The organism is Limimaricola sp., assembly GCF_016125575.1.
Lineage (GTDB): Bacteria > Pseudomonadota > Alphaproteobacteria > Rhodobacterales > Rhodobacteraceae > WGLM01.
In genome coordinates this window covers 115,343-229,036 of record NZ_WGLM01000005.1, presented here as the reverse complement: position 1 = coordinate 229,036, position 113,694 = coordinate 115,343, and the positions used below count along the sequence as shown (strand labels likewise).

The following is a 113,694-nucleotide window of genomic DNA, read 5'->3' as shown; positions in this document are numbered from 1 at the left end:
GCCCGCCTCGGTCAGCCGCGCGACCAGTGCAGCGGGCAATTCGCCGGTTCCTGCGACGAGGGCCAGCATCAGCCGGGTGTCAGAAAGCTGCGGTCGCTCTCGCCGAGAATGAAATCGACCATCTGCTGCACGAAGGGGCTGTCGCTTTCGCCCTTCAGACGGCGTGCGCGATCCTGAAACGTGCCCTCGCCATCCTTGAGTGCCTGAAACGCGGCGCGCAGCGCGGTGATATCCGCCCGGTCCACGCCCTTGCGCTTGAGCCCGACGAGGTTCAGCCCGTCCAGCACCCCACGCGGACCTTGCACAAGGCCATAGGGCACCACGTCATTGGTCACCATCGTCAGCGCGCCGATTATTGCGCCGCGGCCAATGCGGACCCATTGATGCACGCCCGACAGCCCGCCGATGATGACGTCATCCTCGATCACGCAATGGCCCGCGACAGCGGACTGGTTGACGACGATCACCCGGTCGCCCACTTGCGCGTCATGCGCGATGTGGCATCCCGCCATGAACAGGCCATCATCGCCGATGCGCGTCACGCCGCCACCGCCAGATGTGCCGGGGTTCATCGTGGCATGCTCGCGGATCCGGTTACGTTCGCCGATCCGAAGTTGCGTCTTTTCACCCGCGAATTTCAGATCCTGCGGGATCTCGCCCACCACGGCGAAGGGAAAGACGATGCTGTCCGCGCCAATCTCGGTATCACCTGTCACCACGACATGGCTTTTCAGCACCACGCGCGGGCCTAGAACGACCTGCGGACCCACAACACAGAAAGGGCCGATCACGCAACCGTCGCCAAGCTGCGCGCCATCCTCGACAAGCGCCGTGGGGTGGACCTGTGCCGTCATTCCGCCGACCGCAGGTCCATCATCGCGGTGAATTCGGCCTCGGCGGCCATCTCGCCCTCGACGGTGGCGACCCCACGGAAGCGCCAGACCTTGCCGCCGGGCTTGCCCCGTGTGGTCGTCACCTCCATGCGCAGCTGATCGCCCGGCACCACTTTGCGGCGGAACTTGCAGCCGTCGATCGCCATGAAATAGATCAGCATGTTGCCGTCGGTCAGGCCCAACGTCGCCCCGACCATCACCGCCGCGGTCTGCGCCATCGCCTCGACGATCGTGACGCCGGGCATGATCGGGTTGCCGGGGAAATGGCCCTGGAAATGCGGCTCGTTCATGCTGACGTTCTTGAGGCCGACGGCCGAGGTCGTGCCCTCGATCTGCGTCACCCGGTCGACCAGCAGGAACGGATAGCGATGCGGCAGAATGCGCTGGATCAGGTCGATGCCGGCCTCGGTCACCGGGGCCGGTGCTGCAGCGGAATCAGTCTGGGTCATCGGGGTCTCCTTGGCGGGCGCGGCGGCGGCGCCGGGCCGCGGGTGGCGTTCCGTCTGACTAGCAACAAGGCCAGACCGGGGCAAGCAGGGCGCGCTCAGTTGCCTGTCGCGGGGGCCGGGTCCGAGGTCGCAGGAACCGTGGCAGGATCGGGGGCCGGGTTCAGCGCAGGCGACGGTTGCACGGGCGCGCTTTGAGTTGAACCGCCCTGCGTGGTTGTGTCGGACGAGCCGCTGCCATTCGACTGACCGGCATCAAGCTGCGCGCCGTCCCCGATCGCGTTGTCGATGGCGGAAATGGCGGCGTCGGTGATGTCGATCACCGCGACTGACAAGAACAGGCTGCGCCGGTCAAGAATCGCCACCGCGCCACGGCTGAGCATCAGACGACCCAACTCCGGGCGCGCCGCGTTGAAGAACGCCTCGCGGCCCTTGGTCACGATGTCCTGCAGCGCGCGCTCCTTGGCATCCTGCTGCTTGCGGATGTCCTGCACCTTGGCATCAAAGGCATCAGCCTCGACCCTGAAATCCTGCGGCGACATCTTTGGCCGCTTGGCGGTCAGGTCTTTCTCCTCGGCCGTCAGTTGCGCCTCGATCTGGCGGTTTTCGGCCGCAAGCGCCTCGGTCTGGGATTGGGCATCGGCCAGCACTCGCTTGCCGAACAGGCTTTGCGTGAACAACCTGTCAGGATCGATCGTCAGCAGACCGCCCTGCAGCAACGGTGGCTGCGCGGCGGTCCCCTGCGCCGGGGCGGCCACCGGCGCCAGCCCCAGCAGCGCCGCGGCCAGAAAGGCACGCAGGACGCGCATCAGAAGTTGGTCGAGACCGTCACGTCGAAGTTCTTGGTCTGGTCGTAGGTCTCGCTCGACAGGGCGCGGGTAAAGTTGAACCGCAAAGGCCCGACCGGCGTTTTCCAGAAGATCGACAGGCCAATCACCGTGCGCGGCGTGAAGTCGTTATAGAAGATCTTGGGATCGCTGGGCAAACCGGTATCCCAGACCGAGCCGTAATCGATGAACGCGCCGCCGGTCACACCATACTCGGTCGGCAGGCCGAGCGGAAACTCGGCTTCGAACGAGGCCACGGCATAATAGTTGCCGCCCAGTGCGTCGTTGGTTCCACCATCGATATAGCGCGGTCCGATACCGCCCGGCTTGAACCCGCGCAGGTAGTTGCTGCCGAGGAAGTAACGGTCGGTGATCCGGCTGGAACCTTGCGTATAGCTCAACGCACCACCCTGCAGGCTGGCCCTGAGCGTGACTTCCTCGTTCAGAACCTTCGTTTCTGCCACGGCGCGGGCGGTGGTCGCGATGTACTGGACATCGCCAAAGCCGAATTCCTGCCCGAACTGCAGCAGCACACCGGCATTGGGGTTCAGGCCCGTGCGGCGCGTGTCGTAGCTGTAAGTATAGTCAACGCTATTGGTCCAGCGCCCGCCTGCCGTTTGGTCGGCGAGGATGTAGGGATCGGTTGTGCTGACGTTGCTGATTTCGGAGTAGTTCAGGTTATAGCCCAGCTTCAGCCGCGAATTGTCACCCAGCGGGAAGCTGAGGCTTGGCGCGAAGGTGAACGACTGGGTGTCATAAAGCGCGTTCTGGTTGGTCGTGGTCTTGTAGGACAGGTTCAGACCCAGAGCGAGGTCGCGGCCCAGCAGGTTCGGTTCGGTAAAGTTGAAGCCGAAGTTGCGGTTGGACTTCGCCGTCGAGATCGAGAACGAGAGCTGCTGCCCGCGTCCAAGGAAGTTCGATTCGCGGAAACTGGCCACCAATCCGAGGCCCGCATCGGTCGAGTAGTTTGCACCAAACGACAGCGAACCCGTGGGCTGTTCGGTCACGTTCACGTCGACGATGACCTGGTCGGGCGCGGTGCCCTGACGGGCCTGCACGTCGGCGTTCGCGAAGTATCCCAGCGCACGGATGCGCGCAGCCGCTTCACGGATGGCGCGCGGGTTGAAGGGGTCGCCTTCGGCGGCAGTGAACTGGTTGCGGATCACGCGGTCCAGCGTGGTGGTGTTACCGGAAATGTCGATCCGTTCGATGAAAACGCGCTCGCCGCGGCTGATCTGGTACGTCAGGCCCAGCGTCAGGTTGCGGTCATCGCGCGTGATCTTGGGCTCGATCTTGATGAAGTTGAGGCCCTTCTGCACCGCCAGCCGCTCCATCCGCGTGATGTCGGCATCAATCAGCGTGGGCGAATAGGTGACGCCGCGATGCAGCCGGATCGCCGACTGGAATTCCGCGAGGTTCACATCGGGAAGGTCGGAGGCCACGGTGACATCACCGAAGGTGAATTTCTGACCCTCGACCACGTTGTAGGTGATCAGGTAGGCATCGCGCGCTTCGGTCAGGCGCACGTCAACGCTTTGCACGACGAAATCGGGATAGCCGCGCGAGTGGTAGAAATCTGTCAGCAGCGTGCGGTCCATCGCAACCCGGTCGGCACTGTAATTGTCCTTCTGGATCAGCGCGTGCAGGATGCCCGACTGCTTGGTGTCCAACACCATCCGCAGCCGGCGGTCCGAGAAGTCCTGGTTGCCGACAAAACCGATGCTTTGCACCTCGGTCACGCCGCCCTCGAACACCTCGAAGACAAGGTCAACGCGGTTGTCGGACAGGCGGATGATGCGCGGCGTGACGCTGGCGTTCACCCTGCCCTTGTCGGCATAGGCCTGCGCCATGGCAGCGGCATCGGCCTCGGCCTGTGACGGATTGTAGATATGGCGTGGCTGCGACTGCACGAGCTTCAGAAGGTCCGCATCCTTGAGCTTGTTGTTGCCTTCGATGTTGATGCGATTGATCACGGGATATTCCACCACGCGGATCACAAGTGTCGATCCGTTGGGCACGGCATCGACCGATTCGAAGAAACCCGACTCCCGGATTCGCTGCACAGCGTCGTTCACATCGCCGGCCGAAACGGCCTGTCCAAGCGGCAGCGCGGCAAGTGTCACGATGCTTGCAGACTCGATTTGGGTGTTGCCCTGCACCGCGATGGACGAGAAGACGAAGGATTGCGCGTAGGCCGCAGTTGCGCCCAGCAGCGTCACCGCAAGTACCAGCGCCGCTAGCCCCCGAGACACAAAGGATACGACGTATGCGGCTATGCCGCCCGAGATATTGCGCATCGATACCGCCTAGTCAGACACCCCAAGGTGTCATTGGAGTAGCGGGAATGCAGGGTCTTGTCAAAAACAAGAACGCCCCGAAGGGCGTTCCAAATCCGTTGTGTCACTGCATCGCCGCTGACCCGGCGCAAGCCTGTGGATTGATCTGTGGACAGGTCTGTGGAGCGTTCAGTGCACACCGATATGGGATGCCACCCATAGCGACATGAGGATCACCACCACCGCGACAAGACGGTCACGGTTGATGTCGATCAGGAAGGACAGTCCGCGATAGCTGGAGGTCAGGGTCTGCATGATCGGAATCCATTGGCAAAAAACGTTACAGGCCCAGAAATGGCGACCAAATATGGCAAGATCGCGGCAAATGACTGGCCAAAGCGCGACGTTCAGGGCTGCTCCGGACTGCACCCGTTCCCCATCGGCTGATCCGTGCTCAGTGGCAGAGGAACAGGTCGTTGGCTACGGCAAAGGCCATCAGGGCCAGGATCAACGACAGGCCGGCGGCCATCAGCACCTGCAGGGTGCGCCCGCCCGGCGCGCGGCCGGTTATGGCTTCCCAGCCGATAAACACCAGGTGGCCGCCATCAAGAACAGGAATCGGGAACAGGTTGAGAAGCCCGACTGCCGCCGAAAGGACTGCGACGAACCAGATGAAACTGGCTGCACCCTGTGCCGCCATCGCACCACTGGTCTGGGCGATGCCGATCGGCCCCGAGATGTTGCACGACGAGATCGCGCCGGACATCATGTGAACGAACCCCGACAAGGATGACGTCAGGATGAACCACAGTTGGCTGACCGCCATCTGCACAGCTTGCAACGGCCCGACGGCCATCGTCACCGGCTCGAAGAACAATCCGCCGGTCACGCCAATCAGCCACCGCGTCTCGAAGGCGCCGCCGGCCTTGGGCAGGTCCACCCGGCGCGGGCTGAGCGTGACCGTCCGCGTCTGACCGTTGTTCCAGATGTCCAGAAGCAGCGGCTTGCCACCCGAAGCAGACACGTTGGACACGATCTGCGAGAAGGCAAAGATCGGCTTGCCGTCGATCGCGGTAATGACATCGCCCGGTTTCAGACCGGCATCGTTTGCTGCAGAGGTCGGGCTGACGCCGATAATCGCCGGCGGATAAGGATAGGGCCCCTGCACCACCGTCTCGGCCCCGTTGCGGCGCACGGTATAGTCCAGCACCGGTTCGACCGGCAGGCGCTCGAGATAACCATCGAAATCGGCCGAGGCCGGCGTGGCCTGTCCCGCGATCGCCAGAATCTGGTCACCCGGCTGCAATTGCTGCACATAGCCCGGCGGCAGCGGATCGGCCTTCGACATCGTCAGCGGGTCTGCCGTCTGGCCATGCAGCATCGCAACGCTGGCAAAAATGCCGATCGACAGGATGAAGTTGAAGACGGGCCCGGCCGCGACAGTGGCCGCACGGGCCCAAAGTGGCGCGCCAAGCATCGTCTGGCGCTGTTCAGAGGCAGCCACCGGCGTGCTGCCGACACTGGCGGCGTTGCTGTCGCCGTGGAACTTCACATAGCCGCCCAGCGGCAGAAGGGCGAGTTGCCAGCGCGTACCGCGCCGGTCTACCCGGCTATAGACGACCGGTCCGAAACCCAGCGAGAAGACATCGGCCTTGATGCCTGACCACCGGGCGACGATGTAATGTCCGTATTCATGGACCGCGACGATGATCGACAGTGCCACAAGAAAGGCCGCCAGGGTGAACAGGGTACTCCCGAATTCAGGCAGGATCTGGGTCATGCGCTCTCATTCCATTGGGCGATCGCTTCGTCGGCCCTGACTCGGGCCAGTCGATCTGTGTGCAGAACGGTATCTAGGGACATTGCGACATTTTGCAGCCCGTCTTGGGAAGACATCTTGTCCAAAACTTCCGTGACCACGCGGCTCATGTCCAGAAATCCGATATGTCCGGCGATGAAGGCATCCAGTGCGCGTTCCTTGGCGCCGTTGAAGGCGGCCCCCGTCAGTCCGCCCTGCTCCATGACCCGCCGCGCAAGGCCCAGCGCGGGATAGCGGTCAAGATCCGGCGCGCGGAATGTCATCTGACCGATCTGCGCCAGATCCAGCCGCGCGACCGGCAGGTGCCGCCGTTCGGGCCAGTGCAGCGCGTAGCCGATCGCGTGGCGCATATCGGGTGGGCCAACATGCGCCATTAGCGCCCCGTCGTTGAAACCGACAAGCGCGTGAATCAGGCTTTCGGGGTGAATCACCGCCTCGATCCGGTCGGGGGCGACGCCGAAGAATTCATGCGCCTCGATCAGTTCCAGCGCCTTGTTGAACATCGATGCGCTGTCGATCGTGATACGCTGGCCCATCGCCCAGTTGGGGTGCTGGCTGGCCTCGGCCAGCGTCGCGGTCGCGAGCCTTTCCAACGGCCAGTCGCGGAAGGCGCCGCCCGAGGCGGTGATGATAATCCGCTCGACCGCCGCCATATCCTCGCCCACAAGCGCCTGAAATACCGCCGAATGTTCGCTGTCGACCGGCAGGATCGTGGCGCCATGCGCGCGTGCCGTACCCAGAACCAGCGCGCCGGCCGTCACCAGCGATTCCTTGTTGGCCAGCGCCAGCGACGTTCCCTGTTTCAGCGCCTCGATCCCCGGCACCAGCCCGGCCGCGCCGACAATGGCCGACATGACCCAGTCCGCGGGCTCTGTTGCCGCCTCTGCCACCGCCGCAGCCCCCGCGGCCACCGCAATACCGGTGCCGGCAAGCCGCTCTTTCAAGGCGCTATAGGCGTCGTCATGACAGGTGACGGCCCGGCGTGCCCGCAAGCGGACCGCATCTGCCGCCAGTTGATCGAGGTTGCGCCCGCCGGTCAGTGCGACGACTTCGTAATCGTCAGGCGCGCGCGCGATCAGGTCCAGCGTGTTCTGTCCGATCGATCCGGTCGCGCCAAGAACGCTGACCCTTTTCACGGTGCAACCCCCAGTCCGACCGAGGCCAACCGCACCACGAAAACGAAAAGTGCCGCGCCCAGCAGCGCGTCGAGACGGTCGAGAACGCCGCCATGGCCGGGGATCAGGGACGAGCTGTCCTTGACCCCCGCCGCACGTTTCAGGGCGCTTTCGGCGATGTCCCCGATCTGGCCGGCAAAGGCTGTCAGCATCGACAACGGGATCAGCAGCGGTCTTGCGCCGGCATAGGCCACGAAGATACCGCCAACGAAGGCGGCCCCCAGCCAACCGGCCACGGTGCCGCTCCAGGTCTTTTTCGGGCTGATGCGCGGCCAGAACTTTGGCCCACCCAGCATCCGCCCGGCAAAATAGCCGGCGATGTCGGAGGCCATGACGACAAGAATGATCCAGAGCACGCCCAGCACGCCGCCCGCCCGGAACAGCACCAGCGACCAGGCCGCCAGCATCATCGCCGCACCATAGACCGCCAGTGGCAGGCGCAGCCGGCTGGCCATCGCCGCGGCCACCAGCGGCACTGCGATCAAAAGCACCAGGCCATAGCCCGGTTCAAGTGCGGCGACCCCTACCTGCAGCCCGCCACCAAGGATCCCGAGGATCAGGGCGCGTCCGCCCGCGGCAGGATCGGCCAGACGCACCAACTCCCACACCATCGCGCCGGTCGCAGCCGCGACCAGAACGGCAAACGCCGTGCCACCTGCGATCACGCCCAGAAAGCCCAGCACCGCGATCAGCACGCCCGACACAACCCGTGTGCCAAGATCAGACCAGCGCTCGGTGGCTCCGGCCATGATCAGGCTTTCACGGCGCCAAAACGGCGGTCGCGCACGCCGTATTCGGCCAGCACGCGCGCGAATTCCGCGGCCGTGAAATCGGGCCAGAGGGTGTCGACGAAGATGTATTCGGCATAGGCCGACTGCCAGAGCAGGAAGTTGGAGATCCGCGCCTCGCCGCTGGTGCGGATCACAAGGTCCGGGTCGGGCAGCACATGGGTGTCGAGAAAGCGCGACAGCGTCTCGGCGTCGACATCCTTGTGGCTCAGCCGCCCTTTCTCGATCTCGAGGGCCAGCCGCTTGGCCGCGCGCGTGACCTCGTCGCGCCCGCCATAGTTCAGCGCGATGGTCAGATGCACCCGGTCATTCCCGGCCGTCAGCAGTTCCAGTTCGTCCATCAGCGTGACCAGCTTGTCATCAAGCCGGATGCGGTCGCCGATGAAACGGACCCGAACGCCGCGCTGGAAAAGATCGCGTGACTCGCGCTGGATGTAGCGACGAAAGAGGCTCATCAGCCCGGCAACCTCGGTCTGGGTCCGCTTCCAGTTCTCGGTCGAGAAGGCGAAGATCGTCAGATACTTCACCCCGAGGTCGGGGCAGGCCTCCACGATCTCTCGAACCCGCCGCGCCCCTGCGTGATGACCGAACAGCCGGGGCCGTCCGCGCATCTGTGCCCAGCGGCCGTTGCCGTCCATGATGATCGCCACGTGGCGCGGGCCGTTCTGGGTCTGGGGATCGGACAAGGGCAAGGGTGCTCCGGGCTGGGGCAGGTCAGACCTGCATGATCTCGGCCTGCTTGGTTTCCAGCGTCTGGTCGACGAGTTTGATGAAGCGGTCCGTCAGCTCCTGCACCTCGGCCTCCCAGAATTTCTGGTCATCCTCTGACAGGCCATCGGCCTTGGCCTTCTTGATCTGGTCCATGCCATCGCGGCGCAGGTTGCGGATCGCCACGCGGGCATGTTCGGCATAATTGCCCGCGACCTTGGTCAGCTCGCGCCGGCGTTCCTCGTTCAGCTCGGGGATCGGCAGCATGATGATCGGGCCATTGGTCTGCGGGTTGATGCCCAGCCCGCTTTCGCGGATGGCCTTTTCCACCTTGCCGATCATGCCCTTGTCCCAGACGTTGACAGTGACCATGCGCGGCTCGGGCACGTTGATGGTGCCCAGCTGGTTGATCGGCGTCATCTGGCCATAGGCGTCGACCATGATCGGCTCGAGCATCGAGGAAGATGCGCGGCCCGTCCGCAGGCTCGCCAGTTCGGTGCGAAGCGCGTGGATTGCGCCGTCCATCCGGCGCTCAAGATCGTCGGTATCAAGCTCGAATTCGTCTGCCATGTCTCTGCTTTCCCTCGCGGGGCCCGGTAGTTGCGGGGCCCTTGATGCGCCGAGCCCCTGATTTTGCCTGTCTATAGCCGCAAGGCGCCGGCCTTGTATACCCGCGCGTTATTGCGAGACTGTCGTATAGGTCCCCTTGCCGGCAAGAATGCCGCGGAAACCGCCCGGTTCGTCGAGCGAGAAGACGATGATTGGCAGGTGGTTGTCGCGGGCCAGCGCGATGGCGCTGGCATCCATCACGCCAAGATGCTTTTGCAGGACCTCGTCATAGCTGACCCGGTCATAGCGTTTGGCATCGGGGAATTTCTTGGGGTCCTTGTCGTAGACGCCATCCACCTTGGTGCCCTTGAAGATCGCCTCGCAACTCATCTCGTTGGCGCGCAGCGTGGCCGCGGTGTCGGTAGTGAAATAGGGGTTTCCGGTGCCCGCGGCGAAAATGCAGACCCGCTTCTTTTCAAGGTGGCGCACCGCGCGGCGCCGGATATAGGGCTCGCAGACCTGGTCCATCGGGATCGCACTGATCACGCGGGTGAAGACACCAAGCGCCTCTAGCGCCGATTGCATCGCGAGCGCATTCATCACCGTGGCCAGCATGCCCATGTAGTCGGCCGTCGTCCGTTCCATCCCTTGCGCGCTGCCCTGCAACCCGCGAAAGATGTTGCCGCCGCCGATCACCATGCAGATTTCGACACCCAGATCCTGCACCGATTTGACCTCGCGCGCGATGCGCTGAACGGTCGGCGGATGCAGGCCAAAGCCCAGATCGCCCATCAGCGCCTCGCCCGAGATCTTCAGCATGACGCGTCGAAACTTGGGTTTGTCGGTGTCGTTCATGGCTGTCCCCCGGGGTTGTGGCGGTGTCCTCGGCGGACGCCTTTCGTTGCGGCGCAAAATGTCCCAAAAGGGCGGCAGGTGCAATGGAGAGGGCGGGCCAAATGCAGGCTTCTCGCGCATGATCGATCTGGCGGGCGTACCTGCCGACCGCCCGGTGTTGATCGCGGGGCCAACAGGTTCGGGCAAATCCGCGCTGGCTCTGCAGATCGCCGAGCGGCAGGGCGGGACCGTTATCAACGCCGATGCGCTGCAGGTTTTTGCACTTTGGCGCGTGCTGACCGCGCGCCCGACACCCGAGGACGAGGCGCGCGCGCCGCATGCTCTTTATGGCCACGTGACGGACAACAACTATTCCACGGGCCAGTGGTTGCGTGACGTGGTGCCACTTTTGTCCGGGCCGTCCCGCCCGATCATCGTGGGGGGCACCGGGCTCTACTTTTCTGCGCTGACCGAGGGGTTGGCCGCGATCCCCGCGACCCCACCCGACATTCGCGCAACCGCAGATGCATTGACGCTGGAGGCGCTTCTTGCCGGTCTCGACCCTGAAAGCGCCGCGATACTTGATCAGCGCAATCGCGCGCGGGTGCAACGGGCGTGGGAGGTGTTGCAAGCCACGGGGCGCGGCATTGCCGCGTGGCATGCAGAAACGCCGGCGCCGGTCTTGCCGCCGGAAACTGCCACCCGCCTGCTGGTTGATGCCCCGCCGGCAGTGCTGACACCCCGGTTGGCGCAGCGGTTTGCGGCAATGCTGGCCAATGGTGCGCTGGACGAGGTGCGTGCTGTGCTGCCGGACTGGAACCCTGCCCTGCCCGCTCATCGCGCCATCGGTGCGCCTGAACTGGTCGCTCATCTGCGCGGTGAGATCACCTTGTCCGAAGCGGAAGAGGCCGCCGTGGTGGCCACCCGGCGCTATGCCAAACGTCAGCGGACATGGTTCCGAGCGCGGATGCGCGACTGGCGGGTTATCCCGGCTTTGTCCACAGGCTAGCCCACAGTTGTTTCCATTTTCGCGATGATTTTTCGTTGATCGACAGCGACAGCACGGTCATGCTTTCACTATTCGAACATATGGGTGCATTGATGAACATTCCGACCGAAATCAACCGCGGGCACCTGGCATTGTTTCCAATTGCGCATAATCCACAGGCCGGTCGCTGGCGGACCGAGGCGATGCGCAGCCATGCGGTGCCGCGCCTGATGTTCGTGGCCAAGGGTCAGGGCCGGATCACTGTTGCGGGACTGACCAGCGGCTATACCGCCAACAACATGATCTTCATCCCTGCCGGCACGATGTACGGCTTTGAGGTTGGGCCAACGGTGTTCGGCCAGATGTTGCAGATCCCCGCCGCGATGGCCGCCGACTGGCCCGAAGAGCATGTTCACCTGCGGTTGCGCGACGTGGCCGCGCAGAAAGAACTGGCCGGTCTTTTCGACAATCTCGAGCGCGAGCTGAAATCTGACCGCGCCGGGCACAACCGTGCGGCGCTCTACCAGCTTGGCCTGCTGTCTGTATTCTTCGAGCGCCAGCAGTCCGCGCACGCCACCGACCCTGTCGCGCTGCGCACCACCAGCGCCGCGGCGCGGCTGGTCGCGGCCTATTCCGACCTGATCGAACGCGACTTTCGCACCCGCACCGGCGTGGCCGGCTATGCCGCTGCATTGGGGGTTACGCCGACCCACTTGACCCGGTGCTGCAAGCTGACCTGCGGGCGTTCGGCGCTACAGCTTCTCAACGATCGGGTGCTGTACGAGGCGCGGATGCTGCTGCGCGACACGCGCACACCGGTGCAGCAGATTGCATGCGATCTGGGATTTGCCTCGGCTGCTTACTTTACGCGCAGCTTTCAGGCCGAAACCGGCCTGACGCCCACGCGCTTCCGCCGTCAAGGGCCAGTGGGCAACATACACTGACTACGCGAACACTTTTCCGTCAGCGACATTCAAATGTCGCGATCAGAACATGTCCAAAGTCGGCATTCGCACATGAAATGCCGAAACCTGTCATTGACTCCCCGGTCCAAAACGGTTCGGATTGGGGTCGAGAGAGGTAGGGAGCCCTAGCGGACGGGGACCGCGCTTGCGGCCCGGCCTGCATCGTGCCACCCTCCGATCCAAGAAAAGAAATGGGTTACAGGGAGACTATAATGACTCAAGAGATCACGACGGGAAAGCCGATCCACCCCGCCGCGCTGATGTATGCCGAGGAAGAAAAGGCGGGCAAGCTTAGCCGCCGGGAGTTCCTGACGCGTGCAACCGCGCTGGGTGTGACGGCGAGTGCCGCTTATGGCCTGCTGGGCCTTGAGGCCCCCGCGCAAGCCGATACCGAAGGCGCCACCCAAGGCGGCGTCATGCGCATCGAGCAATCCGTGCTCGCGCTTAAAGATCCGCGCACCTATGACTGGTCGCAGCTTGGCAACGTCAGCCGCGGCTGGCTGGAATACCTTGTTGAATACAACCGCGACGGTTCGTTCCGCGGCATCCTGCTGGAAAGCTGGGACGCCAACGATGATGCGACCGAGTTCACGCTGCATGTCCGTCAGGGCGTGAAGTGGAACAACGGCGAAGACTTCACCGCCGATCACGTGGTTTGGATTCTCAACTACTGGTGCGACAAGGGTGTCGAGGGCAACTCGATGGCCGGTCGCATGGCCAGCCTGATCGACGACGCCACCGGCAAGGCCAAGGATGGCGCGATCACCAAGATCGACGATCACACCGTGAAACTGTCGCTGAACGGTCCGGACATCTCGATCATCCCCGGCATGGCCGACTATCCGGCCGCCGTTGTCCACCCCAGCTTTGACGCCGCCAAGATGCAGGACGAGCAGATCGGCACCGGTGCCTACCTGCTGGACAGCTTCGAAGTGGGCGTGAAGGCGGTTCTGAAGAAGAACCCCAACCACACCTGGTGGGGCAATTCGGTGGATGGCTATCACGGCGCCTATCTGGACGAGATCCAGTTCATCGACTACGGCACCGACCCGGCGTCGTGGATCGCAGCGATCGAATCTGACGAAATCGACATGCTGTATGAAAACACCGGCGACTTCATCCAGTTGGCCGAAGCGGCAGGCTGGCCCACCTCCGAGGTGGTCACCGGTGCAACGATCGTGCTGCGTTTCAACCAGGCCGCCGAAGTCAACGGCGTGGTGCCCTACAAGGACGTCCGCGTCCGTCAGGCGCTGAGCCAGGCCGTGGACAACAAGACCGTGCTGGAACTTGGCTATAACGGCCTCGGTACGGTGGCGAACAACTTCCACGTAGCCCCGGTCCACCCCGAGTACTACGACATTGGGCCCTACAAGTACGATCCGTCGGGTTCGGTCGCGCTGCTTGAAGCCGCCAACATGGCCGATTTCGAGCATGAGCTGATCACGCTTGACGACGGGTTCGACAAGAACTCGGGTGATGCCGCGGCTGCGATGATGCGCGATGCGGGCATCAAGCTGAAGCGGACGGTTCTGCCGGGCTCGACCTTCTGGAACGACTGGACCAAGTACCCGCTGTCAATCACCGAGTGGAACCACCGTCCGCTGGGCGTGCAGGTGCTGGCGCTGGCCTATGTCTCGGGGCAGGCCTGGAACGAAACCGCGTTTTCCAACGCGGATTTCGACACCAAGCTGAGCCTTGCGATGTCCATCGCTGATGCCGACAAGCGCAAGGAAGTGATGAAGGACGTGGAAACGATCCTGCGTGACAACGCTGTCATCATCCAGCCCTACTGGCGGTCGCTCTATCGCAACTACCGCCCGACCGTGGTGGGTGCCGAAATGCACCCGTCGTTCGAGATCCACGTCTACAAGCTGGGCTTCAAGGCCTGATAGCGGCCTTGAGTCAGGTGGGCCGCCCGTGACTGCGGGCGGCCCATCGCGCTCCAGCGCGACTGGCATCATCCTCGGGCCACCACGGCCCGCGACAATCGGCAGGCCGTCGCCGGCGGCCTGATACGAACGGACAGGGGCCAACCCTGCCGTATGACTGACGGGGGCCAACATGGGACTGTTCATCCTTCGCCGTCTGGGCGTTATGCTGCTGACGGCGCTGTGCCTGACTTTCATCGTCTTCTTCCTCACCAATCTCGGGCCCAACCTCGAGAAACTGGCCAAGACCGAAGCCAGCGTGCGGATGTCCGACGATGCGGTCACGACATGGCTTGCCAACCGTGGCTATGCGCAGCCAATGCTGGTGAAATACGGCGAATGGCTGGGCGTTCTTCCAGGCTACGTCATCGAGGGCACCGACGGTGTGACCCGGGGCCTATGCATTCATCCCGACCAGAAACCTGAGGATGCGCACAAATTCTGCGGTGTGCTGCAGGGTGACTGGGGGCAATCAAGCGTCTTCAAGGACAGCGTTCTGTCGATCGTGGGCACCCGGCTGGGGCTGACCGGCAAGCTGATGTTATGGGTGCTGATCGTCATGGTGCCAACGGCGTTGGTCGTCGGTGTTCTTGCAGGCATGAACGAGGGGTCGCGCACCGACAGGGTATTATCGACCTTATCGATTACAACGACAGCCACACCTGAATACGTCTCGGGCGTCGTCTTCATCGCCGTCTTCGCCTCTGCGGCAATGGGGCTCCGATGGTTCAACGGCTCCGCCACCAGCGCGATGGCACACGCGACATTCGTGAACTTCACCCTACCGGTGCTGACGATCGCGATGTACGGCATGGGCTATATCGCCCGGATGACCCGCGCGAGCATGACCGAGGTCATGACGGCGCAGTACATCCGCACTGCGCGCCTCAAGGGTGTGTCGTTCCGCAACATCGTTCTCAAGCACGCACTGCGCAACGCTCTGATCGCGCCGTTCACTGTCATCATGCTGCAGTTCCCGTGGCTCCTGAACGGCGTCGTCATCACCGAGACCCTTTTCAACTACAAGGGGTTCGGCTGGACGCTCGTGACGGCCGCCAGCAACAACGACATCCAGTTGCTGATGGGCGTCTCGGTCGTGTCGGTCTTCGTCGTGCTTTTCACGCAGTTGATTTCGGATATCGGCTACGTGTTCCTCAATCCTCGCATCCGCATTTCCTGACGGGAGACAGACCATGGAGCCTCTCAGCTGGACCGGACCGATCGGTACCTATCTCGACCCCGCCCTGGAGATCGTTGCCCTGCTCTTTGTGGCGGCGGTGGTCGTGCAGACGGTGTTGTCTTACTTCGCCCCTGCCCTCACCCTGCAATCGAACCCCGACGGCACGCTGATGGCGCGCGGCGGCGCACTTGGCCTTTTTGAAAAACTGGTCAAGTGGCTGTTCCTGGCGCTCATCGTAATCGTGCTGGCCTTCCTTGTGCTGGGCGTGTTCCTGCCGGTTGGCGACGTCGGCATCATCGGCGCGATGTCCAAGCAGTTTACCCCTGTCTGGATATCGCTGATCGCGACCTTCGCGGTCTCGATCTACTACAAGCGGCGGCTGGGCCTGTACGGCAAGCTGTTCGACTCGATGATCGGGATGATCGGCTTCGGCATCGTGATGTTCTGGGTTTTCACCGCGGTCTACACGGGTGTCTTTCACCTGATCGCCACCCTTGATCCGCTAAGCCAAGTTGCGGCGCTGAAGAACAAGCCGCCGGGGATGCCCGTGCCGGAGAGCAATGACAGCTATGGCTGGTACCTGCTGGGCGGCGACAACCTTGCGCGCGATGTCTTCAGCCGGATGGTGGAAGGGTCGTGGATCGTGGTGCAGATCGCGCCTCTGGCGACGCTGTTTGCCTTCATGGTCGGCATCACTCTGGGCCTGCCCGCCGGCTATTACGGTGGCCGGCTGGACACGGCGCTGTCGTTCCTTGCCAACCTCATCCTCGCCTTCCCGGTGATCCTGCTGTTCTACCTGCTGGTGACGCCGGAAATCGTGTCGACGGGCATCCCGAGCTTCATGGGGATGTTCCTGTTCATCTTCCCGCTGATCTTCACGCTGGTCCTGCTGAACTCGCGCTATCACACCCAGCCGGCCAAGCGCACGCCGATCCTTGTGATCGTGCTTGGCCTGATGGGCTGGGTCTACCTGTCGATGATTTCGCAGGAAGGCACGGTGGTGCATTTCCTGCCTGCGGGGGTGGACCTGTTCGACGTGCCTTCGGGGATCCTCGTGGTGTTCGTCTCGGTGGTGTTCGTCAACTCGCCCACGGTGTTCCGCATCGTGCGCGGCCTGACGCTGGACCTGCGCACGCGCGACTATGTCGCGGCTGCGCAAACCCGTGGTGAGGGCCCGTGGTACATCATGCTGTGGGAGATCCTGCCCAACGCGCGCGGGCCGCTGATCGTCGATTTCTGCCTGCGCATCGGCTATACGACGATCCTGCTGGGGACCTTGGGCTTCTTCGGGCTGGGCCTGCCGCCCGAAAGTCCCGACTGGGGCTCCACGATCAACGACGGGCGCAAGCTCTTGTCGATTTATCCTCATCCCGCGCTGGCGCCCGCGCTGGCATTGCTGAGCCTCGTTCTGGGGCTCAACCTGCTGGCCGACGGCCTGCGTGAAGAAAGCCTGAAGGACTGACATGACGGGTCGCGGGGGCCAGCCCCCGCACCCCCGGAGTATTTGAGGCCAGAAGAAGGACAACCCGATGACCGAGACTGAGCCCCTGCTGGAGATCGACAACCTTTCGATTTCCTTCTTCACCCGTCTGCGGGAGATCCCCGCGGTGATGGATTTCTCGGCCAAGATCATGCCCGGCGAGGCGCTGGGGCTGGTGGGCGAGTCGGGTTGCGGCAAGTCCACCGTGGCGCTTGGCGTGATGCAGGACCTTGGCGTCAACGGCCGCATCGTGGGGGGTGCGATCCGCTTCAACGGGCGCGATCTTTGTTCAATGACACCCGAAGAGCTGCGCAAGATCAGGGGCAAGGAAATTGCCATGATCTACCAAGAGCCGATGGCGAGCCTGAACCCTGCGATGAAGATCGGCCAGCAGCTGATGGAAGTGCCGATGATCCACGAGGGGATCAGCGAGTCCGAGGCGCGCAAGCGGGCGCTGGAAGTGGTCACCGACGTGAAGCTGCCCGACCCCGAGCGCATCCTGCGCGCCTACCCGCACCAGCTTTCGGGTGGCCAGCAGCAGCGTATCGTGATCGCCATGGCGCTGATGTCCAAGCCGGCACTGCTGATCCTCGACGAGCCGACAACCGCGCTGGACGTGACGGTTGAGGCGGCCGTGGTGGAGCTGGTCAAGGATCTTGGCCGCAAGTACGGCACCTCGATGCTGTTCATCAGCCACAACCTTGGCCTGATCCTCGAGACCTGCGACCGGGTCTGCGTGATGTATTCGGGCGAGGCGGTGGAGCGCGGCAATATCTCGGACGTGTTCGACACGATGCGCCACCCCTACACGCAGGCGCTGTTCCGGTCGATCCCGCTGCCGGGTGCGGACAAGAATGCGCGCCCGCTGGTGGCCATTCCCGGCAACTTCCCCCTGCCCCATGAGCGCCCGCCGGGCTGCAACTTTGGCCCGCGCTGCGACTATTTTCAGGAGGGCCGCTGTGACGCGCGCGACATTCCCATCGTTGGCGTGCCGGGCAACGAGCGGCACTGGTCCCGCTGCCTGCGCTTCGACGAGATTGACTGGGATGCGCCGCCCGCCGACGTGATCACCAAGACCAAGGGCGACATCGGCCCGGTGGTCCTGAAGATGGACAACCTCAAGAAATATTACGAGGTTGCGGCCAACGCGCTGTTCGGTGGTGGCGACAAGAAGGTGGTCAAGGCCAACGAGACCCTTAGCTTCGAGGCCCGCGAAAGCGAAACGCTGGCCATCGTCGGAGAATCGGGCTGTGGCAAATCGACCTTCGCCAAGGTGCTGATGGGGCTGGAGACGGCGACCGACGGCAAGATCCTGATCGACAACCGCGAGATCCAGTCGACCCCGATCGAACGGCGCCTGACCAAGGATGTCGCCGATATCCAGATGGTGTTCCAGAACCCCTTCGACACGCTGAACCCCTCGATGACGGTGGGCCGGCAAATCATGCGGGCACTTGAGATCTTCAAGGTCGGCAAGAACGATTCCGAGCGGCGCGACCGGATGTTGACGCTGCTGGACCTGGTCAAGCTGCCGCGTGCCTTTGCCGACCGAATGCCGCGTCAGCTGTCAGGCGGGCAGAAACAGCGCGTGGGTATCGCCCGCGCCTTTGCCGGCGGTGCGCGCATCGTTGTCGCGGACGAACCTGTTTCGGCCCTTGACGTGTCGGTGCAGGCGGCGGTCACGGACCTGCTGATGGAAATTCAGCGCGAACAAAAGACGACACTTCTCTTCATCAGTCACGACCTGTCGATCGTGCGCTATCTCTCGGACCGGGTGATGGTGATGTACCTCGGCCACGTGGTGGAACTGGGCACGACCGATCAGGTCTTCAGCCCGCCCTACCACCCCTATACCGAGGCGCTGCTGTCGGCCGTGCCGATTGCCGACACCAAGGTCCAGAAGAAGCACATCGTGCTGGAAGGCGACATTCCTTCGGCGATGAACCCGCCATCGGGCTGCCCGTTCCAGACGCGCTGCAGCTGGAAGTCGAAAGTGCCGGGCAATTTGTGCGATACCGAGGTGCCGCCGCTGCGCAAGATGGCCGAAGGGCACCACATCAAGTGCCACCTTTCGGATGAAGAGCTGGCCGCGATGGAACCGGTGATCAAGATCGCCGCCGAATAGCGACGATCGGGCACGCCCGGATCGGGGCGGCCGGAGCCTGCGATTACGATGCGCGGCCGGCCCGATCAGTGCCTCTGGCCCCTGCTTCGCCCTGCAGATATTTTTCTTTCATTAACCTTGTTGCGATGATGTAACGGGGCACGAAAAGACGGATTCAACACCTATCGGACGGAGGATGACATGGCCGGTGTGAACAAGGTGATCTTGCTGGGGAACCTCGGCCGCGACCCGGAAGTGCGCACCTTCCAGAACGGTGGAAAGGTGGTGAACCTGCGCGTCGCGACCTCTGACACATGGAAGGACCGCAACACCGGCGAGCGCAAAGAGCGGACCGAGTGGCATTCCGTTGCGATTTTCAACGAGCCTCTGGGGCGCATCGCCGAGCAATACCTGCGCAAGGGGTCCACCGTTTACCTTGAAGGTCAGTTGGAAACCCGCAAGTGGCAGGACCAGTCCGGTCAGGACCGTTACACGACCGAGGTGGTGCTGCGCCCCTATTCCGGCGCGCTGACGCTTGTGGGTGGCCGTGGTGAAGGTGGCGGTAGCGGCGGTGGCGGCGGCAGCTACGGCTCTGATCAGGGCGGCGGCTATGACAGCGGCCCCTCGGCCCCGGCGGGCGGCGGCCGCGACCTTGACGACGACATTCCGTTCTGAGCGCGGGACCGGATAACGAAAAAGGGCCGCGGAAATCCGCGGCCCTTTCTGCATATAGGGGTCTCTGAACGCCGATCAGCGCTTGGAGAACTGGAAGCTCCGGCGGGCCTTGCGGCGGCCGTATTTCTTGCGTTCCACCACGCGGCTGTCGCGGGTCAGGAAACCGGCGGCCTTCAGCGCGCCGCGCAGGGTGGGGTCGTAAAGCTGCAGCGCCTTCGAGATGCCGTGCTTGACCGCACCGGCCTGGCCCGAAAGACCACCACCGGCGACCGTCGCATTCACGTCAAACTGGCCCGAGACACCGGCGACGGTGAAGGGCTGGCGCAGGATCATCTGCAGCACAGGACGCGCGAAGTAGACGGCCATTTCCTTGCCGTTCACGGTCACCTTGCCGGAACCGGGGCGGATCCAGACGCGGGCGACCGCATCCTTGCGCTTGCCGGTGGCGTAGGCGCGGCCCAGCGCGTCACGCACCGGCTCGCGCGGGGTTTCAACCTCGGCGACCGGCGCAGTGCCCTCGGCCACTTCCGACAATTGATCGAGCGATTTGATTTCGGTGGCCATGATCAAGCGGTCCTCGTGTTCTTCTTGTTCATCGACGCAACGTCGAGAACCTCGGGCTTTTGCGCGTCCATGCCATGGGCGGTACCGGCGAAGACCCGCAGGTGGGCCAGCTGCTTGCGGGCCAGCGCGTTGCCGGGCGTCATCCGCTTGACGGCCTGCATGATGACACGCTCGGGATGGGCGCCGTCCAGCAGTTCACCCGTGGTGCGGAACTTGATCCCGCCGGGATGGCCCGTGTGCCAGTAGTTTTTCTCGGAGCGCTTGTTACCGGTGATCTGCACCTTCTCGGCGTTGATCACGATGACATTGTCGCCCATGTCCATGTGCGGCGTGAAGGACGGCTTGTGCTTGCCGCGCAGACGCATGGCGATGATCGAGGCAAGACGGCCCAGAACCACGCCTTCGGCGTCGATCAGGATCCATTTCTTGTCGATATCCGCCGGGGTAGCGGTAAAGGTTTTCATATCTCACCAGAAAGGTTCGGGGAGGGCCAGCGCCCCCCAACGTTCGGATGGGCGGGTTATAGCGATGCCATGCGTACCGTCAAGCGCATTGATCCTGCAATAATTATTAGTTATCAATGCTTTGCAAAATAGGTATTATTTTACCCCATACTTTTCGGCGGGATTGCATAGGTCAGGCCCGCACGCGCCACCACGGCCTCTTCAGCGCCCTCGCTGACTAGGTGGACCTCGCCCACGGCAAGGCTGCGGCCCAACTTCAATATCCGCGCCCGCGCCAGCAGATCGCGCCCCGCGGCGGGCTTGCGCATGAAGTCGATGGAGCAGTTCGTTGTCACTGCCAGCGCCACCGGCCCGATCATCGCAAGGATCGCAAGGTAGACCGCGACATCGGCCAGCCCGAACATCGTGGGCCCCGAAACGGTACCGCCGGGACGCAGGTGCCGTTCGGCCACCTTCAGCCGGAGGGTCATCGCCCCCTCCTCCACCGTCTCGACGGCGAAGTCATCCGCAACCTGCGGAAACTCGGATTGCAGGAAGGCCGTCAACGCCGTCTTGTCCATCATCAGCGCCATCGCTTCCCCCTGCCCGTTCGCTGCCCTAGAGTGCCCTCGAATTGAGGCAAAACGACTGAAGAGGCAAGCATGACGCTGGTGACACGCAACGACGAGAACGGCATCGCCACACTGACGCTGAACGCGCCGGAAAAGCTCAATGCGCTGTCGGACGCGATGATCGCGGCGTTGCAGGCCGAATGCGACAGGCTGGCCGAGGACCGCAGCATTCGCGTGGTCATCCTCGCCGCGACGGGCAAGGCGTTCTGCGCGGGCCACAACCTGAAGGAAATGCAGGCCGGCCGCCAGTCTCCCGACAAGGGGGCTGCCTATTTCGCCGATCTCTTTGCACGTTGTTCACGGCTGATGCTCAGCCTGCAAAGTCTGCCGCAGCCGGTGATCGCGCAGGTCCAGGGCGTGGCTGTCGCCGCTGGATGCCAGCTGGTCGCGACCTGCGACATGGCCGTTGCGGCCGACCACGTCCGCTTTGGCGTCAATGGCGTCAATATCGGGCTTTTCTGTTCGACCCCGATGGTGGCGCTGACCCGCGCCGTGCCGCGCAAGGCCGCCTTCGAGATGCTGACGACGGGCCGCCTGATCGACACGGCCGAGGCCCATCGCCTGGGCCTGATCAACCGCGCCGTCCCCGCCGCCGATCTGGAAGCCGCAACGCAAGAGCTGGCCCGCACGGTTGCCAACAAGCTCGCCGTCGCGGTGCGCATCGGCAAGCGCGCCTTCTACGACCAGGCCGCGCTGGACACCGAGGCGGCCTATGCCTTGGCTGGCCAGGTCATGACAACCAACATGCTAGAGCCCGACACCGATGAAGGCATCGCGGCCTTCCTCGACAAGCGCCCGCCCGCCTGGAAGCCCTGACCCCTCATCTTGCCCGAAATACTCCGGGGGAGCGCGCAAGGCGCGCGGGGGCAGCGCCCCCTAAAGCCCGTAAATGGCGCCGAACTTCGCCTCGAGGTAATCGAGCAGCGGCCCTTCTGACGGTTCCGCGCCGGTCGCGTGAATGATCGTTGCGCGAGGCTCCCGCAAGCCGCCGTGCCTCTGCAGGTTCTTGCGCAGCCAGCCAGTGGCGCGCGCGAGGTCGCCGCGGGACAGGTCGTCGTCCAGATCGGGCAGCGCGGCACGCATCGCGGCATGCAGGCAGCCGGCATAGACGTTGCCCAGCGTGTAGGTCGGGAAATAGCCGAACAGCCCCTCCGACCAGTGCACGTCCTGCAAGATCCCGTTCGAGGGCTTGTCGACGGCAAATCCGAAATCGGCCAGAAACCGGTCGTTCCACGCCGCCTCGAGGTCGGCCACGGCAAGGTCGCCGGTCACCAGCGCGCGTTCGAGATCGAACCGCAGCAGGACGTGCAGGTTGTACTGCACCTCGTCCGCTTCGGTGCGGATGTAGCCGTTGTGGACGCGGTTGACCGCGGCATGAAACGCCTCTTCGCTGGTCACGCCGATGTCACCGAAGGTGTCGCGCATCTGCCCGTAAAGCCAGCCGGTAAAGGCGCGGCTGCGGCCCAGCTGGTTCTCATAGATCCGGCTCTGGCTTTCATGCACGCCCATCGACACGCCGTTGCCCAGGGGCGTCAGCAGGTAGTCGGCATCGATGCCCTGTTCGTAACAGGCATGCCCCACCTCGTGGATGGTCGAGTAGAAGCAGTTGAACGGATCGGTCGGGCTGGTGCGCGTGGTGATCCGCACGTCAAGGCCAGAGCCGGACGAGAACGGGTGCACCGCCTTGTCGATCCGGCCCTTGTCCATGTCGTAGCCGAAGGTCTGCGCCAGCAGGCGCGACAGCTTCAGCTGCCCCGCTTCGTCGAAGGTGCCACGCAATGGCGCGGGCTGATGCCGCGCGAGGATCGCCGTGCGCAGGGCCACCAGCCGCGGGCGCAGCGCGGCGAACATCGTCACCAGATCGGCCGACTTGTTGCCGGGTTCGTAGTCATCATGCAGCGCGTCGTAGAGGTCGCCATCGCCGGCAAGGCAAGCTGCCTCTTCGCGCCGAAGAGTCACGACCTTGTCCAGCATCGGCAGGAAGGCCGCGACATCCTCGTCGGCGCGGGCCTGCGCCCAGACCCGGTGGGCCAGCGACGTGGTGCGCGCCAGTTCGGCGGCCAGCCGCGCCGGCACCTTCATGGTGCGGTCGTAGGACCGGCGGATGTGGCGCAGGTTGGCGGCGGCAACCGCGTCGGCGGCGACTGCGCGGTCCAGCCACTCTCCCACCCGCGGGTCGGTCTGGCGCGCGTGCAGGACATTGGCGATGGCAGCGTGTTCTTCGGCCCGCTGCGGCGTTGCGCCCGCGGGCATCATGGTTTCCTGGTCCCAGCCCAGGCGCCCGGCGATCTGCCCCAGCGCCTCGGTCTCGTGCTGGAACGCCATAAGCTCGGCATAGGCATCGGTATTGGCGGTCATCGTGTGGTTCCCCGGATGGATTGCGGCAAGGGATAGCGGGCAAGGAAACGCGCCCGCAGGATCAGCACCCACAGCACCACCGCGCCCACCTGGTGGACGATGGCAAGATGGACCGGAGCCGAATAAAGCACCGTGAAGATGCCCAACGTCATCTGCACCAGAACCCAGATCGCCAGCATGGTGAAGCCTGCCCGGATCGAGGCATTGGGGGAGCGGCGCGCGCGCGTCCACGTGAAGAGAACGAGTAGCACCAACAGATAGGCTGTGCAGCGGTGAATGAACTGCACCAGCCCCGGATCCTCGAAGAAGTTGCGCCAGACCGGTGCCAGCGTGAACGGATCGGGCGGCAGGAACGACGCACCATCCATCGTTGGCCAATATGGAAAGGCCCGGCCCGCGTCGATGCCTGCCACCAGCGCCCCCAGCAGGATCTGCAAGAAACCCAGCGACATGACCGTCGTGCCAAGGCCAAAGAGCCGCGGTTCGGCCTGCCGGCGTGCCTGCAACAGGTCAGCCTCGCGCCGGCCCAGCTGGAAGATGAACCACGCGGTAAAGCCGAAGATGATGAACGCCAGCCCCAAGTGCGTGGCCAGCCGGTAGGAGGCCACGCGCAGCATGCCCGTCTGCAATCCGCTGGAAACCATCCACCAGCCGATCGCCCCTTGCAGCCCGCCAAGCGCGCCCAATAGCAGCAGCCGTCCGGTCCAGCCCGGCGGAATGCGCTTGGTGGCCCAGAAGAAAACGAACCCCAGCGCCCAGACCAACCCGATAGTGCGGCCCAGCTGCCGGTGTCCCCATTCCCACCAGAACAATGCCTTGAAGGCATTCAGGCTCATGCCGTTGTTCTGCAACTGGTATTGCGGCGTCGCCTGGTACCGGGTGAACTCGGTCTGCCAGTCGGCTGCGTTCATCGGCGGCAGGGCCCCGGTGACGGGCGCCCATTCGGTGATCGACAGGCCAGAGCCGGTCAGCCGCGTCAGCCCGCCCACCGCGATCATGATCGCAACCAGCGCGAAGATTACCATCAGCCAGGCCCGGATCGCACCGCGGGCGCCGCGCCGCGCCTTGTCGATTCCGCCGGGCGCCGTGGCGGCAAGACTTGCCCGGTTGCCGTCTGCCACCTCTTCAAAGATCGCGCGGGGTTTGCTGCCAGGTTTCTGGGCCATCTATTCGCTCCGTCCGGTAGTGGCGCGCAACCTAGGCGTTGGGCCGGGGCGCGGCAAGCTTCAGCGCGCCTTGGCCCAATGGACCATCTGCCGCAGGACGCCATGCAGCGTTTGCACATCGGCCCGCGTCATCGGCATCCGGCTCCAGAGGTTGCGCAGGTTAAGCTTCATGCTTTCGGCCTTGTGGTCCGGAAAGAAGAAGCCGGCCTCGTCAAGCTGCGTCTCGTAATGCTCTGCAAGTTTCTCGATCTCGATCTGCTCGGCCCAGACGGCGCCGGCCATCTCGACCCGACCGGGCATGACCGTCTCGGTTGCCCGACGCCATTCATAGCCCGTCAGGAGAACACATTGCGCAAGGTTGAGCGAAGGGAAATCGGGGTTGACCGGCACTGTGATGATGGCGTTGGCGCGGGCAATATCCTCGTTTTCCATCCCCGTGCGCTCGGGCCCGAAGAGAACGGCCACCTTTTCGCCGCGTGCCACGCGGGTCGCCGCCTCGGCCATCGCGGCATCGGGGGCCAGAACGGGCTTTGTCAAACCGCGCGGACGGGCTGTCGTTGCATAGACGTAAGAACAATCGGCAATCGCGTCGGCTGTCGTGTCGTAAAGCTGGGCCTCGTCCAGCAGCCGCCCCGCGCCACTGGCCATCGCCACGGCTTTGGAATTGGGCCAGCCATCGCGCGGATTGACCACCCGCATCCGGTCAAGGCCAAAATTCCACATGCCCCGGGCGGCGGCGCCGATGTTCTCGCCCATCTGCGGGCGGATCAGGACGAAGGCAGGTTGCGGCGTTCCGGTGGGCATTCTTGGTCCTCCTTGACGGCTGCGGCGTGGTATCGTGGCAAGGCAGGCATGGCAAGGAGACGGCAATGGCCTTTGACGCGGGACTGGTGGAACTGATCCGGGGCGATCTGGCCGAGGTGGAAGGCATCACCGAGAAACGGATGTTCGGCGGCATCTGCTTTTTGCAACACGGCAATATGCTTTGCGGCGTCAGTGCCCAAGGCGCGATGTTCCGCGTCGGCAAGGACAGCGAAGCAGCCGCCCGCGCGATCCCCGGCACCGGGCCGATGCAATTCACCGGGCGGTCGATGGCAGGCTTCGTCGATGCCGACGACGATCTGATGGCCGATGACGCGCGGCGCGGGCGGGTCATGGCGCTGGCCTTGGCCTATCTCGCCACACTGCCGCCGAAGTAGCCAATCCTTTCAAAGGCGGCTAGAACGGCGCGACTGAAGACGTCCTTGAGCGGAATCCAACATGGCCGAGCCTGCCGACCTGCCCCAGATCTACCTGATTACCCCGCCCGAATTCGACCTGTCGGCATTTCCTGACCGGCTGGCGGCTTGCCTCGATGCAGGCCCCGTGGCCTGCGTGCGGCTGGCACTGGCCACGCGCGACGAGGACCGCGTGGCGCGCGCCGCCGATGCGTTGCGCGAGATTACCCACGCCCGCGACGTGGCGCTGGTGATCGAGGCGCATGTGCTGCTGGTCGAACGTTTGGGCCTCGACGGCGTCCACCTGACCGATGCCGCCCGTTCGGTTCGCAAGGTGCGCAAAGACCTTGGCGAGGACGCCATCGTCGGCACTGACTGCGGGAATTCCCGTCATGACGGGATGACCGCTGGGGAACTGGGGGCGGACTATGTCAGTTTCGGACCGGTCGGTCAGACGCCGCTTGGTGACGGGCGGCGGGCCGAGAGCGAACTTTTCCAGTGGTGGTCCGAGATGATCGAGGTGCCTGTCGTGGCCGAGGGCGCGCTTGACACGGCCTTGATCCGGCAACTGGCGCCGATGGCGGATTTCTTTGGCATCGGCGACGAGATCTGGCGTCAGGACGATCCGGTCGCGGCACTTGCCGCATTGCGCGCGGCAATGGGCTGATCGTCCAGCACGCCAGCCTGTGCCAGCCCGCTGCGCACCGTTTCTTCCAGCGCGCGGGCCAGCGCCTTGCGGTTCGCGACATCGGCGACCCGGATCGCAGGATGATGGATCACCGTGACGCTGCCCTGACGGCGTGCGCTCAGCGTCGCCAGCAGATGCGGCCCAAAGGCCATGTCGCCCCACCAGCCGTATTGTCGCGGGTCCGCACCTGCTCCGGCCTGATAAATGACCGAGACGGGCTGGATCAGCATTGTTTCGCGTAGCCCGTCGTCAAAGAAGGCGGCAAAAAGCGTTGGCTTGAACGCCAGCACCCTTCGCCCATCGGTTGAGGTGCCTTCGGGGAAGAACAGCAGCCTGTGGCCCAATGCCAATCGCTCGCGAAAGACGGCGATCTGCACAAGCGTCTCGCGCGGATCGCGGCGAATGAAGACGGTGCCGGTTGCCCGTGCCAGCCAGCCGATACCGGGCCAGCGCGCCACCTCGGATTTCGAGACGAAGTAGATCCGCTGCGCGGCATTGAGTGCGAAGATGTCGAGCCAGCCGGAATGGTTGGCAACGATGGCACCTGCCTGCCGCATCGGCCGCCCCTCAAGCCGGTAGCGGATGCCGAGAATGGGAAAGGCCGCGCGGCAGACGCTTTGCGTGATGAAAGGCGTAACCGGCCGGTGCGCGCCACATAGTGGCCGCTCCACCAATCGCACCAGCAACAGCAGGCCCAGACCCCCAAAGACGACGACGCCAAGAACCAGCGCGCGCAAGATCGCCAATGTCCAGCCGGACAGACCCAACGGCGGTGCGTCGGGGCGGGCGTCGATCCACGTCATGCGCCGCGGCCCGCGCGGGTGTAAAGCGCGCGCCGGGTCTCGTTCATGCGCGCGGTGTCCATCACAAGACAGACGTCGGTGGTGTTGAAGGCATGGTCGACAAAGGCCCCCTCGCCCACCATGCCGCCCAGACGCAGGTAGGCCTTGATCAGCGCCGGCATCTGGCGCAGCGCGGCCAACCGGTCGACGGCATCTGCCGGCAGCAGGTTCATGTCCTGAAAGCGTTCGTCGATCGCGCGCACCCGCAATTCGGGTGGTGCGAGATGGCCATGGTGAAGAAAGGACAATGGCTGGCGCAGCGCGGCAACGTCCGTGCCATGAAACGACGCGGTGCCGAATAAAACCTCGACAGCATGCTGCGCGACGTAATCGGCCAGCGCATTCCACAAGTGCACCATCGCGGTGCCACCGCGATAGTCACGATGCAGGCAAGACCGGCCAAGCTCCAGAAGCCGTCTGCCCGACCGTATCAACGGCCCGATGTCATATTCTGCGGCAGTGTAGAACCCGCCTGCTTTCGCGGCCTGCTCTGCCCGCATCAGGCGATAGACGCCCACGACGGGCCTATCCTCGCGCATCGGATCAATCAGTAGCAAATGATCGGCGACATCGTCGAACCGGTCCCGCTCCAGCCGCGCAGCATGATCGACCAGCGGCCCGTCGCCACCCAGTTCGGCCACGAACACCTCGTAGCGTAAGGCCTGCGCCGCACGCAGGTCAGCCGCATCACGCGCGAGGCGTACTTCGAAATCTGGAAAGGATTGTTTCATGCGCCCGTGACAGCACTACGTATCCGTGCCGCGCATCTAGGGGCAGGCCCCGGCATGGCGCAACCCCTCAGGCCCACGAAGGCAGTTGACTCGGATTTCACCTTTGCTACCTTGGGTTGTGTCATCAAGGTTCTGCGGAAACCAGCACGAGGGAGACGCGGTTGCCATCTATCACTACCTTACCGGCCTCGCGGAAATTGACGGTGACCTTGCCCTCGATATTCGACTGCACTTGTCCCACGCCCCAATCGGGCCTGTCGGGATGGCTGACCAGCATGCCGGGCTGCAATATCGCGGTGATCTCGTGCATTCAGACCTCCTTGGCGTTGCGCGGATGAGCACGCACCGGCTGGACCTGCCGGCGCTGATCGGCTCGCGCATATGCCATGACCTTATCAGCCCGCTGGGCGCGATCGGCAACGGCATCGAACTGTTGCACCTGACCGGTACGGCCGAAGGGGCCGAGATGGCCCTCATCAGCGAAAGTGTCGAAAGCGCCAGCGCGCGCATCCGCTTTTTCCGCATTGCCTACGGGGCCGCCGCGCCGGACCAGTTGATATCGCGCGCCGAGGTGACGGCGGTGTTGGGCGCTTCGGCGCGCGGCGGGCGCTTGTCCTACATGTGGGAGCCGGCCGACGATCAGCCCCGTGACGCAGTGCGTATGGTCTTTCTTGCGTTGCAATGCCTCGAATCGGCGATGCCGCATGGCGGCGACATCGCGGTGCGCCGCGACGGGCCAGACTGGCAGATCGTGGCCGAGGCCGCCCGCATTCGCCTTGATGACGATCTGTGGGCCTGTCTGACGACGCCGCGTCATCGTGCCGCGATCGGCCCTGCGCAGGTGCAGTTCGCGCTTTTGCCCGAGGCGCTGGCGCAGGCAGGGCGCATGCTGTCGCTCGATATTGCCGATGGCAGCGTCACCCTGCGGTTCTAGGGCTATCAGGCCCGGATCGTTCCGTTGCCGGTCACCAGGTACTTGAAACTGGTCAGCTGCTCGGCCCCGACCGGGCCACGCGCATGCAGCTTGCCCGTTGCGATTCCGATCTCGGCGCCCATCCCGAACTCGGCCCCGTCTGCGAACTGGGTCGAGGCGTTGCGCATCAGGATCGCACTGTCGAGCCGTTCGAAGAAGCGCGCGGCGGTGGCATCGTTTCCGGTCAGGATCGATTCGGTGTGCTGGCTGCCGTAGCGACGGATATGAGCAATCGCCTCGTCCACGCCATCGACCAGTTTCGTCGCGATGATCATGTCGAGGAATTCGCGCCCGAAGTCATCCGCCTTCGCGCGCACCGTTCCGGGCACCTTGGCCAGCTCGCCCTCGGCCCGCACTTCGACGCCCGCCTTCAGCAGGTCCTCGATCAGGACCGCACCGTGTTTGGTGTAGAACTGCCAGTCAATCAGCAGGCACTCGGCGGCGCCGCAGATGCCGGTGCGCCGGGTCTTGGCGTTCAGCACCACCGCGCGGGCCATCTCCAGATCGGCATCGCGGTCGACATAGACGTGGCAGATCCCTTCGAGATGGGCAAAGACCGGTACCCGCGCTTCGGCCTGCACCAGCCCGACCAGCCCCTTGCCCCCGCGCGGCACGATCACGTCGATCACGCCCGTGGCGGTCAGCATCGCGCTGACGGCGGCGCGCTCGCGCGTCGGGACCAGCTGGATCGCGTCCTCGGGCAGGCCCGCCTGGCGCAGGCCGGTCTGCAGGCAGGCGTGGATCGCCGTGGAGGAATGAAAGCTTTCCGAGCCGCCGCGCAGGATCACCGCGTTGCCCGCCTTCAGGCACAGCGCGCCCGCGTCGGCGGTGACGTTGGGCCGGCTTTCATAGATCACGCCCACCACGCCAAGCGGCGTGCGCACGCGCTGGATGTGCAGCCCGCTGGGACGGTCCCATTCGGCCATGACCTGCCCAACCGGATCGGCCTGTTCGGCCACGGCGCGCAAGCCATCCACGATGGCGCGCACGCGCCGCTCGTCCAGGATCAGCCGGTCCATCATGGCTGCGCTAATCCCCTTGGCCTCGCCAAAAACCTGGTCCTCGGCATTGGCGTCGATGATTGCCTGCCGGTTTTCCCAGACGGCATGGGCCGCGCCGACAAGGGCGGCATGCTTGCGCTCGGCGCTGGCAAAGGCCAGTTCGGCCGCGGCGGCCTTGGCTCGGCTGCCGATCTCGGCCATCAGGGCGGGAATGTCGGTCAGGTCTTTCATGTCATAACACCATGTCGTCGCGGTGGATCAGCGCGGTCCGGCCCTTGTAGCCCAGAATCGCCTCGATGTCAGTGCTGCGCCGGCCAAGGATCGCGCGCGTTTCCTCGGCGGTATAGCGCGTCAGGCCAAGGCCCAGCCGCGCGCCCGCGGCGTCCACGATCGCCACCGGATCGCCCCGGCCGAACCGGCCGGACACCGCGCGCACCCCCGCGGGCAGCAGGCTCTTGCCCTGTGCCAGCGCCGCGGCGGCCCCGGCATCAACCGAGACTTGGCCCTTGGGCTTCATCGCGGCAATCCAGCGCTTGCGCGCCGCCTGCGGGTCGGTCTGCGCGGTGAACCATGTGGCCGGTGCACCATTTTCAAGCACTGTCAGTGGGTTGAGAGGCGTTCCCAAGGTGATGACCATGGTGCAACCCGCCTCGGTCGCCACCTTGGCGGCCATGAGCTTGGTAATCATCCCGCCTTTCGACAGGCCCGAAACACCATCGCCCGCCATCGCCTCGATCTCTGGGGTAATCTTGTCAATAACATCAAAGCGTTGTGCGGCACTGTCAATGTTTGGATTGCCAGAATAGAAGCCATCGACATCCGACAGCAGGACCAGTTGATCGGCCCCGCAGGTCACAGCGACCTGGGCCGCCAGCCTGTCGTTGTCGCCATAGCGGATCTCGTCGGTGGCGACGGTATCATTCTCGTTCACGATGGGCGTCACGCCAAGGCCCAGCAGCGTTTCCATCGTCGCACGGGAATTCAGATAGCGCCGGCGGTCAGTGGAATCCTCAAGCGTGACAAGGACTTGCCCGGCGATGATGCCATGCGGCGCCAAGGCCTCTTCATAGGCGCGCGCCAACCGGATCTGGCCGACACTGGCCGCGGCCTGGCTTTGTTCGAGGGCCAGCGGGGTTTTGGGCAGCCCCAATGCGCCACGTCCCAAGGCGATCGAGCCGGAGGATACAAGGATAACTTGCGTTCCGCGGGCACGCAGGCGTGCCACATCTGCGGCCAGCGAGTGCAGCCATTCGGCCCTCAACTGGCCTGTGGCGCGGTCCACCAATAGGGTCGAGCCGACCTTGACGACCAGCCGGCGCGCGTCGGTCAGGGCTGCCACGGGCCTTCCTCCTGCGCCGTGGCGTCCTTCTTCTTCTCGCGCAGGCGTTTCGCGTCAATCCGGGTGCGCAGCGCGCGCAACACGTCGGTCACGCCCTCGCCGGTCACGCCCGACATCAGCATCACAGTGCGCCCGCAGGCTTCGTGTAGGGCGTCCCGCAGTGTTTCACGTGCCTCGTCGTCCAGCGCGTCGATCTTGTTCAGCACGGTGATGCGCGGCTTGCGCGCAAGGCCCGCGCCATAGGCCTTCAGTTCGGCGATGATCGTCTCGTAGTCTGCAATCGGATCGGCGGCGGTACCATCGACAAGATGCAGCAGGACCGCGCAACGTTCGACATGGCCAAGGAAGGTATCGCCCAGCCCACGGCCCTCGGACGCGCCTTCGATCAGGCCGGGAATATCGGCGACGACGAATTCCACGTTGTCGACGCCCACGACACCAAGGTTCGGCACCAGCGTGGTGAAGGGATAATCGGCAATCTTGGGCCGTGCGTTCGAGGTCGCAGCAAGGAAAGTGGACTTGCCCGCGTTTGGCAGGCCCAGAAGACCCACGTCGGCGATCAGCTTCAGCCGCAACCAGATCGTCCGCTCCACCCCGGCCTGACCGGGGTTGGCATGTCGCGGGGCCTGGTTGGTGGCGGATTTGAAATGCAGGTTGCCGAAACCGCCATTGCCACCCCGTGCAAGGATGACGCGCTGGCCGACCTCCGTCATGTCGGCAATCAGCGTTTCTTCATCCTCGTCAATAATTTCGGTGCCCACGGGCACCCGCAGGGTAATGTCGTCACCATCAGCGCCAGTGCGCTGCCGCCCCATGCCGCCTTGGCCGTTGCGGGCAAAGAAATGCTGCTGGTAGCGAAAATCGATCAGGGTGTTGAGCCCGTCGACCGCCTCGACAATCACGTCGCCGCCATGGCCACCGTCGCCGCCGTCGGGCCCGCCATATTCAACGAATTTCTCGCGCCGGAACGACACGCAGCCATTTCCGCCCGTGCCGGAGCGGATGTAGACTTTGGCAAGATCGAGAAACTTCATCGGGCGGCCCTTCGCGGCGTCAAGCCCCGGCGATACTGCATCGGCGCGGGCTTCTCAAGGCATCCCAGCGCGCACGGGTCAGCCGCAGCGCGACGCAAGGCGTGTGGACACCACGCGCGCGGCTCATCTCCAGCGTGCGGCCCGTCACGACAAACCCCAGTTTATCCAGCACCCGGGCTGACGCCGCGTTGTCGGCCCAGACGACCGCGCCAACGGCCGAAAGCCCGGCTGCAAAAGCCACGTCCAGCGCATCGGTCGCAGCCCGTGTCATCAGGCCCTGACCCCAAGACGCACGTTCAAGGCAGTATCCCAGCGCACCATCGCTGACGCCAACCGTGCCAACCAGCCGGCCCGCGCGAAAGCAGCCCCAGATGAAGCCGCGCGCGGCGGGAAAGGGGCGGCAACGGGCCGCGGTAAAGGCCAGATCGGCAGGCCACGGCCAGCTGCCCAGTTGCCGTACCACCTGCCAGTCCGACATGATCGCATGAAGCGCATCCAGATCATGCGCGGCAAGGTCGCGGTAGGTCAGCCCCTCAGTCATGGCGGGCCCGCCAGTCCGCCCGGCTCAGCGCAAAGTCGACAGCGTCAACATCCGCACCGCGGGCCGCACAAGGCCGCCGCGCCGTGCCGATCCGTCGAAACCCTGCCTTTTCCAGCACGCGGGCCGAGGCCGGGTTATCAGCCCAGACATCGGCGGTGATGGCGTCCCAGTCATAACGGGCAAAGCTGGCATCGACCAAGGCGCGCACCATTTCGGTGGCATAGCCCTGACCCCAACTGTCGCGGGCGAACATGTAGCCCAGCTTTCCGCCATAAATACCCATCCCGCCGATCAGGTGACCGTCGCGGCAGACAGCGCCGCACAGGCCGTCCTCGTAGGGCACGGGCTCGCACCGGCTGGCGGTGAAGGCGGGGTCGGGCGGCCAGGGCCAGCCTGCCAGCATGCGCACCACGTCCCAGTCGCTGGCAATGGCGTGCATCGGGCCTGCGTCGCCGGGCAGGTTGCGCCGCAATGTCAGGCGTGCGGTCGACACGTCGGCAATGGCCATCGCCCAGGCGGTGCGGGTCAGCCGCATGGTGCGGCCCGGTACTTCGCCACCCCGCGCGAGGGAGACGTGCGCGTGGCGGCCAGTCTCGACAAAGCCCAGCTTGTCCAGCACTCGGCGCGAGCGGTCATTCTCGTCGAAATGGCTTGACGCGATCTCCTCGCGTGACGGGTCGGCAAAGGCCGCGGCGACGGCGGCGCCTGCAGCCTCTGACATGACACCCCGGCCCCAAGCCGAAGGGCTAAGCCAGTAACCGAGCTCTGCACCAACCGAGACGACACCCACCGGCACGTTGCCTTCGGTGATCACCCAGACTGCGCCAATGCTCCCCGCGCGCACCTGTGCAAGGAAATCGGCGGCGTCCTGCAGCGTGTAAGGGTGCGGCACCCGCGTCAGCCAACGCGCCACATCCCAGCGACCCGCCTCGGCGGCGATCCATGGCAGATCGCCCTCGGCCAGCGGGCGCAGCCGCAGCCGTTCGGTGACGATTTCAGGCGGGATCAGCGCCCGGTTTTCAGTGCGTAGGTCCATGTCGGCACCAATGCGCCGCGCGCAACAGAATAGGCCTCGGCATCGCCGAGGTAGTCAAATCCGCAATTCGTCAGCACACGGGCCGAGCCGGGATTGTCCTGAAACACGGCGGCAAAGATCTGTTTGGCCCCTTGCGGGTTGGCCTCGATCAATCCGCGCACTGCTTCGGATGCAATGCCCGTGCCCCAAAGCCCCGGCGCCACCCAGTAAACAATCTCGGACTGGTCGCGGTCCATGCGCTCCAGACTGATCAGCCCCAGCACTTCGTCCAGCCCGTGCGTCGCGCCGTCGATCGCCCAGACATCCGTGCTGCGTTCCGGGCTCAGCGCGCGGTCGATCAGCGCCTCGACCGCACCGGGCGGCAAAGGGTGTGGCAGCGACTGGGTGGCCCGCGCCACGCGGGGGTCCGCGGCGTAAAGCCGGATCAACCCCGCATCCGAGCGGCGCAGCGGGCGCAGCACGAACCGTTCGGTCGTGATCGTCGGCTGTGGCGCAAGTGTTCCGAGCATCGGGACCTCCTCCTCTGGCATCCCATGCGGGCCGTTCTGACCCATCGAGGCTAATTCTTCGTGACAGCCACCGGCATGCTCCTGCCGCAAAAGCGAAAGGGGACCGGCCTCGCCGATCCCCCTGAAGCTATTGCCATGCCGGGTCGGCTTATTCTGCGGCCTCCGCCACCGGAAGCACCGAAATAAAGGTGCGGCCTTTCAGCCCCTTGTGGAACTTCACGGCGCCAGTGGTGGTCGCAAAGATCGTGTGATCGCTACCCATGCCCACGCCCGCGCCCGGCCACATCTTGGTGCCGCGCTGACGCAGGATGATGTTGCCCGGAATCACGGCCTCGCCGCCGAACTTCTTGACGCCAAGCCGCCGGCCTGCGCTGTCGCGGCCGTTGCGGGACGAACCGCCTGCTTTCTTGTGTGCCATGGTCGATTACTCCTTCGCAGCGGCGGCCTTGGCGGCCGCGGTCTTTTTCGGGGCGGACTTCTTGGCCGCGGGCTTTTCCGTCGCGGGGGCGGCTTCGGCCACAACCGCAGGCGCCTTGCCCGCACCGATCGCGGCCTTGACGCCGGTCTTGTCAGCGCCCGCCTCGAGGATGTCGGTAATGCGCACCAGCGTCAGTTGCTGGCGATGGCCCTTCGTCCGCTTGGACGAATGCTTGCGCCGGCGACGAACGAAGTGAATCGTCTTTTCGCCCTTGATCTGGTCGATCACCTCGGCCTGCACGGCGGCGCCGTCGACCATGGGGGCGCCGATCTTGTCGCCAACCATCAGGATGTCGTTGAACTGGATTTTTTCACCGGCGTCGGCCGCCAGCTTTTCGACACGCAGCACGTCGCCCGAAGCGACCTTGTACTGCTTGCCGCCGGTTTTGAGGACCGCAAACATCGTTTCTTCCTTCGTTTCCGCGTCGGCAGGTCCCCCGTTTTCGGGGCGTTCGCGGCCGGAATGGCCACCCTTGGACTGCGCGCCTATCGGCGTCATTATGTACATGTCCCGACAAGGTCCTTGCCGAGATGCGGGCTTATCTGCGTAAGTCGGTATAAAGTCAAGCCCGACAGAGGGACCTTACCAATGGCCATCCGCCCCTTCCTATCGCTGCCTGTGCTGGCTCTCGCGGCGGCCTGCACCGCCGATGGCAACCTCTCGGACAGCATCTTCGGACCGCCCCGGACGGAGGCGCAGCGGACTGCCGATGCGCAGCGGCGCGGCGCGGTGGAGATTGCCGTCAAGTCGACATGGCCCGAGATTCTGGACCAGATCGCGGCAGGCGGCGGCCCGGCCCTCGACGCGGCCTTTGATGCAGCCGGGGTGCCCGCCCAGGACCGGCCAACCCGGCGGGTCCAGTTGCGCGGCAACTACGCCCTTTATGCCGAAAACCCCGGCGCGCTTGTCACCACGCTGCTGCTTTACGGCGGCTAAAGCGGCTTGCGGCCCGCCGCCTCGGCAAGGGCGTGGCCCAACGCGGTGTTGATGTCTTCAGAGATTGTCCCGAACGTGGCGAATGTCGCCGCGTTGAACGCTTGCCCCGCAGGGGTCTCCAGAAACGCGATGTAGGCGTCGACATCGGCATCGGAAATGCTGGAATAGGCCAGTTGCAGGTAGCCGTGCAGCCAATCGGTGGTGGTCCGGTCAAGGTCGCTGGCCTGCGACGAGACAATTTCGAGGATCTGCGCATCACTCATGTCGAGGCCCGGGAATTGCCCGTCGCGCAGCCCGTGAAACAGCGCCAGCAGATCGTTCAGCGTCAGCGCCGTATTGGTCGAGACCATGTCCGTCGCGTCCATCATGCGGCCAAGTTGAAGCGCGCGCGGGGATTGCGCAGCAACCGCTTGACGCCCCGAGGCGAGAGCTGCCGCCTCGATCTGGGGGTCCAGCATGGCACGGCGGGCCTGCAATTCCGCCTCGGCAAAGCGCGTGCCGGTCTGACTTGTCAGGAAGGTAAGGATCGCGTCGGTATCGGCCCCCTGCAGCGCCCCGCGCATCCCCTCGGTAATCCGGTCTATGGTCAGCGTCCGGTCGTAAATGGCGTCGACCTGCGTGATCCACCCGGCGGTGCCGGGGCTGCCCAGATATTGCTGCGACAAGGCATCGCCGTACTGCTCGCCCTCCAGGCGCATCACCGCGATCATCTCGGCTCCGCGCATCGCCGTGACGATCTGGCCGACAGGATCGGGAACCGGCGCCTCGTCGGCGCGCAGAGCGCCCGCACCAAGCGCCAGCATCAGGCTAATTGCGGCACCACGAAGAAAACTGAGGGTCATGGGCAGGCGCCTTTTTGCTTGGGTCGTGCCGTTCTAACCCGCGACTGGTACCGGCACAACGGCGGCGGCTTGGCCTGCCGCGGCAAAGGCGCTACACCGCCGGGCAATAACGCCTTGATGGAGCCTCCCATGCCGCCTCTCTCGCCCCAGGCCGTGAAGACCCAGTTTCAGCGCGCCCTCGATCTGCAGAAACAGGGGCAGCCGCTTCAGGCCTTGGGTATCTACAAAGAGATCGTGGCCGTCGCCCCGCGGATGGCGCAGGCGCAATTCCAGATTGGCCGTATCCTGACCGAGGCCGGCAAACCCGACGAGGCGCTACCGCACCTGACAGCCGCGCGCGCGGCCGCACCGCAGCAGGGCGTGATCTGGCGGGCCATGCTGATCGCGCTGGCCGATCTGGGTAACGCCTCCCAGATAAAGCGGTTCACCCGGGATCTGGCGCAGGCACCATTGCCGCCGGCCGAGAAGGCAGACCTGATGGCCAAGGCCAATCGTGGCGTCGAGGTGGACCTGGGCGGCGCGCCCCGCGCCGAGGTCGACCGGATGATCCGTGTCATCCTGCGCGGTGACAAGGAAAACGGGCTGGCACTGGCCCAGGATCTGCACGCGCGCTTCGGCGAGGTCAGTGTCATCACCAACGGGTTGGCAACCGCGCTGGGGCTGCACATGCGGGAGGAAGAGGCGATCGCCACCTACCGCGTGGCGATCTCGCAAGACCCGCTTGCCCCGCAGATCCGTACCAATTTCGGCCGCTACCTGATGACGGTCAATCAGGATCGGGAGGCGGCCCGCCAGTTACGGCGCGCCCATGAATTGCGCCCGGATTCGATTGGTGTGATGGTGCTTTACGCCCGCGCGCTTCTTGAGATCGGCAATCCCACGAAGAGCCTTGAACTACTTCGCGCGGCCGAAAAGAAAGAGCCCGACAATCCCGGCGTTCTGCACGCCCTTGCCAATACACTCTTCCAGATCGGCAAGACCGACGAGGCCGCCGACATCCGCAATCGGCTGGAGCAGCTTTCGCCGGAAGAGGCGGAAACATGGATGATCGCCGGCAAGGTCGCGCAGACAAAGGGCGATATCAGTGCCGCGGCCGACCACTTCCTCAAGGCGATCGAGCTGAACCCCGACGATGCCGGGGCCTACGCAATGCTCAGCCGGCTTTACAAATTCAAGAAGGACGACCCGCTGATCCCGCGGATCGAGAAGATCTACAACCGCCCCGACCTGCCCGTGAATGCGCGCATCGGCCTGGGCTTTGCCCTTGGCAAGATCTTCGAGGATTCCGGTGAATACGATCGCGTCTTTGGCTTTCTCAATGCGGCCAACGCCGCCACCGCGAAACTCGCCGGTCTCGATCTGGCCAGCTATCGCGAAATCCTTGACGAGGCGCGCGCGCTGGCCACAGAGATTGACTTGCCGGCCATTGCAGCTGCCAACCCGCAGCCTTTTGACCCGATCTTCGTGTCCGGTCTGCCGCGCTCTGGCACCACGCTGGCCGAACAGATCCTGTCATCGCATTCCACCGTCACAGGCGTTGGTGAAGCAACATGGATCGGCGAGATCTTCCGGGCCGAACGGGTGCGCAAGGGCAAGACCTATCTGCAGCTTTTCGGCAATGCCTCTGCGCTGCACAAGGCCGGCGAAGATTATGCCCGCATTGCCCGGATAGAGGCCCCCGACGCCGTTCGTATTGCCGACAAGGGCATGTGGAATCACTTCCTGATCGGGATGATGAAAGCCGCCCTGCCCCGGTCGAAAATCGTGATGCTGAAACGCGACCCGCGCGACAACCTGCTATCTATTTACAAGAACCAGTTCCGTACCGGCTCGCACCCTTACAATTCGGACCTGCGGGCGCTGGCGGTGGTCTATGCCGGCTATGTCGAGATGCTGAAGTTCTGGGAAGACGTGTTTCCCGAAAGCTACTACACCCTCGATTACGACCAGCTGACCGCCGAACCCGAAGCGCAGACACGCGCGCTGCTGGACTATTGCGGGCTGCCCTTCGAAGAGGCGGTTCTGAGTCCCCACAAGACCGCCCGCGACGTGCGCACCCTGTCGGTGGCCCAGGTCCGCCAGCCGATTTACCGCAGCTCTGTGCGCAGCTGGGAACGCTACCGCGAGGACCTCAAGCCGCTTCTCGACGCGCTCGAGGAATTGGGGGTTGCGCCTCCCGAGGACTGAGATTAAAGCCCTGCCAGACCGCGGAGAGGTGCCGGAGCGGTCGAACGGGGCGGTCTCGAAAACCGTTGTGGGTGTGAGCCCACCCAGGGTTCGAATCCCTGTCTCTCCGCCAAAAAATCATTGTAACGTACTGTTTTCATTACAAAATATCGAAAATGGCCAAAGGGTCTTCCCCCTAAACCTCCCCCACACCGAAGACTATGGACCAACTGCTCCAACGCAAATTGAGCGTCGGAGCGAAGCGCCTGAAGTGCTATGAGGGCCCCAACAGAGACGGCGGGCGTTGCGACGCCTCGGGACGTTCCTACGAACCCAGAGCTATCTTCCACGCCATCCTCTTTCGATGTCCTTCTGTTGACCCGATGACGCCTATCAAGGGGTGATCCCGTGTCCGAGCCCGCGGTCAGAGACTTAGAACTGGCACCCAGATGCCGGAACCGGCCTGCCCCCCGGAGCGCAAACGCAACTCGCCTACTGCTACGCTTTCGGCCCAGAGCTGACACTCACGAGGCTGGCCAGCGCTGCAGTGCAGCTTCCCCGACGGTGCCCGACTTCAGCACGCAGTCCCGTCGTCAGAAGACCCTGGCGGTGAATATCCGCTATCGCGGGACCAAGGGGCCACTGCACCTGTTGATCGACAGCACGGGCATCAAAGTCGAGGGCGAAGGTGAGTGGCATGCCCGCAAGCATGGCGGCGCCAAACGACGGGTCTGGCGCAAGATCCACCTTGGGATCGACGAGCAAACGCTGGAGATCCGGGCCGTCGAGATCACCGGCAGCCATATCTGCGATGCGCCGGTGCTGCCCGACCCGCTCAACCAAATCCCGGAGGATCAGGAGATCGGCAGAGTCACGGCAGATGGCGCGTATGACACCCGCAAATGCCATGACGCCATCGCCGACCGCGGCGCTCATGCCGTCATTCCGCCCTGCAGGAACGCAAAGCCCTGGAAGGTAATCACTGCTGGTGCCATGGCACGCAACGAGGCCCTCCGCGCCGCGAGATACCTTGGCCGGGCATTCTGGCGACGATGGAGCGGATATCACCACCGAAGCCGCGTCGAAACGAAGATGCACAGCGTGAAACTACTGGGCCAGCGGCTCATGGCCCGGGACTTCGATCGGCAGGTCGCCGAGATCTAGGTCCACATCGCCATCCTGAACGGCTACACCGCCCTCGGCATACCCGTCACAGAGACCGTGGGATAAATCCGACCGGGGAAACGGGAGCCGCGCCCGTCATCCGATTTGTGCAACAGAGCCCTGTGTGGCGCCGACATGGAGTATCTACATGCTGCGTGAGCGTCGATATGTTTTGTCTTCGTTCTCGTGGACGGGTAGGTTAGCAGCACAATCATATTTAGGGTGATTCAAATTCGGATGCTGCAATGAGTGAAGCGAATATTTTCCAGCGCCAAATTGTCGTCGACCAACCGTCCAAAGACGACGATTTTGAAGGCAAGGGACACCTGCGAACGGCCCGTCAACTGGCGAAAACGATTGTCGAATTTGATAACGAAGATCGTGCTATTGGGTTGGAGGGCGATTGGGGGGCTGGGAAATCGACGGTGGTTCAACTCGCCTCTAAAGAGTTGTCAATGGCAGAAAATACGAATTTTAGGTTTTTCACATTTGACATGTGGAGCAACCAAACCAGCCCATTCCGCCGCACTTTCCTTGAGAAGCTGATCGACTGGGGAAAGCGTGAGTTTTCCGATGACAATAGCCGTGTTGTTCGACTGGAAGGACTTCTCGACAGAGTTCGTGACCGGACTGTAACAACGAAATCAAACTCTTTTAGGCGGCTTGACTGGTTTGGGGTTCTCTTCATTTTGTTCGGACCGATGCTACCTTTGGCATTTGCTTGGCTCAGTCCATTTTCGATTAACCCCACGAGCGGCTCAGCACCTTCGTTCACGATATTAGGTATTTATTTTCCAGTTTGGTTTGTAGCTATTCTCTTAGTTCTTTTCCTTTATGGGGCGTTCATTATCAGAGTATGGAAGCGCGCCAAGAAGGAAGAAATAAAGTTTGCCGAAGCACTTTCGATGTCGGCATCGCTTTTCACCAAGCAGCAGGAAAACGAGACAACTACCCAAAATATTCGAGAAGAAGATCCCAACGAGTATGAATTTGAGACCACATTGTTGGATACTTTAGAGGTTCTTCAAGAAAACAAAGATCGGATCGTCATCGTATTCGACAACATCGACCGCCTTCCAAAAGGCAGTATTTCCAACGCCTGGGCAGATATCCGAGCAGTGTTTTCTGGCGATCCGGCCAACCCGAACAAAGATCAACGCGCGTGCACCGCGATCGTACCATATGACCGAGCTCACGTCTTAGGGGCGATATCTGACAGTGGCCCGAACGGCCCCTCCGAAAAAGATCTATTCCGAAAAACATTTGACGAAATCTTTCGGGTATCGCCCCCAATTGCTTCGAATGTATCCGAGCACATTGAATCTACTCTTCGAAAAGGGCTACCGAACTTTTATGATAGAAGCGCAATCTATAACGTAACGAAAATCTTCCAACGGTCGACGCTAGGACAAAATCGCCCCGTCACTCCAAGGCAAGTCATTTCTTTCGTCAATGAAGTCTCAAGCATTTTCGCGCAGTGGGAAGGGAAAATACCTCTCGACACAATTGCGCTGTATCAAGTCTTTCGAGACGATATAGAACGTGGACCGCGGCTACTAACTGATATATCAGATAAGTTAGCGCCATATTTGGTTAATTCCAGTGATGATGACTTGAACCGGCACCTAGCGGCGATTGCCTACAACGTTGAACCGCATTTGGCGTACCAAGTATTGCTGGAAGGTCCTGTTTCTGCGGCGCTCGTGGATAAGGATCCCGATCAGCTTCAATCCCTTTCGGGTGCCCCGGGATTTCGACAGGTTTTGATTGAAATTTTGGAGGCGCAGGCATCAATTTGGGCAAAGGAAGCGGCAGCCACATTTGCCCAAGTCGCCCAAAACCTGAGTTCCGTTTCTCTGGATGACCAGACCTTTCCCCATGCGCTAAAGTTATTTCTCTTGGGGCTAGATGATTTGAGTTCTACAAAAATTGAAGAACCCAAAGACGTGCAAAACTTGCGCGCGATAATTGATCTATGCCCAAGTGATCAGCGTTCGCCGATAGCACTTCGCTTGGCTGAATGGATGACGAACTGCTTCGACGCGAAGGAGGCAACTTTCGATGATGGTAGAATTTGGGTCAAGTCACTCGGTACCCTCGTCAATGATACCGAAGGCAACTTAGAAGCATTCGCCGCTCCCTTGCTCAATGAATTTCGGTTGCCTCAAAATGTACAATTTGTACTCGGTGTTGCCTATGATTGTGATGAGATTGGCCTGTCGTTTTCGAAGTTCAAGCCTTCAATCTCTTCGAAGGCATTCTTGGAACCCCTCAAAAAGATTTGGTCAGACGATCCGCTAAAATTTGACTATGTTTTCGAACAGCTAAAGTCGGCAAATTCATTGAATGCGTCCGATCTTTTTGCGTTACTGCAACACCAGCACGATCAGCTAACGAACCAAACATTTGGCGGTGAAGAAGACTATTTCGCCTCTCGTGCTGAGAACTTTATTACCACCTATGGTGCGATTTCTAATAACAAGAATGCTATTGAGTTGCTTAGAATGCTTTCCAACAACGGGACCCTTGCTTGGCATGCAGACGCCACGAAACAATCAAAGGAAGCGGATAGAGCGCTGGCTGCGACTGTATGGTTGACTTTGGAGAGCCTTGAGACGGCGACATTTGAAGTCGGCGGAAACACGAACCAGCCACCATTTGGGAACCTTCAACCGGCACGACAGTGGTTAAGTCAAGTTTTGACTGGTTCCGTCGAGTTGTCCGATGCGGTAGTCGATGAACTGGCTTCTCATGTTATTCGCCAACAAAGGGTATCACATTGGATAGAATTGGCTGCCAAAACTTCACCGAGCCAAGAACTCTACTCCTCTGTTGCTGAACGCTTGGGCGAGAGGGATGACCTGTATCCACTGCCTTTGAGGACACTCATTAACCACTATGATCTAATTCGGAGCACGTTTGATGACAGGACCGATCTGGTTCTGAAAAACACAGGTAGGATCGTTCAAGATGACGATGTGAAGAAATTAGATCTCAAATCTATTTCCATTTCCCTCTTGCGGGATACAGCTAATCGTGAAGAAAATGGCTGGAAGCTTTTTCACGCTGCGGCTGAAAAGGTCCTGACGGAAGTTTCGGACGAGGAATGGAGAACCCACCTAGCATCCGATAGTGTTGTGCTTACGGTATTGTCCGTTGAGGCTACCCTGAGAGACTTCAAGCTTCCTGCACATAGGTTCCAAGAACCATTTTCTGATCTTGTGGTTGAGTTGATGTCTGGACAAGCTCAGCTTGGCAAGCGGCCAAATTTGAGTGATAAACTTTTGGACTCTATTCCTCCTCAGGCACGAGCTGCGATGCCCAAGGCAATAGCGGACCGGATGGGAGGCGTTTCTACAAACAAAGAAACCTTCGGATATGTGCAAGCCAGGTTCTCGGAACTTACCGATAAGATATTCTCCAAGTCATCCGACGATGCAAAAGTGAGAAATTTTGCCACGCCGGCCATCGCATCCGCGAGCGAGCAAGGTGTAGGTTTTGTGGAGAGGCATACTAGTTCGTTGAAATCTGCGCTTACCAAGGTTGAAGACGAACAAAGAGGTCACTTTGTAGAGGTGATTGAAAGCGTTCGTTCCGAAGTGGCGCCGCAACGCATCGATACCCTAGCCAGCAAACTCGGCATCAAATTGACCCCATTGGACAGTGATGCATCCAACGCTAGCGAAGACGGAGCATAGCCGTTTCTGTGGACGCAAGGTTTTACTTTGGGTCAAGTGGAAGTGCAGTTGCCTTCTGCTCGAACCCAATTTTGAAAAATAAGATCAACGTCGGCTTCTTCGTTTCCGAAAAAGTCGGATGCGCGCGCAGAGAACGGCCGCTCTCCGCCCAAATAAGACCTTGGTTCATCTTATATCGAAAGACTATTTACCGCGCCTCATGTCCACGGCTGAAAACGGCCCTTTGCGGACATTCGGGCCAACCGCGACGAGCGGCAGCATCGAGTCCACAGCGGACCGTCAGAAATCAACAAAAGACAAGTTAACTGTTCAGTTTTCGAATGCGGTTGGCGATGTAATCAGTCTGCTTCTTGTAAGCGAACAGAAAAACAAAAGCCAATGCCAACCCTCCAATTAGACTGCGCCATCCCGACAAAGAGGGGTAAAGAGCCTCTACTTTAAGGTAGGCGGCAAGCAGTAGGAGAAGCACCATTGCGGAGACAAATGTCCGGTACATATTTGCTGCCTCAACCAAGACCTCAATCTTTGCATCTTTCTCGGATGCGGTAAGGAAGGCCGGGTAAGGCTCGAACTTCACAACCCGAAATTTCTTCAACAGTGGCTCAAGCACCAATGAGCCAAAACGACTTATCACAACGCCCAAAAAGTAGTAGACGAAAGCGGCAGTAACCAGATCATCCGGAACCAGCTTGATGGCAAAACTGCGCTCCGCGAAATACGCGAATACTGCCCCCGGAAGAAGATAGTTGAAGAGATTGTAGGACGTTAGCTTGTCTAGCAAGTCACTCAACATCCTGTGCTTCCTTCGCTCATGTAACCATTATTGGTTATATTGTAACTGCCAGCCACCCTCTGTCTTCAGCGTCAGCTTCATGGTCCCTTTATTGTCTGTCCGAGCGACCTTGTGGCCGTTGTCTGCGCCAGTTGCATGCTGCTCATAAAAATCAAGCGCCTCCTTCTTGGGATGGCCGTGCGTGTTAAGGCCAACAGAGACTATAACCATGGCAGGGTTAATCGCTTGAAGATGGTTAGTATACCAGTAACTGTCGCTTGGGATGTCGAAGAATGAGTTTGATCCGTGATGCGCTGCCATCAATATTGAGGACTGCACATCTGTCGTTGTATAATCCTTGAGGATCCCATCTTTCCAGATTTCCGCGTCGCTGTCGCCGGGCAACATCGCGCTTGCCAGACAGCTATCACCTGTCCGGCTTCTTTGCTCAACCTTGATCACAATCCCTTGGGCGTTTGCGTCATTTGGTAGGCGTTCGTCGGCGTCACTCATGAACCGCAAACGGGTCTTTCCATAATCGTCCCGTGTCTTGCGTTTGATTACGCGTTCACCAACCTCTCGGCGCAGGTTCATGTACTCTTTGTACTCCGTCGAGTCGGTTGTTGTCCCTGGGTAGCCAGAGTCCCAAATTTTCGAAATCGGATTCTGCGCGTGGAGATTCTTCACGCCGCGCATATGATCTGCGTCCCGATGCGAACAGATAAACGCCTTGATGGAATTACCTTTCCCGAAGACCTTGGCAACGTAGGCGAGAACTCGTGCCTCGTTGTTCTGAGTTATGTTGCAGTCAAAGACAAACCGATTTCCATCGTCAGCCTTGATCAGAACCATGTTTCCTTGGCCAACATCTACAAAATGAATCTCAGTTGCCATTATCTGCCCTTAGACCCGACAATTTTTCGCCAAGGTAGCCACGAGCGCGTTACCTTTCAACCGATGAGCGAAAATATTCACAAACGGCGGCTTCCTCCCGCAACTCGGACCTCGGTGCTTAGCGCAGCGAACGTCGGCGTCCCGCCCGTCATAACCTTCAACTCGCGCCACGCTGGCTCAGGTTCCACGAAGCAAGGGCCCTTTTCGCGCGACCCGTTCAGGGACCGTCGCTGGCAACTTTACCTCTCTGGTGACAAAACTGACTTAACCGACACAACCGCGCTCCGTCAGCCTTTCAGACAGGGTTAGGTCGGTTGTGTCGGTTTTGTCAGCCCTCTCGGACGCGTCGCGGGTGCTTGCCAGTTATGTCATGCGCTGCCGCTCATGATCGCCGGATTGACCATGAACAGCTTGGCGGGCCGGCCGCCGCGTGGGCCGGGGTCTGCCTCAACAGACCGGATTACGTCGGCCTCTTCCAGAACGCTCAGAGCTGGCTTTAGTTCCGCCGCGGTGGTTAGCCCGGCACGATCCAGTCGCAGCACCTCACGTGAGGTGAAACGCTCCCAGCCTCGTTCTTGGATCAGGGCCAGCAGCCGCCGGGCTGCGCGCTCAGGCTTCGGCAATGCGGCATCGGCGTAGGCACGTCGCGCCATCGGCAAGGCGTAGTCTTCGACAAAGTGAGCCGCCCGGCCAAAGTGGTCAGGCGTGATCTCGTAGGGCTCCATGTCGCTGCCGGCCACCCAATCAAGGAAGGCCAGCACCAAGGACAGCCGCACCGCCAGCCCCGGCAATTTGCCAATGAACGACAGCAAGAGCCCTTCGGCCCCGCCCTCGCAGCCGCGCATTTCGTGGCGGAAAGCGTCTAGAAGAACACGGGCCTCCTCGGTGAAGGGGATAAGCCATGGCCGCAACTCATCGTGCTCGTCCGTCGCCATGTTGAGGCGGTAGAGCCGCGACAAGGCAGCGGCGATAAAATCCTCGTTCGCATTGCCGGTTGGTCGCTTGATCGGCACCGGGTCGGGCCAGATCGGTATGAATCGCGCCAGCAAGCCGTCATCGTCGGCTTTCATCAGAAGGGTACGCAGCCGGTCAGGCTGAATGCCCCCTGTCACGCCGATGGACAGGCGATCGACATGGACCGGCTCGCGGCCCATCCGCTCGACGGTATAGCCGCGCCCGCCATAGGCCTCCAACCAGAACGGGCGGTCAGAGCCGCCGCCCGCGTAGCGGGTCATTCCCATCAGCCAGCCGGCCAACTCATCGCGCGCCATCAGCGTGCCGCGCGGCTGCTTTGCCACGATGACCGCCAAGCGCTCGACAGTTCCGTCAGCGATGGACAGGCGCGGCAGGAAGGGCTCAGGGCCCGGATCGGCCTCAGCAGGACGCTTGGGCGGCTCCTCGCCATCCTTGAGGGCCTTCTTGGCGGCTTCCTTCCAAGCGCTTTCGGCCAGCTTTGCCAGCTCGTCTTTTTCGGCCCAAGCGGCATGCTCTGCTTCCACGCCTTGCCGCATGTCCCGCTCGACCAGTTTGAGTGCGGACAGCACCGCATCAAGCCCCGGCGACTTGTTGCTCGATGGTGAGCCGATGACCATCGTCCAGAGGATTGGGGGCTCGGCCCATCCGGCCCAAGGCGCGACTAGTCGGGTGTTGCCGATGGCCGACCCTGCTACCGCGAGGACAGCTGCCATCACGTAATCTGGCGGGGCCGACTTTGCCTCGGCGGCGCGCGTTATCCAGTCAGCCCAGCGTAGGCCGAACACCTCTGCCAGCCGCAGCGCTGGGGCGGGCGGTAGTTCGTCGCGCATGAAGCGCGGCGCGGGCTCCGGCCAATCGGGCACAAAGGGGCGCGCGTTCGGATAGACGTTCATGCCGCCACCGCCTTTCCCATCAGAACATCGTTCCAGTCAAAGCCCTCGGGCGGGATGAGCAGCGACACCTGCCAGCCCAATCCATGCGCCCGGGTCGCAAGTGCTTCCGCCGCTTTGCGTCCGACCGGATCGCCGTCGGGTGCCACAATCAGCCGTCCCCGCCGCTCCGGCAGGCGTAGCGCTGCCATGCCGCTCGCGCTCAGTGCTGCCCAGATCGTCGCCGGGCCCGGCAGGATACCACAGCGCAGCGACAGGGCAGTTTCCAGACCCTCGGCAACGACAAGCGGGCCGGGGTCATTCGACAGATGCACGGCCCCGCCCGAGGCAGGCCCAAGCATTGCCTTGGCTGGGGTCACGTCGGCTTTGCCCGACCCGTCTTCCTTGAGGTAGGTCCGATGGACAGCGCAGCCGGCGCCTTCCTTGACATGTATCCAAGAAACCAGCGCTGGAAGCCGTGTCGCGGTCGAATGCCAGCAGGATTCCTTGTAACGCATGCAAGAGGGAAGCTCGCAGAAGATGCCTCGGCTTCTCATGTAATGCTCGGCCGGTGTGCCGGTGATCGGCAGAGCTTCCTTCCATAACTTGCAAGCGAGACGGGATCGTCTTTCGGCTTCGGCTACCTTCTTAGCCAGACGCTCGGCACGAAGGATCGCGCCAATCGGGCGGAACGCTCCCCCGCCATCGATCAACCCTCGCCCGCGCAGCGCGCCCTTGATCTCCGCGTAGTCACACCCGGCATGGCAATAGAGCAGCAGTTGCCCATTCATGCCGTCCGCGATGCTGAGGCTCGGCGTGTGGTCATCATGTGCGGGACAACAAGCCGTCCCGGAACCACTGGCCCATTTGCCTCCAAGCGCGATGGTTAGCGTGTAGGCATTGGTCATTCTGCGTTCCTCCGCATGATATGTTCTGGAAGTGCGTAGAGCTCCGGCCCGTCAGTGCCCGTATGCGAACGGTGGAGCCGGATCAGCGCCGTTCTGGTCGCGCAGTAGCCCAACGTGTCCCACGCCGTTCCCACGCCCGCAAATCCGGGCCTGCGTCGCTGGTAGAGCCATTGCAGCCCATCCCTACAGACGGCAACGCGGAAGCGGCCAAAGCGGAACATCTCACTTCGATAGGCGTCAGACGTCTCGCGGCGGTCGACACGCTGCAGCGAGCCCCCGTCTGCGTCTCTCGGCACAAGAAACGACGTGCTCCGCGCAATTGCCCTATCACCGGCCTCAGGGCCGGTTCGCTTTTCTTCAATCATGTCCATGGGGTCAGCCCGCGTTCGTGGTGCGGGTTTCGAGCCAGGCACGAACATCCCGTTCGCGCCACCCTACGGCCCGCTTGCCAAGTTTTACGGGCCTCGGGAAGGCACCCTCGGCCATCATGGCATAGAGGGTGGAGCGGGACAGCCCAACCAGTTTCTCGACATCGGTCCGCCGATAGATACGTTCCTGCATGCAACTTGCCTCACGACATGCCCGGCCAATTAGTTTTGACGCCGGGCGTTTGCGGCAGTATCGAAAAGGCAGGGTTTTCCAAAAGACCTGACTTCCCGTCGGTTCCGGTGTTGACGCACCGGAGCCGACACGAAGCGCCAACTACCTACAAGCACCTCGTAGATCTTTTTTGCGCCCACGAAGGCAAAGCCGTCAAACGGCCGCCAGCGATGGAAGTACTGCTTTTTATTTCAATCGGTTAGCGTTCTTTCTGGGGGAAAATGCAAGCCCAGAGGCGATTTTCATCTATTTTTTCAGATCAGATCACATCTTTTGTAACAATTTTTTTATAATATTTATCAGTTTGTTATCCTTCAAACCTCATGTAGGAAGTCAGCCCAGTTTTTCATCACACCTCGCCGCCGCTCCAACATGTCGGAGCGTAGGTAGGCCCTCTCGACAGCATTGCCGACCTGATGTGCTAGCGCCACTTCCGCCAGCGTGTTGTCGATGCCCTGTTCAGCCGCCCAATCTCGAAAGGTTGAGCGAAGCCCGTGCGGAACCGCAGGCCGGCCCGATTGACGGTCAAGGAAGCCCGGGCCCCCATTGGCAACCTCTGTCTCTTGCATCCGCCGCATGACGGCCGAGACGGACATGTCAGAGAGCATGCCTCCTTGCGGCGCGAAGAACACGTAAGGCGAGTGCACTAGCCGTGGCAATCTGCGTAGAAGCTCCACCGCTGGTGCGGACAGTGGCTCGCGATGTTCGCGCCCGGCCTTCATCCGTTCGGCCGGGATGATCCACAACGCTTTGTCCAAGTCCACCTCGCCCCAGATCATTCCCCTGACCTCGCCCGATCGGGAGGCTGTCAGGCAGGCAAATTGCAGCGCTTTGGCGGCCATCCCATCGCGCTTGAGAAGCGCGCGCCACCAGCGTGGCGCATCTGCCAAAGCCAACGCCGGGAAATGCGCGCCCTTCGTGAGCTTGCCCGGCTTGGGCAGCATTTCCGACAGATTGCCCTTCCAGCGGGCCGGGTTGTCGCCTTGACGTATTTCACTCGCGATTGCCCACGAGAACACCGCTTCGATCCGCTGGCGAAGGCGACTGGCTGTTTCGGTCTTGGTGGTCCAGATCGGCTCCAACACGCCCAGAACGTCCTTCACCTGAATGTTGTGTATGCTTTCCCGACCGAGTACCGGAATGGCGTAGCTGTCGAGAGTCGAACGCCACTGCTTGCGGTGCTTTTCGTTTTTGAACTCACCAAGCTTGGCTGTAAGATAGCTCTCAACCACCTCTGCGAACGTCGAACGTGTCTTGGTGTCCCACTTTTGGCGCAGCGGATCGCCCCCGGCCAGAATCAGTCTCCGGTTGTCGATGGCCTTGTCGCGCGCCATTGCAAGTGTCACCACGGGAGGACTTCCCATCCCCAGTTCGCGGCGCCTACCGCCGAAGGTGATCCGCTGCACCCAAAACTTGGCCCCGTTCTTCTCAACCCGCAGGTAGAGACCAGACCCGCCGCCGTCGTGATACTTGCCCGGTTCCTTCACGTTCCGGACCAAGGCCGCCGTCAGTCGGTTGGCGCCGCGTAATTTTGCGGAATCGAACATTCAACTTCCCCCAGCTCTTCCCCCTCAGAATCGCGGATACCCCCGGAAGTTGCAAGAGCTTGCTGGAAACAAAATGCCATATTTCCGTTTTTTCACAAAGCGTTATAGCACATTGTCGGAAGTCTCTGGAATCGGCTATGGGCGTCTGTCTCTCCGCCACTTTCAGACGCTGATTTAACCAACGATTCCCGAACGGAGATGCGGAACGTCCGTGTCTTGTCGAACGCTGTGCTCTCGTCCTGTCTGCTCGGGACGACGTTTCAAAGCGAACCGAAGACAGGCGCAAGTGGACGGAGCTTTGGACGACTGACTTCGCCGGACGAACGGCAGTTTGGCACGGCTCGCGGCAATGTTAGACCCGAGTCAGCGCTGGTAAGTGCAAACTGATCTGCAGCCGCACCATCGCGCGCTCAGTCACAAAGCTTTTCAGTGCTGATGAACGTGCACGACTGGCCGATCAGAACCAGTTCTCATGGCGGGCGATGACGACGGCATGGGTGCGGTTGTCAGCGCCCAGTTTCTTGCAGATCGAGCGAACATGCGTCTTCACCGTGGGGAGCGACAGGTGAAGCGCGATGGCAATCTCCTTGTTGCTGCGCCCATCGACCAGACCGCGCAAAACGGCCTTTTCACGGGGCGTCAGCTTGCCGTCGATAAGGCCCATCCCGTCATCTTCAATCGTGGCCGTGACCACCGAGGGCGGCAGATAGGTCTCTCCGGCCAGCAGGAAATTGACGGCATTGATAAACGATCTCGACGGCAGCGTTTTGGGGATGCATCCTGCCGCCCCCATGCGCAGCGCCTCGGTCACCAGCGAATTGCTGGGATTACCGGTCAACAACGCGACCGGTGCGGGCGTGCTGGCATCTATCGCACGCCCAAAACCGCGCAGGCCGTGAAGGCCTGGCAATTCGGCGTCGATCACCACGAGGTCGAACGGGCCCGAGGCAGAGATTGTACCCAATGTCTCGACCAGGCTGCCGGTTTCAGCGACTGCGAAGTCACCCTCCATACCCAACAACAATGCGGTGACCAATTCGCGAACCAGAACCTGTCCGTCCGCAAGCAGGATTCTCGCCATTGCTGTTACCCTGTTCCGCGAAATGAATTCGCCAAATAGAAACCAAATTTGTAGTGTCTAACAATGGCTGTCATATCTTTGTCAACATATGAAAGCCAAACCTTGCTTCCTCATAAGAGCATACGTGCTCTTTCTAATCACTTTTTGCGCAAAGGCAGTATGCCGCGCAACCTCTCCCCGATGACGGTGAGCCGGCAATGGACCATGCCGGCATCCCGTCACTTTCGCATCTGCAGGCACATGGTGACAACGCGACTACTGTCACGATATCAGCGCCTTGGGTGTTGCCAGCCCAGGTAATACCGGCTAGCCCCAATGGGCCGGAAGGCACACCGTTTCGTCGTGGTCAGACTACTGCGCCAAGAGCGATGATCTGACCGCTGTCAACTCCGGCTCCAACCCGCGCCGGCAGCGCACCTGGACCTCTCAACCCCATTTGTCACGCCTGAGACGTGGATGTAAAGCTTTCGAATGGTCCTCTTGAATTACGGTTCAAGATCCGGTGTGAAATACATGGCATTTCGGTAATTGCGATAATACGCTTTCGGCGGACGTAGCATGCTAGGGACTTGACAGCACCCGCTGGACATCGCCCGTTGGGACAACGCATTGCCACAAGACGCCTCCAGGCCTCTGTCAGAAGGATAGACGATGACGCTCCAGATCCATCCCGTGCTTCTCTGTGGTGGCTCCGGCACACGGCTCTGGCCATTGTCGCGCAAATCGTATCCCAAGCAGTTTGTACGCCTCGTTGGTGAAGAAAGCCTGTTTCAGGCGTCTGCACGGCGGTTGAAGGGGCAGGAGTTTGCGGCGCCAAACGTTGTCACCGGGGCCGATTTTCGCTTCATGGTCACCGAACAACTGGCAGCGCTCGAAATGGCGGCGGCGGATATCTTGATCGAACCCGCTGCGCGCAACACAGCCGCCGCGGTCTGCGCTGCGGCGCTGGCGCTTGATGCCCGATCATCCGGTGCGCTGATGCTTGTCGCACCTGCGGACCATGTCATCCCCGATATCGCACGGTTTCAGCAAACCGTCGCCGCCGCGGCGCCCGCGGCCATGGACGGCCAGTTGGTGACCTTCGGGATCCGCCCAGACCGTCCTGAAACGGGGTATGGCTGGCTGGAACTTTCCGCCGCACCCGATGCAGCATTCAGCGCCACCCCGCAGCCCTTGCGCGCCTTCGTCGAAAAGCCCGACCTCGCCACCGCCGAACGGCTCTTTGCCGGCGGCATGCACCTGTGGAATGCCGGTATATTCATGTTCACGACCACGGCCGTGATCGAGGCCTTCGCGACCCACGCGCCGGAGACACTTGCGCATTGCCGCGCCGCCATCGAGGGCGCGACATGCGATATGGGCTTTACCCGGCTTGATCCCGATCCATGGGGCGCACTGGACGATATTTCGATCGACTACGCGGTGATGGAACGGGCCCGCAATATCACCGTTGTGCCCTATGGCGGGGCCTGGTCGGACCTGGGCGACTGGCAGGCCGTGTGGCGCGAAACCTCGCCCGACGCGGCGGGTGTCGTCGCCCATGGCAACGCCACGGCCATTGATTGCACCAACACGCTGCTGCGGCCGACAAGCGACGCGCAGGAGGTCGTCGGGATTGGCCTGGCCGATACGATCGTGGTGGCCATGCCCGATGCGGTGCTTGTGGCCCACAAGGACCGCGCGCAGGAGGTCAAGCAGGCTGTCGCCGCGCTCAAGGCCAAGGGCGCCACGCAGGCCGAAACCCTGCCGCGCGATTATCGGCCATGGGGCTGGTACGAAAGCCTCGTGATCGGGCCCCGTTTCCAGGTCAAGCGAATCGTGGTCCACCCCGGCGCGGCCCTGAGCCTGCAAAGCCACCACCACCGGGCAGAGCACTGGATCGTGGTAGAGGGGACTGCGAAGGTCACGATCGGTGACAAGGTACAGCTTGTGTCCGAGAACCAGTCGGTCTTTGTGCCGCTGGGTGCCGTGCACCGCATGGAGAACCCCGGCAAGGTGCCGCTGACACTGATCGAGGTGCAGACCGGCAGCTATCTCGGCGAGGATGACATCATCCGCTACGACGATGTCTATGCACGGGGCCAAGGTGCCAAGGGTTAGCCGCGCAAGATCCCGTCCTCGGTCACGATCGCGCGCATGGCCACATCGTGCGACTGGGGAAAGATCGTGGCGACACGGCTGGACGCCAGCCCGATGCCGATAGCCGTGGCCGATGCCCCGATGGCTGCCAGTGTCCTGTCGAAATAGCCGCCGCCATAACCCAGTCGGTAAAGGCCGGCGTCATGGCCCACGACCGGTGCAATCAGGATGTCGGGCACCAGCCAGTCGCCTGACGCGGGCACGGCAATGTTCCAGATGCCCCGCTCCATCGGCGTTCCGGCGCCCCATGCCCGAAACCGCAGCGGTGCTGACTTTTCCACGACCAGCGGCAGGCAAGCGGTTGCCCCACGCTCGTTCAACGACATCAGCCACGGCCTGAGATCCAGTTCCGACTTGATCGGCCAATAGGCCGAGATGGTCTTGCCCGTCACATCCCCCAGAAGTGCGTCCAGATGGGCCGCAATCGCGCGCGCGGCCGCCTCCCGTGTCGCGACGGGCAGCGCGGCGCGTTCCGACAACAGGCGTTCCCGCTCTGCCTTGCGCCAGCGGGCCACGTCGCGCGCCTGCACCGGATCGGACGCGGCCGGCAAACCATCCGCCTCGGCATCCAACTCGTGCAGAAAACAGGGAGGCGAGGCAAAGCTGCCGCTTGTTGGCATAACCGTAGACGGGCCACGATGGGCAGCGACGGTGCGTTTCAGGATCTGTCCTGTTTCATCCATGATCAACCGCAGGCGTTTGCCGGGACCAAAGAAGGTCAGCCTGTGGCGCCCGGCATCCTCCCCCTCGCCATGTTCGCTTCGCGTCGTGATCGTGCCATCGCGCAAGCCCTGCATGACGGCCTGCGGCGTCAGGCCAAGCCCCTCGGCCACAATCGCGGCATCAATTTCGAACCGGCCATCCTGCAACGTAATCAAGTCTGCCTCCTTGCCTGTCACTGGGAAATCGTGACGCGACAGCGATCATGATGTCTTGATCATGACGCGTCAGGTCCGTCCCGCGTGGCTGGGCCCGACGCCCGACTGACCGGAACCGCCATGGCACCAAGAACTTGCAGATTCATCAGGCCCCGTGGACCGCGCTGCGAAAAACCCCGCGAACCCTCCGCTTTCCTTGGGTGTCAACCAAACCAAGGAGAACGACAATGCAACTCAACATCACCAAAACCCTCGCCGTCATCATCGCCCTCGGCGCAAGCCCCGCTTTTGCCGGCGGCAATATCGACGTCAATGTCGGCAATTACGGCTCTGCCGGCTCGATCAACATCAATATCAACAGCGGCAATGACACCGGATATGGCGACTACGGCGACGCTCAGGATGACGGCTGGTACGAAGAGCCGATGCCTGCGGCCGACATCTGCACCATGCGGGATCGCAATGGCAACATCGCCTACTGGCGTTGGCTGACCTACGACGAGCAGAGCTACATGACCGAGGGCGACGATTGCGTCATCGGCCAGTTCTGGGGTGTCGCCGAAATCCGGTGACCAAGCCATGCCCCCGGGGCAGCAAACGCGCCCCGGGGCCTTTTCCCTCACACCTTCCGGAGACTGCCATGTCCTTTCTCGATATCCTTCTGATGTTGCTGTTCGGCGCAACCGCCCACCCGGTTGACCTGCCCGGACCACCGCCCTTCACCCCTCCTGTCCGCGCCGAGGTTTTGCCGCTTTCTGGGCCCGAGACGCAGGATCAACCGCAATCCGCACTATCCTGCGCCCTGCAGCCTGAAGGTGCCATGACACGCCCCGTTCTGACCGCCAGCAGCCCGGCAAAGGGGCGATTTGCGCTGACCGTCATCCAGACCAGCGGCAATACGAGGAGCCGTTTTCGCCAGGGTGGAGAATTCAACCTTGCGGCGGGTGAAAGCGTTGCGCTTGCGCGCTATGCGCTCGGCGGCAACGGCACCGCACCCGAGGTTGCATTGACCATCGAAGGCGCCCCCCTGCCCTGCACCCCGCCATCCTGAGCTTGCGGTCGTCCCGGCGATCTTCCCGTCCCGGGGTGGCCCTTAACCGGAGGCCACGCCATGCCCGTCCGCCTTTCCGTAAAGCCCCTCAAAGACCGGCCCAAAGACCGCAATGTCGGCCGCATGAAGCACCTCGGCGCCGCGCCGGGCCATCCAGTTTCGATGCGCCTCGATTTCGTCGAGCAGCGGTCCGAGATGAACCGCCCCCTCTGCCATCGCGTCCAGCCGTTCCGGCATATCCTCATCGGTTGGACGAAAGCCCTGTCTTGTCACTTTTCGGGCCGCCTGACGGAGCCGTGCCCCCAACAACCCGGGGCGCATTTCCATCGCGGCGCGGGCAATCTCGGTCAAAGGCCTGTCGCGCGGGCCGGACAGGGCCGTGCCCAACCAGTCACGCAAGCCCGCAGGATCAATCTGCGACAGCAGTGTCAGCCCTTCGAACCGCCCCGCGTCGACAAGGTGCCATGCCGCGGCGAGTTGGGTTTGCACGATGCGTTCGGCGATCTTGTCCAGCCGTGCCGCCCGCGCGGCATAGTCCTCGGCCCCGGGCGGAGGCCAATGCAGGCGGCCATTGGCCATCCGTTCCTGAAGCCCGCCGAACAGATCGAAGCGCCACGCGCTGTGGGTCATGGCGGCCTCGGGCCGATCGCCGTCAAACGCGCCGCGTCCCAGCCCCGGAGGCGCGCCCGGATCAGCCAGAAAAGCACCAAGTGCTGCGCGGTCGGTTCCGGTCAGCCATTTGACAGGCGCGCTGCCAGCGAACAGTCCCTCAAGGGGCGAAACCCAGCCTTCGCTCGCCTCAGCGCGTCGCAGCGCCGGCTGGCCGAGCGGTGTGTCATCATCCCCTTCATCGGCGAGCGCCGCCAAAGTTTCGGTGCCATCTGCCGCGGCGGCGGCCTCTGTCTCGGCGAGGGCCAGCGCGCGGCGATAGGCCACAAGACGGCGCATTGCACCGCGAAAAAGCCGGAAACCTTCGACGGGTGGCGGGTCGGACACCGCCTGTTGCCAAAAACCCAGGATCGTCTCGTCGCCAATCTCGGCCGCTTGACCGATCTCCGCGGCTTGAAGGAACCGCCGTATCACCAGCGCCTGCTTAAGCGCATGTTCACTTTCAAGCCGCGGGCGCAGCCAGTCGCGCAAGGCCTGCGTCAATTGTCCGGCCACCTCTTCTGCCTGCGCGCCCTCGGCCAGTTTCGAGACAAGTGCATCGACAGTCTCGGGGCCCAGTGCCATGCGGCAGAAATCCCAGTAGGCCGCAACGAGCGGCATCGCGGCAAAGGTCAACCGGAACGGCCCGCCCGTCGACGCGCCAAGTGGCCCGGGCGCGAAGACAATCGCGCGTGCCTCGGCCCTGATCCCCGCGGGCAAATCAGCGTTCGCAAATGCCGCGGCGAACCTGTCCGGCCGCAGCACCGCCACCCGCCCATGCAGGAAATTGACACTGCCGCGCCGATCGGCAGCCTCCATCGCACGGCCCAGTCGCAGCGCGGGGCGAGCCAGACCGTTCAGGGCCCGTGTCCGAAACCGAATTGCCCGATCAAGTGCGCGTGCCGCGTGCGGCGGACACCACGGCCGACCGCCCCGTGTTTCACGCTCGGCGATCAGCGCCAGCAATTCGGCGACGTCGCGCGGATCGGGTGCAGGATCGGGCGGTATCATCGCGGGTTTCGTTTGTTCCTGCCTTCTGGCACTGTCTTTACCATCCCGATCAGGCCGCGGCTTGGCAACCGAAAGGGAGAGCAGGGATGAGCGACCCTTTCGACAGCGCGGACCGGTCCTATGCGGCCGATCAGGCGCTTGGTGACGCCGCCTTGCGCCGCGACCGGCTGGGCGAGCGTGAGATCCACCTTTTCCTGACCGGAGAAGGACCCGTAGATGACCGGCTCAGCCGGGCCCTTTTCGCCGATCCCGCATTGCGCGCCATGTTTCGCCGGATCCGCGACAGGCTGGCGCAGTTTACGCTGCCCAGCCTTGCCGCGGCCTCGGACGGCGCGGTCGACACGCGAACCTTCCCGGGGGGACGGATCGAGTTGCGTCCGGCGCGGCGCGGCGGGCAAACCTACCTGCTGCTGCGACTGGACTGGGCCATGGGGCCACTGGTGCTGGTCCTGACCCGCCCTGACGGCACAACGCTGCGCCATCCCCTGCCTGCGACCGATGCGGCGGGTGAAACGCTTCAGGTCCTCGACAACGTGGTCGATGCATCGCTTTTGGCCGCGCTGGCCGACCCCGAGACCGAAGGGGCACTTCTGCCGCTGGCGGAGGGCGCACCATGACGCCGACCCGGCTTGTCATCGCAACGACCGAGGCACCGGCCGAGATCCTGTATCTGGGCCGCGAGGACGCCGCGATTGGCCGGTCCACCGTCTGCCTGGACGGCACCACCGCCCAAGCCGGGATCGACACCGATTATAACGCCTTCGTGCGCCAGCCCACGGGCGTGATCGAACGGCTTTACGGACATGCCGCCTTTCGCATGGACGTCTCGGCGCCGATCGACGTTGGATCAAGCTGGCAACTGGGTGCGCTGATCGCCCATGCACTGGAGGCCGAGGGTGCTTTGGTGCAACGTCTCGATGGCGACACCCCGGCACGCAGACTGGTCTGGGCGACAGGCGCGATCCGCGCGGTCGATCTTGCCGTAGGCGAGGTGGGCCATGTGCCACAGAAGTTGCAGCGCGCGCTGCAGCTTTTTGCCGAGGCGCGGGCCGAAGGCCTGCCCGTTATTGCCGTGATGCCCGAAGGCAACCTTGCCGAATTGCCAGCCGATCTGCGCGCGCGGCTCGATGCACTTGGCGTCTCGCTCTGCCCTGTTGCCGGGGTCGAGGCGGCATTGAAAGCATTGGATCTTGCCCTACCCCGTCCCGCGGCCGCTGCCGACAAGGTGCAACGGCGTCTTGACGGTGCTCCTTGGCCTGGCCTCGCCGCCTACGGGATCAAACAGCATGACAGGTTCTTTGGCCGCGCCCGCGTGCGGGAAGAAGCACTGGAGCGGTTGCGCCGGGCCGCGGCGCAGGGCTGCGGTTTCTTGCTGGTGCATGGCAGGTCTGGCGTGGGTAAATCCTCGCTCGCTCGTGCCGGGATCGCGGCTGATGTCGTTGCGCAGGCCCGCGAGGGAGGACAATGGCGCGTGGCAGATCTGGTGCTGGACAGCACCGCGCCGCTGCCGGCGCTGGCCCTTGCCTTGCGCGACATTGCACCCAGCGAGGCGTTGCAGCGCGACGTGGTCGGCGCGGTCACCGCTGGTCTGGCCAAGGACGAAAGTCTGCTTCTTGTCGTGGATCAGCTGGAACAGCTTTTTCAACACGAGGATACCGCGGCACAAGGTGCCTTTGCGGCAGTACTGGCCGCACTTTGCGCCAGCGGGCGCGTCTGGGTGGTGGCGACGATGCGAGGCGACACTCTGGCGCTTCTCGATAGCATCCCGGCACTGGCCCGTCTGGCCAGCGATGCACGGCTTTTCCGCCTTGGGCCGCCCACGCTGTTCGAAATCACCGAGATGATCCTTGCACCCGCCGCCCTCGCCGGATTGCGCTTTGCGGCAGCCCCGGACGGGCGTGACCTGCCCGCGGCCCTTGCGGAACCTGCGTTGCGCTCGCCCGACTCGCTCCCGCTTCTGCAGGTCGTGCTGACCCGTCTGGCGGCGTTGGCCGAACCGGATGGAACAATTCCTTTCGCCGCCTACGAACGGATCGGCGGCTTTCAACAGGCGGTGGGGCGCTATGCCGAAGACACCCATGCCGCCCTTCTGGCCGACGGCATAGCGCCCGACCGGATCGACAGGGTCCTTGCCGGGCTTGTTCGTTTCGATGTCGAGACCGGACGCGGTCTTGCCCGGCTTTTGCCCGCCGATCAGGCCGATGATCCGGCGCGGCGCATCCTTGACCGGCTGGTCGCGGCGCGGCTGGTGCGCACTGCGGCTGCGGGCGAGGTGCCGGGCTGGCGGTTGGCGCACGAGGTGATCCTGACCGACTGGCCGCGTCTTGCCGCGCTGATCGAGGCGATGCGGCAGGATTTGGTGCTGCGCGACCGGATCGAGGCCGTGGCCGAGGATTGGGCCGCCGCGGGCCGACGCCCGGACGACTTGTTGCTGGCAGAGGCACGTCTTGATGCCGCGGAAGACCTTGCCGCCCGAGCCCTTGTCGAGATGCCGCCAGAGGCTGCCAGATACCTGACCGCTTCACGCGCCGAATTGATCGACCGAAGCCGAAAGGCGACCGCGCGCAGGCGGCTGGCATTGGGCATGGGAATTGCCGCGGCCACGCTGATCGCCGTCGCGGCAGGTATCGCGGTCTGGCAACGGGGCGAGAGGCTGGCCTCGGCAGCTACGGCGGCCAGCCGAGCCGCGCGACTATCCGTCGACAGTGCAACTGCTCTGACCGAAAACGGCTTTGTCGACGAGGCGTTGTTGCGGCTTATCGCAGCCTCCGATGCATTGCCGGCCGGCCCCGAGCCCGCACTGGAAACCGCGCTGCGCGAGGCGCTGGACCGGGCTACACGCGAAACACGCTTTGCCATTCCCGCAGGGGCGGAGCCGTTCAAGGCCAACGGCGTGCTATATTACATGGTGCCGGCAAGCGGTGCGGTCTTTCGTTTTGATGGCACCGGCGCGCCAAAACAGGTCTTCACGCTGCCCGGCCGTCTCGCGGGAAGCGGGGCAACCGGCCCGTTCGGCGGCGTCGTCGCCGTAAGGATGCTGAATTCCGAGCGCCAGCAGGAAATCGCCTTTTTCAGCGTGAAGGACGACAATCCGCGTCTGCTGTGGCACGGAGCATTTGGCGATGCCACCGAGCGCCCGGATATAACCATCACATGGGACGGTTTTGGCGACGTGCGGCAACCGATCACCGACCCGACCCCCTCGGGCGAGGCCGCGCTGATCGTCAACCTGCGCAGCGGCGCGGCCGTCAGCGACCGCACGAATTGGCTGGGGCAGTTGATGTTGAATGCCGATGGTTATTCTTTCGCCGCCGATGCCGACACGGCCGCGCAGGCAGAGCTGCGCCAGATCGGCATCGCCCCACCGCCGGCCGACACCAGCGACGCACCAGCGCGAACCTGTCTTTGGCCCGCCCTCGGCGCGGAAAGAGCAAACGCGCTGTCACCACGGATGGCCGCACTCGGGTTGGGCTACGGAAACGGTTACGCCTATTCGGCCTCCTGCGCGCGCGATGGTACGGGCCTCGTTCTGTCGCTCGACGTGGCCTCCAGCGGTGGCGGGCGGCGAGAGGTCTTCCTGACCGACCCCGCCTATTTGCCCGATCCCGCTGACATGCCGGACTATTTCACCGGGAACGCTGACAACCCGCCCTTTCTTGTTAGCGCGCGCAGCGATCTGCCGCCGGATGGTGCCAGCCTGACCAATGGCCAAGGTGTTGTGGTGGCAAGCGATTTTCGCGACGTGACGTTGGCCCTGACAGATGGTGCAACGCCCCTGCGCAGCCTGAGCTTCACTGTGCCAGCACCGGTGGAGCTTCAGGTGGCACTGCCAAACGGACAGACGGCGCTGGTCCTGAAGCCGGGCGTGGGACGGGGCGACACCTCGAAAACGCTGTTGATGGTCGATCCGCGTCGTGTCTACGGCACCCTTCCGACGAGCCCGCTGAACGCGGCACCGCTATCTACCCAACTCTGCCTTGTTCAGGGGCAGCCTGCCGAGAACCGCCAGCCTGTAGACCTGACAACGATCTGGGATGAGAAGGAAACGGTCGAAGGAACGATGCGGCGGGTGAATTTCACGTGGAAGGGTCAGCCGCAGAGCCTGCTTGTCCCATTGGACACTGTCGAGACGCATGCCTGCCTCACCCTTTCGCCCGAACTTGGCTATTACGCGGTGTCTGACGACACGGGCCTGAGGGTGTTGGACGCCAAGGGGCACGCTATCGGCAGCCTTCCCGGCAACTGGCCGCAAGCCACCTTCCGCGTGCCGGGTAGTCCCGAGATGTTTGTCGCCGAAAGGTCGGATACGCTGCTATCCTGGAACCCTGCCGATGACAGACCGCCAAGCGCGCTTTTGACGTTGCGCTACCCGATCACTCAGGTCGCAACAGACCGGGCCGGGCGGCTTTTCGTTGTCGAGGATATCGGCGAGTCGGAGTTGATCGCCCAAGCCTACGATGCTGCGACCGGGTTGAAATTGGCCGACCTTGGAAGCGGTTACAAATTCCTGACACCTGTCCCGCTGGACGATGGCAGTTTGCTGCTGACCGCAGCGAATGATCCCCAGCAACGCTTCGCTTTTGACGACCGGGCCACACTGGTTGCCGACGCGCGCCACTGGCTGAGCCAGGCTTGCCGCATCGATCCGGACCAGCCCGCAACAGCTTCGGCCTGCTGGCGCGATCAGGGCTCTTGATCCTGTGGTCGGCCTTTCGAATAGGGCCATCGCCCAGACGCAACGCTGCCATCCTGATCGGGCCACTCTTGCGGGCGCAGCATCAACCGGGCACGCAAATCAGGTTTGAAAGACATAAGTCCCCGGTGCCGGGCAAAGCGGCACAAGCCCCTTCGCCTCGGCACCTATCGGAGGCGGCGCACCGGCAGTCCCGCTATGCGCGCCCAGCCAGTCCGCCCATTCCGTCCACCATGACCCTTTGACCGAAGGTGTCACGGCCAGCCATTCCTCTGGCCCGACATAAAGCGCCCCCGCCTCACGCCGCGAGACGCGGTAGTGGCTGCGAGGATCGCCCGGCGCGTTGACGATACCGCTGTTATGTCCGCCGCCGGTCAGAACAAAGGTCAGCTCTGCATCGGTAAAAAGCCGCGTCTTGTAGACCGAGCGCCACGGCGCGATGTGGTCGGTCTCGGTCGCCACGACAAACATCGGCGCCGCGATGTCTTTCAGCGCAATCACCTGTCCTTCAACTGCGAAACGCCCTGCCGTCAGCCGGTTCTCAAGGAAAGGCCCGCGCAGGTACTGCCCATGCATCCGTGCCGGCATCCGCGTGGTATCGGCGACCCAGACCCCCATGTCGGTCGGCATGTCCTGCTGCCCGAGGAAATACCGCCGCACCGCGCGCGACCAGATCAGGTCCTCGGCACGTATTGTGGAAAAGGTCCGCGCCATTTGCGGACGGTCGAGATAGCCTTGGTCCCACATCAGGTCCTCAAGATAGGCCACCTGACTTTCGTCGACGAAAAGCAGCAATTCGCCCGCTTCGGCGAAGTCCACCTGCGCCGCCATCAACGTGATGCTGGCAAGCCGCGTATCGGCATCGCGCGCCATCGTCGCGGCCGCGATGGCCAGCATCGTGCCGCCCAGGCAGTAGCCGACCGTATGCACCTTCTGTCCCGGCACGATTGCGCAAACGGCATCAAGGGCGGCCATCACGCCATTGCGTCGGTAATCTTCCAGCGACAACTCCGCTTGCGCGGCCGTCGGGTTACACCACGAGATCATGAAAACGGTGAACCCCTGTTCGACAAGATACCGGACCATCGAGTTTTGGGGTGACAGATCAAGAATGTAGTATTTCATGATCCACGCCGGCACGATCAGAACCGGCTCTGGCCGCACCGTGCTGCCTTGCGGAGCATACTGGATCAACTCGAACAACTCGTTGCGATAGACCACCGTGCCCGGCGTGCAAGCCAGATCCTCGCCAAGGCGGAACCCCTCAGACGGCGGGTCGCGCTGCTGGGTCACCAGCTTGACCATGTCCTGCATGAAATGTCCGGCCCCCTCGGCAAGGTTGCGCCCACCGGTCTTCATGGTCGCCTCGATGATCTCGGGGTTGAGCCAGGGAAAGTTCGAGGGCGCGACAGTGTCGAGCATCTGGCGCGCCATGAACCGCGCGCGGTTCGCATCTTCGGGGCGCAAGCCGCGCAAATTGTCGGTGGCAAAGTCCCACCAGTCCTGCATCGCCAAAAAGCCGTGTTGCCAGGCATGGAACGGTGCCTTTTCCCAGTCGGGATGGTCAAAACGATGATCGTAGGGTTTTGGCGCAAAGGGTGATGCGCGGTCCTTGTCGGCGGTATGCGAGGCGAGCGTCAGCGCGCTTTCCCATGCCCGCTCGGCCAGTTCCAGCCGGCGCCCGGGTGCCTCGGCCAGATGAAAGCACCAGTCGGTCCAGGCCTGCAGAAAGGCATGCGACGACACGCCGCCAGAGAGCCGGGCAATGGCGGCCCGCGCGCTGCGGTCGAGGTTCAGGTGGCGATGTGCGGGTTCTGCCGCGCCCGCAACGCCGGGGGCCTCGTGCGAGGTGTCGGGCACGACTTGCAAGGCAGTGCCCTTTGGGCGCTTCCGCGTCTTGGTGGGTTTGGTCATCATCACGCTCCCGGAACGGATCCAGTCCGTCCCGTCACTGGGAAATGCGATGCATCATGCCACGGGCGCGCCGTCCGCACCTTGATCGAGAGCAAGTCGTCAGGCTTTCAGCCGTCCTCTGGCGGATCGACCGTGCCATAACCGCCGCCGCCCGGCGTCTGCATCACGAAGATGTCGCCCGGCTGCATCAGCACCTCGTCATTGCCTTTCAGGGCCACGATGCGGCCGTCCTTGCGCACGACATGGTTCTCGCCGGTCATGCCCGGCGCACCACCAGCCATGCCATGCGGCGGCACCACGCGATGCGAAGAAATAACCGTCGCCGTCATCTCTTCAAGGAAGCGGAGCCGCCGGACGATGCCGTCGCCGCCCTGCCAGCGCCCTGCCCCGCCCGATCCGTGCCGAACCGAAAACTCCTCGACCCGGACGGGAAAGCGGGTTTCCAGCACTTCGGGATCGGTCATGCGGGTGTTGGTCATGTGGCTGTGCACGGCGCTTGCGCCATTGAACCCGGGCCCGGCCCCGGTGCCGCCGCAGATCGTCTCGTAATTCTGCAACCGGGCATTGCCGTAGACGAAATTGTTCATCGTGCCCTGGCTGCCCGCGATCACCCCCAGCGCACCGTAAAGCGTGTCGGCAATCGCCTGGCTGACCTCGGTGTTGCCCGAGATCACCGCCGCCGGGTATTCTGGATTGATCATCGAGCCCTTGGGCGCCCTGATCTCTATGGGTTTCAGACATCCCTCGTTCATCGGGATGTCCGCACCCACCAGCGTGCGGAACACATAAAGCACCACCGCCCGGCAGATCGCCAGCGGCGCGTTGTAGTTGAACTGGTCCTGCGGCGAGGTGCCGGTGAAATCCACCAGCGCCCGTCGCGCCGCGTGATCGACCGAGATCGCCACCTTGATCTGCGCCCCGCTGTCGAGCGGATAGGTGAAGGCGCAGTCCTTCAGCACGTCGAGGACGCGGCGCACGCTTTCCTCGGCATTATCCTGCACATGGCCCATGTAGGCCTGCACAACGTCCAGCCCGAACTGGCCGACGATCCGCGTCAGCTCTTGCGCGCCGGTCGCGTTGGCGGCGATCTGGGCGGCAAGGTCGGCCATGTTCTCGTCGATGTTGCGGCAGGGATAGCGGCCCGAGGCGAGCAGCGCGCGCGTGTCCGACTCGCGCAGGGTGCCACGGTCGACGACAAGGAAATTGTCGATCAGCACGCCTTCCTCGTCGATACTGCGGCTGTCGGGCGGGGCGGACCCCGGCGTCTTGCCGCCGATATCGGCGTGATGCCCGCGCGAGGCGGTCAGGAAGATGATCTTCTGCCCCGCCGCATCGAAGACCGGCGTGATCAGCGTGACGTCGGGCAGGTGCGTGCCGCCGTTATAGGGGTTGTTCATCATGAACACGTCGCCGGGGCGGATACGCCCTGCGTTCTGCCGCAGCACCGTGCGCACGCTTTCGCTCATCGAGCCGAGGTGGACGGGCACGTGGGGGGCATTGGCCACCAGATCGCCCTCGGCATCGAAGATCGCGCAGGAAAAGTCGTAGCGTTCCTTGATGTTGACCGAATAGGCGGTGTTGGCCAGCGTGGCACCCATCTGGTCGGCGATGGACATGAAGAGGTTGTTGAAGACCTCCAGCATTACCGGGTCCACCGTGGTGCCCACGGCCTCTTTTCGGTTCAGCGGGACCACGCGGCGCAGAACCAGACCACCACCCGCCAGCGCCCTTGCCTGCCAACCCGGTTCGACGATGTTGGTGCCGGTGGGTTCGGTGATGATGGCCGGGCCGTCCACCTTGTCGCCTGTCCCGATCGCCGCGCGATCGACCAAGGGCACATCCGCCCAAGTGCTCTGCGTGAACATCCGCGCCGTCGTGGCGGGGGCGGTTTCGCGCTTTGCGGGCTTCAGCGATGCATCTTCGCCGGTCGAGCCAACGGCTTCGGCGGTCAGCAGGTCGATCACAAGGTCATCGTAGTCGGGCACGAAGCCGAAACGCTGCCTGTGCGCCTCGTCAAAGGCCGCGCGCATCGCGTCCTCGGGGCCGAATGGCACCGGCAGCGTCTGGTGCGAGCCGGGCGTGCGGATATGCGCGGTCTCGATCAGCATGATGTCATCAGGTGCTATCCCCTGACCCAATATCTCATCCCGGGCCGCCGCGCCGATCCGGTCAAGCACGTCGCGCGCTGCCTGACCCTCAGCCACGGGGGCGGCAAACTGGTGCTCGCGCAGCGCGCGAATGTCGGCCAGCCCCATGCCAAAGGCGGAAAGCACCCCGGCAAAAGGATGGATGTAGATGCTTTCCATCCCTAGCACGTCGGCCACCTGGCAGGCATGTTGCCCGCCTGCCCCGCCGAAACAGTTCATCGTGTAGCCGGTCACGTCATAGCCGCGCTGCACGCTGATCTTCTTGATGGCGTTGGCCATGTTCTCGACCGCGATGCGCAGGAACCCTTCGGCCAGCGCCTCGACGCTCATTAGCGCCTCGCCCGTTTCGGCGGCGATCTCGGCGGCGAGCCGTTCGAACCCGGCGCGCGCGGCCTCGGCATCGAGCGGTTCATCGCCGTTCGGGCCAAAGACGGCGGGGAAATGCGCTGGTTGCAGCTTGCCCAACACGACGTTGCAATCGGTCACGGCCAGCGGCCCGCCACGGCGGTAACTGGCCGGCCCCGGGTTGGCGCCGGCGCTTTCCGGGCCCACCTGCAACCGCCCCTGCCGGAATGTCAGGATCGAGCCGCCACCGGCGGCGACGGTGTGAATGCTCATCATCGGCGCGCGCATCCGCACGCCGGCGACCTCGGTTTCGAACGAGCGTTCATAGTCGCCCGCGTAGTGACAGACATCGGTCGAGGTGCCGCCCATGTCAAAGCCGATCAGCCGGTCAAACCCCTCGGCCTCGGCGGTGCGGACCATGCCCACCACGCCGCCCGCAGGGCCGGAGAGGATAGCGTCCTTGCCTTGAAACAGCGCAGCATCGGTCAGACCGCCATTAGACTGCATGAACATCAGGGCGCGGCAGCCTCCGTCCCCTGCTCCCAGTGCATCGCTTACCTGCCCGACGTAGCGACGCAGGATCGGGGACAGGTAGGCATCCACCACCGCCGTATCGCCGCGCGACACCAGCTTGATCAGCGGGCTTGCCTCGTGGCTCAGCGAGACCTGGTTGAACCCGGCTTCGCGCGCCATGTCACCGATACGTCGCTCATGCGCGGGGTAGCGGTAGGCATGCATCAGCGCCACGGCGACAGAACGGTAGCCCTGAGCGTGCGCGGCGTCCAATGCCGCACGAACCTCAGCCTCGTCCATCGGAGCAATGACGTTGCCATCGGCATCGAGCCGTTCATCAACCTCGATCACGGCATCATACAGCAGTTCCGGCAGCACGATCTTCAGATCGAACAGGCGCGGCCGATTCTGGTAGCCGATGCGCAGCAGGTCGCGCAGGCCGCGCGTGATCAGCAGCAGCGTGCGCTCGCCCTTGCGCTCAAGGAGCGCGTTGGTGGCCACGGTCGTGCCCATCTTAACCGCGCCGATGGTGTCCGGCGGGATCTGGCCATCCGGCGGCACGTCCAGCATCTCGCGAATGCCTTGGACGGCAGCGTCGTCGTAGCGTTCCGGGTTTTCCGACAACAACTTGTGGGTCAGCAACTGCCCGTCGGGCCGCCGCGCGACGATATCGGTAAAGGTGCCGCCACGGTCGATCCAGAATTGCCACATCTTGCCTGTCCCCATTCACAGTGATCCTCGCAACGTGACAAAACGTTGACAAATTGTCAACGTAATGCTCTTGTTTTGGCATGGACCCGCACAAGACGGGGTCTTCACACCAGATGACAGGGAAAAATCAGATGACACTCTCGCTTCGCATGGCAGCCTTCGGTCTTGCTGCCGCCCTGACGACGGCCTCCGCCCACGCGGAGACATGGGACATGCCCACACCCTACCCCGATTCCACCTTCCACACTGTCAATATCCGCGACTTCGCCAAGGATGTCTCGGACCGCACCAACGGCGCGCTGCAGATCGAGGTGCATTCGGCCGGCTCGCTGTTCCAGCACCCGCAGATCAAGAACGCAGTGCGCAGCGGGCAGGTGCCGATCGGCGAATTCTTCCTGTCGCTGATCTCGAACGAGGATGCGGCCTATGGCCTCGATTCGCTGCCCTTCCTCGCCACTAACTACGACGACGCAAAACGGCTGTGGGACGCGCAGAAGCCGGTCATCACCGAGCTTCTGGCAAAGCAGAACCTGATCCCGCTCTTCTCGGTGCCGTGGCCGCCGCAGGGCCTTTACACCCGCAAGGAGATTGCCACCGTCGATGATCTCAAGGGCGTGAAACTGCGCTCCTATAACCCGATGCTGGAACTTTTCGCCTCGCTCAGCGGCGCGGTGCCGGTGCAGGTCGAGGTGCCCGACATCCCGCAGGCCTTCACCACCGGGCAGGTCGAGGCGATGATCACCTCGCCCTCGACCGGCGTGTCGTCGAAGGCGTGGGATTACGTCACCTACTACACCCCGATCAACGCCTGGCTGCCAAAGAACATCGTGGTCGTGAACCGCGACGCCTTCCGCGCCCTGCCCGCCGACCAGCAGCAGGCCGTGATGGAGGCCGCCGCGGCGGCCGAAACCCGCGGCTGGCAGATGAGCATGGCCGAGACCGATGCCCAGACCAAGGCGCTGGCCGACAACGGCATGACCGTGGTGCAGCCCAGCGACGCCCTGATTGCCGGTCTCAAGGAGATCGGCCAGAAGATGCAGCAGACCTGGGCCGAGAAGGCCAGCCCCGAGGCGAACAAGATCCTCGCCGATTACGAGGCGATGCACTGAACCTGTCCCGCCCCGCCCGGATCCCGGGCGGGGCATCTGAATTCTTGGCGAAGGACGATGGCCCATGCGCAAGGTTCTTGACCGGCTTTACCAGATCAGCGGCGCACTGGCCGGAACGGCCATCGTGCTGATCACGCTGCTGATCGCGGCACAGGTCGCCGCAAATCTGGTGACCAAGATGCGCATTCCCGGCGTCAACCTGTCGATCCCGTCCTACAACGACATCTCGGGATACCTGCTTGCCGCGGCCTCCTTCCTCGGCCTGCCCTACACGCTGGTCAAGGGCGGGCATATCCGGGTGACTCTGCTGGTCGGCCGTATGGGGCGGCGCCCGCGGCTGGTGTTCGAACTGCTGACGATGGCCATCGGCCTTGTCGTGGCGGCGGGGGGCGCGTGGTACATGTGGCAGTTGACCGGCCAGTCGTGGCTGTATGGCGATATGTCCTCGGGCATCGTGCCGATCCCGCTCTGGATCGTGCAGATCCCGCCCTCGGTCGGGCTAAGCATCCTCGCGGTCGCCTTTCTCGACCTGATCGTGCAGACCGCCGCCGCCGGACAGTCGCCCCTCGTCGATGCCGGATCGGTGGAGTAGCCCGCATGGAACATGTCCTGACCTCCGCCGGCCTGCTGGCGCTGATGTTCGCGCTGCTGGCGATGGGCACCTGGGTGGCGATCTCGCTGATCGTGGTGGGGGGTGCGGCGATCGTGCTTTTCTCGCACGCCCCTGTCGGCCCGGTCTTTGCCACCACGATCTGGGGCGCGAGCGATTCATGGTCGCTGACGGCGCTGCCGCTTTTTATCCTGATGGGCGAGGTGCTGCTGCGCTCGAAACTGTCGCAGGACATGTTCGAGGGGCTGGCGCCGTGGCTTGGCCGCTGGCCGGGGCGGCTGTTGCATGTCAACGTGCTGGGCTGCGCGATCTTCGCGGCGGTCTCGGGCTCGTCGGCGGCGACCTGCGCGACCATCGGCAAAATGTCGATCCCCGAATTGCGCAGCCGCGGTTACCCGGACCGGCTGATCCTTGGCACGCTGGCGGGCTCGGCCACGCTGGGGCTGCTGATCCCGCCCTCGATCATCCTGATCGTCTATGGCGTGGCCACCGACCAGTCGATCGCGCGGCTTTTCATCGCGGGCATCCTGCCGGGGTTGATGCTGGTGGCGCTTTTCGGCGGCTATGTCGCGCTGCAGGCGTGGCGCCATCCCGACGCCATCCCGGCCGAGGCGCAGGGCTATACCCTGCGTCAGAAACTGCACGCCTCGCGCCGCCTTGCCCCGGTCGTCGCCATTATCCTTGGCGTGATCGGGTCGATCTACGCGGGCATCGCCTCGCCCACCGATGCGGCGGCGGTTGGCGTGCTGCTGTCAGTCGCGCTGGCCTGGGTTTCGGGCGCGGCAAGCTGGAAAATGCTGTCAGAGGCGGTGATGAGCGCCACCGTCACCTCCACCATGATCGCCCTGATACTGGCCGGCGCGGCCTTCCTGACGGTGGCGATGGGCTTTACCGGCATTCCCGGCCAGCTGGCCAAGTGGATTGCCACCATGCACCTGTCGCATTTCGCGCTGCTCGCGGCGCTGACGGTGTTCTTCATCGTGCTGGGCTGCTTTCTCGACGGGATTTCCATCGTCGTCCTGACCACCTCGATCATCATGCCGATGATCCAGGCCGCGGGGATCGACCCGCTGTGGTTCGGCATCTACCTCGTGCTGGTCGTGGAGATGAGCCAGATCACCCCGCCGGTGGGCTTCAACCTGTTCGTCATTCAGGGCCTGACGGGGATGGATATTCTCAGCATCGCCCGCGCCGCGCTGCCCTTCTTCTTCCTGCTGCTCGGCGCGGTGGCACTGATCACCGTCGTGCCGGCAATCGCCACCTTCCTGCCGGGCCTGATGTAGCCTAGAGCGAGGCCGCAGCGCGGCTGGCCTGATCGTAAAAGCCCGACAGGTTGCGCAGCAGCGCCGCCACGGCCGTCAGGTCGTCGTGGTCGAATTCCATCACCTTGAGGCTGTCGACAAGGCACCGCTCCCGCACCTCGCGATAGGCGTCGCACAGCTCGACCCCGGCTTGCGTGGTGGAATAGAACATCTCCTTGCCGCGCCGCTCGCCCTCGACCAGCCCGGCCTTCTGCAGCTTTTTCAGCGCATAGTTGACCGTGTGCAGGTCGTCGATGTTCAGAAGGAAGGCGATATCGGTCAGCCGCTTCTGCCGGTCGCGGTGATTGACGTGGTGCAACACGAGGATTTCCAGCGGGTTCATCCCGGCATTGCCCGCCGCCGTCATGCAGCGCGTCATCCAGCGGCTGAAGCCGTTGAAGGCCATGATCAGCCCGTATTCGTATTCCGACAGCGGCCAGCCGTCCTCGGTGGCAAGGTGGCGCGACGATACGATCCGCCGACGGCTGTCTTGAGAAGTCTCCGTCAACGTGCATCCTCCAATTGCTGCCTTGTCAGAACGCTAGCGGATCACAGATGTATTGTGAACCAGCCCTGATCGGGGGCGAGCTCAGCGCATCAAGGGGCACAAGGTCCGGCCACCGTCGGGGGCCGTGCCACGCCTGCCCGCCCGCCAACCAAGAGGACACATCAATGGAAATATTTCGCGGCGGCAGCCGGCCCTCTGCCATTGGCCCGGCCGAATGGTTCACAGGCAGGGTCCGGATCGACCCGCTCTTCAATCCCGCGGCGCCCGAACGTGTGCAGGGCGCGCATGTCACCTTCGACCCCGGCGCGCGGACGGCGTGGCACACACATCCACTTGGACAGACACTGATCGTCACCTTCGGCCGTGGCCGGGTACAGCGTGAAGGCGGGCCGGTGGAGGAGATCCGCGCAGGCGATGTCGTCTGGTTTGCGCCGCAGGAACGCCACTGGCATGGTGCCGCGCGCGATACCGGCATGAGTCATATTGCCCTGCAGGAAGTGAAGGACGGTCAGGCCGTTGCCTGGGCCGAACACGTCACCGACGCCGAATACAGCGCCTGAACGCACGAAAGGAAAACCCATGTACGCAACCGTCATGCACGCCCCCGGCGATGTCCGCTACGAAAACGTGGACGACCCAAAGATTCTCAAACCAACCGACGCAATCATCAAGCTGTCGGCCACCTGCATCTGCGGGTCGGACCTGTGGCCCTACCGGGGCCACAACAAGTTCGACGCGCCGCTGCACATGGGACACGAATATTGTGGCGTGGTTGTCGAGGTGGGTAGCGAGGTGCGCAGTGTTCGGCCCGGTCAGTTCGTCGTCGGCAGCTTTTGCTTGTCAGACAATACCTGCCCGCATTGCCAATACGGATTTCAGTCCTCCTGCGTGCAACGCGAGATCATGACCGGCGCGCAGGCGCCCTATGCCCGCGTCCCGCTGGCGGACGGCACGTTGGTGGCGACCCAAGAAATGCCGGACGACGCGATGATCGGGCACATGTTGGCCGTCTCTGACGTGCTTGGAACCGGCTGGTTCGGCGCGGTCGCGGCCGACGTGCGCGAGGGGGGTACGGTCGTCGTCGTGGGCGATGGCGCGGTTGGGCTGATGGGCGTGATGGCCGCTCAACAGATGGGCGCGGGGCGCATCATCGCGATGAGCCGGCACGACAGCCGCACCGCGTTGGCCCGCGAATTCGGCGCGACCGATATCGTCGCCGCGCGAGGCGAGGACGGCATTGGCGAGGTGCTGGAGCTGACTGACGGCGTCGGCGCGGATTCCGTGATCGAGGCCGTGGGGATGGAACAATCGATGGCACAGGCCGTGGGCGTCTGCCGACCGGGCGGTTCGATCGGCTATGTGGGCGTGCCGCATGGTGTCAGCTTTGACGGCCTGCAACTTTTCCTGCGCCAGCAACGGATGCTTGGCGGCCCCGCGCCTGTCCGCCGCTTTCTGCCGGACCTGATGAACCGGGTCCTTGAGGGCCGGATTGCGCCCGGCAAGGTCTTTGACCAGGTCCTGCCTATTGCCGAGGTCGCCGAAGGCTACAAGGCGATGGACGAACGCCGTGCGATCAAGACCATGCTGCGCGTTGACGGCTGAGACCCTTGCCGTCTCGTGCCTGCCCCCGACCGGCCATCTGTCGCCGGTCGGGCCGCTGGCGGTGATTGACCCCGACTGAAGCAGGTCATAATTTCAACCAGTCGAAAATGGCGGACCGGTTGAGGTGAGCCCCGGTCACCTGCCAGCTTGGCAGGCACAGATCCAACCTCCGGACCCGGAGGTCGCGGACCGCGACGGTAGCAGGCGCAACGCATGCTCCGCCGGTCTGTATCGGGTCCCCCAAACAGTCTGCGGTTCTGCGCGGCGTCCAATCACACCGGCGCTTCGGCGTCATGCAAAGGACGACACCATGATCGCAACTTCCCTTCGGTTCCTCCCGCTTGTTTCCCTCGCGGGTTGGCTCACGATGTTCGCCATCAAGCATCGCAACCTGTTCGCTGGCGATCTTGCCGGGCTCGTCTATCACCTCGCCCTGATACCCCTCGTGCAGCAGTTGCCCGGCGGGCCAGTGGTGCGTTTTGCAGGCTATCTGTGGCTGTTTCTCGACGCGCTTGTCGATATCGTCTCGATCAACGGCATCGGTTCGGACATTGCCTGGGCGCTGCGGATGGGCGTGCACTTGTTCGCGGCTGTCTGGATCTGCGGCGCGTCCTGGGGCCTTGGCGGGCCAAGCCTGTGGGTCGGGCTGCCGCTGGGCCTTGGGCTGGCTCTTCACGCGATCTTTCTTGCCAAGGTTCCCAACAACAAGGCGATCCTCGGCATCTTTGTCGTACCGATGATGTCGGCCTGGTTGGTCTCGCTGCAGGCCGTCCAACTGGGCCTTTAGGGCTGGAAGAGCGCGCCGCGATCTGCGGGCGCGCTCTGTCAAGTTTTGTCGCCCTGAAGAACGGCAGCGCAGGCCCTGACCTGCTCCAGCAGCCATATCGTGCGCGCATCGCTATCGTTGCGGCGGTGCCAGAACACCGAGACCGGAAAGCGCCGGATCTCAAGCGGCGGTTCGGCCGTCACCAGCCCGAAACCCGGGGCGAAACCACGCGCCACCCGGGCGGGCAATGTCACCAGCACAGGCGAGCGTGCCACAGCGGCAAGGCCTGGCAAGAAGGCCGGTAGGCCGAGGACCACGCGCCGGCTTCGCCCGATCTGCGCCAGCTGCCGATCGACAATGCCCTGCAACTCGCCCGCGGGTGAGACAAGGACGTGATTGGCGGCGCAATACCTGTCCAGTTCAATCACCGGTGCGTCAGGCAGCATGTCCGGTTGACCGGCAACCAGAAACCCCTCGTCATAAAGCCGTTCGCCCGAGATCCAGTCCGGGGCATTCCAAACAAATCCAAACGACAGATCGACCTTGCCCTCGGCCAATGCGTCAACCGCTGCGGATCTGTTCAGCGGCAGGACCGACAGTCGCAAGCCCGGCGCAGCCCGGCAAAGCCGCGCAGCAAGGTGCGGGATCAGCACGGCCTGTTCAGCGTCAAGCGCGGCAATGTGCAGATCGCCGCGCGCCTCTGCCGGATCGAAGTAGCGCGCAGCCCCAAGCGCACCACGCAGCGCCTCGACGGCCCGCGCTACCGGCAATTCCAGCGCCAGTGCAGTCGCCGTCGGCTCCATCCCGTGCGGACGTCGCAGGAAAAGCTCGTCTTCGAAGATGTCGCGCAGCCGCCGCAGGGCCTGGCTGATCGCCGACTGGGTCAACCCCAACTCGCCCGCAACAGTCGCGGCCTTGCGGTGGCGCAACAGCCCCAGCAAGATCAGAAGCAAAGTCAGGTCCAGCCGCCTGAGTTGCGAAATACTTAAATCAGTCATTATATTTATTCGTTTTTTCTGCATTCAAAATCCGCATATCTCCGCCTTGTCGAATGAAGCAAGGGAATAATCGGATGCGGATCGCGATCATCGGAACCGGCAATGTCGGCAGTGCCATTGCGCAGGCTCTTGCCGGCAAGGGGCACTCTGTGACGCTGGGCGCGCGCGATCCCGCGACGGCAGAGGTGCAAAGGCTTGTCACGATCGTCAGCGCAAATGCCGCGCTGCCAGCAGATGCCGCCGCGGCTGCCGATATCGTCATTCTTGCCCTTCCCTGGGCCATTGCAGAGGCGGCTGTTCGGGCCCTTGGTGATCTGTCCGGCAAGATCGTCATCGACTGCATGAACCCGATCGGACGCACGGCCGAGGGCCCTGGGCTGATGCTGGGCCACACTACCTCAGGCGGTGAAACGGTGGCGGGTTGGCTGCCCGGCGCGCATGTCGTCAAGACACTCAATCAGGTCGGGGCCGAGGTGATGGCGCAGAACACTTCACTGCCCCACCGCCCTGTCATGTTCATGGCGGGTGACGATGCCGGGGCCAAGTCACAGGTCGCCCAGCTTCTGACGGATATGGGGTTCGAGGCGCTGGATGCCGGCGACATCACCAAGGCGCGGCTGCTGGAACCCTTCGGCATGGTCTGGATCAATCAGGCCCTGATGCGCGGCAAGGATCGTAACTGGGCATTTGCCGCCGTGTCTGCCTGACATTTCCCCGCTTTTTCCAAGTGAAAGGATACCAAATGAGCGACAGCCTTAGCGCGACGTGCCATTGCGGCGCCGTCCGTCTGGTTTTGCCCGCCGCGGCGGCAGGCGTGTTGGCCTGCCACTGTACTGACTGCCAAAAGATGCATGGCAATTTTAACGCGTTCCTTGCCGCCCCGATCGCTGAGATCACCCTTCAGGAGGCTGATGCATTGGTCTGGTACCAGTCGTCGGCCGAAAACAGGCGCGCCTTCTGCGGTACCTGCGGGGCAAGGGTGCTGAAAGAAGTGACGCCATCGGCGCGCTGGCTGATCTCGGCGGGGCTGATCGACGGGCCATCAGGCAAACGCATCATCCGCAACCTCTGGTCCGAGTCCAAACCAGACTGGTACGACCTGCCCGAAGTCGCGTCCTGAGTGGCCCGGTTGCGATCGTGCCACGCCCGACACCTGTGTCGGCGCGTCTATTCCCTCCTCAATCCATAACCGTCTGAAAGGGCGCCAACATGACCGCAGCCATAGACGTATATTCGAAAAAGAAGGTCCTGCTTGTCGCCGCCAATCCCGGCACATCGCCGACGACAGGCTGGCCCGTTGGCTTCTGGTGGTCCGAACTGACCCATCCCTACTGGACGATGACCGAGGCCGGTTACGAGGTTGACATTGTCAGCCCGAAGGGCGGCGATCTGGTGGCCGACGGCTATTCCGACCCCGAAGATGCCTCGGGCTATTCAGCGCATGACCTGATTTCATTGGGCTTCAAGACATCCCAATCCCATGCCACGTTGCTGAAGGGCACAAAATCCATCGCCGAGGTGACCCTTGCCGATTATGATGCGATCTTCGTCATCGGCGGTCAGTCCCCGATGGTCACGATGATTGACGACACAGCGCTTCATGCCTTTGTCGCCAGCGCCTACGAGGCCGGCAAGATCGTGGCCATCGTCTGCCACGGCACCTGCATCCTGCTTCGAACGCGGTTGTCGAACGGTGATCTGCTGGTCAAGGGCAAGACCTGGACCGGCTTTGCCAATAGCGAAGAGGCCTATGCCGACGGTTTCGTCGGACAGAAGATCCAGCCGTTCTGGATCGAGGATGAGGCCAGAAAGCTGCCCGACACCAATTTTGTCGTGTCAGGCATGTTCAAATCCTTCGCGCTGCGTGACGGCAATCTGATCACTGGTCAGCAGCAGTATTCCGGTGCGGCGGCAGCGGAACTTCTTGTCGCGACGCTGGGGCGCTGAGGTCTCAGGCGGCCTCGGGGCTGATCCCCGAGATCGCTTGGATCAGGTTGTCTTCCCGTACCGTCTCGGCGGTGAAGGTGCGCATGATCTTGCCGTGGTACATCGCGATGATCCGATCGCTGACATGCAGCACTTCGGGCATTTCCGAACTGATCACGATCACTGCATAACCGTGAGCGGCAAGATCGCGGATCAGGTTGTGAATCTCGGATTTCGATCCAACGTCGATGCCGCGCGTCGGCTCGTCGACGATCAACACGCTGGGATGCATCGACAACCACTTGCCGATAACGATCTTCTGCTGGTTGCCGCCCGAAAGGTTGCCGACCATCTGTTTCCACCCGGGCGTCCGAATATCGAGCCGGTCGCGGTACTGATCGAAAATTGCAACCTCGGCGCCGTTGGAGACGAACGGCCCGGATGTCAGGTCGGCGACCTGCGGCAGGGTCATGTTGTCGCGGCAGTTCATGCCGAGCACCAGCCCCTGCCCCTTGCGGTCCTCGGGCACCAGCGAGATGCCGCGCGAAATGGCATCGGCGGGCGAATTGATGCGCGTCGGCTTGCCATCAAGAAGGATCGTACCCGCCGTCGGCTCACGCAGACCAAAGAGGGTTTCGGCAATCTCGGTTCGTCCGGCACCGACAAGGCCGTAAAAGCCCACAACCTCGCCCCGGCGCACCTCAAAGCTGACATCGCTGAACAGATCACCGCAGGACAGGCCTTGCACCTCAAGCGCGACCTCGCCGATTTCATGCGTACTGGCGTTGCGGCTGAGATCAAGACTGCGGCCGATCATGAGTTGGGTCACTTCGTCTTCGTTCGTCTCCGCGGTGACGAGGGTTCCGCGATACTGACCGTCGCGCAGCACGCTGATGCGGTCCGTCATTTTGAAGATCTCTTCCATCCGGTGCGAGATATAGATGATGCCGACGCCGCTTTCGCGCAGGTCCGCGATGACATCGAACAGCACTACCTTTTCCGCGTCCGTCAGCGAGGCGGTTGGTTCGTCGAAGATAACTGCCTTGGCATCGACCGTCAGCGCGCGGGCGATCTCGACCATCTGCTGGTTGGCAATCGAAAGATCGCCCACGAGTGTGCGAGCATCGAACGGGACCTTCAGTTGCGACAGGATGGCGTCTGTCCGGTCGTAGAGCAATTTCCAGTCGACCCGGCCGAAGCTTTTGCGCGGCAGCGCACCGAGATAGATGTTCTCGGCCACCGAAAGTTCGCCGGCAAGGCTCAACTCCTGATGGATGAACATGATGCCGTTGGCCTTGGCCTCCAGCGGTGATGTCATCGCCACAGGCTTTTCGTTGACCACGATGGTGCCTTCGTCTGGGCGGTAGATCCCGCCCAGAACCTTCATCAGCGTCGATTTGCCGGCACCGTTTTCGCCCATCAGGGCGTGGACTTCGCCCGGCATCACCGAGAAGGAGACACCGTCGAGGGCGCGGACACCGGGGAAGGTCTTGACGATGCCTTCCAGCCGCAGGGCGGGGGTTTGGTCGGTCATATTCTCAGCGCCTCCTTGCCCTTGATGTTGAGTTGCTTGTCCAGGAACAGAACCGCGATCAGGATCAGGCCGATGGCCAAGTTGACCGTCTCGGTCCCGGCCCCCAGGAACACCAGGCCCTTTCGCATCAGCTGGATCGCCAGAACGCCGCCGAACGTCGATATGATCGAACCCGCCCCGCCGGTCAGCTTGGTGCCGCCCAGCACGACCGCGGTGATCGTCCAAAGTTCGTAAAGCTCGCCGTCATTGGGATTGACCGAGCCCGACTCGGAATAGAAGACAACGGCAGAAAGTGCCGCGAGAAAGCCGATGATCATGAAGTTGATCATCATGTGCGGGCCGACGCGAATACCGGCATTGACCGCCGCCTCGCGGTTATCCCCGATGGCATAGGCGTTTCGCCCATGCACGGTGTGTCGCATCACGATCCACATCACGAGGGTGACCAGCAGCAAGAACCACGTGGCCGTGTCGATGCCAAGGAAATGCGCCTCGGCAAAATCGACCAGCGTCCAGTTCAGATGCGAGGTCGGCTGTTCACCGTGATACATGAACACCAGGCCGCGGTATCCCAGCATCGAGCCCAATGTCACGATGAAGGCATCCACCCCTGTCTTCCAGACAATCAGGCCGTTGAGCGCCCCCACAACCACGCCCGTCAACAGCGCCAGCGCCCATGAGATCGGGATCACCCAGTCACCGATGCCGGCGAAGATCGGCCATGTCAGGCTGTCCAACAGCACGATCGCGGCAAGCGCGAAGGTTGCACCGACCGACAGGTCGATATTGCCGTTGATCATGATCACCGTCATGCCCATGGCGATGATGCCGATCGGCGCGGACTGCTTGAACAGCAGCAGCATGTTGTTGAGGTCCATGAAGGCCTTGTCCGACAAGGACAGAAAGCTGCCCGCGACGGAGAAGAAGATCAGCTCGACAACGATGAACCCCCAGATCGCGCTGCTCTTGAGGATGACCGTCTTGTTTCCGTTTTTCATGTCGCTTCCTCCGGATCAGGCGATGGGTGACCAGAGCTTGCCGCGTTTGGCCGCGATATCGAGCCAGACCGCAAGAATGATGATGACCCAGGTGACGACGTACTGGACGTAGAACTGCAATCCGACCAGCAAAAGTCCATTCTGGATGAAGCCGAGGATCAGCACCCCGATCACCGTCTTGAAGATGGTCCCCGACCCGCCCATCAGCGAGGCGCCCCCAAGGATGACCGCGGCCAGAACCTCCAGTTCCATCCCCTGCCCGACGGTGTTCTGGCTACCCATCGAGCGGCTGGCCTGGATCAGTCCGGCGCAGGCCACGCAGAAAGAGGACATCAGGTAGCAGGCAAAGATGATCCTTGCGCGCCGGATCCCGGAAAAGGTGGCGGCGGTCCCGTTGCCGCCAACGGCATAAACCTTGCGCCCGAAGGGTGTGCGCGACAGCAGCACGCCAAGGGCCACGGCCAGAAGCGCGAAAAGCAGGATCGGCACGGGCACGCCCAGCAGGTCACCCTGCCCGAAGACGGAGAACCACGTATGCTCCTTGTCGGCGATATCCATGTTCTTGCCGCCGGAATAGGTCAGCGTCAGCCCGTGAATGGCCGACAGCATGCCCAAGGTCACGATCAGCGAATTGAGCTTTAGATAGCCGACGAGAAAGCCGATCAGCGCCCCTAGTGCCATCGTCATCGCAAACATGACGGGGATTGCCAGCGTCGGCCCGAGCTTGTCGTGCAGGTCGAGCACAACGATCGTCGAGAATGACATCATCGAGCCGACCGAAAGGTCCAGATTGCCGCTGATGACCACGAAGGTCACGCCAAGGGCCATCACGCCGAGGATAGCCTACGACCGCACCACGCCCATGACGTTTTCAGGGTCAAGGAAACGGTTGTTGGCCAGTGTGAACCCGACCATGAAAAGCGCGAAGGCCACCAGGATGCCCTGCCGCGCGAGAAACCCGCCGATCTCCTGTCTGGTCAATGTTGCCATTTCTCCCCCCGATCGGCCGGTCCCGGCCATCGTCGTTACAGCTTCCGTTCCGTGCCGGACGTCAGACCAATGTCATGCCGCCGTCTATCATGACGATCTGTCCGGTCATGTAATCGCTATCGGCGGAGGCCAGGAACGTCGTCGTCCCGGTGATGTCCGCGGTACCGGCAACGCGCCCTTTCAGGATATCAGACGAAAACTCCTCCATCGCCTGTCCCGGACGCTCTGCCGCGCCTATTTCCATCAGGTCCAGATCAACCTGTTCCCACATTTCCGTTGCCACCACGCCGGGCGCAAAGCCTGTCACGGTGATGCCATGCTGGGCAAGGTCACGCGCGCCCGATTGTGTCAGCGCCACAACGCCGAACTTCGACGCGCAATAGGGTGCGACGTTGCCAAAGCCCTGCCGGCTGGCGATCGACGCGGTATTGACGATCTTGCCGCCACTGCCCTGCGCGATCATCTGCTTTGCCGCCTCCTGCATGCCGATCAGGCATCCCAGCCCGTTCACGCTCATGATGAAGTTCCAATTTTCCTCTGTCACGTCGAGGAAGTTCATCGGCTTGTTCACACCGGCATTGTTGAACTGCACGTCCAGCTTGCCGAAAACCTCGACCGCATGAACGATCATGGCCCGCATCTGGTCGCGTTTGGTCACGTCGACCCCGGCCCATGTCACTTTGCCACCCTTGGCTGCCGCGCGCGCTGCGTTGGCCTCGGCCACCTCGCGCACTTTCCCGGCATCGATATCGGCGAAACATACATCGGCACCTTCGTCGAGGAGCGCCTCGCCGATAGCCCGACCGATCCCCCGTGCTGCTCCTGTCACAATGCAGGAGCGCCCCGTCACGCGGCCCATACCATCCTCCACTTGCGATGGTCGTGAATTTTCAGCTTGAGGATGCCGGGCGCACATGTCGCGCGCCCGGCACCAGTCCCTTGAAGGGAGATCAGAACACCGGCTTGGAGAACTGGTCCATGTTGTCCTGGGTGATCTTCGGCGTCTCGAAGTAGTTCAGGAACGGCACGTCCTTGCCGTCGAGAACATCCAGCGCGGTTTGCAACGCGGCCTGCGCGTCATCCACCGGCGACTGGTAGACCGAACCCCAGTATTCGCCGCGCTGCATTGCTTCGTAGCCCACGGCAAAGTTGGTGGCGCCCACGAAGATGATGCCATCACGACCCGCGGCCTTGGCGGCGTTCAGCGCACCCACGCCCATGTTGTCGTCGCCGGCATAGACACCGTCGATATGGTCATATTTGACGAGGAACGCTTCCATCACCTTCTGCGACTTCTCACGGTTCCAGTCGCCCGGCTGGGTTTCCAGCAGCGTGACGTTCGGGCAGACCTCGGGCAGACGATCTTCAAAGCCCTTGGCGCGTTCGATGGCAGTGGTGTAGCCCGGCTGGCCGGAAATCTGCACGATCTGCGCAGTGTCGGCGATGCCCATCGCCTTGAACTTGTCGCACATGATCTCAGCAGCTTCCTTGCCCTGGGTGATGTTGTCGGGCCCGGAGAATGCGCTAATAAAGTCAAAGCCTTCCTTGGCGATGTTCGAGTTGGTGACGATCACCGGGATGCCGGCATTGTGCGCCTTGCGCACCGCCGGGATCACCGCCTCGCCGTTGGTCGGCCAGATGATGATCGCGTTCACGCCTTGCTGGATCAGGTCTTCGACCTGGGCAATCTGGCGCGCCACGTCGCCGCCAGCGTCAAGCACGACAGCATCGACATTGTCGTTGGCATCGGCGGCGGCGATGAACGCCTTCTCATAGGTCGTCTGGTAGCTGTCAACGCCCACGTTGTTCTGGGTGATACCGATCACGTAAGGATCGGCCGCCGCGATGGTCGCGAATGCGGCGCCGGCGAGCGTCGTCGTGACCGTCAGCGCAACCTTTGTCGTTCTTGTCATTTCGGGTTCCTCCCACAAATTCCGTTCATTGATTGCGCGGTGTCCTCCCTAGGAATCACCCACGGCAACCTGACCCCGAGTCATCCTTAAATCCCTGCCCGGCACCTGATCGAAGATGTCCATATTGAATATTTGATTATTCATATCGGATTTCTTCGGGATACTTAACGGATACCGGATTGAACACACAGGGGAGCAGAGATGCGCGAGTCGAGACCAGCCAGAATTATTTTACCGGAAACCGGACCCGTGGACCAAGCGGCAGGAGAACTCATCCATAATGGACACCCCGACGCCATCGTCGGAGGTGTTGGTGCCGTTATCAAAGGGACGGCCGAACTGCAGGATGTGGTTCAATTCATGCAGGAACTTCTGAGCGAGATCGAGACCACTCTGGAGCCCAGCCTGCCCAACCCCTACCTGAACATGAGCCTTCACCTGATCCAGAGCCATCTGGACGGCCGACTGGTCACACCAACCTCGATGATCGCGGCCTCTGGCGTGCCCTATGCGACCGCGACGCGCAAACTGGCCGAGATGCGTGAGGCGGGCCTGATCCATCAGCGCCCCCGCTCGAAGACCGGCAAGAGCTTTTCCCTGCATCCAACACGGCAGATGCTGGCCAACTGGAGCCTGATCGCCGACCGCATCCGTCGCATCGCCCAGTCCAGCCTGCGCGACCATGGCGTCGCCGACCGCGGCACGGAATACTACTTCGGCGACTCTTACATGCCCGGCCAGGCGCAGATCGAACCGCCGCGAGTGCTGTCTGCACCACTGAAGCTGGCCGGCGGCGTGCGTATTCTTGTCCATGGCGATCCGACGTTCATGGTCATGGACAACCTCAAGCGCCAGTTCGAACAGATCGTTGGGACCAAGATCAGCCAACGCGCCTTTTCTATCGACCGGCTGCGCGAAGAGGCGCTGCGCAATGCCGCCCGCCCAACCAGCCGCTATGACCTGATCGCGGTTGACCTGCCTTGGGTCGGCGAATTTGCTGAAAAGGGCGTCCTGCAACCGCTTGATGCCGTTATGGATATCGCGCGGCTTGATCCGGGCGATTTCCATACGGCCGGTTGGCGTGCCGCGCATTGGGACGGACGCCCCTATGGCGTGCCCAGCCAAACCACGCCCGAGTTGTTCTTTTACCGCCGCGACCTTTTTGCGGAGGCCGGGATCGAACCGCCGCGAACCACCGCTGCGGTCCTTGAGGCAGCTCGCCATTTCCATGATCCGCTTCGCGGCCGCTACGGCATTGCATGGAACGCGGCGCGCGGCACCGCTCTTGGCCATACGGTGATGATGACGTTTGCGGATTTCGGGCAACCCATCGTCGACCTGCCCGAAGTTGCAGGCGGATATGATGCCGATCATTTGGCCGAGGGCGGGGCGATGCCAACCATCGACACGCCACGCGGTCTGGAAGCGGCCGAATACCTGATGGCGCTGCTGGAGTATTCGCCCTCCGACATCCTGTCGATGTCGTGGTACGAACGTGTCCGGCCCTATGCGGCCGGCCGGGTGCCGATGGCCTACGGCTACACCCTGCTTGCCCCCTATTTCGAGCTGGACGGTTCGTCTCCGGCGCAAGCGACGACCGGTTATCTTCCGCATCCGCACGGGCCGTCTGGCGTGCCCCTCGCCCCTGTGGGCGGCTACGTGCTGGGCATTCCGGGCAACCTGCCCGACGAGCGCGTCGAGGCCGCCGTCGAGGCGCTGATCACCTTTACCTCGCCGCAGGCGCAAAAGCTTTATGTCCAGAATGGCAGCCGCACCGCGCCGCGCTATTCGGTCGGCGCCGATCCCGAGGTGCGCCGACTGTCGACCATCTTCGAGGCGGTCGACCAGATGTCGTGGCGCGATGAACTGCAGTTCTGGCCGCGGCCGCCTGTCCCGCGGATCTGCGATATCATCACGATCTGCGGCGAAGAATTTCACGACATGCTGCGCGGCGTCGTTACGCCGCGTGAAGCCCTCGCGCGGGCCCAGTCCCGTGCCGAGGACGCCATCAGATCAACGGGTTAGCTAGGGAGGAAACCATGGACCCCAATCGCCTCAAGGGAAAGAACATCCTGATCACCGGTGCCGCGCGCGGCATGGGGGCGGCAAATGCCGAGGCCTTCGCCGAACAGGGAGCCAATGTCTGCCTCGGCGACCTCGACCACGCCGAAGCGCAGGTTGTCGCGGACCGCATCAACGCACGCGGCAACGGCAAGGCGATTGCCGTGCATATGGACGTGACCAAGCGCGAGGACAACGCGGCCGCCGTCGCCGCCACTGTCAAAGCCTTCGGCAACATCAACGTGGCCGTTTTCAACGCCGGCCTGAACAAGCCCCGGTTCTTCATGGATATCGATGAAGCCAACTGGGACATGATCATGAACGTCAACACCAAGGCGATGTGGCTGGGCATGCAAGAGGCCGCCCGCCAGATGATCGCGCAAGGACCGATGAAGGATCACCCCTACAAGATCATCAACGTCGGTTCGATCGCGTCGCGCAAGCCGCTGGTTGATGTCACCGTTTACTGCACCTCGAAATACGGCTGCCTCGCCCTGACCGAATGTGGGGCGCTGGGGCTTGCCGAACATAACATCACCGTCAACGGCTACGCGCCCGGCGTGGTTGTGACACCCCTGTGGGAACAGCTCGACAAAGACCTCGTCGAGATCGGCTTCAAGGAGCGCGAAGGTCAGGCCTATGACGACATCGTCGCCAACAATCTGGTGATCAAGCGCGTTTCTTATCCCGATGACATCGTCGGTACGGCCTCGTTCCTGGCCAGCGATGACAGCGACTACATGACCGGCCAGATGATCTCGATCGACGGCGGCTGGGTTACAAAGTAGCGCCCAAGCTTCTGAATTTAAATGTAAACGGGTGCATTCTGGCACCCGGAGGAGAATACCATGACACGCGCCCTGCTGCCAAACCTGCTAACGCCCCAGGACCTTGAACCAAACTGGGAATGGCGGGATCGTCTGCCTGCCTGGGGCCATACTTCGGTCGATTTCGAACGCCGGATCGACCATGATCGCTTGCGTCGCTACCGCCTTGCGCGGACCCGCCAGGCGTTGCAGGCCTCCAATGCCGGCACCTTGCTGCTCTTTGACGTCAACAACATCCGTTACGTCTCTGCCACCAAGATTGGCGAGTGGGAGCGTGACAAGATGTGCCGGTTCTGCCTGCTGACCGGTGACGATAGCCCCTATGTGTGGGATTTCGGCTCTGCCGCGGTCCACCACCAGCGCTATTCCGACTGGCTGGAGCCCAGCCATTGCCTTGCCGGCGTGGTGGGCATGCGCGGCACCATCCCGCCCGAATTCGGCCTGATGAAGAAATACGCCAAGCAGATTGCCCAGCTGATCAAGGACGCTGGCATGGCGGATATGCCCGTCGGTGTGGACTATGCCGAAACGGCCATGTTCCACGCGCTGCGCGAAGAGGGTCTGACGGTCGTGGACGGCCAGCAGATCATGCTGGCGGCCCGCGAGATCAAGAACTGGGACGAGATTCAGCTGCTGACGCAGGCGGCCAGCATGGTCGATGGCGTCTATCACATGATCTACGAAGAGCTGAAGCCGGGGGTGCGCGAGAACGATATCGTCGCCCTGTCCAACAAGATGCTCTACGAAATGGGCTCGGACGACGTGGAGGCGATCAACGCCATCTCGGGTGAGCGGTGCAGCCCGCATCCGCACAATTTCACCGACCGGCTGTTCCGCCCCGGTGATCAGGCCTTTTTCGATATCCTGCAATCCTACCAGGGCTATCGGACCTGCTACTATCGAACCTTCAATATCGGTCGTTCCACGCCCGCGCAGAATGACGCCTACGTCAAGGCGCGCGAATGGATCGACGCCTCGATCGCCTTGATCAAGCCCGGTGTGACGACCGATACGGTCGCCAAGGTCTGGCCCAAGGCCGAAGAGTTCGGCTTTCCCAGCGAGGACGCGGCGTTCGGCCTGCAATTCGGCCACGGGCTTGGCCTTGCCCTGCACGAGCGTCCGATCATCAGCCGCGCGGTCAGCCTCGATCACCCGATGGAGATCAAGACCGGCATGGTCTTTGCGCTGGAAACCTACTGCCCGGCCGCCGACGGTTATTCCGCCGCGCGGATCGAGGAAGAGGTCGTCGTGACCGAGAAAGGCTGCGAGGTCATCTCGCTCTTTCCCGCCGAAGACCTGCCGATCGCCAACCGCTACTGAACGGCGGGCGCCAATGCGGGGGGCGGCACACGCCCCCCGCCATCGCCTGCCAGTGCTTTTCCGCAGATCACGGGCCGTTGGCCCGAAAGGAACCGCCTCATGGCTGACAGCAAAACCAATACCGAAGCCTACCTGCGCATGTACCGGCAGATGGTGCGTATCCGTACCTTCGAGGACAATGCCAACCAGCTTTACCTCTCGGCAAAGATGCCGGGACTGACCCACATGTATTCCGGCGAAGAGGCCGTGGCGGTGGGCATCTGCGAGGCGTTGACCGACAACGACCGCATCACATCAACCCATCGCGGCCACGGCCATTGCGTGGCCAAGGGCGCTGAATTCCAGCAAATGTTCTGCGAATTACTGGGCAAGGAAGAGGGCTATTGCCGCGGCAAGGGCGGCAGCATGCATATCGCCGATCAAAGCCACGGCAACCTGGGCGCGAACGCGATTGTGGGCGGTTCCATGGGCATTGCCACGGGTGCTGCCCTGCGCGCTAAGATGCAAGGCGCCGACGATGTCACGGTGTGCTTCTTCGGCGACGGCGCGACCGCGCAGGGCCTGCTTTACGAAGTGATGAACATGGCCGCGCTCTGGAAGCTGCCGGTGATCTACGCCTGCGAAAACAACGGCTATTCCGAATACACCAAGACCGACGAGATCGCCGCGGGCAAGATCACTGCGCGCGCCGAGGCCTTCGGGATCGAGGCGTTCGAGGTTGATGGCCAGGACGTGCTGGCCGTCAACGACCTTGCGACCAAGCTGGTCGCCCGCGCGCGCAAGGGCGAAGGCCCGTTCTTCGTCGAGCTCAAGACCTACCGCTACCATGGCCACCATGTTGGCGACATCAACCGCGAATATTACCGGTCGAAAGAAGAAGAGCAGGACTGGAAAGCCAACCGCGACCCGATCATCCGCTTCCGCTCATGGCTGGTCGAGCAGGGCGTGGCCAGCGAGGACGAGATCGAGGCGATGAACGCCGAGGTCAAGGCAGATGCCGCTGCTGCCGTCGACTATGCCATCGCCGCGAAATACCCCGAGGCGCACGAGGTCGACATGCACGTCTTCACCGACATTGAACACGTTTTGGCCTGAGGAGAGACGCGATGCGAGAGATCACCCTGTCAAAGGCCGTTAACGAGGCGCTGGCCGAAGAGATGCGCCGCGACGAAACCGTCTTCATCATTGGCGAGGACGTGGCCGAGGCCGGCACACCTTTCAAGGTGCTGTCGGGCCTCGTCGAAGAATTCGGCACCCAACGCGTCATCGACACGCCTATTGCCGAGCCCGGGTTCATGGGCCTTGCGGTGGGTGCGGCCATGACCGGCGCGCGGCCCGTCGTCGACCTGATGTTCGGCGACTTCCTTTTTCTAATCATGGATCAGCTTTGCAATCAGGCGGCCAAGATCCATTACATGTCGGGCGGCAAGCTGAACGTGCCGCTGGTGGTGCGCACCAATCTTGGTGCAACCCGGCGCTCGGCCGCACAGCACAGCCAATCGTTGCACGCGCTGGTGGCGCATATTCCGGGGCTGAAGGTGGCCCTGCCCTCTTCGGCCTACGAGGCGAAGGGCCTGCTGAAAACGGCGATCCGGGACAACAACCCGGTCGTGATTTTCGAAGACAAGCTGATGTACAACGACAAGGCGCCGGTGCCGGAGGAGGAATACCTGATCCCCTTCGGCGAGGCCGCGGTGCTGCGCGACGGAACCGACATCACGCTGATCGGTACCTCGTCCATGGTGCAGGTCTGCCAGAAGGCGGCCGAGATTCTTGCGGCCGAAGGGATCAGCGCCGAAGTGATCGACCCGCGCACGATCGTTCCGCTGGACGAGGCTGCATTGCTGAAATCCGCCCGGAAGACCAGCCGGGTGATCGTCGTCGACGAGGGCCATCAGAGCTTTGGCATTACCGGTGAGATCGCAGGACGGATCAACGAAAAGGCGTTCTACCACCTTGATGCCCCGGTGTTGCGGATGGGGGCGATGGATGTGCCCGTCCCGTTCAGCCCGGCGCTGGAAGACATCACCGTTCCCACGCCCGAAGCGGTTGCCGCCAATGCGCGCAAACTGATGTCGGGGGAGATGATCGATGCCGCATGAGGTGATCATGCCCGCACTGGGGATGGCGCAGGACAGCGGCCATCTTGTCGCCTGGCACAAAAGCCCGGGCGACGAGGTGCGCGCGGGCGACATCCTGTTCGAGGTTGAAACCGACAAGGCCACCATGGAAGTCGAGGCACAGGCCGATGGCGTCTTGTCGCATGTCCGGCGCAAGGCCGGCGAGGATGTCCCGGTTGGCGAAGTCATCGCCCAGATCGGGGCCGCAGACGACGCGCCGGTAACCGCCAGTGGCGACGCGTCCCCGCCCGACACAGCGCCCGACGCTGACGATACCGCGCCCGCCATCCCCGAGGGCCATGGCGTGATCATGCCGGCCCTTGGCATGGCGCAAGACAGCGGGGTCATCGTGGCATGGCACAAGGCACCGGGCGACGCGGTAGCCGCAGCCGATATCCTCTTCGAGGTTGAAACCGACAAGGCCACCATGGAGGTCGAGGCCGGGGCTGACGGTTTTGTCGCAGCCCTTCTTGCCGAAGCCGGCGAAGATGCCCCCGTCGGGGAAACCATCGCCGTGATTTCGACATCCAAGCCCGATGCCCCGGTTCAGCGGAGCCGTGCCAAGTCCGCGCCGAAGGCCGCTGCAAGCGCACCTGCCAAAGCACCCGCACCCGCGCCGAAGGCCAAGGCCGCTGCCGCGGCCCCTGCCCCCATCAAGGCACCGCCACCGGCCGCCACCGGCGGGCGCATTCTGGCGTCGCCAAAGGCGCGGCGCTTGGCGCGGGAAAAGGGGCTGGACCTGGCGCGCCTCGCCGCCGCCGGCCATGCGCAACCCTTTCATGCGGCCGACGTGGCTGTTCTCGAGGCCATGCCCGCCGCTGCGGCAGAGACGGCTCCGCAGATTGCAGCGCAGGCAGCGCGCCGACTGACGGCGGAACTGCCCGCAGAGGGGTTCACGAGTTTCGCCGCATGGGCCGCCGAAACGGCCGATTTGCGCGACGAGGCCGCGCTATTAGCTGGCTTCGCTGGTGCGGGCTTGCAGCGCGATTGCGTCGTCGCGATTGAAACACCGGGCCGGTCGCGTGCCTACAAGGTCTCGCCCGGCCCGCTGGCTGCCATTGTGCCGGCCGATGAGGGATCGCCGCCCGACCTGATGGTCCGTGACCTGCGCCAGGCAAGGATCAGCCACGTCGCGCTGGGTGCCGAAGCGGCGCCGGTCCTGACACTGGCGCGCGCGGGCCATGGCCTTTCGATCACGCTGGAATGCTCCGCCGCGCAGCTCGGCGCCGCCGAGGCCCTCGCCCTGTTATCCGAATTTGCCGGCCGGATGGAGCAACCGCTCCGCCACCTGCTCTGAGCTACGGAGACGATCATGGAATTCACCGATCTCTACATTAATGGGCAATGGGTGCCCGGCGCCGCTGCCGAGCGGTTTGATGTCATCAACCCCGCGACCGAAAAGGTTCTGGCCTCTGTCGCCTCCGCCGGCATCACCGATGCCGACGCGGCACTTGATGCCGCCGAAGCGGCCATGGCCGAATGGGCCGCGCGTACCCCGCGCCAACGCTCCGAAGTGCTGCGCAAGGCGTGGGAGTTGATGACGGCGCGGCTTGATCATTTCGCGCATCTTATCACGCTGGAAAACGGCAAGGCCCGGACCGATGCGATGGGCGAGGCCACCTATGCCGCCGAGTTCTTCCGCTGGTTCGCGGAGGAAGCGGTGCGCGCGGATGGCCTGATCACCCATGCGCCGGCCTCCGGCGCGCGCATCATCGTCCAGCATAAACCCGCCGGGCTGGCCGTGCTGGTGACGCCGTGGAATTACCCCGCTGCGATGGGCACCCGCAAGATTGCACCAGCATTGGCAGCCGGATGCGCCGTCATCATCAAACCAGCATCTGAAACACCTCTGACGATGCTTGCGCTGATGCCGTTGCTGGAAGAGGCGGGCGTGCCGCCCGGCCTTGTCAACGTGCTGCCCTCGCGGCGCACCGGCGCGCTGGTGGATCACATGCTGCACGACCCGCGCGTGCGCGTTGTCTCCTTCACCGGCTCCACCGGTGTTGGGCGCAAGCTGTTGCACGCGGCCGCCGATCAGGTGCTGAAGCCGGCGATGGAACTGGGTGGAAACGCACCTCTGCTGGTCTTCGAGGATGCCGATATCGATGCCGCCGTACAGGGTGCGATGCTGGCCAAGATGCGCAATCTTGGCGAGGCCTGCACCGCTGCCAACCGCCTCTATGTGCACGAAAGCGTGGCAGAGGCCTTTACCGCCAAGCTGACTGCCGCGATGTCCGCGCTGAAGGTTGGTGACGGCACCGATCCATCGGTCGACGTGGGCCCCCTGGTCAACGCCGACACGCGCGACAAGGTCGCTGCCTTCGTCGCCGATGCGGTCTCCAAGGGTGCCAAGATCGAATGCGGCGGACAGGCGCCTGACGGGATCGGCTTTTTCTACCCGCCCACAGTCCTTTCGAACGTTCCGGAAACGGCTGACTGCGTGCATGACGAAATCTTCGGCCCCGTCGCCGCGATCCAGACCTTTACCGATCAGGACGACGTGATCCGGCGCGCCAATGCCACCGAATACGGGCTTGTGGCTTACGTATTCTCCGAGGACATGAAGCGCGCATTGCAGGTGTGCGAGCGGTTGGACTACGGCATGGTCGGGCTGAACCGCGGGCTGGTTAGCGACCCCGCCGCGCCCTTCGGCGGGACCAAGCAATCCGGCCTTGGCCGCGAAGGCGGGCATGAAGGGATGCTCGAATTCATGGAAACCCAATATATCTCGGCAAGTTGGTAGGGCGCTGACATGACAGACGTGATCGCACCACCCTCGGTCCGGGCACTGGCCCGCGAAAAGGGCATCGACCTTGAAAAACTGGCGGCCGATCTGGGCCGCACCTCCATCGCGCGCGAGGATCTGGACGGCGGCCGGCCCGCAGCCACCGCGTCAGGTCCCGCCGACACATCCTATTGGGATGTCGATCACGACCTTTACGGCCCGGTAAGCGAAGAACCGATGAGCCGCTTTGCACGCGTCGCGGCTGCAAACCTTGCCGCCGCGAACGCGCTCGTGCCGCAAGTGACCCACCACGACCGCGCCGATATGAGCGCAATCGAGGCCCTGCGCCGCGAACTGCGCCCCGAGGCCGACGCGCGGGGCATTCGGTTGACAGCACTGGCGTTCCACGTCAAGGCGCTGGCCCGTGCGCTGCGGGCCTTTCCACGGTTCAACGCCTCGCTGTCGGCCGATGGTGCGACGCTGATCATGAAGGATTACGTCCATATCGGCATCGCCGTGGACACGCCGCACGGCCTGATGGTGCCGGTGCTGCGCGACGCCGATCGCAAGGGCCTGTGGGCCATCGCGGCCGAGATCGCCGATCTGGCCAAACGTGCTCAGGCGCGCAAGGTCAAGCCTGACGAGATGGGCGGTGCCTCGATGTCAATCTCGAACCTCGGCGGGATCGGCGGCATTGGTTTTACCCCCATCGTCAACCCGCCAGAGCTGGCGATCCTCGGCATTACCCGCACCGAGACAGTCACTGTCTGGGACGGGGACACACCGCGCCCGGTGCAAATGGTGCCGCTTGACCTCAGCTATGACCACCGTGTGATCAACGGTGCCGACGCCGCGCGGTTCATGGCCCATCTCGTCGCCCTGCTAAGCGATCCGCGCCGCATGATGCTCTGACCCGCGGCGGGCGATGTCCGCTTCTTACAATCCGGCAGCCGCGCGGGCGTGTTAGCCCCCGAAGCGCAGGCGATACAGTCGCCACCGCCGCCGGAGATGCCCATGCGTGGATCATCTTTTTCTGCCGCTGTCCTTGCACTTGTTGCGGGCACCGTGGTGCTGGCCCTACCCGGCCGCGCCGGCGCCGCCGATGACAACCCGGTCTGCGGCCATTCTACACCGGAAAGCTGGGCCAAGATCGCCCCGCAATTCGATGGCGCATGGACGATGGAGCATCTGGCCGGGGTCGCGATGTTCGGCCCCTCGCCGATGGCCTTTCCCGCCAACCAGAGCCAGCAGATCAACTTCAACTACAAGGACGGCGTGCTTGAGGCCACCAGCCCGGGCTGGCCGCAGGCGCTGGACCTGCGGATCGTGGATGAGCCGAAATGGGTACCGAAACTTCCGGCCCCGACACTGGGTCACGACTTTGTTTCAGCTGAAGAGTTCGCTGGTTCCGTCGATTGCCCGCAAACAGAGCTGCCGCGCCTGATTGGCGAGGCCACCGTGCCTGTCCAGGGCATGCCGCTTCACTTCACCTATCGCTTCATGATCGGGCTGCCTTCGGTGATCTACGGCTTCATGCATGCGGAAGCAGTCTTCAACGGCGTCCCGATCACAGTGGACCGCTATGTGCGGATCACCCGCTGAGTATCGCCCCTGACCTGCCATCCACATGACCAGTCACCAATCTTCGAAAGTGAACTTTTCCATGAAACATGCCCTCGCCCTGACCGCCCTTGTCCCCCTCCTGTCCGCCGGGATCGCGCAGGCAGGTGGGCATGCCGAGGTAGCGGCGCCGGACGGCTCGGCCCGGACGGTGGCGATCGACTGGAATGATGCCGGCGATGTGCGCGTTCTCAGCCCCGGCGCGCCCGGCTACATTCTGGAAAAGGATGGTACGGTCTACAGCGTCTCGAAACAGGGCGAAGACTGGCTGGTGGTCGACATGGTCAAGCTGAATGCCGCCCGAAAGGCCGCGGGTGCCTCGACCATGCAACCCCTTTACAAAACCATCACGGCGATATCGCCCCTCGGCCAAAGCGAGACCGTCGCCGGTATCACCGGCCATCGTTACCGGGTGACGTGGGAAGAGAACGGCAAGTCCACGACCGAAACCTGGGTGCTGACGGACAATCCCGCTGTGGTGAAGATGAGCCACCTGTTTTCTGAAGCCATGTCAGCAGCCTACGACTACGACGGCAAGGCCGCCGAGAACCAGGCCGCCTTCTTTGACGCGCTTCCGGCGGATGAACAGGGGCTGCTGCGTTCGGGCGCAACCGGTCAGTTAACGGCCTTTTCCTCGCAGTCGCCCGACCCGCAGGTTTTCGACCTGCCGGCGCCGCCCGCCGACATCGACAAGTTGATGGGCGGCAACTGAGCGCTAACGCACCTCGCGCGCGCGACCAAGAAAGACGGCGAGGACATCATCGCGGCTTTCAAGAAAATCGGTGGGCGCCTTGCCGAAGAATTCGTGCATGACGCGGACGAAGTGCGACTGATCGAAATAGCCGGCCTCGTGGCAAAGTTCGGTCAGCTTTCGCGTGTCGTCGGAAAGAAGTGCGGCCAGCGCCTCGTTCATCTGAACAACCTTTGCGAAGAATTTCGGGTTGCAGCCAACCACGTCGATGAACCGGCGCGACAATTGCCGCGGGCTGATCCCGACAGCGCCGGCCACCTCCTGCACCGGCATGCGTCCGCCGCTGCCCTCGATCAGCGCAACGGCTGCCTCAAGATAGTCGATCGGGGGTGCGGCCCGAGGCGAAAGTGCAACCAGCGCGTCCTGCAACGCGCTCAGCCTTACAGACATGCTGTCGGGCACGTCTCGCACCGCCGCCTCCAGCTGATCGGCCACGGCAGGGGCAAAACGGCGCAGCGGCACGGTCTCGCCGCTGATCCGGTCGCCGGGCACATGCAGCAGCCGCGCCAGCCCCGTCGCCGTAAATTCGGTCAGGATATGCCCGATGCGCGGACCATCATGAATAACCTCGATGCTCTGTCGCTGGATCTGGCCGGCAAGTTGGAAGGCTTCGACCACGTCACGGCTGACGCCATCGACAATGGTGCGCAAGCGCTCACCCCTGTACCAGCTGAGGTAGTTGTAGCCGGTTGGCGCAGGGCGGACGCGCAACGATCCCCGGATCGTCGTGTCAGCAATCAGGAAGCGGCGAACGAAGGGACGTAGATCGGCTCTGACGGGATGAACCTCGTAGGGCAGATCGGGCATCAGGCTCCCTTCCCTCGTTCGCGGGTTGCGGAGGCGGGAGAGCAGACATCACCAAGGTCGTGCGGCCTCCCCGCATGTTGAGCAGTGACAGCTTGCCGCAAGGCAACCGCGGGCATGAATTCACGATTTCGTGAGACAGGCCCGCCCTCACTTCAGCGGAACGGCCTACCCGTCCGCTATTTACAAGCGCCCGTCATTTCCTGCGTGCTAGCCGGTTCAGACAGCAGCATTTCTGATGACCTGCCCCGGATGGGGCCGCGCGAAAGCGAGGTTTCGTTGATCCACCACCGCATCCTTGCCTGTTTGGCCATGGTCCTTGCCACCCTCTTGATGGCAGGCACTGCATCGGCCGATGCGCCCGTCGTGCGCCTGCGCCTTGATGGCGGATACGCCAACAGCGGCACGCAAGGTGGCGCGTTTGATCTGCGCGTCGCGCCGGGTGCCGCGGCGCCAAACAGCGTCCCCGGCATTCTTGGCGAGGCGCTGCATTTCGATGGGGCTGCCGGCCTGCAACTGCCGATCGACCTGCATCTGGACAGCCGCCGCAGCCTGACGATTACCGCGTGGGTGCGGATCGACCCCACAGCGCCATCGGGAGAGAAGCAGATCGTCACCTTCGGCGGCCGTGGCCCACAGGTCTCGCTGATCGGGGGACAGTTGAAGGTGCAGTTTGGACGCGGCGCGGTCTACATCCATCAGCCCGTTCCGACCGGCCAATGGGTGTTTCTCGGCGCCGTCATGGATTTCGGCGCGCCGCGTGGGGTGACGGCCGGGTCGGCCACGCTGTATCTGGGACAGCAATCGGCGGATTTCACCGGGATTGATACTTCGAACACCAAGAACGCAACGCCCTACCGCGATCCGCAGTCCAACACCAATGACAAGCAGACCTATATCTTCGTCGGCGCGACCACGCTGGCCAATTTCGCCTGGCCGCCGGTCGGCGTGGCCATCGACGACGTGCGCATTTACCCCGCTGCCCTGACGCGGGCCGAGATCGATGACCTGCGGACCACGCAAAGCCGCCAACTTGATGCTGCCAGCGATGTCGGGTCAGCCACCATCGATCAGCCGTGGCGCGCCATCGAGACAGCGCGTGGCCCTGCGCCGGCCCCCATGGGTGCCTCCCCGATGACGGGCACAGCCGTTCCTTATATCGCGCAGATCGACCAGCTGACCGACCTGAAGGGTGACGCGCTGCGACAAGGACTAGGTGCGCAGATGCTGGCCGTGGGCGATGCCCCGCTAAGCACCGCGCGGCTTTACGCGGTGCGCGTGACGGACGGCAAGGCTGGGCCGATCGCCGTTTCTGACAGTTTCACGCCGGGCGTGGTGCCCGGCGACCAATACTTGCCAGGAGATCAGTATCTGCCGGGGGATCAGTATATTCCAGGGGACCAGTTCAGTCCCCCCGGGCAAGTCAGAATGTCGATGTCCCAAGGCCTGGCCTCGCCCGACATTGCCCGGCTTTTCCATCCTGACGACCAAGCCATGCAGGTGCAGGTCGGGTCACCACGGATCCACGCGGACGCGGCCCGGCGCAGCGCCTCCATCGCGCAGGCCGCCGAATTGTCGGTGCTCAAGGCCGGCGCGCGTGACGGGCTATTCTTCGTTCTGCTGGGCGATGGACAGCAAAACGCACAAGGCCTTGCCCTGCCCCTTGCAAACTGAACCCCATCGGGAAGGAGCCCCATGCGCCACGCCACCACACCCCGCCTCGCCCTTGTCGCCGCCTTGTGCAGCGTTGCCGCCGTGGCAAATGCCGGCCCGCCCGCGCCCAGCGATGCCGAGGCGAAACTGAACATCACACCGCTGGGGACGATCACCGCGCAGCGCGATGGCGCGGATGAAATCTGGCAGCCGTGGATACACCACGGACGCTCGCAAAGCGGCTTTCACGACGACTATGACGGCACCTCCGTTGCGATCTTCGGCTGGGACATCACGACGTTGCACGAAGGGATCCGCGGCTATCACGGCATCTCGATCGGCTTCACGGTTGGGGGATTGGGCACTAACAATCCTCAGGCGCTGCACCCGACCGTCACGATGCTCGATGATCTCAACTGGACGCGCTACAACTACACATCCGAAGGCGACGGCAGCGCCACGATCACCCTGACTAAGGCCGAGATGGATGGTGACCGCTTGCACCTTGCCGGCACGATCGAGGCGACGCTGCTTTTCCGGATAACAGGCAAGGACAGTTCCGATCCTGACAAGGTATCGCACCTGACGGGCGGGCAATTCGACGTCTGGTTGCCGGAGGACTGACGCGCCTCAGGCGTTGACGATAGCCGCCACAATATAGCGCCGCAGCCAGCTCAGCTCTGGCGCAGACAGGCCCGCGCCCAGGGTATGCTCGCCAGCATCGGTGCCGATCACAAGCTCCCGTACACCAGGCCCCGGCATCAACCGGCGCACATCGGCTCTGCCAGTGCGGCGCAGCGTGACACTTTCGATCTCTGCAAGCGGCAGGTTGAAACTGTCACTTTCGACCAACGGGTTGGTGTGCGACAACTGCTGCCGCGAAATCTCGATCCGCCGGGGCGCACGGATCTGAAGCACCCGCAGGCCTATGCCCAGTGCGATGAAAAGCACGCCGGCCACGATCAGGCCAATGGCCGCCACAACAACACCGACGCCCAACAGGACCGCGCCCAAAGCAACGAGGAGCCACGTGAACAGGCCAGTCGCCGGTTTGCGCAGCGTCACACGCAGACGCTTGGCCTCGGCGTCACCTTCAGCGCCGATCACCTCCAGCATCAGGCCGGGCGGCGCCGGGCTATCCATCCAGCTTTTGTCGATCTTGCCCTCGATCGCGAGTTGCTGCAGCGACTTGTCGAGGTCTTCGGGCGCACGGGCGTCGTCCGCTCCGTCACGGCCATCAATGGCCGGCAGGTCCAACAGGCGCGAAAAGCCCTCCCAAGCGGCGCGTGGCGAGACGCTCTCGGTCTCTTGGGCCGGTGTCGGCTCCAGCTGTTTCGTCGCGCAAAAGAGCGGGACGGTGCGCGATGGATCGGGATGGGCCAGTGCCACGATGTCGTGGTCGAAATGCCGCCGGTTTATCTCGCCACTGCCCCGGTGTTCGACGAAACGCTCCCAGCGGATGCTGGTATAGTTGGCAAACGGCTCTCGCCAAACCGCGCCGCCGCTTCCATCGGCAGCAAGGCACGTGACTAGATCGGGGTCGATCCGATAGCGGCGCACCTGCGCACCACGGCGTAGCAGCACGAGCGCCGGTCCGGACAGGACGGCCAGCGCGGCCGTAGCCAGAAGGATACCAACGGCCAGCCCCGGCAGGGCAACCCCCGCCGTCTGGACCATGACCACCCCGGCCACGATCGCCAGACCTGCAGGCACCGTCAGCCGCGCGATCCCCCGACCGACCGGCGCGCGAACTTCGATCTCAAGCGGCAGGGTGTCGTGCGGTGTCAGAAGTCTCATGCGTGCGCCGATGAAGCGCCTCATCGACACGGGCCCTGCCCAAATTTCCGCCTGTCCGCCATGCCGCGCACCTTTCTACCGGGGTTCAGCCTGCATTCATCCGTCCGGTCCTAATCGGGGATCAGCGGGGCGCGCTTGTAAAAACCGGCCATCGGCGGCTCGACCGGGGTCGTGGTGTGGACAAGTGGCCTCCGGGCGACACGCCCGGCTCAACTGACGCGGGCGCAAAGCCCTTCGAACAGGCGCGCCACCGCTTCGGCCCCTGGATCAACATGGCCAATCAACTGGCCCGCGCCGATATAGGCGGCGCGCCCGGCCTTGGCGCGCGACAAAGTCGCGGTGTGATCGGCCCCCTTGCGCGCGGCCGCCGCAGCAGCCTCCAGCCCCTTGCCAAGGGCATTGAGGGCAGGCTCCAGCGCGTCGATCATCGTCCGATCGCCCAACTGCGCGCCACCGATCTGCTGCATCCGTTCGAGGCCCGCGCGCAAGGCACTGTCCATCGGCAGCCCGCTGGACGAGGCATCGCCCACCGCTGCAAAGAAAATCGCCAGCAACACCCCCGACGAGCCGCCCATCGTCTGACTTAGTTCAAGGCCGATCGCACGATAAAGCTGGGTCTGGTCAGCCAGCGGAAGCCTGTCCATCGCCACCAGCAACGCCCGCGCCGCACCGGCCAGCGTCGATCCGGTATCGCCGTCGCCCGATTTGGCATCCAGCGCGTTAAGATCCGCCTCTGCCGCGATCAGGATCTCGCAGCAGCGCGTTAGGAACGCCCGTGTCTGCGGATGGTCGGAGGGCAGCGCGCGGATCGGCGTCAGCCCATCGGGGAGGGCGACAACGTTGACCGGTGTCATGGCGTGGACACCGGGCCAGGCGGCCAGCGGCGTCGGTGACTGCAGCGCAGCGGTAAACTCCGGCGTCAACGGCAAGAGCGAAACCGAGAACCCGCGCATGTCCAGCGATGTCATCATCGCCGCTGGCCCTACGATCAGGGCAAGTTGCCGGCCCAATTCAGAGCGGGCCAATTCATAGGCCAGCACCGACATCTCCAGCGCCGAGGCACCGCCAAGATTGTTCAGTAGCGCAACATGCATGTCTGGCCCGATATCGCGGGCCAGCTTGGCCGCAACCGCTTGCATCGCCTGCGCGGCGGTCTCGTAGGCAATCTGTTCGACACCCGATTCACCATGGATGCCAAGGCCCAGTTCCGCCATGCCCTGCGGGATGCGGTTTTCCTTGGGAGAGCCTGGAACCGTGCAGGTATCAAGTGACATACCGATGCTCCGCGTCCCCTCGATCACCGCTTGTGCGGTCGCGGTCAGGGTGTCGAGGTCGGCGCCCTGCTCGGCCATCGCGCCCGCGATCTTGTGCACGAAAAGCGTGCCTGCGACGCCCCGCGCCTGCGGCAGATCGGGCAGCGCGATATCGTCGTCGACAATCACCATCGACACCTTCAGCCCGAAGGCGCGCGCCCGTTCGGCGGCAAGGCCGAAATTCAGCCGGTCGCCGGTATAGTTCTTGACGATCAGCAGGCAGCCCGCAGGCCCCGTCACGGCAAGGATGCCGGCCAGCACCGCATCGACCGACGGGCTGGCAAAGACATCGCCGCAGACAGCGGCGGTCAGCATGCCCTGCCCGACGAAACCCGCATGGGCCGGTTCGTGCCCCGATCCGCCGCCCGAGACGAGCGCCACCTTGCTGCGGTCCCAGTCCGTACGCACCACCACGCGGATATGCGGATAGCCGTCAAGCCGCGCCAGCCGGCCGCCCGAGGCCATTACCACGCCGTCGATGGCCTCGGTGACGAGGTCCTCTTTCCTGTTAATGAATTGGGTCATCAAATGGTCCTCACACGATGCGCGCGCCATTGGCGTCAAAGTAAAATGGTTTGTCGGGGCGGATTGGCAGGGCGTCACCCGGTCGTAGCGGCGTATGCGCGTCCGTCACGGTGACAAGATCATGGTCGCGAAAATTCAGGTGCAGTCGTGTCTGGTCGCCCAGATGTTCGACACGCCGCACCACGCTGTCCTGCCCTTCGCCTTGCACGATCTGCTCGGGCCGCAGGCCGATGAACCGCGCGCCATCCGGGGCCGTCCCAAAAAGGTCTGCAGGCAGGATGTTGATGCGCGGCTGGCCAAGGCGGCCCGCAGCATAGATGCTGACCGGGTTCTCGTAGACCTCGCGCGGGGGGCCGAACTGCACCAGTCGCCCTTGGTCCAGTATACCCACATGTGTGGCCATCGTCATCGCCTCGATCTGGTCATGGGTGACGTAGATCAGCGTGGCCCCTGAATTGGCCTGGATGTTCTTCAACTCGGTACGCAAGTCCGCCCGCAGCTTGGCATCAAGCGAGCTGAGCGGTTCGTCCATCAGGTAGACCGCCGGGTTGCGCACCAACGCCCGCCCGATCGAGACGCGCTGCATCTCGCCGCCCGATAGCGCGGTCGCCTTGTTATCCAGCTTGTGCGCGATCTGCAGCACGTTCGCCACCTCGGCGACCTTGCGGTCGATCTCGGCCCGCGGTGTGCGCAGCAGCGGCGATTTCAGCGGGAACGCGAGGTTCTCCCTGACGCTCAGATGGGGGTAGAGCGAGTATTGCTGGAACACCATCGCCACGTTGCGCTGCGCGGGCGTCAACCCCTTCATCGGCCGCCCGCCAATGAAAATCTCGCCCCGGTCCGGCACATCAAGGCCCGAGACAAGCCGCAGTGTTGTCGTCTTGCCGGCCCCCGTCGGGCCCAACAACACCACGAACGCGCCGTCGGGCACCGTCATGGACACGTCGTCCAGCGCCGTGGTCTCGCCGAAGCGCCGCGTGACATTGCGCAGGATCACTTCAGCCATGTTGCAGCACTCCGGCATTTGCTTCGGAGACCAGCGCATGGCCGCTCGATCCATCAAAGAGGCTCAGCTTGCGCGCATCAAAGCGCAGCCCGGTCGTGGTACCAACCGCAACCGGCACGGATGAGGGCAGCCGCGCCTTCAGCGGGCCATTCGGTGTGTCGAAGCTGACGATCTGGGTCGTGCCAAGGTATTCCGTCGCGGTCACCCGGCCACGGTAAGGTGCGGAATCGTCAGGATGAACATGTTCCGGCCGAACACCGAGGACCAGCGCACCATTGGCCTGCGCGCGCAAGGCAGGGATGGCAACGGCAGCATCGCCCAGCATCACGCTATCCTGCCCCGGCCCGACAGCGCCCTCGAAGCGCAGCGCATTCATCGGCGGCGAGCCGATGAAATTGGCCACGAACAGCGTGGCGGGCCAATCGTAGATGTCTTGTGGCGTGCCGAACTGTTCGACCACGCCGTGGTTCATCACGACGATCTTGTCGCCCATCTGCATTGCTTCCAGCTGATCATGAGTGACGTAGATCGTCGTCGCGCCCATCCTGTCGTGCAGCGCGCGCAGCTCTTCTGCCATGCGCTCGCGGAACTCGGCATCGAGCGCCCCCAACGGCTCGTCCATCAGGAAACAGGCCGGATCGCGCACGATCGCCCGTCCAAGCGCCACGCGCTGCCGGTCGCCGCCCGAAAGGCCACCCACGGGCCTGTCCAGCAGGTCCTCGATACCGAGGATGGCCGCAACCTCGGCCACCTTCTCGCGCACCTGCGCGCGCGGCATGCCCTGGCTGATCAATGGGTAAGAGATGTTGCGTCGCACGTTCATGTGCGGATAGAGCGCGAACATCTGGAACACGAAGGCGATGTCGCGCTGGCTGGCAGGTTTTTGGCTGACCTCCTCGCCGTCGATGAAAATCTCGCCCGAACTGGGCAACTCCAGCCCGGCAATCATCCGCAAGGTGGTGGTCTTGCCACAGCCCGAGGGCCCAAGCAGCATGAAGAACTCGCCATCCTCGATGGTGAATGTCGAAGACTGCACCGCGGTGAAGGCACCGAAGTCCTTGCGCAGGTTCCTGATAATGATCTGCGCCACGGGGCTACTCCGGAAAATGGCTGACGATGATGAACATCACCGTGCCGGCAAGGGTCACAAGAAAGGACCAGGTGAACAGGATCAGCACGAAGGGCTGCATCAGCATCACCACGCCTAGCGCGATCAGGATCGTCGCCAGCATTTCCCATGGTCCGCGACGCAGTCGGAAAAGGCCGCTGATGAACTCGCTCATTTGCGCACCGCTCCGAAGGTGATGCCGCGCAGCAGATGGCGCCGCAACAGGATGGTAAAGACCATGACCGGCAGCAGGAACAGCGTGGCGCCGGCGGCGACGGCGGGCCAGTCCTTGCCGCCGGTGCCGATAATCGTGGGGATGAAAGGCGGCGCCGTCTGCGCGATGCCCGAAGTCAGCAGCACCGCAAAGGCATATTCGTTCCATGCAAAGATCAGGCAGAAGATCGCGGTCGAGGCGATGCCGGTGGCGGCCTGCGGCAGCACGACCTTCACGAAGGCCTGAAACCGGGTGTAGCCGTCAATCAGGGCCGCCTCTTCGTATTCCACCGGGATCTCGTCGATGAACCCTTTCAGCAGCCAGACCGACAGCGACAGGTTCACCGCGGTGTAAAGCAGGATCATGCCGAGATGCGTGTCGCTCAGGCCGAGCTGGCGATACATCAGGAAAATCGGGATCGCGACGGCGATAGGCGGCATCATCCTTGTCGACAGGACAAAGAACATCAGGTCGTCCTTCAACGGCACTTTGAAGCGGGAAAACGCATAGGCCGCGATGGTGCCGAGAAAGACCGACAGGAAGGTCGAGCCAAAGCCGATGATCACGGAGTTGAGGAAGCGCGCGCCGTATCGCGACGGGCCGGTGATAACCATGTCGTATTGGCGCACGATGCGGTCATACCAGGTGGTGGGTTCGCCCAGAGCGGCCAGCGTATCGGGGGCGACCCGGCTGCGCGTCGTGAAGAGGTTGACGTATCCTTCCAGCGAGGGCTGGAAGATCACCTTCGGCGGGTACGAGATCGCGTCCGACGGCGTCTTGAACCCGGTTGCGATGATCCACAGCAGCGGCATGATCGTGACCAGCGCGTAGATGATCACCACGGTGCCCGCGATCCATTTCTGCCGCCGTGACGGCACGGTGACGGAAACTGCGCTCATCTGTCCTTCACCTTGTTGAGGGCCTTCACGTAGATCGAGGCCAGACCGAAGACGGTCACGAAGAGGATCACCGCATAAGCCGAGGCATAGCCGGTGCGCCATTTCTCGAAGGCCTCACGCTTGAGGTTGATCGAGGTCAGCTCGGTCGTGGACCCGGGCCCGCCGCCCGTCAGCTGCACGACAAGGTCGAACATCTTGAAGTTCTCGATGCCGCGAAACAGTACTGCCAGCATCAGGAAGGGCAGCACCATGGGAAGGGTGATGGTCCAGAACTGGCGCCACTTACTGGCACGGTCGCATTCGGCCGCCTCGTAAATGCTTGGCGGGATCGAGCGCAGCCCTGCCAGGCAGATCAGCATGACGAAGGGCGTCCACATCCAGGTATCGACGATCACGATCGCCCAAGGCGCCAGCCCCACGTCACCAATCATCGAAAAGCTGGACGGATCGGCACCGGTGAAGAATGCGATCACGTAATTGAAGAGCCCGATCTGCGGCTGGTAGAGGAAGGTCCAGAAATTGCCGACGACGGCGGGCGACAGCATCATCGGCAGCACGATGATCGTCGTCCACAGGTCATTACCGCGAAACTTCTTGTTGATCAGGTAGGCAAGGCCAAACCCCAGCAGAACCTGCAACACCAGCGTCCAGATCAGGAAATGCGCGGTCACCTGAAAGGTGTTCCAGATGTCGGGGTCGTGCAGGATCTTCTGGTAATTCTCCAGCCCCACCCACTTCACCGGCGCGTTGGGTCGGTTCGAGCGGTAGTTGGTCAGGCTTAGCCGGATCGTCCATATCAGCGGAAAGATATTGACCGCCAACAGCAGCGCGATTGTCGGTGCCACGAAGATCCATGCGATGGCCCGGTCCGACAGGCCGCGGATGCGGTGGGCAAGGACGGGCGGCGTTGCTGTCGCAGCGCGTTGGGACAAAGGTTCGGACATGGTGGGACCTTCCCGGGGCAAGAACGTGCAGTGTCATCATGCGCGAGGGTCAGGGGCCCCGGAAGCCCCCACGCGCCGCAGCAAGGGGACGCCCGGCCCGAGGGCCGGACGCCAGGGAGGATCAGAGCTTGCCGTCTTCCTTGAACACCTCGGTCCAGTCGGCGACCAGACCGTCAAGCGCCTCTTTCGCTGTGCCCTGCCCGGCCACCACATAGTCGTGGAAGCGTTTCTGCGAGGCTTGCAGCAGCGCTGCGTAGCTGGGCTCGGCCCAGAAATCCTTCACGATCGCCATCGAGTCGAGGAAGGCCTGTGCGTAGGGCTGGCTGGTGGCGAAATCAGGCGCATCGACAACTGACTTCAGTGCCGAGTAACCGCCAAGCTGCCACCACTTCGCTTGCACCGAAGGCTGTGCGAACCACTTGATGTAATCCAGCGCTGCCGCCTGCTTGGACGAGGCCGCGACAACCGAGATCCCCTGCCCGCCCAGCTGGGCGAACTGTTCGCCATCGGGGCCGGCGGGGTTGGGGAAGTAGCCGGTCTTGTCTCCGCCGACATTGGGATCGGTGTTGAAGCCGGGCCATGTGAAGGTGAAGTTCATCTGCATCGCCACCTGCCCGGATTTGAAGGCGTCCACACCCTCGCCCATGTAGGCGTTCGACATCCCCGGCGCGGTGCAGCAATCGTAAAGCGCCTTGTAGTATTCCAGCCCCGCGATGGCGCCGGGCGAGTTGACGAATCCCTCCATGTCATAGGGCTTGTCGGGGTTCTGGTACTTGAACCCGTAGGAATAGAGCACGTCCATCGCACCCATCGTGATGCCTTCGGAGCCGCGTTCGGTGTAGATGTAGGCGCCATATACCTTCTTGCCGTCGATCTCACGGCCCTGGAAGAATTCGGCAATGTCCTTGAGCTGCGCGAAGGTCGCGGGCGGGGCAAGGTCATAGCCGTATTTCGCCTTGAACTCGGCCTGCAGCTCGGGCCGGGCGAACCAGTCCTTGCGGTAGGTCCAGCCGACCACGTCGGCAAAAGCCGGCAGGGCGTAGTAGTTGGGCGTGTTCTTCGGCCATTCGGCATAGCCCACCACGGTGGCGGGGATGAAGTCGTCCATCTTGATGCCGTTGGCGTCGAAGAAGTCGTTAAGCTTGATGTACTGCCCGTTCTCGGCTGCACCACCAATCCACTGGCTGTCGCCGATCATCAGGTCGCACAGGTGCCCGCCCGAGTTCAGCTCGTTCAGCATCCGGTCGGCGAAACTGGTCCATGGCACGAATTCGTAATGCATCGTATTGCCGGACTGGGCTTCGTATTCTTTGCTGAGTTCGATCAACGCGTTGGCCGGATCCCAGGCGGCCCAGCACAGCGTCAGATCCTCGGCCTTGGCCCCCGTGGCGCCAGCGACGAACGCTGCCGCGGCGGCCGAAAATAGCAGTTTGGATTTCATCTCTTGTCCTCCCGGTTGAAGGGCACGGCTTCCACGCCGCGACTCGCCCTGTAATTCTATTACGTGAGGTGCGTACCTCATGGCAAGGTAATTGTGAGGTGCGTACCTCAAACGCCTTGCCTTTCCCGCCTTGTTGCCAGAAATTGTACCAAACGAGCAAAGATGAGCCCGGACAGTCCCGATGCGACCGACAACAAAAGATCTAGCGCGGGAAGCGGGTGTCAGCCTTGCCACGGTGGACCGCGTGCTTAACGAACGGCCCGGTGTCACCGCCGAAACCGTCCGGCGCGTCAACGAGGCGATCGACAAACTGGGCTTTGTGCGCAATGCCTCTGCCGCGATCCTCGCCCGGCGCAGGCCTTACCGGTTTCTCTTCGTCCTGCCGCGCACCGGAGACCAGTTCCTGGGCGAGGTCATTGCCCGCATTTCCGAGGCCAACGCTGCCTTCGCCTCGGAAATGGTCGTGGCCGAGGTCGTGCAGATCGACACGCTCGACCCGCACCTGTTGGCCAAGTACCTGACCGGCCTTGATCCGGCCGAGGTGGACGGCGTGGCGATCATGGCACCGGAATCACCCCCCGTCCGCGACGCGGTCTTGCGGCTGCCCGAGCGCGGGATCGAGGGGCTGGCATTCATCACCGGCCAACCCGGCACGCCCGCCGGCGATTTCGTGGGCATCGACAACCACGCAGCCGGGGCAACCGCCGGGCGTCTGATGGGCCGTTTCGCCGGTGGAGCAGAAGGTGGCATCCTTGTCGTCGCCGACACCATGCACGCACGCGACAGCATTGAACGCCGTCAGGGCTTCGACGAGGTCATCACGCGAGACTTTCCCCGGCTGACCGCCCTGCCCTCGCTGGAAACCTATGGCGATCATGCGCGCGCAAGGCAGATCATCGGCAACGCCATGCAAAGCCGGCAACCTGTGGTCGGCTTCTACGTCTTGGGCTCAGAGGCCCGGGTGGCTCTTGCTGCGGCCGCCGAAGTGGCCGCGCCCCGCCCGCAGATCGTGATCGTACACGAACGCACGCCCTTTACAGAGGACGGGTTGCGCAAGGGGGATATCGACGCGGTCATCGCCCAGAACCCGGGCCACCTGGTGCGCAGCGCGATCCGGACGTTGCGGGCGAAGGCGGGCCAAAGCATGTTGCTGGCCTCGCAGGAAAAGATCCGGATCGAGATCGTCCTACTGGAGAACCTCTGAGCGTTATTCTCCAGTCGCGGCCCTTGCCCGGTCACCTACGAAATGGCCGACAAGGGCCTTGAAGATGTCCGGCCGCTCGAAATGCACGTTATGGGCAGCCTCGGGCACAACGGCGAGGTCGGCACCGGGGATGTTCCGCCACAGCATTTCCGGCTGCGACCAGTTGTAAGACCGGTCATGGCTGCCCCATAGAACTAGGGTACGCGCCCTGATCCCCGCAAGCGCCGCACGCCCGTCCCAGCCTTCCCATGCTGTCAGGCTGGCCAGTGCGGCCTGAAGGCTCGCCTTGCGCCCCAACGCGAGGCATAGCGGATAATCGGCTGCCGCCTCGCCCTCACGGAACCACGTCGCGGCAATCCGCGCGGCGGTGCGTTCCATGCCGTCCGCGACAAATCGTGCGCGCGATTGCGCGATGGTTTCGAACCGGCCCGGCAACACGCCCTGCGGGCCGGTGCCGTAAAGGATCAAGGTGTTGATGCGACCGGGGGCAAGGCGCGCCATCTCCTGCACGACCATGCCTCCCATTGAATGGCCCAGCAGATCAAAGCTTTCGACGCGCAGCTCATCCAGCAGGTCCAGTACCAGACGCGCATGGCCCTCGACCGTCTCAGGCGCCTGTAACGCGGCACTGTCACCGAAACCCGCCAGATCAGGGCAGATCACGTCATGCGTGGCCGAGAAGGCCGCGCGCTGGGCCGCCCACATCGCGCTGCCGCCTAGAAAGCCATGGACCAGGACAAGCGGCGGCCCTGCGCCCTGCCGCGCGTAGGAAAGTTGCACCATCTGCGCACGTCACCCCATCAAGGGCCAGACCTACATCCGGCCCTTCCACGGCACCACGCGCCGCTCGACAAAGCGCATCAGCAGGTCGAACGCGAAGGCGATGATGGCGATCACGAAGATCCCCATGATCACCACCGGCGTCTGCAGAAACTGGCTCGCCGACAGCACCATGTAGCCCAGGCCCTTGGTGGCGGCGACCATCTCGGCCGCAACCAGCGTCGTCCAGCCAAAGCCGATGCCCACCCGCATTGCGGTCAGGATCTCGGGCATCGCCGACGGCATGATGACATAGCGCATGACCTGCCATCGCGACGCGCCGAATGAATAGGCGGCATGGATCTGTTCGATCGCGGCCGATTTCACCCCCGCGCGCGCACCCAGCACGATCGGCGCAAAGACCGACAGGAAGATCAGCAGGATCTTCGAGGTTTCGCCGATACCGAACCAGATGATCATCAGCGGCAGGTAGGCCAGCGGCGGGATCGGGCGGTAAAACTCGATCGGCGGATCGAACAAGCCGCGCATCAGCGGACTCATCCCCATAGCAAGCCCCAGCGGCAAGCCGATGACGCAAGCAAGGATAAATGCGCTGAACACCCGGAAGGTCGAGATTGACAGGTGTTCAAGGAACGGTGTGCCGGTAAAGCCGGTGTTCCAGATCGAGATGAACTTCGTCACGATCGCCATCGGCGGCGGTATGAACAGCGGCTTGACCCAGCCGATCGCGGTGACCCCCCACCAGACGAAGAAGAACAGCCCGATCGAAAAGGCCGAAAGCCAAAGCGTGTTGCCATGTCCCGGCACGCCGTAAATCTCGCCGGGCTTCGTCGGGCGTGCCCGCGACATCCGCGCGATCAGGCCGGGGCTGGGACGCGGGGCGCGCTGCGGTTCTGCGCGTGGTTCGACATGGGCGTCTGCTGCGGTCTTGTCGGTCATGCTGCGGCCTCCTCGTCGGCGAAGATGATCTTGAGGACGTCCTCGCGCAGGCGGATGAACTCGGGCGCGGCCTTGACCTCGCGGGCCGACTGGCCGTCCAGGAACTGCCGCGAAAACGGCAGGTCGAAGACATGGGTGATCCGGCCGGGGCGTGGCGACATCACGACCAGCTTGGTACCCATGAACAGCGCCTCTTCCACGCTGTGGGTGATGAAGAAGATCGACTTGTGGGTGTTATCCCAGATGTTCAGGATCAATTCCTGCGCCTTTTCCCGCGTCAGCGCGTCCAGCGCGCCAAGCGGTTCGTCCATCAGCAGAACGTCGGGGTCACAGGTCAGCGCGCGGGCAATACCCACCCGCTGCTGCATCCCGCCCGACAGCATGTAGACGGGCGATTTCTGAAATCCGTCAAGGCCAAGAAGACCGACGAACTTGTTGGCTGTCTCATAGCGTTTGGCCCGGCTGATCCCTTGGATCTGCAACCCGAAGGCCACGTTGTCGATCACGTTAAGCCACGGCAGAAGCGCGTGTTTCTGGAACACGACGGCCCGGTCGGCACCCGGCCCTTCAACCCGCCTGCCATTCAAGGTCAACTCGCCCGACGTCGGCGCAAGGAACCCGGCTATCAGGTTGAGAAGGGTTGATTTTCCGCATCCCGAGGCTCCCAGTGCCACGACGAATTCGCGATCGTCGATCTGAAGGTTGATCTCGCTTAGGGCGGAGACCGGCGGGCGCCCGTTGGCGGCCGGGAACACCACCGACACGTTTTCAATCGTCAGCCCCATCTGGCATCTCCCCAACGGTTGGAGGTGTCCTGCCCGGCCGAAGCCGGGCAGGATCGTTCGGCACTTACTTCGCCGCGTCTTCCGCGTAGCTGGCGTTCACGAAGCCGGTATAGTCGGACGCGACCGAGTCGATCCGGCCAGCGCCTTTCAGGAACTCGGCTGTCGACTGAACCGTCGCCGCAGCACCACCCAGCCAGGTCGAGGTGATCTGGGTCGACATCGGCAGCAGGGTGAAGCCCTCAAGAATACCGGGGACCTGCGCCGGATCGGCACCGGTGGCCGCAGCGATCTGCTGCACTTCGGGGCTGTCGGCCGTCCATGCGGCTGGGTCCTTCAGGTACATGTTGTTGACCCGGTCAACTTCCTTGAGGAAGGCGACGATCTTGTCGTGGTTGGCCTCGCCGAACTTGGTGTTCACCACCCAGCCGTCAAAGGTCGGATAGCCCCAGGCGGCGGTCTCGTCGGCGCCGATGATCAGCGTGCCGGTCTTGAGGATTTCCGACTGCACCGGCTGCCAGATCCATGCGGCGTCGATCACACCCTGATCCCATGAAGCGGCGATCTGGTCAGGCGGCATGCTGATGATCGTCACGTCGCCCTCGGCAATGCCCTCATGCTTGAGCGCACCCATCAGCGAGTAATGCGCGGTCGAACCGACCGGCACCGCAATGCGCTTGCCCTTCAGATCGGCCACGCTCGAGATGCCCGACCCGTTATGCGCGATCAGCGACTCGGCCTTGCCGATGACGTCGGAGAAAGCGATCAGTTGCAGGTCCACGCCTTGGCTGGCGGCGATCGCCAGCGGCGACGAGCCAAGCTCGGACAGCACCACGTCGCCCGAGGCCATGGCCGCGATGACGTCGGTGCCGGACGCGAACTTGCGCCATTCGACATCCCAGCCGGTCGCCTTCTGGATGGCATCTGTAGAGGCCAGCAGCTGCATCGGCGTGGGGTTGCCGAAATCGCCGATGATCACCTTCTCGGCCGAGGCGGTCCCAGCCATCATGGCCGAAGCCATGACGCCGAGAACGAGTTTCTTCAGTGTCAGTTTCATGGGTCGTTCCTCCTTGTCGTCTGTATTGTTGTCACTGTTGTTGATCGTCAGGTCGTGACTTGGGCAAAACCCCTCGTCACGTGTACCCCGTGCAACGCAGCTTGTCACTAACGTCCACGAGAATGCCGCTTGCGTCAAAGATTCTGGTGCCCTCGCCAAAGGAATCTGCACGACGCAACGAAACCATGCAGGCGCGCGGCCCGATGCCCGCCCCGCGGGCAGACACCGCATCAGCTTGAGATGCCGGGGAAAAGTACCGCTGTGCAGCGCCTGCGGTGATCCCACCGACACCTGCCAGCCAAAGTTGCGGAAGGACCGCTTTCGAGACCGCGCGGATGCCTTCAAACTGCATCAGATCGCTCGCCCCCGGGTGGCGGCGATACCATGACCGGCAAACCGTGGCCCGTCACAGAGGGTTTCGCAAAGCCGCCCTTGCGCCATTTGCCTATCCAACGCTCAAGGACTTGGTGTCGGAGGCAAAGACGGCATCATAACCGAACAGTGCCGCCGAACCGCCGGTGTGCAGGAACACCACACGCTCGCCCTTCTTGAACTTGCCCTTGCGGCAATAGTCGATCAGGCCAGCGGCGCCCTTGCCGGAATAGACTGGGTCTAGAAGGATCGCTTCCAGCTGCGCAAACATGCGGATCGCCTCCAGCGTGTCCTCGCGGGGAATGCCATATCCGGGGCCAACATAGTTGCTGTCGGCGACCACGTCGCCGCGCTGCACCACATCGGGGCAGCCCATTTTCTGAGCGGTCTTCTGCGCCAAGGCGAAGACCATCTCTTCCTGACGCTCCTTCGGCGCGCGCACGCCAATGCCCGTCAGCGGGATACCGGCATTCATCGCCTTGAGCCCGGTAATCAGGCCCGCTTGCGTGCCCGCGCTGCCGGTCGCCGTCACGATATGGTCTATCGCGAGCGCCCGGTCATTGGCCTGCGCAATCATCTCGAAGGCGCAGTTGACATAGCCAAGCGCACCGGTCGCGTTCGAGCCGCCGCCGGGGATCAGGTAGACCTTGCGCCCCTCGGCGCGCAGCTTGTCGGCCACGGCCTCCATCTCGGCCTGCATGTCCATGCCGCCGGCCCGCTTCGAGGTGGTGGCCCCGTGCAGGTGATCCAGCAGGACGTTGCCGTTGGTGTTGTAATTGGCGTCGTTCGAGCCGGTCCGGTCTTCCAGAAGGATATGGCAACCCATGCCAAGCTTGGCCGCTGCCGCCGCTGTCTGGCGCGCGTGGTTGGACTGCGTGGCGCCTTGGGTCATCACCGTGTCGGCACCCATCGCCTGCGCCTCGGCCATCAGGAATTCCAACTTGCGGGTCTTGTTGCCGCCAGTCGAGAGGCCGGTGCAGTCGTCCCGCTTGATCCAGATTTCCGGCCCACCCAGTTCTTTCGACAGGCGGTCCAGCTTTTCCAGCGGAGTGGGGAGATGGGCCAGAAAGACCCGGGGGAATCGCGCGAGATGCATGGTGCGTCCTTGTTGGAACTTGCGTAAGACAACTCTCATCCCGTCCGATTTGAATAGCAAATGCGAATATCTCGAGATAACTTGCATCTTGCGCAAGTTAGGGGGCGAAATGCGGCTGGAATGGCTGGAAGATATCCTTGCGGTTGCGGAAACCGGATCTTTCAGTGAAGCAGCCGAGCGGCGCCACCTGACGCCCTCCGCCTTTTCACGGCGCATCCAGCACATCGAGGATCAGGTTGGCGTCGAACTTTTCGACCGGACGCGCAAGCCGGTGCAGCTGCTGACCCATACAGCTGCGCAGCGCGACCAGATCGCCATGCTGGCGCGGCAACTCAGGCAACTTGGGGCGGAACTGCGCCGCGGTGACCATATGTCGGCCAACAACCTCGTCATTTCCAGCCAGCATTCGCTGACCACCAGCCTGACGCCCTCGATCATCAAGAACCTCAATCGTGACCGGGGCGACATCTATATCCGCCTGCGCTCGGCCAACCTTGCCGAGTGCTTCTCGCAGTTGCTGTCGCGACAGGCCGATATCCTGATCGTCTATCGCCTGCGTGAGACAGAGCATCCGATTCTCGGCTCCTACATCGAAAGCATCACGATGGGGGTCGAGGCGCTGATCCCCGTCCTGGCGCCCGATGCACTTGCAAATCTCGTCACCGGTCCCGACGCAACGGTGGTGCCTTATGTCGCCTATCCTGCCGAAGTGTTCCTTGGCCAGGTTCTCGAACGCAGCGTGATGCCTCGCGTCCGCAGCGCCATCGAGGCGGCCCCGAGGGCAGAAACCGCGCTGACGCTTGCAGCCCTTGAACTGGCGACCATGGGGATCGGCGTTGCATGGGTGCCCCAATCGCTTGCGCAAGAGAGGATTTCCGCGGGCAAACTGGTGAACCTGTCCGATTTCCTGCCCAGCTGCAGCCTCGAAGTGACCGCCGTCAGACTGGTCGGAAACCCCCGCCCCGTCGAGGTCGCCGTCTGGGAGCGGCTGAGCCACTACCGCCTGTCCGAAATCGCAGCCGGCGTCACACCGGCCTGACACCGCGGGTGCGGGGCGCGATGGCACTTAAACCGACACTGCAGTCGCCAAATGCCCGAAGTTGTGGCTTTTTTGTTTGGAAATTGCCCCATAGTTGTACCAGATCGCGACTTCGGACTGGACAAAAGTCCTGACAGAAGGAAGGAATGGGGCAATCAAAAGACGTGAGTCCAGTTGGCCTGCGTGAAAGCTGAAGGAGTGAGGACATGAACAGATACAAGGCTTCGACGGCGATCCTCGCCCTGATGCTGGCGACACCCGCAATGGCCGACCCGGCATTCATGGTTGGTTTCGCCTTCAACTTCGCGGGTGGCAAACCGGTGTCGTCGGGCATCACTGCGAAAGTCCTGTCAAGCAATGAGCCTGACAAGTTTGTCGGCGCGGCCGGCGTCAGCTACTTCTTCGATCATGGCGGCTATATCGGCGTCGACGCCGGCTTTGGCTATCTGTTCGAGCAGAACTTCGCCACCACACTGACCTACGATTTCCTCAACAATCGCCCGCAGTTCAGCCTCGGTTATTCGACCGTCTGCTAAGCACGAGGAACGTTGTGACGGCGGGGCTACCGCTTCGCCGTCGTCAGGGCTGTTTTCCGATTCCGCGCAAACAGGGCTCCAGCCGATCGCGCAACGTATCCAGCGCCTCGTTGGCGCAGGCTTCCATCTCTATGAAAAGATAGTTGAGCGCCGAGTACTTGCGGTAAAGGACGCCTCGCGCCCTTTCCGACAGCGCACCACGGCGCCTCGCAGAAATGCTCGCGCCCCGCGCGTGCCAGACGAGGCAATCGCTGGCGACGAGACAGATCTTTCCCTGTTGGCGCAGCCGGATGGAAAGGTCCTGAAACTCACCATAGCCTTCGGGAAACGCTTCTGCATCCAGGCCGCCAACCAAGTCGAAGACCTGCCGATCCACCATCGCGCAGAATCCGTGTACGAGAGGCGTCGGAACAAATCCGGGTGTCGTCACCTCGGCCTGCGCAAAGGCAGTTGAAAGGTCGGTCGGGTCGATGTCGCGAACGGCAAACGTGCCCAAATTGTCGAACACGGGAAAGACGTTCTGCCATGCCGCGTTGTTTGACATCGGGCCGACCATGGCGACATCCGGGCGTGTCTCGAAGCCGTCGCGCAGGCGATCAAGCCATCCGGTTGGCACAATTGTATCGCTGTTGAGAGCGACGAAGTAGGGCGCCTTGCTTTGGACAAGGCCCGCGCCCAATGCCCGTGTAAAACCAACCCGTGTTTCCAGCCGGATAGTCTCGATCCGTTTATCGCGTGCGGCAAGGCGGCGCATCCGGCCCACGGTTTCGGGGTCGCTGGCATCGTCGACAAGGATGATCTTGGCGATCGTGTCCGT

Annotated in this window: 103 protein-coding genes, 1 tRNA gene and 4 pseudogenes (2 of these 108 only partly in view); 45 read left to right on the top strand and 63 right to left on the bottom strand. The window is 63.1% G+C overall.

All coding sequences use genetic code 11. From position 1 onward, the window contains the following. The 12 genes from lpxI to pyrH form a co-directional block, all read right to left on the bottom strand. On the bottom strand, positions 1-69 hold the beginning of the coding sequence (gene lpxI / locus GC146_RS12495; protein ID WP_291839010.1) for a UDP-2,3-diacylglucosamine diphosphatase LpxI. Its footprint begins 738 nt before the window's first position; 69 of the gene's 807 nt are visible here — the first part of the coding sequence; it begins with the start codon at positions 67-69; its stop codon lies beyond the left edge, outside the window. Further along, positions 69-854: an acyl-ACP--UDP-N-acetylglucosamine O-acyltransferase gene (lpxA, locus tag GC146_RS12490; RefSeq protein ID WP_291839009.1), complete on the bottom strand. Its 786-nt coding sequence runs from the start codon at positions 852-854 to the stop codon at positions 69-71. The genes lpxI and lpxA overlap by 1 nt, the downstream gene beginning before the upstream one ends. Beyond that, the gene (fabZ, locus tag GC146_RS12485) at positions 851-1,342 is read right to left on the bottom strand and encodes a 3-hydroxyacyl-ACP dehydratase FabZ (RefSeq protein WP_291839007.1); all 492 of its coding nucleotides are present in this window, start codon (positions 1,340-1,342) and stop codon (positions 851-853) included. The genes lpxA and fabZ overlap by 4 nt, the downstream gene beginning before the upstream one ends. 95 nt (positions 1,343-1,437) lie before the next feature. Then, complete coding sequence (locus GC146_RS12480) at positions 1,438-2,148, bottom strand: OmpH family outer membrane protein (protein WP_291839005.1); 711 nt, start codon at positions 2,146-2,148, stop codon at positions 1,438-1,440. Then, positions 2,148-4,463, bottom strand: a complete 2,316-nt coding sequence (gene bamA / locus GC146_RS12475; protein WP_291839003.1) for an outer membrane protein assembly factor BamA — start codon at positions 4,461-4,463, stop codon at positions 2,148-2,150. Before bamA ends, GC146_RS12480 begins: the two co-directional genes overlap by 1 nt. A 168-nt stretch (positions 4,464-4,631) precedes the next feature. After that, a complete protein-coding gene (locus tag GC146_RS12470) occupies positions 4,632-4,757 on the bottom strand; it encodes a hypothetical protein (RefSeq protein ID WP_291839001.1) in 126 nt (41 codons plus the stop codon). 139 nt (positions 4,758-4,896) lie between these two features. Further along, positions 4,897-6,222, bottom strand: coding sequence for an RIP metalloprotease RseP (gene rseP / locus GC146_RS12465; protein ID WP_291838998.1), 1,326 nt, complete (start codon positions 6,220-6,222; stop codon positions 4,897-4,899). Further along, positions 6,219-7,397 (bottom strand): 1-deoxy-D-xylulose-5-phosphate reductoisomerase, encoded by a 1,179-nt coding sequence (dxr, locus tag GC146_RS12460; RefSeq protein ID WP_291838996.1) that lies wholly within the window; start codon positions 7,395-7,397, stop codon positions 6,219-6,221. The genes rseP and dxr overlap by 4 nt, the downstream gene beginning before the upstream one ends. Beyond that, positions 7,394-8,185 (bottom strand): phosphatidate cytidylyltransferase, encoded by a 792-nt coding sequence (locus GC146_RS12455; protein WP_291838993.1) that lies wholly within the window; start codon positions 8,183-8,185, stop codon positions 7,394-7,396. The genes dxr and GC146_RS12455 overlap by 4 nt, the downstream gene beginning before the upstream one ends. Before the next feature lie 2 nt (positions 8,186-8,187). After that, positions 8,188-8,910: a polyprenyl diphosphate synthase gene (gene uppS, locus GC146_RS12450; RefSeq protein ID WP_291838991.1), complete on the bottom strand. Its 723-nt coding sequence runs from the start codon at positions 8,908-8,910 to the stop codon at positions 8,188-8,190. Between the two features lie 28 nt (positions 8,911-8,938). After that, complete coding sequence (frr, locus tag GC146_RS12445) at positions 8,939-9,502, bottom strand: ribosome recycling factor (RefSeq protein WP_291838988.1); 564 nt, start codon at positions 9,500-9,502, stop codon at positions 8,939-8,941. A 108-nt stretch (positions 9,503-9,610) separates the two neighbouring features. Beyond that, positions 9,611-10,336 (bottom strand): UMP kinase, encoded by a 726-nt coding sequence (gene pyrH / locus GC146_RS12440; protein WP_291838986.1) that lies wholly within the window; start codon positions 10,334-10,336, stop codon positions 9,611-9,613. A 118-nt stretch (positions 10,337-10,454) separates the two neighbouring features. Here pyrH and miaA point away from each other — a divergent pair, with 118 nt between their 5' ends. From miaA to ssb, 7 genes are all read left to right on the top strand, one after another. Beyond that, positions 10,455-11,324: a tRNA (adenosine(37)-N6)-dimethylallyltransferase MiaA gene (gene miaA, locus GC146_RS12435; RefSeq protein WP_291838983.1), complete on the top strand. Its 870-nt coding sequence runs from the start codon at positions 10,455-10,457 to the stop codon at positions 11,322-11,324. 92 nt (positions 11,325-11,416) lie between these two features. Continuing rightward, the gene (locus tag GC146_RS12430) at positions 11,417-12,247 is read left to right on the top strand and encodes an AraC family transcriptional regulator (RefSeq protein WP_291838980.1); all 831 of its coding nucleotides are present in this window, start codon (positions 11,417-11,419) and stop codon (positions 12,245-12,247) included. 233 nt (positions 12,248-12,480) lie between these two features. Further along, on the top strand, positions 12,481-14,157 hold the full coding sequence (locus GC146_RS12425) for an ABC transporter substrate-binding protein (RefSeq protein WP_291838976.1): 1,677 nt from the start codon (positions 12,481-12,483) through the stop codon (positions 14,155-14,157). Between the two features lie 172 nt (positions 14,158-14,329). Then, positions 14,330-15,376: an ABC transporter permease gene (locus tag GC146_RS12420; protein ID WP_291838973.1), complete on the top strand. Its 1,047-nt coding sequence runs from the start codon at positions 14,330-14,332 to the stop codon at positions 15,374-15,376. 13 nt (positions 15,377-15,389) lie between these two features. After that, complete coding sequence (locus tag GC146_RS12415) at positions 15,390-16,838, top strand: ABC transporter permease (protein WP_291838968.1); 1,449 nt, start codon at positions 15,390-15,392, stop codon at positions 16,836-16,838. Between the two features lie 67 nt (positions 16,839-16,905). After that, positions 16,906-18,981 (top strand): ABC transporter ATP-binding protein, encoded by a 2,076-nt coding sequence (locus GC146_RS12410; protein WP_291838965.1) that lies wholly within the window; start codon positions 16,906-16,908, stop codon positions 18,979-18,981. A 180-nt stretch (positions 18,982-19,161) separates the two neighbouring features. After that, a complete protein-coding gene (gene ssb, locus GC146_RS12405; protein ID WP_291838962.1) occupies positions 19,162-19,635 on the top strand; it encodes a single-stranded DNA-binding protein in 474 nt (157 codons plus the stop codon). Between the two features lie 75 nt (positions 19,636-19,710). Here ssb and rpsI read toward each other — a convergent pair whose 3' ends face one another. The 3 genes from rpsI to GC146_RS12390 form a co-directional block, all read right to left on the bottom strand. Next, complete coding sequence (gene rpsI / locus GC146_RS12400) at positions 19,711-20,199, bottom strand: 30S ribosomal protein S9 (protein WP_291838959.1); 489 nt, start codon at positions 20,197-20,199, stop codon at positions 19,711-19,713. A 2-nt stretch (positions 20,200-20,201) separates the two neighbouring features. Continuing rightward, positions 20,202-20,663, bottom strand: a complete 462-nt coding sequence (gene rplM, locus GC146_RS12395) for a 50S ribosomal protein L13 (protein ID WP_291838956.1) — start codon at positions 20,661-20,663, stop codon at positions 20,202-20,204. A gap of 140 nt (positions 20,664-20,803) precedes the next feature. Further along, a complete protein-coding gene (locus GC146_RS12390) occupies positions 20,804-21,235 on the bottom strand; it encodes a PaaI family thioesterase (protein ID WP_291838954.1) in 432 nt (143 codons plus the stop codon). Between the two features lie 54 nt (positions 21,236-21,289). Between GC146_RS12390 and GC146_RS12385 the strand changes: the two are divergent. Further along, positions 21,290-22,090 (top strand): annotated as a pseudogene (locus GC146_RS12385) (enoyl-CoA hydratase); the annotation flags it as partial. A 60-nt stretch (positions 22,091-22,150) separates the two neighbouring features. Here GC146_RS12385 and GC146_RS12380 read toward each other — a convergent pair. From GC146_RS12380 to GC146_RS12370, 3 genes are read right to left on the bottom strand one after another with little or no spacing between them, the layout of a single operon-like run. After that, a complete protein-coding gene (locus GC146_RS12380) occupies positions 22,151-23,632 on the bottom strand; it encodes a carboxypeptidase M32 (RefSeq protein WP_291838951.1) in 1,482 nt (493 codons plus the stop codon). Then, the gene (gene ctaA / locus GC146_RS12375) at positions 23,629-24,798 is read right to left on the bottom strand and encodes a heme A synthase (protein ID WP_291838948.1); all 1,170 of its coding nucleotides are present in this window, start codon (positions 24,796-24,798) and stop codon (positions 23,629-23,631) included. The genes GC146_RS12380 and ctaA overlap by 4 nt, the downstream gene beginning before the upstream one ends. Positions 24,799-24,858: 60 nt before the next feature. Further along, on the bottom strand, positions 24,859-25,602 hold the full coding sequence (locus GC146_RS12370; protein ID WP_291838946.1) for an RNA methyltransferase: 744 nt from the start codon (positions 25,600-25,602) through the stop codon (positions 24,859-24,861). Between the two features lie 65 nt (positions 25,603-25,667). Here GC146_RS12370 and GC146_RS12365 point away from each other — a divergent pair, with 65 nt between their 5' ends. Both GC146_RS12365 and GC146_RS12360 read left to right on the top strand, forming a co-directional pair. Then, complete coding sequence (locus tag GC146_RS12365; protein ID WP_291838942.1) at positions 25,668-25,997, top strand: TfoX/Sxy family protein; 330 nt, start codon at positions 25,668-25,670, stop codon at positions 25,995-25,997. 61 nt (positions 25,998-26,058) lie between these two features. Beyond that, a complete protein-coding gene (locus tag GC146_RS12360; protein ID WP_291838939.1) occupies positions 26,059-26,682 on the top strand; it encodes a thiamine phosphate synthase in 624 nt (207 codons plus the stop codon). On the opposite strand, the gene GC146_RS12355 is transcribed toward GC146_RS12360, so the two are convergent. The 3 genes from GC146_RS12355 to GC146_RS12345 all read right to left on the bottom strand — a co-directional run bounded on the left by GC146_RS12355 (position 26,631) and on the right by GC146_RS12345 (position 28,586). Next, positions 26,631-27,506 carry a lysophospholipid acyltransferase family protein gene (locus GC146_RS12355; protein WP_291838936.1) on the bottom strand — a complete coding sequence of 292 codons (876 nt, stop codon included), beginning with the start codon at positions 27,504-27,506 and terminating at the stop codon, positions 26,631-26,633. The two genes, GC146_RS12360 and GC146_RS12355, sit on opposite strands and share 52 nt — an antisense overlap. Then, complete coding sequence (locus tag GC146_RS12350) at positions 27,503-28,276, bottom strand: GNAT family N-acyltransferase (protein WP_291838933.1); 774 nt, start codon at positions 28,274-28,276, stop codon at positions 27,503-27,505. The genes GC146_RS12355 and GC146_RS12350 overlap by 4 nt, the downstream gene beginning before the upstream one ends. 124 nt (positions 28,277-28,400) lie before the next feature. Continuing rightward, positions 28,401-28,586, bottom strand: a complete 186-nt coding sequence (locus GC146_RS12345) for a DUF3553 domain-containing protein (RefSeq protein ID WP_291838930.1) — start codon at positions 28,584-28,586, stop codon at positions 28,401-28,403. Here GC146_RS12345 and GC146_RS12340 point away from each other — a divergent pair. Further along, positions 28,581-29,210: a histidine phosphotransferase family protein gene (locus GC146_RS12340; RefSeq protein ID WP_363241537.1), complete on the top strand. Its 630-nt coding sequence runs from the start codon at positions 28,581-28,583 to the stop codon at positions 29,208-29,210. The two genes, GC146_RS12345 and GC146_RS12340, sit on opposite strands and share 6 nt — an antisense overlap. A gap of 5 nt (positions 29,211-29,215) precedes the next feature. Here GC146_RS12340 and GC146_RS12335 read toward each other — a convergent pair whose 3' ends face one another. The 8 genes and pseudogenes from GC146_RS12335 to rplU all read right to left on the bottom strand — a co-directional run. After that, entirely contained in the window at positions 29,216-30,481 is a 1,266-nt protein-coding gene (locus GC146_RS12335; protein WP_291838927.1) for a glutamate-5-semialdehyde dehydrogenase, read from the bottom strand. A gap of 1 nt (position 30,482) precedes the next feature. Next, positions 30,483-31,589: a glutamate 5-kinase gene (gene proB, locus GC146_RS12330; RefSeq protein WP_291838923.1), complete on the bottom strand. Its 1,107-nt coding sequence runs from the start codon at positions 31,587-31,589 to the stop codon at positions 30,483-30,485. Beyond that, complete coding sequence (gene obgE / locus GC146_RS12325; RefSeq protein ID WP_291838920.1) at positions 31,577-32,623, bottom strand: GTPase ObgE; 1,047 nt, start codon at positions 32,621-32,623, stop codon at positions 31,577-31,579. The genes proB and obgE overlap by 13 nt, the downstream gene beginning before the upstream one ends. Before the next feature lie 19 nt (positions 32,624-32,642). Further along, positions 32,643-33,164: a GNAT family N-acetyltransferase gene (locus GC146_RS12320; protein ID WP_291838917.1), complete on the bottom strand. Its 522-nt coding sequence runs from the start codon at positions 33,162-33,164 to the stop codon at positions 32,643-32,645. Then, the gene (locus GC146_RS12315) at positions 33,157-34,200 is read right to left on the bottom strand and encodes a GNAT family N-acetyltransferase (protein ID WP_291838915.1); all 1,044 of its coding nucleotides are present in this window, start codon (positions 34,198-34,200) and stop codon (positions 33,157-33,159) included. The genes GC146_RS12320 and GC146_RS12315 overlap by 8 nt, the downstream gene beginning before the upstream one ends. Beyond that, the gene (locus GC146_RS12310; protein WP_291838912.1) at positions 34,170-34,709 is read right to left on the bottom strand and encodes a GNAT family N-acetyltransferase; all 540 of its coding nucleotides are present in this window, start codon (positions 34,707-34,709) and stop codon (positions 34,170-34,172) included. Before GC146_RS12310 ends, GC146_RS12315 begins: the two co-directional genes overlap by 31 nt. A 148-nt stretch (positions 34,710-34,857) precedes the next feature. Continuing rightward, entirely contained in the window at positions 34,858-35,127 is a 270-nt protein-coding gene (rpmA, locus tag GC146_RS12305; protein ID WP_291838908.1) for a 50S ribosomal protein L27, read from the bottom strand. Between the two features lie 27 nt (positions 35,128-35,154). Further along, a pseudogene (rplU, locus tag GC146_RS12300) lies at positions 35,155-35,589 on the bottom strand (50S ribosomal protein L21); the annotation flags it as partial. Positions 35,590-35,775: 186 nt separating this feature from the next. On the opposite strand from rplU, the gene GC146_RS12295 reads away from it, so the two are divergent. After that, positions 35,776-36,123 (top strand): hypothetical protein, encoded by a 348-nt coding sequence (locus tag GC146_RS12295; protein ID WP_291838906.1) that lies wholly within the window; start codon positions 35,776-35,778, stop codon positions 36,121-36,123. Here GC146_RS12295 and GC146_RS12290 read toward each other — a convergent pair. Beyond that, positions 36,120-36,965, bottom strand: a complete 846-nt coding sequence (locus tag GC146_RS12290; RefSeq protein ID WP_291838903.1) for a hypothetical protein — start codon at positions 36,963-36,965, stop codon at positions 36,120-36,122. The two genes, GC146_RS12295 and GC146_RS12290, sit on opposite strands and share 4 nt — an antisense overlap. A 129-nt stretch (positions 36,966-37,094) precedes the next feature. Here GC146_RS12290 and GC146_RS12285 point away from each other — a divergent pair, with 129 nt between their 5' ends. The 4 genes and pseudogenes from GC146_RS12285 to GC146_RS12270 all read left to right on the top strand — a co-directional run bounded on the left by GC146_RS12285 (position 37,095) and on the right by GC146_RS12270 (position 43,993). Continuing rightward, the gene (locus tag GC146_RS12285; RefSeq protein ID WP_291838900.1) at positions 37,095-39,152 is read left to right on the top strand and encodes a tetratricopeptide repeat-containing sulfotransferase family protein; all 2,058 of its coding nucleotides are present in this window, start codon (positions 37,095-37,097) and stop codon (positions 39,150-39,152) included. A gap of 22 nt (positions 39,153-39,174) precedes the next feature. Beyond that, a tRNA-Ser gene (locus GC146_RS12280) sits at positions 39,175-39,264 on the top strand. Between the two features lie 431 nt (positions 39,265-39,695). Next, positions 39,696-40,361 (top strand): annotated as a pseudogene (locus tag GC146_RS12275) (IS5 family transposase); the annotation flags it as partial. Positions 40,362-40,540: 179 nt separating this feature from the next. Further along, positions 40,541-43,993, top strand: a complete 3,453-nt coding sequence (locus GC146_RS12270; protein ID WP_291838897.1) for a P-loop NTPase fold protein — start codon at positions 40,541-40,543, stop codon at positions 43,991-43,993. A 301-nt stretch (positions 43,994-44,294) separates the two neighbouring features. Here the strand turns inward: GC146_RS12270 and GC146_RS12265 are convergent, their stop codons facing one another. The 7 genes from GC146_RS12265 to GC146_RS12235 form a co-directional block, all read right to left on the bottom strand. After that, complete coding sequence (locus tag GC146_RS12265) at positions 44,295-44,786, bottom strand: hypothetical protein (protein WP_291838895.1); 492 nt, start codon at positions 44,784-44,786, stop codon at positions 44,295-44,297. A gap of 27 nt (positions 44,787-44,813) precedes the next feature. Then, positions 44,814-45,659: an MBL fold metallo-hydrolase gene (locus GC146_RS12260; RefSeq protein ID WP_291838893.1), complete on the bottom strand. Its 846-nt coding sequence runs from the start codon at positions 45,657-45,659 to the stop codon at positions 44,814-44,816. 368 nt (positions 45,660-46,027) lie between these two features. Further along, on the bottom strand, positions 46,028-47,527 hold the full coding sequence (locus GC146_RS12255) for a YfjI family protein (protein WP_291838892.1): 1,500 nt from the start codon (positions 47,525-47,527) through the stop codon (positions 46,028-46,030). Beyond that, positions 47,524-48,411 (bottom strand): toprim domain-containing protein, encoded by an 888-nt coding sequence (locus tag GC146_RS12250; protein ID WP_291838890.1) that lies wholly within the window; start codon positions 48,409-48,411, stop codon positions 47,524-47,526. Before GC146_RS12250 ends, GC146_RS12255 begins: the two co-directional genes overlap by 4 nt. 375 nt (positions 48,412-48,786) lie before the next feature. After that, a complete protein-coding gene (locus GC146_RS12245) occupies positions 48,787-48,972 on the bottom strand; it encodes an AlpA family phage regulatory protein (protein WP_291838888.1) in 186 nt (61 codons plus the stop codon). Positions 48,973-49,325: 353 nt separating this feature from the next. Further along, positions 49,326-50,558, bottom strand: a complete 1,233-nt coding sequence (locus GC146_RS12240; RefSeq protein ID WP_291838885.1) for a site-specific integrase — start codon at positions 50,556-50,558, stop codon at positions 49,326-49,328. A gap of 457 nt (positions 50,559-51,015) precedes the next feature. After that, the gene (locus GC146_RS12235) at positions 51,016-51,639 is read right to left on the bottom strand and encodes a response regulator transcription factor (RefSeq protein WP_291838882.1); all 624 of its coding nucleotides are present in this window, start codon (positions 51,637-51,639) and stop codon (positions 51,016-51,018) included. Positions 51,640-52,290: 651 nt separating this feature from the next. On the opposite strand from GC146_RS12235, the gene GC146_RS12230 reads away from it, so the two are divergent. Then, positions 52,291-53,739 (top strand): mannose-1-phosphate guanylyltransferase/mannose-6-phosphate isomerase, encoded by a 1,449-nt coding sequence (locus tag GC146_RS12230; RefSeq protein WP_291838879.1) that lies wholly within the window; start codon positions 52,291-52,293, stop codon positions 53,737-53,739. Here the strand turns inward: GC146_RS12230 and GC146_RS12225 are convergent. Continuing rightward, on the bottom strand, positions 53,736-54,656 hold the full coding sequence (locus GC146_RS12225) for a 5-formyltetrahydrofolate cyclo-ligase (RefSeq protein WP_291838876.1): 921 nt from the start codon (positions 54,654-54,656) through the stop codon (positions 53,736-53,738). The genes GC146_RS12230 and GC146_RS12225 overlap by 4 nt on opposite strands. A 227-nt stretch (positions 54,657-54,883) precedes the next feature. Here GC146_RS12225 and GC146_RS12220 point away from each other — a divergent pair, with 227 nt between their 5' ends. After that, positions 54,884-55,228 (top strand): hypothetical protein, encoded by a 345-nt coding sequence (locus GC146_RS12220; protein WP_291838873.1) that lies wholly within the window; start codon positions 54,884-54,886, stop codon positions 55,226-55,228. Between the two features lie 68 nt (positions 55,229-55,296). Continuing rightward, positions 55,297-55,707 carry a curli-like amyloid fiber formation chaperone CsgH gene (gene csgH, locus GC146_RS12215; RefSeq protein WP_291838870.1) on the top strand — a complete coding sequence of 137 codons (411 nt, stop codon included), beginning with the start codon at positions 55,297-55,299 and terminating at the stop codon, positions 55,705-55,707. A 42-nt stretch (positions 55,708-55,749) separates the two neighbouring features. On the opposite strand, the gene GC146_RS12210 is transcribed toward csgH, so the two are convergent. Then, on the bottom strand, positions 55,750-57,366 hold the full coding sequence (locus tag GC146_RS12210; protein WP_291838867.1) for a hypothetical protein: 1,617 nt from the start codon (positions 57,364-57,366) through the stop codon (positions 55,750-55,752). Between the two features lie 86 nt (positions 57,367-57,452). Between GC146_RS12210 and GC146_RS12205 the strand changes: the two genes are divergently transcribed. Both GC146_RS12205 and GC146_RS12200 read left to right on the top strand, forming a co-directional pair. Further along, on the top strand, positions 57,453-57,983 hold the full coding sequence (locus GC146_RS12205; protein WP_291838864.1) for a hypothetical protein: 531 nt from the start codon (positions 57,453-57,455) through the stop codon (positions 57,981-57,983). After that, positions 57,980-62,062 carry an ATP-binding protein gene (locus GC146_RS12200; protein WP_291838861.1) on the top strand — a complete coding sequence of 1,361 codons (4,083 nt, stop codon included), beginning with the start codon at positions 57,980-57,982 and terminating at the stop codon, positions 62,060-62,062. Before GC146_RS12205 ends, GC146_RS12200 begins: the two co-directional genes overlap by 4 nt. Positions 62,063-62,161: 99 nt before the next feature. Here GC146_RS12200 and GC146_RS12195 read toward each other — a convergent pair whose 3' ends face one another. Both GC146_RS12195 and GC146_RS12190 read right to left on the bottom strand, forming a co-directional pair. Continuing rightward, a complete protein-coding gene (locus tag GC146_RS12195; protein WP_291838858.1) occupies positions 62,162-63,973 on the bottom strand; it encodes an alpha/beta fold hydrolase in 1,812 nt (603 codons plus the stop codon). A gap of 107 nt (positions 63,974-64,080) precedes the next feature. Continuing rightward, a complete protein-coding gene (locus tag GC146_RS12190; protein WP_291840713.1) occupies positions 64,081-67,689 on the bottom strand; it encodes a hydantoinase B/oxoprolinase family protein in 3,609 nt (1,202 codons plus the stop codon). Positions 67,690-67,820: 131 nt separating this feature from the next. On the opposite strand from GC146_RS12190, the gene GC146_RS12185 reads away from it, so the two are divergent. The 3 genes from GC146_RS12185 (at position 67,821) to GC146_RS12175 (ending at position 70,691) form a co-directional block, all read left to right on the top strand. Beyond that, the gene (locus GC146_RS12185) at positions 67,821-68,798 is read left to right on the top strand and encodes a TRAP transporter substrate-binding protein (RefSeq protein WP_291838855.1); all 978 of its coding nucleotides are present in this window, start codon (positions 67,821-67,823) and stop codon (positions 68,796-68,798) included. A 64-nt stretch (positions 68,799-68,862) separates the two neighbouring features. Continuing rightward, on the top strand, positions 68,863-69,390 hold the full coding sequence (locus GC146_RS12180) for a TRAP transporter small permease (protein WP_291838852.1): 528 nt from the start codon (positions 68,863-68,865) through the stop codon (positions 69,388-69,390). A 5-nt stretch (positions 69,391-69,395) separates the two neighbouring features. Next, positions 69,396-70,691, top strand: a complete 1,296-nt coding sequence (locus GC146_RS12175) for a TRAP transporter large permease subunit (protein WP_291838850.1) — start codon at positions 69,396-69,398, stop codon at positions 70,689-70,691. Position 70,692: 1 nt separating this feature from the next. Here GC146_RS12175 and GC146_RS12170 read toward each other — a convergent pair whose 3' ends face one another. Further along, positions 70,693-71,217 carry a winged helix DNA-binding protein gene (locus GC146_RS12170; RefSeq protein WP_291838847.1) on the bottom strand — a complete coding sequence of 175 codons (525 nt, stop codon included), beginning with the start codon at positions 71,215-71,217 and terminating at the stop codon, positions 70,693-70,695. A gap of 164 nt (positions 71,218-71,381) precedes the next feature. Here GC146_RS12170 and GC146_RS12165 point away from each other — a divergent pair, with 164 nt between their 5' ends. From GC146_RS12165 to GC146_RS12155, 3 genes are all read left to right on the top strand, one after another. Next, complete coding sequence (locus GC146_RS12165) at positions 71,382-71,777, top strand: cupin domain-containing protein (protein ID WP_291838844.1); 396 nt, start codon at positions 71,382-71,384, stop codon at positions 71,775-71,777. A gap of 19 nt (positions 71,778-71,796) precedes the next feature. Next, positions 71,797-72,819, top strand: a complete 1,023-nt coding sequence (locus GC146_RS12160; protein WP_291838839.1) for a zinc-binding dehydrogenase — start codon at positions 71,797-71,799, stop codon at positions 72,817-72,819. A gap of 310 nt (positions 72,820-73,129) precedes the next feature. Beyond that, entirely contained in the window at positions 73,130-73,606 is a 477-nt protein-coding gene (locus GC146_RS12155; protein WP_291838836.1) for a hypothetical protein, read from the top strand. A gap of 38 nt (positions 73,607-73,644) precedes the next feature. Here the strand turns inward: GC146_RS12155 and GC146_RS12150 are convergent, their stop codons facing one another. Further along, on the bottom strand, positions 73,645-74,583 hold the full coding sequence (locus GC146_RS12150; protein ID WP_291838833.1) for a LysR family transcriptional regulator: 939 nt from the start codon (positions 74,581-74,583) through the stop codon (positions 73,645-73,647). 74 nt (positions 74,584-74,657) lie between these two features. Between GC146_RS12150 and GC146_RS12145 the strand changes: the two genes are divergently transcribed. The 3 genes from GC146_RS12145 to GC146_RS12135 all read left to right on the top strand — a co-directional run bounded on the left by GC146_RS12145 (position 74,658) and on the right by GC146_RS12135 (position 76,530). Then, positions 74,658-75,290 carry an NAD(P)-binding domain-containing protein gene (locus GC146_RS12145; RefSeq protein WP_291838830.1) on the top strand — a complete coding sequence of 211 codons (633 nt, stop codon included), beginning with the start codon at positions 74,658-74,660 and terminating at the stop codon, positions 75,288-75,290. Between the two features lie 35 nt (positions 75,291-75,325). Next, positions 75,326-75,703 (top strand): GFA family protein, encoded by a 378-nt coding sequence (locus tag GC146_RS12140; RefSeq protein WP_291838827.1) that lies wholly within the window; start codon positions 75,326-75,328, stop codon positions 75,701-75,703. Between the two features lie 89 nt (positions 75,704-75,792). After that, positions 75,793-76,530, top strand: a complete 738-nt coding sequence (locus tag GC146_RS12135) for a type 1 glutamine amidotransferase domain-containing protein (RefSeq protein WP_291838825.1) — start codon at positions 75,793-75,795, stop codon at positions 76,528-76,530. 4 nt (positions 76,531-76,534) lie between these two features. On the opposite strand, the gene GC146_RS12130 is transcribed toward GC146_RS12135, so the two are convergent. The 5 genes and pseudogenes from GC146_RS12130 to GC146_RS12110 all read right to left on the bottom strand — a co-directional run bounded on the left by GC146_RS12130 (position 76,535) and on the right by GC146_RS12110 (position 81,944). After that, complete coding sequence (locus GC146_RS12130; RefSeq protein WP_291838823.1) at positions 76,535-78,043, bottom strand: sugar ABC transporter ATP-binding protein; 1,509 nt, start codon at positions 78,041-78,043, stop codon at positions 76,535-76,537. Beyond that, positions 78,040-79,041, bottom strand: a complete 1,002-nt coding sequence (locus GC146_RS12125) for an ABC transporter permease (protein WP_291838820.1) — start codon at positions 79,039-79,041, stop codon at positions 78,040-78,042. Before GC146_RS12125 ends, GC146_RS12130 begins: the two co-directional genes overlap by 4 nt. A gap of 15 nt (positions 79,042-79,056) precedes the next feature. After that, a pseudogene (locus tag GC146_RS12120) lies at positions 79,057-80,031 on the bottom strand (ABC transporter permease). Positions 80,032-80,092: 61 nt separating this feature from the next. Next, entirely contained in the window at positions 80,093-80,890 is a 798-nt protein-coding gene (locus GC146_RS12115) for an SDR family NAD(P)-dependent oxidoreductase (RefSeq protein WP_291838817.1), read from the bottom strand. Positions 80,891-80,981: 91 nt separating this feature from the next. Then, complete coding sequence (locus GC146_RS12110; protein ID WP_291838814.1) at positions 80,982-81,944, bottom strand: sugar ABC transporter substrate-binding protein; 963 nt, start codon at positions 81,942-81,944, stop codon at positions 80,982-80,984. 360 nt (positions 81,945-82,304) lie between these two features. Here GC146_RS12110 and GC146_RS12105 point away from each other — a divergent pair, with 360 nt between their 5' ends. The 10 genes from GC146_RS12105 (at position 82,305) to GC146_RS12060 (ending at position 93,329) form a co-directional block, all read left to right on the top strand. Further along, on the top strand, positions 82,305-83,969 hold the full coding sequence (locus GC146_RS12105; RefSeq protein ID WP_291838811.1) for an extracellular solute-binding protein: 1,665 nt from the start codon (positions 82,305-82,307) through the stop codon (positions 83,967-83,969). Between the two features lie 14 nt (positions 83,970-83,983). Further along, a complete protein-coding gene (locus GC146_RS12100) occupies positions 83,984-84,793 on the top strand; it encodes an SDR family oxidoreductase (RefSeq protein WP_291838807.1) in 810 nt (269 codons plus the stop codon). 60 nt (positions 84,794-84,853) lie between these two features. Next, complete coding sequence (locus tag GC146_RS12095) at positions 84,854-86,152, top strand: Xaa-Pro peptidase family protein (protein WP_291838805.1); 1,299 nt, start codon at positions 84,854-84,856, stop codon at positions 86,150-86,152. A 99-nt stretch (positions 86,153-86,251) separates the two neighbouring features. Then, positions 86,252-87,247, top strand: coding sequence for a thiamine pyrophosphate-dependent dehydrogenase E1 component subunit alpha (locus GC146_RS12090; protein WP_291838803.1), 996 nt, complete (start codon positions 86,252-86,254; stop codon positions 87,245-87,247). 11 nt (positions 87,248-87,258) lie between these two features. Continuing rightward, a complete protein-coding gene (locus GC146_RS12085) occupies positions 87,259-88,254 on the top strand; it encodes an alpha-ketoacid dehydrogenase subunit beta (RefSeq protein ID WP_291838801.1) in 996 nt (331 codons plus the stop codon). Further along, positions 88,244-89,569, top strand: a complete 1,326-nt coding sequence (locus GC146_RS12080; RefSeq protein WP_291838798.1) for a biotin/lipoyl-containing protein — start codon at positions 88,244-88,246, stop codon at positions 89,567-89,569. Before GC146_RS12085 ends, GC146_RS12080 begins: the two co-directional genes overlap by 11 nt. A 15-nt stretch (positions 89,570-89,584) precedes the next feature. Then, positions 89,585-91,015, top strand: a complete 1,431-nt coding sequence (locus tag GC146_RS12075) for an NAD-dependent succinate-semialdehyde dehydrogenase (protein ID WP_291838794.1) — start codon at positions 89,585-89,587, stop codon at positions 91,013-91,015. Positions 91,016-91,024: 9 nt separating this feature from the next. Continuing rightward, the gene (locus GC146_RS12070; protein ID WP_291838791.1) at positions 91,025-91,909 is read left to right on the top strand and encodes a 2-oxo acid dehydrogenase subunit E2; all 885 of its coding nucleotides are present in this window, start codon (positions 91,025-91,027) and stop codon (positions 91,907-91,909) included. Positions 91,910-92,011: 102 nt separating this feature from the next. After that, on the top strand, positions 92,012-92,599 hold the full coding sequence (locus GC146_RS12065; RefSeq protein WP_291838789.1) for a hypothetical protein: 588 nt from the start codon (positions 92,012-92,014) through the stop codon (positions 92,597-92,599). Between the two features lie 61 nt (positions 92,600-92,660). Next, a complete protein-coding gene (locus tag GC146_RS12060) occupies positions 92,661-93,329 on the top strand; it encodes a hypothetical protein (protein ID WP_291838786.1) in 669 nt (222 codons plus the stop codon). 3 nt (positions 93,330-93,332) lie between these two features. Here the strand turns inward: GC146_RS12060 and GC146_RS12055 are convergent, their stop codons facing one another. Beyond that, positions 93,333-94,175 (bottom strand): helix-turn-helix domain-containing protein, encoded by an 843-nt coding sequence (locus GC146_RS12055; protein ID WP_291838783.1) that lies wholly within the window; start codon positions 94,173-94,175, stop codon positions 93,333-93,335. A 204-nt stretch (positions 94,176-94,379) separates the two neighbouring features. On the opposite strand from GC146_RS12055, the gene GC146_RS12050 reads away from it, so the two are divergent. Both GC146_RS12050 and GC146_RS12045 read left to right on the top strand, forming a co-directional pair. After that, positions 94,380-95,846, top strand: coding sequence for a LamG domain-containing protein (locus GC146_RS12050; protein ID WP_291838779.1), 1,467 nt, complete (start codon positions 94,380-94,382; stop codon positions 95,844-95,846). A gap of 21 nt (positions 95,847-95,867) precedes the next feature. Further along, entirely contained in the window at positions 95,868-96,449 is a 582-nt protein-coding gene (locus tag GC146_RS12045; RefSeq protein ID WP_291838776.1) for a hypothetical protein, read from the top strand. A 6-nt stretch (positions 96,450-96,455) separates the two neighbouring features. On the opposite strand, the gene GC146_RS12040 is transcribed toward GC146_RS12045, so the two are convergent. The 8 genes from GC146_RS12040 to GC146_RS12005 form a co-directional block, all read right to left on the bottom strand. After that, positions 96,456-97,622 (bottom strand): hypothetical protein, encoded by a 1,167-nt coding sequence (locus tag GC146_RS12040; protein ID WP_291838774.1) that lies wholly within the window; start codon positions 97,620-97,622, stop codon positions 96,456-96,458. Positions 97,623-97,831: 209 nt separating this feature from the next. Further along, positions 97,832-99,460: a dihydroxyacetone kinase subunit DhaK gene (locus GC146_RS12035; protein WP_291838771.1), complete on the bottom strand. Its 1,629-nt coding sequence runs from the start codon at positions 99,458-99,460 to the stop codon at positions 97,832-97,834. A 10-nt stretch (positions 99,461-99,470) separates the two neighbouring features. Then, positions 99,471-100,466: an ABC transporter ATP-binding protein gene (locus GC146_RS12030; protein ID WP_291838766.1), complete on the bottom strand. Its 996-nt coding sequence runs from the start codon at positions 100,464-100,466 to the stop codon at positions 99,471-99,473. Beyond that, complete coding sequence (locus tag GC146_RS12025; protein ID WP_291838763.1) at positions 100,459-101,556, bottom strand: ABC transporter ATP-binding protein; 1,098 nt, start codon at positions 101,554-101,556, stop codon at positions 100,459-100,461. Before GC146_RS12025 ends, GC146_RS12030 begins: the two co-directional genes overlap by 8 nt. A gap of 4 nt (positions 101,557-101,560) precedes the next feature. Next, entirely contained in the window at positions 101,561-101,749 is a 189-nt protein-coding gene (locus GC146_RS12020; protein ID WP_291838761.1) for a hypothetical protein, read from the bottom strand. Further along, the gene (locus GC146_RS12015; protein ID WP_291838758.1) at positions 101,746-102,687 is read right to left on the bottom strand and encodes a carbohydrate ABC transporter permease; all 942 of its coding nucleotides are present in this window, start codon (positions 102,685-102,687) and stop codon (positions 101,746-101,748) included. Before GC146_RS12015 ends, GC146_RS12020 begins: the two co-directional genes overlap by 4 nt. Beyond that, entirely contained in the window at positions 102,684-103,631 is a 948-nt protein-coding gene (locus tag GC146_RS12010) for a sugar ABC transporter permease (protein WP_291838755.1), read from the bottom strand. Before GC146_RS12010 ends, GC146_RS12015 begins: the two co-directional genes overlap by 4 nt. Positions 103,632-103,752: 121 nt before the next feature. Then, the gene (locus GC146_RS12005) at positions 103,753-105,072 is read right to left on the bottom strand and encodes an extracellular solute-binding protein (RefSeq protein ID WP_291838753.1); all 1,320 of its coding nucleotides are present in this window, start codon (positions 105,070-105,072) and stop codon (positions 103,753-103,755) included. 181 nt (positions 105,073-105,253) lie between these two features. Here GC146_RS12005 and GC146_RS12000 point away from each other — a divergent pair, with 181 nt between their 5' ends. Continuing rightward, complete coding sequence (locus GC146_RS12000; RefSeq protein ID WP_291838750.1) at positions 105,254-106,276, top strand: LacI family DNA-binding transcriptional regulator; 1,023 nt, start codon at positions 105,254-105,256, stop codon at positions 106,274-106,276. Between the two features lie 3 nt (positions 106,277-106,279). Here the strand turns inward: GC146_RS12000 and GC146_RS11995 are convergent, their stop codons facing one another. The 5 genes from GC146_RS11995 to GC146_RS11975 all read right to left on the bottom strand — a co-directional run bounded on the left by GC146_RS11995 (position 106,280) and on the right by GC146_RS11975 (position 111,302). Continuing rightward, entirely contained in the window at positions 106,280-107,059 is a 780-nt protein-coding gene (locus GC146_RS11995; RefSeq protein WP_291838748.1) for an alpha/beta hydrolase, read from the bottom strand. A 30-nt stretch (positions 107,060-107,089) separates the two neighbouring features. Then, on the bottom strand, positions 107,090-107,995 hold the full coding sequence (locus GC146_RS11990; protein ID WP_291838745.1) for an ABC transporter permease subunit: 906 nt from the start codon (positions 107,993-107,995) through the stop codon (positions 107,090-107,092). Continuing rightward, positions 107,992-108,780 carry an ATP-binding cassette domain-containing protein gene (locus GC146_RS11985; RefSeq protein ID WP_291838742.1) on the bottom strand — a complete coding sequence of 263 codons (789 nt, stop codon included), beginning with the start codon at positions 108,778-108,780 and terminating at the stop codon, positions 107,992-107,994. The genes GC146_RS11990 and GC146_RS11985 overlap by 4 nt, the downstream gene beginning before the upstream one ends. A 64-nt stretch (positions 108,781-108,844) precedes the next feature. Continuing rightward, complete coding sequence (locus GC146_RS11980; RefSeq protein ID WP_291838740.1) at positions 108,845-109,834, bottom strand: ABC transporter substrate-binding protein; 990 nt, start codon at positions 109,832-109,834, stop codon at positions 108,845-108,847. Between the two features lie 445 nt (positions 109,835-110,279). Continuing rightward, the gene (locus GC146_RS11975; RefSeq protein WP_291838737.1) at positions 110,280-111,302 is read right to left on the bottom strand and encodes a D-cysteine desulfhydrase; all 1,023 of its coding nucleotides are present in this window, start codon (positions 111,300-111,302) and stop codon (positions 110,280-110,282) included. Between the two features lie 88 nt (positions 111,303-111,390). Here GC146_RS11975 and GC146_RS11970 point away from each other — a divergent pair, with 88 nt between their 5' ends. Together GC146_RS11970 and GC146_RS11965 are read left to right on the top strand one after the other, a co-directional pair. Further along, positions 111,391-112,341, top strand: coding sequence for a LysR family transcriptional regulator (locus GC146_RS11970; RefSeq protein WP_291838735.1), 951 nt, complete (start codon positions 111,391-111,393; stop codon positions 112,339-112,341). 206 nt (positions 112,342-112,547) lie between these two features. Further along, positions 112,548-112,877, top strand: a complete 330-nt coding sequence (locus GC146_RS11965; RefSeq protein WP_291838732.1) for a hypothetical protein — start codon at positions 112,548-112,550, stop codon at positions 112,875-112,877. 43 nt (positions 112,878-112,920) lie between these two features. Here GC146_RS11965 and GC146_RS11960 read toward each other — a convergent pair whose 3' ends face one another. Then, positions 112,921-113,694 carry the 3' portion of a glycosyltransferase gene (locus tag GC146_RS11960; RefSeq protein WP_291838729.1) on the bottom strand. 747 nt of this gene lie beyond the right edge of the window, so 774 of the gene's 1,521 nt are visible here — the last part of the coding sequence; the start codon falls outside the window, past its right edge — the gene reads right to left on this strand; its stop codon occupies positions 112,921-112,923.

What these genes read in the sequence shown, in the direction of transcription:
- lpxA (WP_291839009.1), bottom strand. Translation starts at nt 854, where the DNA reads ATGACGGCACAGGTCCACCCCACGGCGCTTGTCGAGGATGGCGCGCAG.
- fabZ (WP_291839007.1), bottom strand. Translation starts at nt 1,342, where the DNA reads ATGACCCAGACTGATTCCGCTGCAGCACCGGCCCCGGTGACCGAGGCC.
- GC146_RS12480 (WP_291839005.1), bottom strand. Translation starts at nt 2,148, where the DNA reads ATGCGCGTCCTGCGTGCCTTTCTGGCCGCGGCGCTGCTGGGGCTGGCG.
- bamA (WP_291839003.1), bottom strand. Translation starts at nt 4,463, where the DNA reads ATGCGCAATATCTCGGGCGGCATAGCCGCATACGTCGTATCCTTTGTG.
- GC146_RS12470 (WP_291839001.1), bottom strand. Translation starts at nt 4,757, where the DNA reads ATGCAGACCCTGACCTCCAGCTATCGCGGACTGTCCTTCCTGATCGAC.
- rseP (WP_291838998.1), bottom strand. Translation starts at nt 6,222, where the DNA reads ATGACCCAGATCCTGCCTGAATTCGGGAGTACCCTGTTCACCCTGGCG.
- GC146_RS12455 (WP_291838993.1), bottom strand. Translation starts at nt 8,185, where the DNA reads ATGGCCGGAGCCACCGAGCGCTGGTCTGATCTTGGCACACGGGTTGTG.
- frr (WP_291838988.1), bottom strand. Translation starts at nt 9,502, where the DNA reads ATGGCAGACGAATTCGAGCTTGATACCGACGATCTTGAGCGCCGGATG.
- pyrH (WP_291838986.1), bottom strand. Translation starts at nt 10,336, where the DNA reads ATGAACGACACCGACAAACCCAAGTTTCGACGCGTCATGCTGAAGATC.
- miaA (WP_291838983.1), top strand. Translation starts at nt 10,455, where the DNA reads ATGATCGATCTGGCGGGCGTACCTGCCGACCGCCCGGTGTTGATCGCG.
- GC146_RS12430 (WP_291838980.1), top strand. Translation starts at nt 11,417, where the DNA reads ATGAACATTCCGACCGAAATCAACCGCGGGCACCTGGCATTGTTTCCA.
- GC146_RS12425 (WP_291838976.1), top strand. Translation starts at nt 12,481, where the DNA reads ATGACTCAAGAGATCACGACGGGAAAGCCGATCCACCCCGCCGCGCTG.
- GC146_RS12420 (WP_291838973.1), top strand. Translation starts at nt 14,330, where the DNA reads ATGGGACTGTTCATCCTTCGCCGTCTGGGCGTTATGCTGCTGACGGCG.
- GC146_RS12415 (WP_291838968.1), top strand. Translation starts at nt 15,390, where the DNA reads ATGGAGCCTCTCAGCTGGACCGGACCGATCGGTACCTATCTCGACCCC.
- GC146_RS12410 (WP_291838965.1), top strand. Translation starts at nt 16,906, where the DNA reads ATGACCGAGACTGAGCCCCTGCTGGAGATCGACAACCTTTCGATTTCC.
- ssb (WP_291838962.1), top strand. Translation starts at nt 19,162, where the DNA reads ATGGCCGGTGTGAACAAGGTGATCTTGCTGGGGAACCTCGGCCGCGAC.
- rpsI (WP_291838959.1), bottom strand. Translation starts at nt 20,199, where the DNA reads ATGGCCACCGAAATCAAATCGCTCGATCAATTGTCGGAAGTGGCCGAG.
- rplM (WP_291838956.1), bottom strand. Translation starts at nt 20,663, where the DNA reads ATGAAAACCTTTACCGCTACCCCGGCGGATATCGACAAGAAATGGATC.
- GC146_RS12390 (WP_291838954.1), bottom strand. Translation starts at nt 21,235, where the DNA reads ATGGCGCTGATGATGGACAAGACGGCGTTGACGGCCTTCCTGCAATCC.
- GC146_RS12380 (WP_291838951.1), bottom strand. Translation starts at nt 23,632, where the DNA reads ATGACCGCCAATACCGATGCCTATGCCGAGCTTATGGCGTTCCAGCAC.
- ctaA (WP_291838948.1), bottom strand. Translation starts at nt 24,798, where the DNA reads ATGGCCCAGAAACCTGGCAGCAAACCCCGCGCGATCTTTGAAGAGGTG.
- GC146_RS12370 (WP_291838946.1), bottom strand. Translation starts at nt 25,602, where the DNA reads ATGCCCACCGGAACGCCGCAACCTGCCTTCGTCCTGATCCGCCCGCAG.
- GC146_RS12365 (WP_291838942.1), top strand. Translation starts at nt 25,668, where the DNA reads ATGGCCTTTGACGCGGGACTGGTGGAACTGATCCGGGGCGATCTGGCC.
- GC146_RS12360 (WP_291838939.1), top strand. Translation starts at nt 26,059, where the DNA reads ATGGCCGAGCCTGCCGACCTGCCCCAGATCTACCTGATTACCCCGCCC.
- GC146_RS12355 (WP_291838936.1), bottom strand. Translation starts at nt 27,506, where the DNA reads ATGACGTGGATCGACGCCCGCCCCGACGCACCGCCGTTGGGTCTGTCC.
- GC146_RS12350 (WP_291838933.1), bottom strand. Translation starts at nt 28,276, where the DNA reads ATGAAACAATCCTTTCCAGATTTCGAAGTACGCCTCGCGCGTGATGCG.
- GC146_RS12345 (WP_291838930.1), bottom strand. Translation starts at nt 28,586, where the DNA reads ATGCACGAGATCACCGCGATATTGCAGCCCGGCATGCTGGTCAGCCAT.
- GC146_RS12335 (WP_291838927.1), bottom strand. Translation starts at nt 30,481, where the DNA reads ATGAAAGACCTGACCGACATTCCCGCCCTGATGGCCGAGATCGGCAGC.
- obgE (WP_291838920.1), bottom strand. Translation starts at nt 32,623, where the DNA reads ATGAAGTTTCTCGATCTTGCCAAAGTCTACATCCGCTCCGGCACGGGC.
- GC146_RS12320 (WP_291838917.1), bottom strand. Translation starts at nt 33,164, where the DNA reads ATGACTGAGGGGCTGACCTACCGCGACCTTGCCGCGCATGATCTGGAT.
- GC146_RS12315 (WP_291838915.1), bottom strand. Translation starts at nt 34,200, where the DNA reads ATGGACCTACGCACTGAAAACCGGGCGCTGATCCCGCCTGAAATCGTC.
- GC146_RS12310 (WP_291838912.1), bottom strand. Translation starts at nt 34,709, where the DNA reads ATGCTCGGAACACTTGCGCCACAGCCGACGATCACGACCGAACGGTTC.
- rpmA (WP_291838908.1), bottom strand. Translation starts at nt 35,127, where the DNA reads ATGGCACACAAGAAAGCAGGCGGTTCGTCCCGCAACGGCCGCGACAGC.
- GC146_RS12295 (WP_291838906.1), top strand. Translation starts at nt 35,776, where the DNA reads ATGGCCATCCGCCCCTTCCTATCGCTGCCTGTGCTGGCTCTCGCGGCG.
- GC146_RS12290 (WP_291838903.1), bottom strand. Translation starts at nt 36,965, where the DNA reads ATGACCCTCAGTTTTCTTCGTGGTGCCGCAATTAGCCTGATGCTGGCG.
- GC146_RS12285 (WP_291838900.1), top strand. Translation starts at nt 37,095, where the DNA reads ATGCCGCCTCTCTCGCCCCAGGCCGTGAAGACCCAGTTTCAGCGCGCC.
- GC146_RS12270 (WP_291838897.1), top strand. Translation starts at nt 40,541, where the DNA reads ATGAGTGAAGCGAATATTTTCCAGCGCCAAATTGTCGTCGACCAACCG.
- GC146_RS12265 (WP_291838895.1), bottom strand. Translation starts at nt 44,786, where the DNA reads ATGTTGAGTGACTTGCTAGACAAGCTAACGTCCTACAATCTCTTCAAC.
- GC146_RS12260 (WP_291838893.1), bottom strand. Translation starts at nt 45,659, where the DNA reads ATGGCAACTGAGATTCATTTTGTAGATGTTGGCCAAGGAAACATGGTT.
- GC146_RS12255 (WP_291838892.1), bottom strand. Translation starts at nt 47,527, where the DNA reads ATGAACGTCTATCCGAACGCGCGCCCCTTTGTGCCCGATTGGCCGGAG.
- GC146_RS12250 (WP_291838890.1), bottom strand. Translation starts at nt 48,411, where the DNA reads ATGACCAATGCCTACACGCTAACCATCGCGCTTGGAGGCAAATGGGCC.
- GC146_RS12245 (WP_291838888.1), bottom strand. Translation starts at nt 48,972, where the DNA reads ATGCAGGAACGTATCTATCGGCGGACCGATGTCGAGAAACTGGTTGGG.
- GC146_RS12240 (WP_291838885.1), bottom strand. Translation starts at nt 50,558, where the DNA reads ATGTTCGATTCCGCAAAATTACGCGGCGCCAACCGACTGACGGCGGCC.
- GC146_RS12235 (WP_291838882.1), bottom strand. Translation starts at nt 51,639, where the DNA reads ATGGCGAGAATCCTGCTTGCGGACGGACAGGTTCTGGTTCGCGAATTG.
- GC146_RS12230 (WP_291838879.1), top strand. Translation starts at nt 52,291, where the DNA reads ATGACGCTCCAGATCCATCCCGTGCTTCTCTGTGGTGGCTCCGGCACA.
- GC146_RS12220 (WP_291838873.1), top strand. Translation starts at nt 54,884, where the DNA reads ATGCAACTCAACATCACCAAAACCCTCGCCGTCATCATCGCCCTCGGC.
- csgH (WP_291838870.1), top strand. Translation starts at nt 55,297, where the DNA reads ATGTCCTTTCTCGATATCCTTCTGATGTTGCTGTTCGGCGCAACCGCC.
- GC146_RS12210 (WP_291838867.1), bottom strand. Translation starts at nt 57,366, where the DNA reads ATGATACCGCCCGATCCTGCACCCGATCCGCGCGACGTCGCCGAATTG.
- GC146_RS12205 (WP_291838864.1), top strand. Translation starts at nt 57,453, where the DNA reads ATGAGCGACCCTTTCGACAGCGCGGACCGGTCCTATGCGGCCGATCAG.
- GC146_RS12200 (WP_291838861.1), top strand. Translation starts at nt 57,980, where the DNA reads ATGACGCCGACCCGGCTTGTCATCGCAACGACCGAGGCACCGGCCGAG.
- GC146_RS12195 (WP_291838858.1), bottom strand. Translation starts at nt 63,973, where the DNA reads ATGACCAAACCCACCAAGACGCGGAAGCGCCCAAAGGGCACTGCCTTG.
- GC146_RS12190 (WP_291840713.1), bottom strand. Translation starts at nt 67,689, where the DNA reads ATGTGGCAATTCTGGATCGACCGTGGCGGCACCTTTACCGATATCGTC.
- GC146_RS12185 (WP_291838855.1), top strand. Translation starts at nt 67,821, where the DNA reads ATGACACTCTCGCTTCGCATGGCAGCCTTCGGTCTTGCTGCCGCCCTG.
- GC146_RS12180 (WP_291838852.1), top strand. Translation starts at nt 68,863, where the DNA reads ATGCGCAAGGTTCTTGACCGGCTTTACCAGATCAGCGGCGCACTGGCC.
- GC146_RS12175 (WP_291838850.1), top strand. Translation starts at nt 69,396, where the DNA reads ATGGAACATGTCCTGACCTCCGCCGGCCTGCTGGCGCTGATGTTCGCG.
- GC146_RS12165 (WP_291838844.1), top strand. Translation starts at nt 71,382, where the DNA reads ATGGAAATATTTCGCGGCGGCAGCCGGCCCTCTGCCATTGGCCCGGCC.
- GC146_RS12160 (WP_291838839.1), top strand. Translation starts at nt 71,797, where the DNA reads ATGTACGCAACCGTCATGCACGCCCCCGGCGATGTCCGCTACGAAAAC.
- GC146_RS12155 (WP_291838836.1), top strand. Translation starts at nt 73,130, where the DNA reads ATGATCGCAACTTCCCTTCGGTTCCTCCCGCTTGTTTCCCTCGCGGGT.
- GC146_RS12150 (WP_291838833.1), bottom strand. Translation starts at nt 74,583, where the DNA reads ATGACTGATTTAAGTATTTCGCAACTCAGGCGGCTGGACCTGACTTTG.
- GC146_RS12145 (WP_291838830.1), top strand. Translation starts at nt 74,658, where the DNA reads ATGCGGATCGCGATCATCGGAACCGGCAATGTCGGCAGTGCCATTGCG.
- GC146_RS12140 (WP_291838827.1), top strand. Translation starts at nt 75,326, where the DNA reads ATGAGCGACAGCCTTAGCGCGACGTGCCATTGCGGCGCCGTCCGTCTG.
- GC146_RS12135 (WP_291838825.1), top strand. Translation starts at nt 75,793, where the DNA reads ATGACCGCAGCCATAGACGTATATTCGAAAAAGAAGGTCCTGCTTGTC.
- GC146_RS12130 (WP_291838823.1), bottom strand. Translation starts at nt 78,043, where the DNA reads ATGACCGACCAAACCCCCGCCCTGCGGCTGGAAGGCATCGTCAAGACC.
- GC146_RS12125 (WP_291838820.1), bottom strand. Translation starts at nt 79,041, where the DNA reads ATGAAAAACGGAAACAAGACGGTCATCCTCAAGAGCAGCGCGATCTGG.
- GC146_RS12115 (WP_291838817.1), bottom strand. Translation starts at nt 80,890, where the DNA reads ATGGGCCGCGTGACGGGGCGCTCCTGCATTGTGACAGGAGCAGCACGG.
- GC146_RS12110 (WP_291838814.1), bottom strand. Translation starts at nt 81,944, where the DNA reads ATGACAAGAACGACAAAGGTTGCGCTGACGGTCACGACGACGCTCGCC.
- GC146_RS12105 (WP_291838811.1), top strand. Translation starts at nt 82,305, where the DNA reads ATGCAGGAACTTCTGAGCGAGATCGAGACCACTCTGGAGCCCAGCCTG.
- GC146_RS12100 (WP_291838807.1), top strand. Translation starts at nt 83,984, where the DNA reads ATGGACCCCAATCGCCTCAAGGGAAAGAACATCCTGATCACCGGTGCC.
- GC146_RS12095 (WP_291838805.1), top strand. Translation starts at nt 84,854, where the DNA reads ATGACACGCGCCCTGCTGCCAAACCTGCTAACGCCCCAGGACCTTGAA.
- GC146_RS12090 (WP_291838803.1), top strand. Translation starts at nt 86,252, where the DNA reads ATGGCTGACAGCAAAACCAATACCGAAGCCTACCTGCGCATGTACCGG.
- GC146_RS12085 (WP_291838801.1), top strand. Translation starts at nt 87,259, where the DNA reads ATGCGAGAGATCACCCTGTCAAAGGCCGTTAACGAGGCGCTGGCCGAA.
- GC146_RS12080 (WP_291838798.1), top strand. Translation starts at nt 88,244, where the DNA reads ATGCCGCATGAGGTGATCATGCCCGCACTGGGGATGGCGCAGGACAGC.
- GC146_RS12075 (WP_291838794.1), top strand. Translation starts at nt 89,585, where the DNA reads ATGGAATTCACCGATCTCTACATTAATGGGCAATGGGTGCCCGGCGCC.
- GC146_RS12070 (WP_291838791.1), top strand. Translation starts at nt 91,025, where the DNA reads ATGACAGACGTGATCGCACCACCCTCGGTCCGGGCACTGGCCCGCGAA.
- GC146_RS12065 (WP_291838789.1), top strand. Translation starts at nt 92,012, where the DNA reads ATGCGTGGATCATCTTTTTCTGCCGCTGTCCTTGCACTTGTTGCGGGC.
- GC146_RS12060 (WP_291838786.1), top strand. Translation starts at nt 92,661, where the DNA reads ATGAAACATGCCCTCGCCCTGACCGCCCTTGTCCCCCTCCTGTCCGCC.
- GC146_RS12055 (WP_291838783.1), bottom strand. Translation starts at nt 94,175, where the DNA reads ATGCCCGATCTGCCCTACGAGGTTCATCCCGTCAGAGCCGATCTACGT.
- GC146_RS12045 (WP_291838776.1), top strand. Translation starts at nt 95,868, where the DNA reads ATGCGCCACGCCACCACACCCCGCCTCGCCCTTGTCGCCGCCTTGTGC.
- GC146_RS12040 (WP_291838774.1), bottom strand. Translation starts at nt 97,622, where the DNA reads ATGAGACTTCTGACACCGCACGACACCCTGCCGCTTGAGATCGAAGTT.
- GC146_RS12035 (WP_291838771.1), bottom strand. Translation starts at nt 99,460, where the DNA reads ATGACCCAATTCATTAACAGGAAAGAGGACCTCGTCACCGAGGCCATC.
- GC146_RS12030 (WP_291838766.1), bottom strand. Translation starts at nt 100,466, where the DNA reads ATGGCTGAAGTGATCCTGCGCAATGTCACGCGGCGCTTCGGCGAGACC.
- GC146_RS12020 (WP_291838761.1), bottom strand. Translation starts at nt 101,749, where the DNA reads ATGAGCGAGTTCATCAGCGGCCTTTTCCGACTGCGTCGCGGACCATGG.
- GC146_RS12015 (WP_291838758.1), bottom strand. Translation starts at nt 102,687, where the DNA reads ATGAGCGCAGTTTCCGTCACCGTGCCGTCACGGCGGCAGAAATGGATC.
- GC146_RS12010 (WP_291838755.1), bottom strand. Translation starts at nt 103,631, where the DNA reads ATGTCCGAACCTTTGTCCCAACGCGCTGCGACAGCAACGCCGCCCGTC.
- GC146_RS12005 (WP_291838753.1), bottom strand. Translation starts at nt 105,072, where the DNA reads ATGAAATCCAAACTGCTATTTTCGGCCGCCGCGGCAGCGTTCGTCGCT.
- GC146_RS12000 (WP_291838750.1), top strand. Translation starts at nt 105,254, where the DNA reads ATGCGACCGACAACAAAAGATCTAGCGCGGGAAGCGGGTGTCAGCCTT.
- GC146_RS11995 (WP_291838748.1), bottom strand. Translation starts at nt 107,059, where the DNA reads ATGGTGCAACTTTCCTACGCGCGGCAGGGCGCAGGGCCGCCGCTTGTC.
- GC146_RS11990 (WP_291838745.1), bottom strand. Translation starts at nt 107,995, where the DNA reads ATGACCGACAAGACCGCAGCAGACGCCCATGTCGAACCACGCGCAGAA.
- GC146_RS11985 (WP_291838742.1), bottom strand. Translation starts at nt 108,780, where the DNA reads ATGGGGCTGACGATTGAAAACGTGTCGGTGGTGTTCCCGGCCGCCAAC.
- GC146_RS11980 (WP_291838740.1), bottom strand. Translation starts at nt 109,834, where the DNA reads ATGAAACTGACACTGAAGAAACTCGTTCTCGGCGTCATGGCTTCGGCC.
- GC146_RS11975 (WP_291838737.1), bottom strand. Translation starts at nt 111,302, where the DNA reads ATGCATCTCGCGCGATTCCCCCGGGTCTTTCTGGCCCATCTCCCCACT.
- GC146_RS11965 (WP_291838732.1), top strand. Translation starts at nt 112,548, where the DNA reads ATGAACAGATACAAGGCTTCGACGGCGATCCTCGCCCTGATGCTGGCG.